Raw genomic sequence first — 87,658 nt, 5'->3', positions numbered from 1 at the left:
GAATCCAGTAGAATATCTTCTCCTGTTTTCTTATTTTTCATCATAACGTTGAAATCTGTATCGTTTAATTTATCTACCCTAAATTCATGATTTTCTGCTATATTTGTATCTGTTTTAGGCGATACTTCCTGGGTTATTTTTTGATTTACACTATCCTTCTTTTCTAATGTCTCTGCAAAAATATCTCTGGGTGTAAACAATGCCCCAACAATTAATACAGATCCAAAGAAAAAACTTAAAATAAATTTATTCTTCATAATTTCCCTCCAACTTTTAAATTTCAAGTAAATTGCCATTTGATCGAAGTTTTTAAATAATTTTATTAAAGAACTTCTTCTCCGCTTGCAAATATACTTTTTTAGAATTCAAATTTCATTCTATTAATTCCCATATACCATTAAATCACCTCCTTTCAAATAGAGTACTTATTCTGTCTACCTTAAACACTCTTTTAGTTGCTCCTTAGCTATCTTTCGTTCATGGTCTTCACTAGTACCAAAGACAACCTTGAGGATATAAACTCTAAAACACATAGCTACGCTCCTCCATCTATATGCTTTCGTGTATACCAATCATCTTTTCTTTTAATGATTTGGACCTTATTGTGTTTATTAAGAGAGACTATAGATTTCTATATATAGGATTCTTTAAAAACTTTATTGAAAACTTTTTAATTGTATATTATTTCCTTATACAAATAAATAAATATAATAAGGATATGCAAAATTGCATATCCTTATTATCAATAGGAAAGTGACAATCCTGTTTGTAAGAAGTCTAGAAAAATAATTAACAAATTCGTTCTCGTATATTTAATTATTACCAATCTGCTATTTAAAACTTTCCCTTGAACACTCCTTTAGTTGTTCCATAGCAATCTTTCGCGCATGCTCCATTTATGAAACATCCTCTTTGAATCTATTATTTGAAATTATATTTTCACATAATCTCGTAATAGAAACCTCTTTTTACGATAAATTACTATCACTTTTTGAAAGGATAATATACCTTACATCCTCCCATCATTTTCTTACTGTACTACCAAAATAAAATGTCATACTTTCTTAGGATTCTAAAAATAGAATATAACATTTCATATAACATCCCTTAAAAAGAAGCCTCTTTTATAAGGATGACTTTCTTTAACCTTTTATTAAATTGAACTACCTTACGGAATGCCATACATTCTCTGATCCAATTCAAGATGCTTTACTACACTAAAAAACATAACGATAACGTCATTTATAAATACTTTTTTTACTATTTTCGTTACTTTACACAATTTAACGACTCCCACAATTAAAAAGAGCAAAGGTATTAAAAATAAGAGTTGCCCTATTTCCGGAGCAAATAATGTTACTGTGGACAAAGGACCAAATAATTTAGGGAATCCAATTAAAATAATTAACGGCAGCAACCAGTTACATCTTATGTATTCAGAATATGATATAACAAGATTCTCTTCCATCATTTTCTTCCTGTACTTTCTAATATAGATAAAAACGTTTATATCCTAGAAACCTCAAAAACATTAGGCTGTTATTTCTCTCTGTCGTTCAACATATTTCTACTACATATAATTAAATATTTTTTCAAAAACCACTTCATCAAAGAACATAGGTTCGTTTATAATAATAACAAGAACGAATGTTCTCGTTATTATTAGGAGGAGTTATAGTGTATGACTATTCAATTTTACCGAATAGAATCATTTTATGTGTTGATCTTCGTTGCTTTTATGCTTCTGTTAGTTGCATCAAAATGGGATTAGACCCACTTCATACAAAATTAGCTGTAGTCGGTGATGTGAATAGGAATGGGTCCATTGTTTTAGCCGCAACTCCACCTTTAAAAGCAATGGGAGTAAAGAAGTTGGCAAGGCTATACGAGATTCCTCGGCAAAAAGATATCCTTATTGTGAATCCAATTATGGGGAACCTATATTAAGTGCTCCAATTACATAACGAAGTTAGCTCTACAATATGTTCCTATTGAAGACTTTCATCAATACAGCATCGATGAATTTTTTATGGATATTACCGATAGCATCCATCTATTTGCCCGAAATCCAAATGAATTTGCATTACAGTTTAAACGTGAAATATATGAACACACACGAATTGAATGCACAATCGGGATTGCACCTAACCTATTGATGAGTAAGGTAGCTTTAGATATTGAAGCAAAGAAAAATAAAGACGGAGTCGCTTATTGGACATACGAAGATATACCTACAAAATTATGGAGCATACGGCCACTGAGTAAGTTTTGGGGTATTTCGCATAAAACAGAAACAAAATTAAATCAAAAAGGAATACATTCTATTGGAGATTTAGCTAATTATCCTCTTAAATATTTAAAACAAAGCTTCGGTGTGATTGGAGAAGAATTACACTTACATAGTAATGGGATTGATTTTAGTCGAATTTCAGAGAAATATGTTCCGGTTACAACTTCTATAGGAAAAAGCCAAATTTTAATGCGTGATTATACAATAGAAGAATTTCCAATTATCCTACTGGAACATACCGAAGAAGTTTGCTATCGATTAAGACAACAAAACAAACTTGCTCGAACCGTTCATTTCTCTGTTGGTTATAGCAAGGATAATGCAGGTGGCATTAGAAAAACACATAGTTTAAGCCGTCCTACAAATTTAACAATGGATATTTATCATATCTGTACATACTTTTTACATCAGCAATATACTGGTGAACCCATTCGTAGCATAAACATATCCTTAACAAACCTAATTCAAGAAGGGGAAGAACAAATTTCTCTTTTTGATGATGTCACAAAACGAGAACAAGAAGTGAAGTTGACAAAAGTAATGGATGAAATACGCACAAAGTTTGGGAAAAACAGTATTTTACGAGGGATTTCCTACACGCATAGCGCTACAGCTAGACACAGAAACACACTAATAGGAGGACATAAATCATGAGTAACGCCAATATGCCAAAAGGAAGAGGAATGGTCAAATGGTCTCCGTTCGCAGCAATGCCAGAACAATTCGCCGGAATACGTGAAATAATCAAAGAGAAAAATAAAATAGCACGTCCCATTTTAACCTCTGAAGAAAAAGAACTGATTGAGAACATGCTTTTATGTTCCTTATTATCCGAAGAAGAAATACTAATTACATATTATGAAGGCGGCTATTTACTTACTAACTATATGACCATCATTGATATAGATCCGTTAAATAGCGCTATCATATGTACGGATGCTTTCTATAATAAGTTGACACTACAATTTTCGGATATACTGGATGTAAAATAGAATAGATTTAAACGTTTGGATTGTTATAAAGGAGTGTATAAAATGCAAGGGAATCAGATAAGAAAGAATACAGCAAGAACAGTTATTCATAACAATATAAATAACTATCCCTATTTAAATATACCTATGATTATTAATGAGAATGATGGAATAACTTACGAGGTTTTAAGCACGGGTTTTCATAATAATGATGCAGTAGCAATAATAACAACGGACGGTTTCACTACAACTAGGGTAAATACACCAATCGTAACAGTAAAAAACGATGATAGTAGTATCCAAGTATTCCGTTTACCCTTAGAATTGGATTATTGGGTGCTTTCATGTATGCGTGATGCTTCAAGAGGAAAAAATCCATTCCCATGTAAAGTTGCTTTTGGAATCATTGATACTAAATGTCATGTGGAATTCAAGTAAAAAAGGAGTAAATTAATTTGTTCCTTTTATAATTTTGGGGACATTTATTTTTCTTAAGTTGATGGGCATGTAGCGTTATCCCTCACTATTAAATTTCAAATGCATGAAAATGAGAAAAAGTTTAAAATAATTTATATACAAATGAAATAATCCAGCGAGAGTATCAAACTGTATACAATTTACCTTTTCACACTAAAAAATGATACTAAGGTCATTGAAAGGCACCTCTGGGTGTCTTTTTCTTAATTCTAATCCGCGGTAACAAATTCATATTTTTTATATGAAAAGCGGAAAAAATATTTTATAATTCTATTTAGATTAATATTACGTTTTTAATATAAAACTTATAGAAAAATGGCGGTGATTGATTTTATGTTTAATATTTCAAAGGGTGCGATGATAGATACAATAAACAATATGATTTACAACATTGCTCTTTATGTCTTTGTATTTATTATTTGCATGTGGATTTTAGTATGTATTGTTCGATTATTTGTAAGGGGATTATCTAGAGTAATACCTATAACGTATACACCTTCGTTGCAATCTAAAGGAAATGGAAAAAGAAAACAAAATAAAAAAAGGAATGCGTCTTATAGAGTTCAATCAGTTGGAAAGAAAGCAAATACAAATAAAGTTGTAAATTCTGACTTGGATGATGAAGATGATTTTAACGACTATTATGACGACTATAGTTCCCCTAGCTATTATAGCTCTTCTAATAGTTCAAGTTCTGAAAGTTCATATAGTAACTCCAATTATAACAGCACTTCTAGTTACAAAAATGAAGATTCCTCTAGGTATGATAGTCCTTCTTATAATTCTAGTTATAATAGTAACTCAGATGAAAATGATTACCAATAAAATACTAACTTGCATGATAGTGCATAATCTATTTGTCATAGAAATGCACACATCCATGTATTCAAAATATATTAAATTGCAACAATCATTTTGGTTAGGAATCTTATGCTTAACATTAAACTTAAGATGGTTCCATACGGAGAAAGGCGCCTTTGGTGTCTTTTCTTTGTATGGATCAGTACCAAGCTTCTAATATATTACGTAAGAACTTGACGCTATTTTCAATGGCTCAAAAAATAGACAATGATTTTCACTTCCAACTTCACAAAACAATTTTCCCTTTTTGATTTGCTCTATTTGACGATGTTCATGAAAATTGAATCATTCTATCCACTAAACAAGAAATAATTCTCCAAGAGCTGAATATATCAATCAATAAAGCAATTTTTCATATAATTGATTTCTTGTTTCATCTAAACCTATATCCTTAGACTTCTACGCTTGAAGTATTCTTTACGGATAAAACATTCCTTCACTACTACATCAATTAAATCTATTCTTGCTGCAGTAGTTTTTCTAATTCATGAAGAAATGTATGAGTTTTCTCAACATCCTTTAAGATATCCTCTAGGTTCTCATTTGCTACAAAATCTCTAATAGAATGGTTAAAAACCATTAACCTACCATATCTATGCTCTATTTCTTTAAACCACACTTCTTTTTCCAAAAGCTTAAAATTTTTACGAATGACTTTTCCCCTTTTTGAAGGGATGAACATAAAGAGGCCTCCTAATACATCACCAATTACATCTCCCATGTGAAAACCTCCTTTTTCTCTATTTTAACATTTAGAAAAAACGATATATATTAGCATTTCCAATACACTTCAAATAAAGATTTGTTACCAATTAGAGTGAACGGTAGAACTTGCGTTATTGTTTTTTCTTATCTCGACAGAATACGACATCACCATTTACCTTAATTTGGTATAATCATCTGTGGAATTTTACAATTTTCAAAATGGAGGAATTAAACATGTTCAAAAAGTTGAGTACCATTGCATTAGGAAGTGCTTTAGCGATGAGTCTAGTTGCTTGTGATGATTCGTCAAACAAAGCTTCTACAGAAAAGAAAGATGAACCAAAACAAGAGGCTAAGAAAGAAGCAAAACAAGACCAAAAACAAGAAACGAAAAAGGACGATAAAAAGAAGATAACGGTTGCCGATGTGGATACTATTAAAACTGGTGATCCTGTAACTGGTGAAGGCGGAGATAAATACGAGGATCTAGTTGCTAAATATGGCGAACCTGACATCAAATCTGATTCTACAAGTAAAAATGTAAAAACGTATACTGCTAGTTGGAGTAAAAATGCAAAAGGTGGCACAGGAGCTAATTTCACCGTTAGTTTCATTGAAAAAGATGGTCAAAAATTAGCAGTAAGTAAAACTCAAATAGGGATGGAATAAATAAAATATTTTTAAAATCATCCCTAACACAAGGAATATAGATACTTATTTTACTCTCAAAGGCTGAAACATAAACATAACTGCATAACTACTGAAAACAAACATAAGAAAGACGTTCAAATCCATGTGGATAGAACGTCTTTTCACTTTACTTCATACATATATCAATTTTTCACTTATTCATTTTGCATTACAATTAAAAAATCGATAAATTCATCTTCATTTACAGGTTTACTGTAGTAATAGCCCTGAATTAGATAACATGCATTACGTTGTAACACTGTTAATTGTTCCTTCGTTTCTACCCCTTCTGCTATCACTTTCATGTTTAAAGTATGAGCAAGTGAAATAATGGTTTGTATAATTTCATCTCCATCAGTAGAAGTTCCGATCCTATTAACAAATTCTCTTGGAATTTTTAAAGTATCAATTGGATAAAGAGGCAGATACGCTAGTGAAGAATAACCTGTACCAAAATCGTCAATTGATAAATGTACACCATATGATTTTAATACTTTTAACTTTGATAAGGTTTCTTTTTCATCTACCATTGCTATTCGCTCTGTTAATTCCAAATCAATCGAATTAGCAGGTACTCCTATCTCTTCTATAGTAGATATCATTGTTTGAACAAAATCTTTCTGTTCAAACTCTATAGCTGATAAATTTATCCCGATCTTTAGATTTGAAAAGCCCATAGAATGCCATACTTTCAGTTGTCGACACGCTTTCTGTAACGTCCACTTCCCAATTGAAATAATCTGCGCCGTTTCTTCTGCGATAGGTATAAACTCAAAAGGAGAAATCAGCCCAAGCTCTGGATGTTGCCAGCGTATTAAAGCCTCTGCACCAATAACTTTACCTGCCTTACTATCAATTTGTGGTTGATACAATAAAAACAACTCATTATTTTCAATTGCATTTGGTAAATCCTGTTCTAATCGTAATCGACGAGTTACTTTTTGAGATAATGTCTCGTCATACATACAAACAGCATTGTTACCTTTTTCTTTTGCGCTATACATAGCGATATCAGCGTGTTGTAAAAGTGTAGTAGTATTTATTCCTCCAAATGGATACACTGCTATTCCTATACTAAGAGATAAGTAAAAACTATGCTGATTTACTACAAATGGTTCTTCAGTTATACGAAATAAAGTTTTACACAAATCCAATAGCTGTTGCTCTGTTTGGTTATGGACAATGATTGCAAACTCATCTCCACCTATTCTTGCTAGAGGAATAGTCGGTGACAGATATGTCCTAAAACGTTTGGCAACTTCTTTTAAAACTCTGTCACCAATCGAATGACCCAATGTATCATTAATGGTCTTAAAGCGATTTAAATCAATATACAGGAGCCCAAATTTATCCTGTGTTTTTTTCGCACGCTTAATGGATCTATCTAATTCTTGTTGGAAGAATATACGATTTCCAATCTCCGTCACCGTATCATGGAATGCAAGGTAATTTATCTCTTCCTGTTGTTGTTTCATCCTCGTTATGTCTTTTACCATTACATAACTCCCAAAAATTTGACCTTCTATCATAATAGGAACTATAGTGACATACCAAAAGAGCATGTCCTTCTCATTGTTATTTTTCACACGTAACTGTAACGAAGATGAACTACATCGTTTCCCTTTCTTTATAGCTGCTTCCAATTCAGATTTATCTTCATCTAAAAAAATAGAGAAGCACTCTTTCCCTATTAATGCAGTACTTTCTTTTCCTAATAACATACTTCCAGCCTGGTTTATATTTAATACGATACCGTTTGAATCAATCGTTAAAATAGGATCCGGATGATACTCATATAATGACTTAAATCTCTCTTGATTTTTTACCAAATCATTAGATTTATTTATTAAATCCCTTGTTCTCTGAGATACTGTTTGTTCTAATTGATTATTAAACACTTTTAATGTTTTAGTTAACTCTTTGTTTTGCATTCGTACGATTGTATGACGAATCAGTACAAATACAAAAGCAATACAATTTCCCGTAATCAATGTAGCTGAAGAAGTTTGCTCTTTCAAAGTAAAGCCAATTAAGACTGCAACTGCAAGATAAGGGAATATACCAAGAAGTTTCTCTCCAAATGTCGGATTAATAATAAAATAATTTCTTTTAGAAGAAGCATCCTTTGGAATTGTAGCAGCAATAGCGATAAATAATAGTAAAACTCTATACAAACACCTTAAAAATATAACTGAACGCTCTGACAAATCATCCTGTAAGTAGAAATACAAGTAGTCCGTAATAGCCAATCCAGTTAATACTAGAATAAAAATAAACAATTTAATTTTTGCATTGAAAATAGCAGGTCGAAAGATTAGTGTAACTCCAAGTAATAGAAGTAATAAATCTATAATTGGAAAAATAAATGAGAGAAAAACATCTCCAATTGATAAGAATAAGATATTTGCAGATGGTTTATTAAATAGGTACCACTCTAATGTAAAAATGGCAGTAACAACAATGCATAAATCACAAATTAAATATGCTTTCTCCCATTTATTACATTCCATCATAATTTTATAAAAGAACGCAAAGAGAAAGAAGAACAAGAAAAATAACAAAAATACATCAGAGATATTAAAATTTTGTATTGGTAATTCTACATTAAGTACTTGAAAAGCAGATATGAAATTCCCTATCAAGAAACACCCTATCGCAATAGTAATACAAACCCAGAATACTCCTAACTTAATTCTTCTGGATAATATAGAATACAGTAATGAGATAAATACAGTAGTTTCAACAACTAAAGATGATAGCCGGATATTAAAATCTGATACAAAATAAAGATTCGGAAAAACAAATAAAAATATAACACAAAAACTTATATAAGCTATTAAAGCCAATAGCAATACATAAAATTGCACATATGCATGTTTACGCAATGGACTCACCTTCTTGAGTTTTTTCTATACTTTTATTAAAAAGGTCTTGATAGTGGCACAACTCCTACTAATTAAAATGTGTGCAACCTATTATGTATATTATGACCTTTTTAAAAGATTTCTTTCTACATACAACAGTCTTGTTAACTTTTTGTAGATGTTTACAATTATCAATACTGAGGATTCTAAAAAGGATAAGCTGAAAAATGTAGTTTTTTAAGTATTTGCGCATCGTAAATTTGGCGGGTACAACTTATTTACTCTTTACATATGAGATAGAATCTAATCCTCTATTGAATTATAGTTAGTTGCTATCTGTCACACTTAAAAAGGAATGAAAATATACTATCTTTAAAATAGAAATTCAAATTAGTTTACGAAACTACCTGTAACTATTATAGTTACACGAAAAGTTGATGTCAATTTCATATCCTCCCTTTTAACGGACAAAAGACATGACCAATTGAAAAAAAATGTGATGTTTATAAAAAGGGCGGTAAAGTTTTATCTCCTTACTCAAAAAATTATAAATGACCTAGGATTAGATAAAGATGAAGCTGATATTGCATCTCCCTAAAAAGAATGTTACTCTAAAAGTAGAATTATGAAAGGAATGATGGATGAATAATGATTAACTAATTTATATTTTAAGTTGAATTTTATAACTTCAAACTACAAAATATAGGGTTAGTCTATCCATTTTTTAAATTCAGTTCATACTTTATTTGTCATGATTCAAATGATTAATAAGTACTTATTAAGTATAAACGAAAGACTAATCCTTCCGATTACAATTGGGGGATTTTTTTATTCCCGTTTATGTTAGTTGGAACTTATTAATTGTTAAATGTACCTAACAAATAAAGGAGCGAGAATAATGAGTACTTCAGACACTATTGTTACACATGTAATGCTCTATATAAGTCGTTAATATCCATCAAACTTATATAGAGCAATTAAAAACTGGATGGATGTTCCGACTTTATATGAAACGTTTCGATATATAAAGGAGGAATTATTATGTCAATGATAAAAGTCCAAGATTTAACTTTTTCATACCCAGGTAGCTTTGATAATATTTTTGAAAGTGTAAACTTCCAAATAGATACGGATTGGAAGCTAGGATTTATCGGTAGAAACGGACGAGGTAAAACGACATTCTTTAATTTATTGTTAGGGAATTATGAGTATGGTGGGAAAATCCTTGCTTCGGTAGAATTCAATTACTTCCCCTACTCTGTTGCAGATAGGAACAAATTCACTCATGAAATCCTTGAAGAAATTTGTCCCCAAGCAGAAGATTGGGAATTTCTGCGTGAGATATCCTATTTAAATGTTGATGCTGAGGTCATGTACAGACCATTTAAAACATTATCAAATGGGGAACAAACAAAGGTGTTGCTTGCTGCACTGTTTTTAAATGAGGGTCAATTTCTATTAATTGATGAACCAACAAATCACTTAGATACTGATGCACGAAAGATAGTCTCTGATTATCTAAGGAAGAAAAAAGGATTTATTTTAATTTCACATGACAGAATCTTTTTAGATGGATGCGTTGACCATATCCTATCTATAAATAGAGCAAATATTGAAGTTCAAAGTGGTAACTATTCTTCTTGGAAGTTAAATTTTGATAGACAGCAAGAGCACGAAGAGACTACAAATGAGCGTCTACAAAAAGACATAGGGAGATTAAAACAGTCTTCCAAGCGTTCAGCAAGTTGGTCTCATGATGTGGAAGCTTCAAAAAATGGAACGAGGAATTCAGGCTCTAAGTTGGATAAGGGGTTTGTAGGACATAAAGCAGCCAAGATGATGAAAAGAGCAAAAAACCTTGAATCAAGACAACAAAAAGCTATTGAAGAAAAGTCAAAATTACTAAAAAATGTGGAGAAAACTGAGTCATTAAAATTGGAACAATTACAATTTAAATCAAATGAATTGATTACTTTGGTTGATGTGTCCGTTAAGTACGATGACCAAATTGTGAATGAGTCGATTAGCTTCATAGTCGAGCAAGGTGACCGAATTGTACTTGATGGAACGAATGGGAGCGGAAAAAGTAGTATCCTAAAACTAATTCTAGGACATCCGATACAGCATACAGGCTTAGTTATTTTAGGTACAGGACTCATCATTTCCTATGTCCAACAAGATACTTCTCATTTGAAGGGATCACTATCAGACTTTATTGAACAGCACAAGATTGATGAGACCTTATTTAAATCCATCCTACGTAAGATGGACTTTGACCGAATTCAATTTGAGAAAGATATATCTCATTATTCTGGTGGCCAAAAGAAAAAACTACTTATCGCTAAAAGCTTATGTGAAAAAGCTCATATATATATATGGGACGAACCACTAAATTTTATAGATATCTATTCCCGTATGCAGATCGAAGAGCTTATTCAACAATTTAATCCCACAATGGTTATTGTTGAGCATGATAAAGCATTTCAACAAACAGTTGCAACAAAAACTATATCTATGTAGCTCAAAACGAATACTTGAAAATATAATCAGCAAATTGAGTCATTGAATTATAAAAACTTTAATGACGTGTTGAAAAAAGCCTAATTTCTCTACAATACATTGAGAAATTAGGCTTTAAATAGTAATAATAAAATTCATATACACTGAATAATTTACACGTTAGGTTTATCTGTTAATGCAGTAACAATCCTGTTCACTAAGTCTTCCGGCATCCATTCATGATTTGTATCATTCGTTTCATTTGGTCCTAAAGAATCAATAAACTTTTTAAACTTTGGAAATAAAACAATAGAAGTGATCCAATGTATCGTATGATTTATGGAGAAGAAATGAAAAACTCCTTGCTTTTCACCCTCCTGTAATATTTCTTTTAACTGTTCAAAATTACCTATGAAATACGGTTTAATCTTTTCTAATCGTGCACTTTCCTTAATAATCTCCTCATATGCCAATGATCCAATTTCAGGGTTCTCTTTTATATGTGTAGTAAAAACCGTTAAATATTCTCTAAGGGCATCGATAGGATCAAATTGATTCTTCTCAAGAAAATTGGGTAGCTCATTAGCAAGGCCATATTTCTTAAATACCTCATAATATAGGTTTTCTTTCCCATTAAAATAGTAAGAAGCCATAGCAACATTCACTTTCGCTTCTTTTGCAATTTCTTGTATGCTCGTACCTTCGTAGCCACGCTCTCCAAATTTTTTCTTAGCAGCCTTTAAGATATTTTCCATCGTCTGCTCTCGAGATTTCCCCATTTCACACACCTCAAATAGTATATATTTCACTTCAAAAACCCAATAAGGACTTTGAATAGAGTATCTTTTTAATGAAATTTAATTATATATTTAAAGTGGTAACTTAACAACCGATGAGGTTCTGATTACTTTAAACAATATCCCCTTGCGTAGCATCAATAGCTTTCAACTACTTTACGCTCTTTTCTAATCGAGTGAAAGTCTGGACAAAAAACATCTAATGTTATCTTAACTTCGTGTGCAAACAAAAAAATAATAAGGACCAGACCTTATCTATAAAATAAATAAGATCTGATCCTTTCGTTACATTATACAAATTTAAAATAAACTAGCGCACTCGTATCTTGATGAAATAATTATCCATCAATCGTCCATCATTTTCTGACTAAATCTGTTTAATCTCGATATAAGGTCCTTTAATGTTTAATTTGTTAATATCATTAGATATATTGCCTACAGTTGATTTTTCATTAAAAGTATAGACCTTTTCACCATTTACAAAGATACCCCAATTTTTATCTTCGTAACTGATACCATAACCAGCATTGCTAGACGTAGCTTTGAGTTGATTTCCATTCATTGAAAGAGATAATTTTCCTTTTCCTTTGTTAAGTTTATCATTCACGCTGTTGATACTATTCATTTGTTCTTCAAGGGCTTTTTGGTTATCAAGAGTAACTTGATGGTTTTTCCAGTCTAATTTATAGTGGTTCGTAAAGAATTCATTATATGTATCTTTATTATTTGTTCCCCACCATTTTGAACTTACCCATTCGATATTGTACTGATCTGAAATTCTACGATTTGTTATTTTTAAATCTGAAGTAGTTTCTGTTTTATCAGCAGTAATAACCGCTACTACGTTTGGAGAAAAACCATATCCTGTTAAAGCTGGTACTGTATCTTTTGAAACAAAATTATTCGTTCCTTCATTATAACTACGTGATTTCATAAATAGTTGATTACCATAGAAAGTATTGAATGAATCACGATTATAAATCCCCCACTCTGGGAAGTTAAATGATTGGAATCCTACTTTCCAATTTAATTTTTTATCTGTGTGAGTCTCTAATACCGTTTTATAATCTACTTGATCATAAGATACACTTTCTTTCCAAGCAAAGCTACCTGTGATACTTGCATCGGCATTTGGCCCTTTATCATTTACTCCTACTTTAACACTTCCACCAAGTGTATACCCTACCTCCGAAGTGACCTTTGCTGAAGTCATTGTATTAACTGGGGCAGCTTTATGGAATTGAGCACTATCACCACTTGTTATTTCTGCTTCAGTATGATAGGCTGATGGCCATTTTAAACCTGCGTTATAGTATCCGCTATTAATTGTATATTTAGCATCTATATTACTACCATCAGTGGTAACAATTGCAATCTTTTTATCTGCGTAAGGATCCTCAATAAAAGAAACCTTTATTGAATTTTTGATATTTTGCTTCATGTCATAAGTAGTTTTAAAACTATTATAGACCTTCCCACCATTTTGAAGATTTTCTACAGTTCCTTTAGAATCTGCAAATGCAGATGTTGCTTGTAAACCAAATGATCCAGACATAATAACGGACGCTACCGCAACGCATTTAGCTATTTCTTTTGCTTTTTTCATACAGACAGCCACTCCTTCTTAAACATTTAAAAGATATAAATATATTATTTCTAGTTCACAAAAATAGAGATAGATTCATAGCCATACAATATAGAAATTCATTAACTTTTATGACACTAACTAAAAACACATATTTCACTAATCTTCCTCTCACTATTATTGATAACTATTATCAACATTATTAAAACATAAAATAACGATTTAAACAACAATTTTAAATGCAAATTTAAAATTGTTGTTTAAAAAACTACAAAAAAAATTCTAGAATTCTTCATTTCGAGAATTACTATATTTTCAATTACTTATTACAGCCTATATTCAGATACATTATTTCCTTTCCATTCATAATAATCTAAAATTCCTTCATAAATGGCTTCTGCTGCAATTTGTCTGCCATTTTCCGTAGATAATTTACTGTAATCAATACCATTATCTATAAACGCCAGTTCCGTCAACACAGCTGGCATGTCATTTTCTCTTATAACATGAAGGTCTCCATGTTTAACTCCTCTGTCTCGTGTTTGAAGTGCCTCTACTAAACGTGTTTGAATCTTTTCCGCTAAAACACGACTTTCTTCCACATGAGGATTTGTTTTTTCAGATTTAGAAGATTTATAGTAATATGTTTCTGTCCCTTTTGCATTACCATTAAAAGCATTTGCATGTACGCTTATAAAGATATCACCCCGATTTTTCTTAGCAAATTTAACACGTTCCTGTAAAGAACTTTTTTGATCATGTCCTGGTCTATTATCAGATTGACGAGTTAATAAAACTGTAAATGGTGTATGCTTTTCAAGTAATTGTTGTAGACGTAAAGAAGTGTCTAGTACAATCTTACTTTCAGGTAATCCCTTTGTGGATTTCCCAGGATCTTCGCCACCATGTCCAGGATCAATAATGATTGTTTTGCTTTCTAATGGGTTTTTTGAACGATGTTGCATCATATCTGTTTTTGCAGTAAGTTGAGCAGCTTCAGCACGTGTTATAAATCTATTTGGTTGCCAACCGTCCTCAGTACCATTGGAAATTTTCAAACCGATTAAAATATTGGCATATTTTTCTCCCCAATGCCCTTTTAAATCTTCAAATTTAACCGGCTCATTATGATTTGGTGTGCTTTGTAGTTTATATGCATTTACTAGCATCGTAGCCATAGCAGCGCGAGTTACTTTTCCAGATGGATTGAAGATTCCATTACCCTCACCTTTAACAATACCAGCTTTTTCAGCGGCAGCAATATACGGAGTCGCCCAGTGGTTTTGTGAATCTGTAAATGATGGTTTTGCATTAGAATCAATTTGTAGACCTAAAACTTTTGTCATAATTTTTGTAGCCGAAGCTCTGTCTAATGAGTCATTTGAACCGAAAGTTCCGTCTGGATAGCCATTCAATACCTGTTTATCAACTAAATAATTAACGGATTTGTCCGCCCATGCAGGAACATCTGGGAACTTATGAGTATTTGCAAATGTATTAGATGAGTAGGATAATAGACTTCCAGCAAGAATTCCTGTAGCAATTAATTTGTATTTCAAAATGTAACACCTCTATCAAGTTATTACAATTTGGTAAATATATCATTTATAATTAATCTTTAAATAATACGACCTTGAATAAAGAATAGATTAAGTTCTTCGCATTACTATATAGCAGATAATAAATTTAAAATCGAACTATTACTCCAAAAATAATCCTCGGACATACACTTATAGATAGAGATTATTAAATATAATTACCAACATTGTGTAACCAGTATAGTTACTTATATATATGAGTGTCAATTAAAATAACCTTACACTTTTGTAAGATAATCACCTTAATAGTAAACCAAGTAATTACTAAATAATATAAATAGTTACTACATATAATAAAATAACAATCTTAAATTTTGAACAAAGACTAATTATTTTGATAGAAAAACAACTTAGAACAACCACATTTTTAACAATGCTTTTGAATCCTATTTTACTCTATAATTCTCTGTTATATCCCAACGTGAATGCTCCTATAATATAGTCAATTGCTGCAATGAATACTACAACTTATAATCTTGTATTCCCTCAAAAAACATCTCTAGAAGCCACCTAAAGTAGCCTTTATTAATACACCCACACAATCCATCTTTTCACTCCCTTAAGACATCCTCAAATTTTACAAGGAATGAAAAAAGAAGAGGGATACCTTCCCTCTTCACCAAAAAAATTTAAAAACACCTTAATTTATATCCCCTGCCCTTTACAATCTCACGTCTATTGATAGCCAGTTTAATTCTTTAATTCTATTTTCGTAGATCCATATATTCTGCTAAAGTCTGCTTTTGTTTATATATAGTTCTTAACAGAAAGACTGTATATCCTTCTATTTGTTTGACATCATTAAAATGCTCACAAATATAAATAAATTCTATTCCTACATATAGATAAAAAATCTAAAAATTTATATGATAAGATAAGAAGTGTAGCATATTATTATTGAAGGGTCTTGGTATAATGCTGGGCATTAATGGAAAAAAACAAATGAAGAGTTAATTATTTCATGGCAATTGGCGGACATTACAATTCCATTACGTGATGTGATTGAGGTTACCGAAGATGCTACCTATGCTGGTGTTGAAGAAGTAGATGTAATACGTATTGGAACAGCTTATGGGACAACAGACCGTATTTTAATTAAAACCGTAAAACAAAATTATGCATTATTTACTACAAATAAAGTTGCTATTTTAAATGCCATTCACGCTTAAAATATAGGAGTCTTCTTGGCTAAAAGGATAAAAATAAGCACATCTTGTTATAAAAACAGATGTGCTTATTTTTTAATTTCTATGCATTTTTACGTTTTAAGAAAATCACTCCACCAACTATTAACAGTAATGCTCCTGCAGCTATAGAGATCCAACTTGTAAGATTAGTACCTGTTTGCGGTAACCAGCCAATTTTAGATTGAATTTCTTTCTCAGATTGTGGTTGTTCTTTTACTTGCTCGTTAGGTTGCTCTGATGTTGGAGTATTTTTATCTGAATTTGGCTGTTCTGGTTTAGCTTGTTCCGGCTTTACCTCTTTAAATTTCACTGTTTGTCCCTTATCTTCAATTTCAGCGTGAATAGCTACTAATATATTATCTTGATACAGTTCTTCAAATACTACTACTTCTTTACCTTGTAATGCAGAAGCATTAAATGTGAAATCTAGTTTGATAGAACCATTCTTCTCTTTAGCAGTAAACTTTGATTCTACTGTTACTTCTTTACCATCAACTAATAATGGCTTGTTTGTTGCTTTATCCATTAGTTTACCTTTTACAACATACTCTTTACCTACAATTAAGTCTTTGTATTCCACTTTATCTTGGATTGTTACTGATTTAGAAGCGTCTAACTCTTTAGAACCATCAGCTTTGTTTGTAGCTGTCGTTTTTACTGATGGCTTAACGAACTTAACTGTTTGACCTTTATCATTGATATCAGCATGTGTCGTAACAACCTTTCCTTCTTTTAATAACTCTTCGAATACTACTACTTCTTTTTCTTCTAAACCAGTTGCATCAAAATTGAAATCTAGTGTAATAGAACCATTTGCTTCTTTTGGTGTAAACTTCGTTTCAGCTGTTACCTCTTTACCATTTACAACTAATGGTTTATTAGTCTCTTTATCCATTAATTTCCCTTTTAAAGTGTACTCTTTACCTACTTGTAGATCTTTGTATTCCACTTTATCTTGGATTGTTACAGACTTAGACGTGTGCATTTCTTTTGTACCATCTGTTTTATCAGTAGCTGTTGTTTTTATTGAAGGAATCTTTTCATCTTTGACAATGTGTTTAATGATTTGACCGTTCTCTTTAATTTCAAAAGAGAACGTTTCTTCATTTAATACATAGCCTGTTGGTGCAATAGTTTCTTTATATGTGTATTTTCCAAATGGTAATTTTTCGAATTTAGCGATTCCTTTATCGTCTGTTTTTCCTTTTACTACTTCTTTTCCTGCTTCGTTATAAATCGTAAATTCTGCATTTGGAAGCTTGTTATTTCCATCAGCCACATCTACCTTTGTAATTTCTAGATCACCTTTGATAAGATGATTAACTGCCAATAACTCAATAATCTTTCCATGTTCCTTTATTTCGAACATAATTGGTTCTTTAACAAGAACGTAACCATTTGGAGAAGCCTTTTCTTCAAATGAATATTTACCATACGCTAAATCTTTGACGTTAATCTCACCATTTTTATCTGTCTTATATTCCCCAACTACTTTTCCACTTGCATCTTTTAGCTCGAATGCTGCACCTTCTAATTTTTTACTAATATCTTCATTATCTACTTTTAGTAATTTTACACTACCTTTCACTTCGGTATTTTCCACTGTAAAAGTAAGTGTTTTATTGTGCTCTTTAATTTCAAAAGGATACTTTGTTTTATTTCCAATATATCCATTAGGTGTTTTTGTCTCTAAGAAATAATATTTACCATACGTAAGACCTTCAACGTTTGCAATTCCATTTTCTTTTGTTACTACTTTTTTCACTTCTTTTCCATCTTCAGTGAAGACTGTGAATTCAACGTTTGGTAAAATCTTTCCTGAATCACTAAGCTTTTTAATTTCGATGTTACCTTTTACTTTGTTATTTACTATTTGGACAGCTCCTGTTTCTCCTGTCTTAACTTCAATAGTTTGTGGTTTATCATCTGAAACATAGCCTGTTGGTGCTTTAATTTCTTTTAATTTGTAAGTACCAATTGGTAAGTTGTTTAATTCTGCCATACCATCAGCACCAGTCGTGATTTTTCCGACTGATTCATTATTTACATTAAAGACCTCAAATACTGCACCAGCTAAAACTTCTCCATTTTCTCCAACCTTTTTAATTTTTAAAGAACCAGCTGCTTCCCAATTTACTGCAAGATCACTACTAAGCTTTTCTTCATTTCTCTCTAATAGTACTGTAGCATTCTGAACAGTATCCGTACCACGGTAAGCAATTGCTTGAACTTTAGTTAAATTAGCAGCAACACTTAAATTAAATTCACCCGTTTTTGTATTCTTAGGAATTTGGATACGAAATTTTTCTCCAACTGAAAGCTGATCTTTCACTTCTCCATTTTCACTAACAATTCTAACTCCATTAGGTGCATTTTTCGCTACTACCTTATAAGAACCACCCTTAGCATTTGTTTGTACTGAATATAGATTTGTTTCGAAGAATTCACCCTTTAATTCTGCTTTTTGCTTTTCAGCAGGAATCACATTCATAAAAACATCTTGAGTCTCTTCACTATTATTAGCATTACTAATAATAGCCTTAGCTGCTTTTTCAACATTTTTATTCTCATGTTTTAATTCATTTACATCGAGTTGACCTAATGCATTCCAAACCGCAAGTTGCGTTGCATAATGCGCTTCATTTTTATTAGCTACTCCCAGCTGTTCAGCACTTTTTTGCGGGAAACCATTTAATAAGACTCTATATACTACATTATCTGTTTTCCCCATTTCAGGAAGATCTTCACCATTTGGTGATTTTAATCCAAGGGTTAAGCAATAAGCAATTTGACCACTTGAATTTTTAATCATTTCAGTGCGAATGTACTTACCTAGACTATTACTATAACTCCAGTCCATTGAATATTTCTCATGCGTCATAACCTCTGCACTAGCCCTAGGTAAAAATACATTAAGGAATAATGCCAGTACTGATAATAATGTAAAAACTCTTATAATGACTCTCTTACCCAATTTTGTAACCTCCCTAGAATAAATTAATCCGAGTATATATCGCAATATCTAAAACATTCACGATCGACCCATTTATCATTATAAAACAATAAATTACAAATATTAAATAATTTTAATAAAATAGTCAAAAAATTTACACATTTTATTATTTATCAAGTTTTTTAACGAATTTACTATATACAAATTCTAAAACACGCCTACAATTTAAAAGACAAATATGTATGTTAAATATATAAATAGCAATTCCTTTACTCCAGTTATTAAGCTTTCCCCTATTAAAAATATCCTCTTCATTTTCTTGTTAACCTGAGTAACTTATACACCTCTTCTAATCTATTACACTCCTCCATTTAAATATAAAGGTGACTTCTCGTTCAAAGAATAAAATGAAACTTTAATCCTCCCGATTCCTATCTAACTTCTTTGCTTTCATAGAATTTTTGGGCGGGAGTCTTACTGCCCCCAAAATAGCGGGATACATTATGCAATATTGCATTTGATAATCATTTTCAATGTAACTATAATGATTACAGGATTACTGTTAATCCAATATTCTACATGGAGGTTTTATTATGTTTAAAAAAATTATTGTATCTTCTATGGCGCTTACTATGTTCGGTGGAGCTGCAACTATGCTAGAGGCACCTACTGCTCAAGCAGCTTCTTATAACTCAACGTCATCCTCTTACTTTGATGTCACTCCTGAAGAGGCCGTGGCTTTCTATCAATCTCAAGACTATAAAAAATTAAAAGTATTTTTGGATGACTTTGAAGCAAGAAACCCTTATACTCCAGGTGGAGGCTACGCTCAAGGGAGTGTACGTATGCAAAAATTCAACGATGCTCTTAGAGATGCCAAATTAACAAATGTCTACCAAGAATTTATTAGAATCTCATACTACAATCATTATCCAGAACCAAAATAATAACAACGGATTAAATGTTTATTATTTCTATAACTTAGCCTAATTTTAAATGTATAACCTAAAAATAATTACTAAAACCACTCATATAAGGGTGGTTTTTCTATTTCCCCATATAATTTAGCGGAATGTTACATCATCTTTATTTTAATATGTTTTATAGTAGACATTCTCTAGTTGACACAATCTAGTAGGTTAGCAATGGGAATATCAAAATATATTTATAATTATTTTCTGTTTAATAGCAAAAAACGAACACCCTCTCACAATTAGATAAGGTGCTCGTTTTCATTTTTATCGGTAATTCTCAATTCACTTTAGCTTCTTTCCAATAAGTAAAGATTAAATTAACTTAAAAACAAAGCGTTTTAAATTTAATTCATAGATCTTACTGAAACTTGGAATTGCCCCTTAGAACCATCATCATTTGAAACGTAAATTTTATATGTTCCATTCGGCAATGGAGATAAAGCATTCCGTACATTTGTAACATTAATTTGTTGTTCTCCAGGTTTTATATAACCACCAACAATTAGCTCTGTATTTGGACCTTTTACACTATATCCCATTGTATTTTGACCATTATTTTTCATAGAAAAGCTTAAGTCAGTACTCCCATCATATACGAAAGAAGTTACAGCCTCGCCACTATAATCCATTGTTTGGGTTAATAATAAGTCTGCAGAAACATGTTCAACTACATGAATTGGATCATTCGTTTTGTGTACTTCTTCAGCATAAGTATTATTCCCTAACACACCAAGTGTTAATGCTGAAACTACTCCACAACTAAGCACTAGTTTATTTAACTTCATTTTAAGTTCCCCCTTGATGTTTGTATTCTATTACCATCATACATCCTTTTTTAAGTGCGTTTTTATGTAATAATTCATATCTATAAACCTATATATTTTAACTTTCCGCCTTAATAATTATTGAGAAAGCCACATAGATAAAGCTACAATATTACACTTCATAAAAAACTTATAAATTTTAAAATCTTTTTCTAACAAAGTTTTATACGAGGAAGTACCAAAATACTCAAATAAATAGCATTTCTATTTCAGATAAAATGTACTAATAAAATTTTTCTAAAATTTCACTTTGTAATTTGATATATTCCATGTTAATATAACGAAGGCTACAAAACAGGAGTCACCACACATATCATTTTCACAGAATATTCATACTTAAAGAACCTTATTTTATCAGTAACTCAATCCCAATTTTACCTATACAAAAGTTAGTTTATAATTTCATATGCACATGAATTTAAATAGATTTTTTATCTATTATTTTTTCTATTTTCCTTATCGATTTTAATACGAGTAATATAACAGCACTTTTCAAGTACCCTTCCTTTTTAGATAAAAAGTCTACTAATACTAAACATCTTTGTCCAACTCATACATAATTCTACTTACAAACTATCGGAGATGCAAAACTATGGGAATTTCTACTCTTTTATTAAATACCTTTATTATAATAATTTGTATCCTTAGCTATCACGTACTCTGGCTAGAGTTTAAAGAAAAAATAACATGTAATAATATGTTATTTTCTATCCTTTCCTCCATTGCTATTATTTTTTGTATGACTTTTCCTTTTCATTTACATGTGGGATTTATTTATGATTTACGTTTTATTCCTATTATATTAGTTTTTCTATATGGAAATACAAAAAACATTGTTTTTATAGGAATTTTATATCTTTCTTACCGGTTTTACTTAGGAGGAAATGGCGTTCTTCCATCATTTATTATCTTCACTATTATTTTGGGTATAACAATGCTCTTTCGTTACTTATTACCTATGTATTTTAAAGAAAAAAAGATATTATTAAGCTTACTTCTTATTTTAGTATGTACAGCTTCACTTTCTATTTGCGGTATTGTAACTCAAATAAATACAGGAGGTAAAATAGACTCTACTCTCATAGAATTTTTATTAAATTATATAGTCATTAATATTTTCACAGTATTATTATCAGTTTATTTTATAGAGGAAATGATTGAGAAATATAAAATGAAAGAAAAACTGCAACGGGCTGAAAAATTTTATATAGCTAGCGAACTAGCAGCGTCAATTGCACACGAAATCCACAACCCACTAACCACGGTACATGGATTCACTCAATTATTAAATGAAAAACATGCCTCTAAGCTATGTCAGGAGCAATACTTAGAAATCATGTTAATTGAAATGCAGCAAATACAATCTACTATTAATAACTATTTATCTTTAACCAAACCACAGAACACCCTAAAAGAGAAAATAGATATTAATCACATTTTAAATCAGGTGAAAGATACTATTTCACCACTCGCTCTGTCATACAAAGTTGAAATCAAACAAAATAGTACAGATTCCTTTTATATAAATGGGGACCCCGAAAAATTCAAACTCTGTCTAAACAACATCATCCAAAACGGAATTGAGGCTATGAAAAATGGTGGATTATTACAAATAAATATACAAAAAGTAAAAGAAAATATCATAATTGATATTATTGATTCAGGAATTGGGATGTCATCTCAACAAATAAAACGAATTGCTTTGCCATTCTATTCAACAACAGAAAAAGGAACTGGGCTTGGTACTATGATTGCTTATAGTATTATTAGAGAATTAAACGGAGATATAGAGATAGAGAGTGAATTAGGTAAAGGGACACGTTTTTCTATTAGTATCCCTTGCTAACGTGATAACAATTTTCTATTTAGTTAATTACATAAAAGGATCAGATCTTATCTATTGTTACAGATATACTCTGATCCTTTAGTTTAATTCAATTAAAAACACTTAATATTTATAACTTTTCTTACATCGTGATGAAATACTAGTTCATCGATTTTATCTCATTTACTGATTAGATTTGTTTAATGTAAATATAATATCTCGCGATACTTAATTTGTTATTATCATTAGGGACATTTCCTGCAGTTGTTTTTTCATTAAAGTACAGACCTTGTGCCATTCATTGAAAAAGACAACTCCCTTTTTACTACTTCACTTCCACCGTATAATTCCCTGTTCCACCACCATACTGATACACATGTAAATAATACTTCCCTGGATACGTGTAGTAACTACCTACTAGTTTATTCCCTTGTTGCTGAGCATACGTAACATAATTATTTAAATCTGCTTCAGAATAAAGTACCCAGTTCATTCCGATATTATTTTCATTCGTTACGTTAATTTGAAGGTTTTTAGCATTCTCCACATTAATTTCAAAGAAGTCACTTGTATCGCCATTTCCTAAACTAGCACGTAAAACTTGATTTAACTGCAGTTTGTTTGCTGTTTGGAATGAGTTATTCGGTTCTTTTTCTACACTGTTATCTTCTTTCTTTTGAACAGTTACAGTCGCTGTAGCAGTATTAGTTGCTCCTTTATCGTCTGTTACCGTTAATTTCATCGTATACATTCCTTCTTTGGTATATACGTGAGTTGGATTTTGCTCATTACTTACTGCTCCATCACCAAACTCCCATTTATACGAAGTAATTTTCCCGTCTTCATCTTTTGATCCGTCGCTTTTAAATGAAATTGCTTCATTTACATTTCCACTATACGGACCGTTTATAACTGCAACTGGTGCTTTATTCTCTGCACCTTCTTCTGTATTAATACCGTGGAACACAACATCATATTCAAATTGTCCTGATGCATTCACGCGATAATTTACGAAGTATGCTGTTACTGTTTTATAGCCTGTCCATTCCTTTTCACTTAAACGTTTTAACGTATCATTAACGTTTTGTGTAATTGTTTTCCAATCTTCATATTCTCCTTTTGCTGTAGTTCCTGTATATGTTCCTTGTAGTGTGACTGTATTAAAGAACTGTGATTCATTTTTCTTCACTGATACATTTTTCAATTTTGCTTCCGCTGTTATTTCTGCCGCAATATCTGAAACTGGCTTCGATGCATGATTTGCTAAATAATCGTCTGATACTAATGGCACATTATATTTCTCACGATTATCAACTAGCATTTGCATATAATCTTGATATTCTTTATTTAAATTCGCATCTTTACTTAATGTAGAGCGATATGCATCATATGCTGTTACATCATTCTTCCTAATGAGATCATGTATTTTATCGAACATATCATATCTCTTATTGTACATATACGATTGTAAAGCAAAGGAATAATTATAGAAATCCCACGTTCCATACTTTGCATTTAACGTTCGCTCTGCCGTATAACGCTCTGCTGGATTTGAAGATAATCCTCCTATAATACTCTTTCTCGGTACAACATTATCCGTTCTCGTTGCCCCTGCAAAAAATTCAGCATTTCCTTCTTCAAACCAAGATAATCTTTCATTTTCATATATTTTTCCTTGTCCCCATAACCCTGGTACTTCATATCTACCTTGTAAATAATGCGTGAACTCGTGCCGGAATAATTCTTCTAAACTATAAATACTTTCTTCTGGCGTACGCTCATAAGTAAAGAACGTACCTGTTCCTTCTATATAAAGACCACCGTTATTCGTTTCATAACCGTACAATTGACGATTAAATTGATATTCTGCTGGGCTATTATAAATAACCATCGTTAGTACATCATCAGGATTTCCATTTTCTAAAGGTTGATCACTTTCAACCGTACGATGGAATTGTGCCTTCACTTCTTTTGCCGCCCAATATAAACGTTTTACTTTTTCTTCTGTCACTTTATCTCCAGCTTTTAAAACAATTGCCCCATCATCAAACGTATACGTTTTTGGCAAATATTTTTTCTTTCCATCTTCTCTTATTTGATCTAAATTCACCACTTTACCATTTGCATCTTTTCCGCCATAATTCGTTGCGATTTGCTCAGCAGCTACGAAATATTGCTCCCCTAAATACGGATAAATTTTCATCGCATCTGTTACAACTTGTAACCCTTTCGTTCCTGTACTATGGAATGTACCGAGTCTACCTGTATAATAAATGCCATTATTAATAAGCCAACCGTTTTTTGCTGTAATCGTTCCCATTAATGCAAAACGACTTAGTTCATTAATATAACTATCTATTTTCTGATACCATACTGTATCTTTCGGTGCTTTCCTCGTATCGTACAAATACGATTGAATGTCGTAATCAACACCTTGCATAATATCGTAAATAGCATTTCCAGCTGAAAGATTATCTACTAATGTAGAAAAATTATCATTATATTGTTTGAAAATTTTTGCAGCTGATGTTATCGTTTCCACATCACTCGAAGCGTTTCCTATTAACTTTCCGTATGATGATACCACTCTATTTTGCTCTAATGTACCCAGCTTGAAATTTGAATTGTTAGCTATCGCTTTTAATGCAGGTAAGCATTTATCATGATAACTCCGTTCATTTAATTTACTAAGTTCCGAATTATAAAATCCTAAATAAAATCCTGAACGCAATACCTCCACTAATGTCTCAATCCCTTTTGAATCATCCTTCGTATAGGCTTGTCCTTGCTGCTTCAATTTATCAATAATCGCCTGCATCCTACTATCATTTTGATAGAATGCTAGACTGTCTGTATTAAACTGAAATAGCCCCGTAATTTGCTCCCAATCAATTGTTACAAGTAAATCTACTAACTGCTGATTGCTTAATTGATTTAATTCAGCAATTGTATAAGTTTTCGCTACAGCTAATTGCTTACTTTCTTTTTTCACCTCAGGTGGTCTTTGTGATAAATCGGCAAATTGTAACCTTTTCTCAAAAGACTTGCTTTCGAGCACTTTCGATGAATGAGCTAATTCTTGTACTGGTAGTTGTACACCGACTGGCTCCATTTTGAGCACATTTCGATAAGAAACTTGCTCTCCCTTAGTATCTTCTGCCAAACTGACCCCTTGAAAACTCCCTAACATTAAACTAGCAAAACTTACCCCTACTAACATTTTCTTTGAATAGCCTTTCATGCTCTCCCCTACCTTACATTTTTAGTGTCCCGCTCCATTATTTTACTATTTTCACTTTTTGTCCTGTATTGAGAAAAAATAAGGTAACGTTCACACATGTATCCATTCCATGTAAAATTAACGCTTGACTTTCCGTGCATTTTATATCAAAAAAGATAGATAATAGCAAAATCCCTGCTACATCTATCCTCGTTTTCAACACTATGATTTTAACTTTATAAACGTAACTTCCGGTAATGTTTGCATATGCTGAATAAACTCATTCTTTTCTTCTGATGATATATTTTTCAGTTGCATCCCGACCTTATAAACAGTTTCTGTACCTTGCTGTGAAGCTTCCACCTCATATGAGAGTATTGGGATGCCTTTCACTTGTAGTGTTTCTAATATTTGTTGTACCGCTTCATGTTTATTTACAAACATTTGCACTGTTATATTTTGTGGAAATAAAAATTGCACCTTAAAAATACGACTTACAATTTCTAAACCAATTAAAACGAGAATCGTCGCTCCAATGCCTACTACATACATTCCCGCTCCAATTGCTAATCCTATACCGGCAGTAGCCCATAAACCAGCCGCGGTCGTTAATCCTTTCACCGCCTGCTTTTGAATAATAATTGTGCCTGCACCTAAAAAACCAACTCCACTAACGACTTGTGCTGCAATCCGACTTGGGTCTAGAGACGTATGCTCTTCATACACAATATCTGAAAAGGCATATTTCGAAACAACCATTATTAACGCACTTCCTACCGCTACGAGGAAATGAGTCTTTAATCCAGCTTCTTTCGATCGAATTTCTCTTTCAATACCAATCATTGCTCCTAACAAGCCAGCCACACCGATTCGTATAATAAAATCAAAATCTACACTCACGGGCACTTCCCCCTTTCATTCATTATAGATAGATAAAACAAAAATTATCACAAACATCCATTTATCACCATGAAAGAATACCACTAAAATACACTTAATACTCCGACTGTTTTATGTTAATATTTTAAATATTAACATAAAACAAATAACCCCTGATTTTAAACCTTCACTAATTTTCTAAAAAACCAAAGGTGGATTGCATGAAATTAGGTTGAGAAATTTTAGAAAACGCTTTCATTTTGTTTCATAATTTTTTATAAAAAATACATAAATAAAGGAGCTTACTAACAATGAACGTCTCGTTACTTACACCTACTACTGATTTACAAGAAGAATACTTAGATTTCTATAACGAATGGAAAGATAGCGGTGAAACAATGATCCCGTGGGTTATCTCAAAAAATCCTGCCAACTTCCCAGCTATGGTTCAAGAACTTCTCGATGCGCATAACGGAATAAATATCCCTGAAACTTGGGTACCAGACTCTACATATTGGCTTGTTACAGATGAAAATAAAATTGTGGGAGCTGTTAATATACGTCATAGTTTAACCGAACATTTATTTAACGCTGGCGGTCATATTGGTTATGGCATTCGCCCTTCTGAAAGAAGAAAAGGTTATGCTACGAAGTTACTAGCATTATCATTAGAAAAAACGAAGGAATTAGACATCACGAAAGTACTTGTCGTTTGCGACGCAGTGAATACCGCTTCTGAAAAAACGATTTTACATAACGGCGGGCTTCGTGATGATGATTTCACTGAGGAAGATGGGAATGTAGTAAGAAGATATTGGATTGAGCTATGAATGATCACAAATAAGCGAGAAAGTGATTATACACTTTCTCGCTTATTTTACACTGCTTCTATTTCAAACTGCACTGTAATACCACTTGGATCTACCACCACAAACCCATTTGTAGTTTCATTTATTTCATGTTGTTTTTCTATTAATCTTTCTTTTACTTCATCTAACGCTTCTTTATACGGTAGTACAATCGTATACACCTTTAGCCCAGTTGCATGTACTGGTGGGTGTGGATTGTTTACTCCGTTCCACGTATTTGCACCAATATGGTGATGATATCCCCCTGCTGAAATAAATAAGCAATCCTCTTCACGCTGTTGTACTTCAAAACCTACTGTTTCCACATAAAATTCATGTGATTTCTCTACATCAGCTATTCGTAAATGTACGTGCCCAACGACAGTATTAGCAGGCAAACCATCAAACTCATAATCAACGAGTGTTGCCAATTCTTTTAAATTAAGTGGTGTACTTCCTCCTGGCCCTTCTCCCCATTGATCACGCGGACGGTCTGCATAAATTTCAATACCATTCCCCTCTAAATCTTGCAAATAAAAAGCTTCGCTATATGTATGATCACTTGCACTATTAAACCTTGAAATTGGTAAAATTTCATTTGAATATGTATAACGCCCTTCTTGCTCATCCGGGCTGTCAATTACATTCTTATTACGAAGAACCCCAAATAGCGCAGAAGCAAAAGCTTCACGAGTCGGAACTAAAAAGGCTACATGATATATACCAGTCGTACGCGGTTCTTGCAGTACCCCGTCCTCTAACCTTTCAAGAACAAGTAACGCGTTCTTTCCACCTTTTCCAGATAAATATGCTTTATTCCCCTCTTGCTTAATTACCTCTAATCCTACAACATTCTCATAAAAAGCAATTTGACGCTCTAAATCTTTCACTTTAAATTCAACATGACCAATACGTGTTTTCGGATGAATTTTTACCATGAATAACTTCATCTCCTTATCCCTATATTTTCCCATTACATATAACCGTTACTATGAAGGATACAACTAAAATCATCCTATGTAAATAAGAAAAGTCAGAATTCACATACATTTTTATTTTCATAATAAAAAGCCATCTTTTCTAACTTTTAGAAAAGATGGCTTTTTAACTCTTATCTCATTTTATGTACTTCAGCAACTAGTTTTCCACCCTGAATGCCCATATAAAGCTTCACAGGTGCATCATTCGTATTTTCAAATACTAAATCTAAGTATGGATATGCAATTGTAGCATCTCTTCCTTGTGGAACATAACCTACCGTTTTAGAATGTGTAGTTCTCTCCACCATTTTCAGACCAGCTTGATCTGCTGCATTGTATAAAGTTGAAGATGTTTGACAAACACCACCGCCATATCCATCTACTAATTTACCATCAACTATTTCTTTCCCTAATTGATATCCTTTATCTGGTGTTGTATCACCGATTAATGAATTAAAAGAGAAACGGTCTCCTTTTGCTAACACAACTCCATTTATGCTCGCTGCTGACAAACGAATATTCTCAATACGGCCACCTGTTGAACCACCTAAGTTCGTTTCATATCTACCAATTACCGTACCATTTCCTTGCGCATCACTTAATGTTGCGACTGGTTTTTTCTCCACGATCGGCAACTGATACGTAGCATCCCACATACCAACATTTAACAATTTATCTACTAATTCTTTTTCCATTAATTCATAAGAAGGTTTTCCTTCTTGCCAACTTCCATCAGGTGCTATACGTGAAGGAACCATTTTTTTGTCGACGCTTTTTCCAACCTCACCAACAACCTTTGTTACAGACTTTTTAAATTTCGCTTCATCTTCAAAATAGCCTAAACTAGATAAATCTAATTTTTTCACTTCAGTACCAGTTCGACCATCAACTAAACTAATAGTATCCTGCACTTCTGCTTTAGCCTCTACAGTATGCCCACCAATATCACTTACCAATGCAACATCACTTACTTTTGCACCACAGCCACTCATTATAGCTACACATAACACCCCAACCAATATACCCTTTACTTTACGGAACAATATACTCTCTCCCTTTCCCCAACATCACTATTATGTATTTATTTCATTTTTATGTATGTTTTGTTACAATCATTTTACAATATGTTTATAAAATGTTACAAGTTATTTTTCACTCTATATAAATTACTCTTTTCTTTTATAAATGTCTATACATATTTACATAAAAGTTTGAGTTTGATAGAATTGTAACTTTTATGTAAACTTTCTCTTTTATCCAGTATATACCATTAAGCAAAAGAAATACAAATCAAAAACCCTCAAGCTATTTTTTATAAAGTGAAACTGTAATCAGTGGGGGTTTTACGGGCATCCCGATCTTCTTTATTTCCGCTGAATTTTGAAATGGGGGTCTTACTGCCCAGCAAATAGCGAGATAAAGAGAAATCCCGTCAACATAAATAGGTATTTGCCGTGCCACCACTCCGCTTTTGCACATACATTATGGTGAATTCAACCTATTTTAAAGAAATGGAGGATGTTATTATGTATCCCTACAATCCATATGATCCATATGATCCATATAATCAATATGCGTACCAACAACCACAGTATGACTTACAAACACAATATCAATCTTATATAGATCAAGCAGAGCACACGAATCCATATGACCAAAATAGACAATTCCAACTTCCAATCTCTTTTCCTGGCACTGGAAATCGTCAATTAGAAAGACGCGTAAATGAGCTTGAACAAAGAGTTCGTCAACTAGAAAATACAGTTGAGCGCCATACACGTAGACTAAACCGCTTAAACCAACGTTTACGCACAGTAGAAAACAGACTAAACATTCCATTCGCAGCATTAGAAGACGGATTTTAATCGAGAAAATAAAGATTATATAAAGGAAGGGGCTTCCCCTTCCTTATATAAATTGACGAAAGTTTTTTCCATCTCTATACTGATAAGAGTTAATGAAATGAAACAAGGTGATAAATATGGATTTTGAAATAAATTATCTTTCCTTTTATGTTGTACAAGTAGAAGGAAAAGGTGAAGCAGTTGATAAACGCTACAAACATTTTCAAACTTTAGACGCTGAAGAATATGAAGATAGTTCCTTAAAAGAATTTTTGAATGGTGAGTTATTAAAAATATCGAAGCGAAAAGTAGAACGTCATGCAAAAACAGAACAAGCCCCAACAAAAATTGGTCGCTTTATTGTAGAAGAAGGGCACGAACTTGATTCAAACCCTCATTACAACCTTTTTAATCGTATTCGCTTTGCAGAAACAAAAGAAAACTTTAAAGATATGAGCGAACCTCTCGTTTATACATATCTTGACACAAGCGCTGTACGTGGTGGTGTATTTTTAATTGCTCAGGCAAAACTACGCAAATACTTTGATGATCCATTCGTATTCGTAATGAAATGCGACTTTGAACCAAAGGTTGCTTCTATTTCTGATGAATCAACACTGATTCGTAACGTTGAAATGGCCATCACAACAAAGAATATGAAATCTATCCAATATCCGTACATGCCTGAAGAAGGTATGGTTGAAGTAGGCGAACTAAAAATACACCAAGCATCACATGCCCGCTACTTTGAAGACTTCTTAAAATTCGTCGAATACGAACGCTCTATGCCTGAAATTATGAAAACACAAGTAATGGACATGGTATACGACCAAATTGAAGATGTATTTGAAGAAGGTACGGAAGAACGCGAACAATTCGACCAAGCGATGGAAGTATGGGCTGCCAGTCCGAAACGCGAAATTATGGAACAATTTTCAACCGAAGAAGTAATGGAAGCAACTGCTCAAATCGTCGAGCATGCTCCTGAAGTCGAATTAAAACTAAAAGCAGATCATATCTCTGTGAAGGCCCTGCTTGCTGATTTCGGGGATCAAATACATATTGCGAAGGTAAATGATCGATATGTACTTATGATTGAAGCAGACACACTTACATTTGAAAAAGGCTTCTCTCCTATTGAGTTTCTGAAGCCAGATGAGCTGCAAGATGTGATTGAGCGGATTGAGAATAAGCAGCAGTATTCGTTTGATCCGAGCGGTATTGAATAAAATGAAACTTTAATCAGTGGGGTTTTGTTCATCCCCCACTAATTATTAACCCTCACCAATCGGGCTTTTACGGGATAAATACTTCCATATAACTGTTGTTACTGGGCGCTTATAATAAGCGCTCTTTTGTTTATATTAAAAACCGATTCTACTAAGAATCGATTTTTCTGCTTTATAATAAAACATGTTTATTTTCAAATTTTTTTGATGCAAGATGACATTTGTTGCAGAATCAAATACATCCCTTCCTTGTTATACAAGCTTATTTCCATTAGAAATATCTGCTTCAATATTTCTAGTTGACCAAGACCTTCTATAAGTTGTTAAGATGCAAATTTCACTTTACTACCTCAAATTTATTGTACTCGTAAAAAGATAATTGAAAACGATATTCCGGATGTTCTCTCACCCAATCGTAGGCTTCTTCTAAAATTTCCATTTTGTTTTGCAAGTCATTAAGTTCACTACATTCGTCCCTTTTCTGTTTGCACAGAGGGCAGAATCCATTCACTATTTCCGCACTCGTCGCCCTAATAGTTTTACTTTCTAAATCAACTACTAGACGAAGAATAACAGAATGCTCTTCTTTTGTAGTCACCTTCATTTCAGCAATCCGATCCTCATTCCAAAAGACACCGTTTAATTCCATCTTTACTGTGACATCTTTAATATCCAAGTCTACCACTATCACACCTCCCTTGTACAAAACTCAATCTTACTCTTCTATTTTAAACTTTAATACACCACAACTTAAAGAGATATTAAGTTTTTTCCAGTTCTTCTTTACTATGAAAGAAAGTGTAGTTAATGCTAATTGTGTGGTAAATATTATCCCAAAAACTAAAACAGTTAAAATGTTAAAGATTGTTTCCATTAAACTACACTCTTTTCTTTATATATATTTTTATTTTATTAATACGGTTTAAAACTCTTATTACGTCTTAACAATCCCAAAGCAATTATAATGCACAATCACAACAACAAGTTGATGCCTATTTAATATCAATACGCTGTTATTACATGTATGTAGTTAGAGGGGGAGGAGAAATTCATTTAACCTCTGTATTCTCCTCCATCTCAGCCAAATACCTAATCTGCCGTTCCGCTTTTCTCACTGCTGTACGAAAATGTTTTTTCAGGAGTTCTACTGTATTTTCACTTATATAATATCTTTCCGTTATACTTTCCCACGTGTCACCACTTTCAAATGTACTCCATTCAAAAGGGCGTTCTGTATTTTTCTTTAGTTCTTTAAACACCCATTTTCGCATCTTTTTTTTCGCTTTTTCTGTTAGTTTTCCGTTTTTTACAAGTTCAAGTTCACCATGTCTTTTGTATCGCTTATTGATATCTCTCTCGCTATATACTTTAAGAAGTATATTTGCTGTATTTTCAGCATCTGCTAAAGCACGGTGCTGTTTTCCTTCCCACGTTAAAGCGAGCTGTTCTACCGCAAATTGTAAACTTGGCGTATGTTCAAACAATTCCTCATATGCTTGGAAAACAAATTTTTGCAAATCAATTCTATTTTCTTTTTCTATACTTGGGCATTCAACACCATATAATGTACAATCATGAGATAGAAAGCGATAATCTTCTTTTCCCCATGAAACAAATATAGAACCTTCGCCGATGAACTGAATAAATTTCTCTATAATTTGAGGGAATTTTTCTACACCCATTAAATCTTTTTTCGTAATACCGGTTAATTTTGTTGTATGACGAGTTAATCGTGCACTTGGTTTTACTAACTCCGAAAATTCTTCAATTATCTTCATTGTACCTATTTCTATTTTTACAGCTCCGATATCAACTATTTCTGATGGATCTTCTGATTTATACGGTCTGAAATTCCTTTCAATATCAAACACAATGAAATGTGTAGCGTTTTTCAATTTATTTACCTCTTTCTAAATTCCTTTTCACACAAACACTTTATTTTCAGTATTTATTTATTCATGTACTTTATACAAAAATACTCCGAATAAATAAATGAAAATTCAGTCTTGTTATGATATGTAAGTAGGAGGACATCTATAAAAATGCAAAAAAAAAAGAAGGGCGAGCCCTTCTTTTTTCAAAAATTACTTCTTGTTTACGTTAGTAGCTTGAGGTCCACGGTTACCTTGTTCTACTTCGAAAGTAACTTCTTGACCTTCTTCTAAAGTTTTGAAGCCTTCGCCTTGGATAGCTGAGAAATGAACGAATACGTCTTCTCCGCCTTCAACTTCGATGAAACCGAAACCTTTTTCTGAGTTAAACCATTTTACTTTACCGTTTTGCATGAAAAAAATCCTCCTACAATGTACCTATATGTACATATTCATTTTCAACCACCTTACAATAATAAGCCAGATATTAAAAAACTGCAACCCCTGAGGAGATTTAACATTGCTATCCTCCTCGGAAGTTACAGCTCATTTAAATCTCTATATTATTAAAAGTAAAATGGTTTAAATATACTATATCATATCAATATAATAAAAGTAAAGTTTTTTTCTTAAATTATTTTTTGTTCCCACTGCATTGCTTTTAATTCACCTGATCCGGCTACTACATAACCATCTTTTTGATTAACAATGCGCCATCCGTGCCCTTTAACTGAATCACATACTGTAACAATACCTTCTTCAAGAAGCACACGGCACACACTACTAATCCCCGCCTTATTTTGCGTTGAAGTTGTATATAAAACATGTTGATCTACACTTAAGTCTAAATAACTACTTGCTTTCTGCTCACTTTGACATGTATGCCAATATATTTTTTCACTTGCAATACTTTCATCTATTTTACAATAAGAAATATTTCCGCTAACTCCCTTGCACGATCCACTTGCCGCTACTAAATAAGAATTGTGTAAAGTCAACGCGGAGATCATTTGATTCATCGCAATTTTAATCCTCTTTAATTTACGTGTCTTCAAATCAAAGAGCCAAACACCACCATATTTAGCATGTATTTTCGTACCAATAAATAAGTAATGTTTATATAAAAATAATGATCGAATAGACGGTGCCGCACTGCCATACTCAAGAAACGGATGAATAGTTTCCCATGTCAAACCGAAATTATTAGAAAGATACAGCGTTTTTTCTCCATGAGCAACAACAGTTCCTTGTACATTGCTACATACATTCCAACTCGTTGCTTTTGTTGGAAAACGCTGAATTGTCCAGTTCTCTCCACCATTCATACTGCGAATAAAAATCCCTTCGTCACCTACACCATAAACTACATTATCTTCGCTATGTAAATCCCTAATTCGTTTTTGAAAACCATTTAAAATTCGTTTCCATTCTCCGTCTTGTTCAACAAATAAGCCATTATATGTAGTAGCTAACAACAGTTTTCCATCTCTTAACTTTGTAATAGCAGTTGCACTTAACATTGTCTCCACGTTGACACTCCCATTCTTAGAACTTCTCAGCAAATGCAATTGCAAAATTACTGCATTTTTCAACATCCTCTTCATCTTCTGGAGCTAATTCAATTTTCAGCCCTTCTTGTACAAGCTCTGCACCGCGTTCCACAAGACGTTCTTCAAATATCGTTACCGCTTCACAAAACAGTTCATACGCTGTATCACCCGATCCGAATACCGCTACCTTTTTCCCAGCTAAATCTATATTTTCTAAGTCATCATGAAAATCTTCCGCTTCAAATGGTAATTCACCATCGCCCCACGTATAAGATCCTAAAATGATTCCATCATAAGCTAATAATTCTTCAGCGTCCATGCCTTCCATTTCTTGCAATACTACTTCATGATCAAAAGCATCTAAACTAACTTTAATTAAATCAGCAATACTCTCTGTATTTCCTGACATACTTGCATAAGCTATTAAAATTTTTGCCACTTTGGCATCCCCCTCTAACAATAAATGATTCTCATTCTCATTATATTAATAATGAGAATCAATTTCAATTGATTTTTTCTACTTTTATTTACATTTCACATTACTTATTTCAAATAAGGTAAAACTTTAATCAGTGAGGGTATTCATCCCCCACCTAACTTCTTTGTTTCCGCTGAATTTTGAGGCGGGGGGCTTACTGCCCGGCAAATAGCGGGATAAAGTGAAAGTTTAATGAGTCCTCACCAATCAGGCTTTTTCAGACAACCCACAAAGAGCGGAATAAATAAAAAAGCACAGATGACTATACAATCATCTGTGCTTTTTTATTATTTTTTAAAAATACCAAAAGGCTTTCCTACTGGTAAAACAACTTTTCCGAAGTGTGTATTTAACACTGCTGCTGCTGAACCGTAGAAAGATAATAATGAAATAAGAAGTTCAGAATATGCTGCTAAATTATGCATTGCATGCGGCATAACACCTAAAGTACTTAATGAAAGACCGATAAATAAGAAATCAATAAGGACGAAAATCATAAATAATACTTTATGTGTTTCCATTGCACCAATTGTCATAAAGATTGTGAAAATCAAATATCCGATAAAGGCTACACCAAGCTGTTTTGAATCTGCAGCTTGTGCTAATTTTTCGCCAAATACTCCAAGTTGAATTAACCAAGTCATTCCAACACCTAGCCAAAATAGACCGTACGCACCGAATGCTGTTGTACCGAATGTATTGTTATGCTTTGCATCATGAATGCAAGCAAAGATTTGTGCAAATCCTCCTAAAAAGATTGCCCACGGTAATACAAGTGAAACGCCATCTGTTAAGCCTAACTTTTGAGATGATGCTACAAGTGTTACCATCGCTAATCCAAATAGACCAATTCCAGATGGATCCGCTGTTGTCATTTTCACATGATGTGTAGTAGTTTGATTGCTCATATAAACCTCCTGATTATAAACATACTCGAATACAATACTTAAATCAGAAGACTATGTCAATGGTTTTTTTTGTATGTTGTCAGACGTTATATTTTATAATGATTAAATATATTTCTGACCACTTCATAAGGTTTTATATTCACTTTTTCCAACTCGTTTATCGGTAGCCATAACGGAATATAATTTCCCCTACCTTCCAGCTGAAATTCCTCAGCTGTTCCGCTTCCGAACACTCCGCCTGTAATATAGGCAGCATAATAATATTCATTTCCTTTATATTTTACCTTTGCAATAAGGTGCTCCACTTGTATATGTACCCCTAATTCTTCGTATACCTCTCTTTTCGTTGCCTCTTCAGGCGTTTCACCTTCCTCAATCCCTCCGCCAGGAAAAACATAATATCTTTTCTCTTCTCGAATACGTTTTATAAGAGCGATTTTTCCTTCCTGTACAATGATAGCGGCTCCGCGATTTCTTATCATTTTATTACCTCAATACGAATCGCAACTGTTCCCCACTCTTTTTCTTGTTCTTTCGTATATATTTTGTATGTACTTTCTAACATTTCCTCTAAACTATCATTTTCACAATCCAATAATTTTTTATCGATTTGTTTATATATAGCTTTAAAGCTCTCGTATCGCTTTATTTCCGTTACTTTTACCGTCATCATTTCTGTTGTCGTAAGATTCGTAAATACGATTTCATCGTCTTTGTTTATTAGTTGACGTTTTTTATCGTATAGGCGTACTTCATATACTTTTTTCCCTGATTGAATTGACTGAAACGGTTTATTATATAAACCCATTTCGTATCGCATACATCCCACTCCCTTTTGTTCATTTCACCTATTAATACAGTTCACATTACTACATCTTGCATATAATATTCCATACGTATCGCTTAATTGAGAAAGGAGGCTGAAGAAGCATGTTATATTTAAATCAAAAACCTGAATATAATAAATATGATATTGGTGATTATACTTATAGTAAAGTAGGGCCAACCATTTTTTCTTGGAACGATGAAACAAAATTGAAAATAGGTAAGTTTTGTTCATTAGCAGAAGAAGTCGTTTTCATACTTGGCGGTGAACATCGCGCAGACTGGATAACGACTTATCCATTTAATGCACTTTTTGATGAAGGAGCACATATTACTGGTCACCCTTCTTCAAAAGGTGATATCGTAGTTGGCAATGATGTATGGATTGGTTATCAATCCTGCATTTTATCTGGTGTTACAATTGGTAACGGTGCCATTATTGGTGCAAAAAGTGTTGTTACAAAAGACGTCCCTCCATATGCAATTGTGGCTGGTAATCCAGCAAAATTTATTCGATATCGTTTCCCGCAAGAAACAATTGACAAACTAGAGAATCTTGCATGGTGGGACTGGGACATTTCTGTTATAAAAGGAGCTATTCCATTACTACTTTCCGACAAAATCGACGAATTTTTCACCTCGCCCGAAAAAGAATCTACATGATTAATGAAGAAAGAGCATCCTTCTCTTACAGGATGCTCTTTCTTCATTTATTTTTTCTTTATTTGCAAATGATCACACAGAGAACATTGAAAAGGAATTTTCCCTAAGCAATTAAGATTCGTTTCGCAAATTTGTTCAATCGTTGGAACAAATGGAATGACAACTATGTTACTTTCTACTATTTGTGTAACAGGTGGCAATACTGTGCCTACTTGATGTTCAAAACGAATACTCGCTTGATTTATATAATTTCCTGAACCATTTGGCGCGCTCTGTACTGCTACTTGGAACGAAACTGTCCTTGCTTCACCAGGATTTAAACTTCCGATAAGAAACCCTACTGCCGGGCTTACATTCGGCACTGGCGTATTATCAACCGTTACACTTCCAGGAACAAATCGAACACTACTATCTAACATATCTTGAAAACGAATATTTTGCATTACAGTATCACCCGTATTTGTGATGACTGTCGTAAACGTAATGACATCTCCAATTGTTGCTACCTGTAAATCTGCCGTTTTTACGACTGTCGTTGAGACATTTTGAGGAATAAACGGGATAACAACTGTATTACTATCACCTTCAACTACTACTGGCGGCTCATTCGGATTTACAGTTGCAAGCCCATTCGCTGTAGCAGTATTTGTAACTAAATTATTTACTTGCCCTCCTATTATTACAACTTGGAAATTAATAATTGCTGCATCATTTGGCTGAAAATCACCTAACGGAATACCAGTATTCGGATTAGCAAATGGAAGAGGTACATCATTTACCGTTACCGTACCATTTATAAATAGCGTATTCGGATCAATGATATCTGTTAACACAATATTGGTCACAGGAACTGTACTATCATTTATAACAGCGATTCCGTAAGTGACAACATCCCCTATCATTGCTACTTCAAAGTTTGCTCCTTTTGCAACAAATAAGATTGCAGTATTTACCGTCACTATAACTGTATTGCTTGTATCCATCACTGTAACTGGCGGCTCCCCTGGTACTAAAATATATTCTGCTAACGCCCCAGCAACGTTCACTACTGTACCACCATCCGGAAAACTTGTAATCGTAGCTTCATATGTTACAAGTGCCGTCTCACCAACTGGTATATCAGGTATCGTAAATCCAATCTGCGGATTTACCCCCGGTTGCGGAACCCCATTTATCGTTACACTATTTGGAACGAAATCAGCTTCCTGAGATAGCACATCGATAAATTGAACATTCATTGCATCAGCAGTACCAGTATTTAATATACGAACAGTATACGTTACCGTTTCTCCTACACCAACAACTGAATGGTCTACTTCTTTTAGCATATCTAAGCTGCCTCTATTTACCGGCGTAACCGTCGTATTACTTGAATTTGTAATTGTAGACGGAGGTTCTCCTGGAATCAATTCGAAATCACCCGTTACTCTTGCTGTATTCATAATGCTACTAGAAGGCGGAACTGCGATTACATTTACTTCAAATGTAATTAATACACTATCCCCTACTGCAAGATCAGGCAATGCAAAGCCTACAAATGGATCTAAACCTACTTGCGGAATCCCATTTATTTGTACACTTCCAGGAACGAATTCTAAACTAGGTGATGGAACATCGATAAACTGAACATTCGTTGCTGTTACCGTTCCCGTATTTGTAACTTGCACACTATACGTTAACGTATCTCCTAATCGTGTCGCTTCTTTATTTACAGATTTTATAACGCTGAATCGTCCTCTATTCACTCTAGTTATCGTCGTATTACTCGGCTCTGTTACTACAACTGGTGGTTCTCCTGGCACTAAAGTAAAGCTTCCTGTTATATTTGCAACGTTCGTAATTGTTCCTGATGACGGGATGTTTGTAACTGTCGCTTGAAACGTCACTATAACTGTTTCACCAACTGGGATATCTCCAACTCCAAATCCAGTAATCGGATTTAAGTTTGGTTGCGGGGCTCCATTTATCGTTACACTATTTGGTACAAATGACGCTCCTGCTGAAATGGTATCAATAAACTGAACATCATTAGCTGTTACTGTTCCTGTATTCGTTATTTGCACTGTATACGTCAATACATCTCCAACTAGAGTAGCGGCTCTATTTACTTGTTTAATAACATTAAAGCGTCCTCTATTTACAGTTGTGAGTGTTGTATTACTTGGCTGATTTACTATAACTGGTGGTTCTCCTGGTACTAATACAAAACTTCCAGTTACATTTGCAGTATTAGCAATTGTTCCGTTTGACGGAACACTAACAACAGTTACTTGGAATGTGACTTCTACACTTTCACCTGGATTTATATCTGAAAGCGGGAATCCATTATTCGGATTGAATCCAGGTTGTAACACACCGTCTATCGTTACACTGTTCGGCACGAATGCTATAGAAGAAGGTAGTACATCACTATATTGAACATTCGTTGCTGGCACTGTCCCTGTATTTTGAACTACTGTTGTATATGTGATTGTATCACCTACTGCAACAACCGGCTGACTTACTGATTTTAAAACATTCAAACCAGGCTCATTGATTTCTGTTAATGTCGTATTACTTGTCGTCGTCTCCGTAATCGGTGGTTCTGTTTCACTTACAGCAAATGTAGCTGTAACGTCTACAAAGTTAACAATCGTACCACCTTCTGGTATGCTTGTAACCACTTCCTGATATGTGACAACTACAAAATCATCTACAGGTATATTTGGAACTGTAAAACCAATGAAAGGATCTAACCCTGGTGCCGGTACCCCGTTTACGCTCACACTTCCTGGTACAAATGCTACACCAGCAGAAGTCGTATCGATAAATTGAACATTCGTCGCTGGCACTGTTCCGAAATTAAATATCAATACATCATACGTTAATATTTCTCCTACAGTGGCTACTTCTTTATCTACTAGTTTTAACGGAAAAATAGACGCTATATTAATTGTCGTAACGACTAAATTCGTTAATATCGTTTCTGTAATCGGTGGTTCCTGCGGATTTGGTTGTGAAGTAAATGTAACATCTGCATCATTTAAGATGACTTCATTATCTGGAATTTCCGTAATGGTCACTTGGAACGTGACCTCAATACTTCCACCAGCGATTAATAATGGCGTAACTGTAAATCCTATTTCTGGATTTACACCAATTTGCTGCACTCCACCTATCGTTACACTACCTTCTACAAACGTTGTTCCTTCTGGTATGACATCTTGGAAGAACACATCTGTAACTGGTATAATTCCTACGTTTGAAATGAGCACGGTATACATTAATACATCTCCAACCGCTCCAGTTGCAACGTCAACTGTTTTTGTTGCTGTTACTTCACCAGGAGGAGGTAATGGTATTGTAACTACCGTTGTATTACTTGAGTTCGTTGTTGTTACAGGTGGCTGTAAAGGATTTAATAAGAAAGTGGCTGTAGCAGATGCTGTATTTAATACTGCTCCACGTGTAGACGGTGCAACTACCGTAACTTGGAACGTTACTGTCACTGATGTTCCAGCTGCAATATTAGGAAGCGGAAAACCAACATTTGGGTCAAATCCTGGTTGTGTCGTTCCATTTATCGTTACACTATTTGCTACAAATGTTGTTTCTAAAGCAATTGGATCAAGGAAAGAGACATTCGTTGCTGTTACTGTACCGTTATTTCGAATGACAACAGAATACGTGTAAATTTCTCCAAGTGCTGCTTGTTGTACAGAAGAAGATTTTTGTATATTTAACTGTGCTGTGTTTACTTGCGTCACTACAAAATTACTATTTGTAACAGTCGTTATTGGAGGGTTTGCTGGATTTATAAGAAAACTGGCAGTAACGTTCGATTGGTTTCTAACATTTCCACCGCTCGGAACACTCGTCACTGTAACTTGAAACGTAATCGTAGCCGTTTGCCCGACCGGAATATTTGGTACTGGGAAACCTGCCATAGGATTCGCGCCTTGCTGAACGACTCCATTTATCGTCACACTATTTGCTACAAACGCAGTACCGGACGGAATTGGATCTTGAAAAATAATATTCGTTGCAGGAACAGTTCCTGTATTTTGAATAAGAATCGTATACGTTAACGTATCCCCTACTCCTGCTTGTGGTGTATTTACACTCTTCATTATATTAAGTGATCCTACATTCACTCGCGTCACAACAATATTACTAATCGTTACAATTGTAATTGGTGGCTGGAGAGGACTTACTTGGAAATCAGCAGTTACATTCGCATTATTCGGAAGAACTCTATTTGGTGGTACACTCGTGATTGTTACTTGGAAAGTAACTGTTACCATCCCTCCTACTGGAATATTAGCAAGTGGAAATCCAGTTGTCGGGTTCAAACCTGGTTGAGGTGTCCCATTTATTGTTACACTATTCGCTACAAAAGTAGTTCCAACTGGAATCGGATCAAGGAATGATACATTTGTCGCTACTACTGTTCCACTATTTTGTATACGAACTGTATACGTTAACGTATCTCCTACACCGGCTTCAGTAGCACTTACACTTTTCATTACATTTAACCCTGAAGAATTCACGACTGTCATAACAGTATTACTTGGTTCTGTTACAGTAATCGGTGGCTCTGTTGGATTTACAAGGAAATCTCCAGTTACATTCGCATTATTTACAACATTGTTTCCTTGAGGAATTTCATCAATTAACACTTCAAATGAAACAATTACATTCGCGCCAGTAGGCAAATCATTTAACGGGAATCCAAGTTCTGGATCTGCACCTTCTTGTAAAATACCATTAACCAATACACTGTTTTCAATAAATAATGTCCCTTGTGGAATTAAATCTTGGAAAAATACATTCGTAGCTGGCACACTACCTGCATTTATGATTTCAATTGTATATACTAAAACATCTCCTACAGTTGCAACATCTGTATTCACTGATTTCACAACTTCAAAGTTACCTGATTGTACAGTTGTATTCACAATGTTACTCGGAACATTGATTGTTACGGGTGGTTCACTCGGATTCACTTGAAAACTTGCTGTTACATTTGCTTGATTTAAAATATCTTCATTTTCTGGATTCTGTACAATTACTACGTCAAATGTGACTACAACCGTTTGAGCCGCAGGGATATTAGGAAGAGAAAATCCTGTATTCGGATTCAATCCACTTTGCTGTACTCCATTAATTGTTACAGAATTTGCAACAAATGAAACAGCAGAAGAAATAGCGTCTTGGAAAAATACATTTGTTAACGAAACGTTTCCTGTATTTTGGACGGCAATTGTGTATGTTAAAGTATCACCTACCGCCGCTTGCGTTGTATTTACTTCTTTTATTACATTTAAACCGCCTGTATTAACTTGTGTCACAACTGTATTCGTTTGTCTATTAATTGTTATCGGTGGCTGATTCGGAATAACGACGAAATTAGCAGATACATTTCCGCGATTCGCAATCGTACCTCCCGATGGTGTAGATGTAACTCGTACTTGAAATGTAACAGTCCTACTTCCGCCAGGAGATATATTAGCTACTGTAAACCCAGTCGCTGGATTTGCCCCAGGTTGTGAAATCCCATCCACAGTCACACTATTTGCGATAAATGTCGTTCCAATTGGGATTGGATCTTGAAAAATAACGTTCGTTGCAAGTACATTTCCTGTATTTTGAATTGTTACCGTGTACGTAAGAACGTCGTTAACCGTTGCAAAAGCTTTATCCACTGTTTTTCTCGTTGTTATATCAGCTATATTAATTGTCGTAACTACAGTATTACTTGTCGCTTGCCCTGAAACTGGTTGTTGACCAGGCACTGGAGTAAAGGTAAATGTTGTACTCGCACGGTTCGGAATTGGGTTGACAAGAGGATTAGATGTTACTCGAACTTGAAATCGCACTACAGTCGTTTGCGAGGCATTAATACTTCCTAGATTAATACTACTTGCTGGATTTGCTCCTGGACGTGCTACTCCATTTACCGTAACGCTGTTTGCGACAAATGTTGTTCCTGCAGGAATACTATCAACAAAAATTACATTGTTTGCAGCAACATTCCCATTATTTGTGACAGTAACTGTGTACGTTAATACATCATTAAGCGTTGCCGTCTGTAAATCTACAGATTTTTGCATACTTATAGTTGCTTGGTTCACTGTCGTTTGTACTGTATTTGAAGAAGATGTACTTGTAATAGGAGAACTACCGACAAAAGGACGGAATTGATATGACACCATTGCCCGATTTGGAATAGGGTTTGGGTTCGGAAACGATGTTATTCGTACTTGAAATGTAACAACTCTTTGCGTGTTATTTGGGATTGTTCCTAAATTAATTCCATTAGCAGGGTTTGCATTCGGCTGCGTTACCCCCCCTATCGTTACACTACCTGCAACAAACGTCGTTCCGCTCGGAATACTATCACGTAATACAACGTTTTCTGCACTTCCTGTTCCTGTATTTGGGACCGTAATCGTATAAGTGAGAGTATCCCCTACCCCTGCGACTGTTCTATTGACCGATTTAACAGGATTAATAATTGGACCTGTTGCATCAATTTGAACACCAAAACCAGCTGCAGCGTACCCATCTCCATTTGTAACAAATCGAACAGTTGCTGACGTTTGATTGTTTACTAAAGATGCGGAGGCATCTACATTCGTAATATCCCACCCCTGTCTTCGGACAGCCAAAGCTACCCCTAACGGCTGATTTAAATCTCCAAATGTACCGCTCGTATCTAAATTTCCGCTGTCATTACAAATTTGAGACTGGAAGAAATTATTTGCAGGGTTTCTCGGCCCGAATAATGCAACTGTAGCACTCGCATTCGGTCCAAAGCGAAGTTGATCTCCAGAAATGTTAGAATCACCTTCTTGAGCAGTTACAAGTACCCTTCCTGTTACAGCTCCTGTAGCTGGCGTAGCAAATCCGGAAATAGTAGCATCAACTGGTGGTGATGAAGCATCAATAATTTCTTGACCTGCATATACTGACAAATTTCGAAGTGGTAAACTTGCATTTTGATACACAACCTCAAGCGTCCATCCAGCTGAACGACTGATTGTTGGGTCGGCTGAAGTTCTTGCAGCTGGCACAGCACCCGTTGTATATGTGCCTGCTCCACCTGCACTAACAAGATTTGTTACATTGGCAGAGCGAGCATAATAAAACTGATTTCCTACTGAACCTTGCTGCGCGGTAGCAGGATCTGGCGTAACAGAAAACGTCCCTGCTGGCGTTGTAAATGTAGTGTTATCATTTAAAAATGGTAACACATCTTCCGTATCAGTCCGGAAAGTACCAGCCCAAACTAATTCTGCATATAATACACTGCTTCCCGCTGGAAGATTTAAAATTGCACTTGAAGAATTCAATTGCCATTCATCTGTTGTCCCTGCTGGGAACCCTGGTACTTGCAATGCTGTATTTACTGTCGTAAACACAGCAAGTGTACCAAAAATATTACCTGGTGCAGGTGATGTAGGGCTAAGTCCCAGCGTATTCCCAGTAAACGTGACGGCACCAGGTACTGTTGTCGTAAACCTATTTATAAAAGGCACACAATCATCTCATTTCAATTATAGTAAAAAGTGCTCTATACTATAAAATGTAGACAAACTATACAATGTACGTTGTCCAACAAAATTCCGCACATATGAGAGGGGTTTATAAAACTATGCGCTACGTTATCATAACAGGAACTTCACAAGGTTTAGGTGAGGCAATCGCTACGCAATTATTAGAAAAAAATACAACTGTCATCTCTATTTCTAGAAGAGAAAATAAAGAGCTTACGAAACTTGCAGAGCAATATAACAGCAATTGCATTTTTCATTCCCTAGATCTTCAAGATGTACATAACTTAGAAACTAACTTTAAAGAGATCATTTCATCTATTAAAAAAGACAATGTATCCTCTATTCATTTAATTAATAATGCGGGTACAGTTGCACCTATGAAACCAATTGAAAAAGCAGAAAGCGAACAATTCATTACGAACGTTCACATTAATTTACTTGCACCTATGATTCTCACCTCTACTTTCATGAAACATACGAAAGAATGGAAAGTAGATAAACGTGTTATAAACATCTCATCTGGTGCAGGAAAAAATCCTTACTTCGGATGGGGCGCTTATTGTACAACGAAAGCTGGCGTAAATATGTTTACACAGTGCGTGGCAACGGAAGAAGCAGCAAAAGAATTTCCAGTAAAAATCGTCGCTTTTGCACCTGGTGTTGTTGATACAAATATGCAAGCACAAATTCGGGAAACAAATAAAGAAGACTTCACAAATTTAGATCGATTCATCGCATTAAAAGAAGAAGGAAAGCTATTATCACCTGAATACGTTGCGAAAGCTATTCGTAACTTACTAGAAACCGAAGACTTCCCTCAAGGCAAGGTTATTAGAATTGATGAATAACAAAAAGGCGTGCTATTTTAGCACGCCTTTTTGTTCTACTTCTCTAAAAATATAAGCACAGACTCCGCAATTTGCTCATAACCAATTTCTTGATAAATTTTATTCGATGTCGGATTTGCCAGGTCCGTATATAATGTCGTTGTTTTGTAACCGTCATCTAACATACGTTGACTAAGTGCCGCTACGCAATTAGATGCGTATCCCTTTTTCCTTGCTTCTTTCGGCGTATATACAAAATTAACTGTTATATTATTTTTAGTTGGTCTCGTTTTTGCAGCTATAGAAACGAGTTTCCCATCCACTTCCAAACCAAACAGTCGATTTGTAGTTATTAATGTATATGCAGTTTGTTTTGCTTCTTCTTTCGTAGTAGGAAGCTTTACATCTTCACAAAATTGATATATCCACTGTTCTATTAATGGTAATTCATCATTATTTACCGCTCGAAAAAGTCCATTCGCATTACACTTCTTCTTTACTCTGTTCAACTCATACACACCTTGCTCCATTGCAACATGGTTTTTTTTATTTTCTAATACTGCAATCTCTTTCGCTAATTTCTGTACAATTTTCTTATTACCGATCAATCCAGGAATATCCGGATATACTTTCGTTAATTCTTTTGCAAGTTCCTCAATAGTTACTCCCGCAATTTCAGAAGTTGCAACAATGATTTGTTTCTTCTCTTCTGTTTGCAGAAATACAACCGCAATTTCTTCTCCTTGTTTCGCTATCCCCATAAATATCGGTTCTTGGACCATTTGTAATACACCTAATATGAGATTGTTTTCCTGCTCATTCTTTTCTAGAAATGGTGTAACATCTTCTTTAAAATGAAAAATCTCTTCATATACATGTAATTGAATCATCGACAATCTCTTCTCTCTATTTATATTTTAATTAAGTATTGGCGATTAATTCATTAAATCCCTCTTTTACGATTCAATAATATTCAAAGCTAATGTATTTAAAGTATTTTCAGCTTGTAAAATTCTCTGTCTTTCCTTTTCAAATACATCTTCTTCTTTTCGAAATGACTCTTTTCGATTTTTGATCATGCGTTCCATTTCTTTTTTACTCGGTCCACCGTATACATTTCTTTTTTGAATAAAAGCTTCTGGCGATATAATTTCTTTCCACTCTTTTTCTAATAGATTTATATTAAACTTTTCTTGTAAGTATATATTTACGTCTTTCAAATGCAATTCATAAAGCTCCTTTTTCTGCTCCAATGACATACTTGCAATAGTACTTGCTGCATGATGAGCATGCCGAAATGGAATTTCATAGTTTTTCGTTAACACATCTGCGAAATCTGTAATCGTAATTGCATGTTTATAGGAACGATTTTTCAACGTTTCTTCCTCTACTTTCATCGTTCGAATGACTGCATTCATAATAGAAAAAACACGAATAGTCTTTTCAATCCCTTTATATAAATATGGCTGCAAGTCATCTTCCGTATCGACAATATCACCAAATGGTGTATTATGAATCATTTGAAACACTGTAAATGCTTCTCCTAAAGCACTACTCGTAATTGCACGAGCATGCTCAATTGAAACCGGATTTCGTTTTTGCGGCATAATACTACTGATTTGTACATATGGCTTTGCAACAGTAATACCGTCATATTCTTTCGTTGCTAACAACAAAAAGTCATGAATCCATCTACTCGTATTCGTCATCATTACCATAAGTAGCGAGCTAACTTCTAATAAATAATCCGCTCCGGCAACAGCATCATATGAGTTCTCAATTACATTTGCAAATCCAAGTAGATGAGCAACTCGTTCTCGTTTAATCGGGAAACTTGTTGTAGAGAGTGCAGCCGCCCCCATTGGAGACTGATTTAAAAGCTGGTACGTTTTTTTCATTCGTTCTAAATCTCTTTGCATCGTATCATAAATTGCTAACGTATAATGACCAAATGTTGTTGGCTGTGCTGGTTGTGTATGTGTATAAGCTGGCATGATCGTTTCCTTATGATCAGCGGCAAGTTGCAGTACACTTTCTTGCAATAACAAATGCTGTTCTATCAATCGTAATACATATCGCCTTAAACTCATGCGATACATCGTTACGCCCATATCATTTCTACTTCTACCAATATGCATATTACTTACAAAATCGCATTTCGCTTCTTGAGAAATTAAATGTTCGACTAAAAAAAAGAGATCTTCATGCTGCTCTGTATAGAGCAATTGCTCTTCTGGAATTCCCTCTACCTTTTTTAATGCGTGTAATATAACTTTAGCTTCTTCCTTTTTCATTAAATTTTCTTCCGTCAGCATCGTAATATGTGCTTTATGCACTTGAAACATATCTTTCAATAAGTAATTTCGTTGAAAATGAAATACATGTTGTAATACACAATCCACATATGTTTTCCCAGGGAAATCAGCGCCTTCACTCTTTATAAACTCTTCTTTACTTTGTTTCATCACCTTTTCCCCTCTCACCTAAGTATTACTACCCATCATACCCAGAGATAGAAAAAAAGTGCTTGTACATAAAAATAAACTCGGTGCTCTCTGCACCGAGTTTATTTAATAAAAGTCGCATCATACTTATCACTTTGCAACACTTGGAAATGTAAGTTTGCTAAATGTTTCCGTATTTCTGCACTATCGTCTTCATTTAAATTATTCGCCAAAAACACAATCTCCGTACAGTTTCCACGTTTATCCATAGCGTAAACTGCTTTTGTAACCGTCCATGGTGTATAACCATTCTTTTGCCCAGCATGTCTAAATGTTTTACGGTATTTCTTGGCACTCATGTCTGTTTCAACGATATTTGCCCACACTTTTTCTTCAGCTTCTGTCAAGCCACCTTTATGGTTTGCCTTTTGAAGTAATACCATATAATCATTTGCAGAAGCTGCTGGTAATCTATCTGACCAAATTTTGTCGTAACGTTCCTCTAAATAAAGCGGAATTTCCTTCTGTAATAATGGTCCCTTCTTCTTTAAGCGTTCATGAATAATCATTGCATATTCACGATATTGCTCTTGAGACATTTCTTTTAACTTTTTCTCTATTTTATATTTTGGAACATGTAATTCTTTATGCAAATATCCCGGGATATATAAAGATGAAACGATTGGAAATAGTGGTTGATGTGCAGGAAGTGATAAACTTTGTAAATTCCGATTAATATTATCTAATCCTAACACTTCCATTAAGTACTCAGCATTTGCATTTGAACTAAATTTAACCATTCCTTTTGCTACTTCTTCTAAAGAAACCGCTCCTTCAGTTATCTTTCCTTTCTTTTCCAAGTACCTTTGCCATCTATCTTGCGCACCACCATCTGTATTCGGTACATAATACCGATTCACATCATTAATGGAAACGAAACTAGAAGAATCAATTTTCCCTTCCGTAACTTGTTTCGTATATTCAAGCGCTACAATTAATTTCATCGTACTAGCAACTGGCAATACAACATTCGGATTTACAGAATAAACAACTTTATCATTTCTCTTTACTAAAAGCGCACTATTTTTTTCATCTTTATGTTCTTCAATAAAGGATGCGATATACTGTGCATCATCATTATTTGAACTCCAAACTTTTTTCACTAAAAAATTACCCGATATTAGCAAAACGAAAATACCCACAATCACTGCGCATACTATAGTTTTTTTCAAGTAAAATTCCTCTCCTATTGTGTAACTCTTTCTCTTTATCTTTAAAAGAACAAAATAATGGAGATGGTTATTTGAATAACCATCTCCATTATTTTAACTTGTATACTCCCATTATGTCTATGTCATGATTTTCACAAAATCCTCAAGGAATTTTTTATAATGTAATGACCAACCAATTCGCACCCAATTTTTTAAGGCTTTTGCATCAGGTTGAGGACGGAAATCTGCAATACTTTCTCCTTTTGCAATCCCCACTGTATCTACATCTACACGACGATACACATAATCCAATATTGAAGGATTCGCCGCGACCATCATTGTAACAACATCATGTACCGGACTTCCTGTTATTTTCGGATTTAACTTTCTATAAGCTTTATAATAATACGTAAAAATCGGTTCAATTAATTTATTAAAACTCGTTTTAGAATGTTTCGTAATGTACTTTACCATCTCTGGCGTAATTATAGCTTCAGATGTAACATTAAGCGGCACCAACGTCACATTCTTGGCATTTTGCATTACTAATTGTGATGCAATAGGATCACCATGAAAATTCGCTTCTGCGACTGGTGTAACATTTCCAGGCATTAAAAAAGCACCGCCCATTATATAATATTCTTTCACATACTTCATCAATGGTTTTTCTAAAATAAATGCTGTCGCAAGTGTCGTTGACCTCCCGGCATCAACTATAATTAATTCTCCTTTATATTTTTCAAGAATGTCAAAAAACTCACAAAAAGGCCTTATATTTGGAGAAAGATTTTTTGGCGGTCGAATTGGTCCTAAACCTTCCGCCCCATGAATTTCTGGATAATACGTTGTAATATCTCCAGATAAAGGGATTTTCGCACCATTAATAATAGGTATATCTTCCCGCCCTGCCAGTTGCAATAAATATGCCGCATTACTTGTCGCCTTTTCTTGCGTTACATTTCCATACCCCGTTACTACACCAACAATATCAATATCAGGATGTAACAATCCATACATAATTGCCAAAGAGTCATCAATTCCCGGGTCTCCTAAAAATAATACTTTTTTCATCGCCCTCAACTCCATCCCCTCAATTGTTATTAATTTATGAATATTCACAGGCTTACAGAATAAAAAAGAACAAATTTATCCGAAAAAACGCAGTCCTGTAAGGACTACGTTTTCATCTAAACTATACTGTTTTTCTTCACAGCAATCATGCTTCCTAAGATGTAAGCGATAAATGCAAAACAAATCGGGAAGACAACTGTATGTACACCGAACGGATTTGGATAGAAAAGATGAATACATATATATGAGCCTACTCCAACTAAAATAGACGCAAGCGCTCCTGTTGCATTTCCTTTCCTCCAATATAAACCTAATACGATCGGCCAAATAAATGCTGCTTCTAATCCACCGAAAGAAAATAAATTTAGCCATATTAAAAAATCTGGTGGTTTAATCGCCGCTGCATAAACGAGTAGTCCTACAATACCAGTAATCCACAAACTTCCTTTTTTTATCGTACTGTCTGCTGCATCTTTATTTATGTAATTTACGTATATATCTTTAATAATTGACGAGCTTACAAGTAATAATAAAGAGTTTACTGTAGACATAATCGCTGCCATCGGTGCAGCTAAAAAAACTCCAGCTAACCAAGGTGGCAACACTTCCATCGCAAGTAGCGGCATTACTTTATCTGGTACCGTTATACCTGGAAGTACTACTCTTGCAAATACACCAGTTAAATGCATACCAATCATAATTGTACCAACGACAACTGTTCCAATTATTAAAGCTTGGTGCATAGCTTTTGAATTTTTATAAGACATGGCACGCACGCTAATTTGTGGTAAACCTACAACGCCAATTCCAATTAAAATCCAAAATGATGTAACATATGATTTCGTTAAACTGCCATCTGCTCCGAATGGTGTAATTAACTTTGGATTAATTTGAACAAGTTCCTGCATAATCTTTTCAATTCCACCACCAGCAATGACAGTAGCAATTAAAATGATTGTCGTTCCAACTAACATAATGATTCCTAATAATGTATCTGATAGAGCAACTGCACGAAATCCACCAATTAATACGTACACAAGTACAGAAAAAGTAAATAAAAATAGTGCTGTTGTATACGATAGACCCGTTAGTGACTCGATTAATCGTCCACCACCGACCCACTGGGCTACTGTCGCTGAAAATAAAAAGATAATAATACATAACGCAGAAAGTATAACAACTGCTTTATTATTGTATCTCCCTTTTAAATAATCGATAAGAGTAATTGCTTCCATCTTCCTAGCGATAATTGCAAACTTTTTACCGATAACCGTTAAAACGATATAGCCTGTTACAACTTGAACCGCAGATAACAGTACCCATCCAAGACCCATATTGTAAGCAATACCAGGGCCACCAATAAAGCTACTTGCACTACCGTACGTAGCAATCATTGTCATCGCTAATAATAAACCGCCTAGCTCACGCCCACCAAGAAAATATTCTTGTAAAAATTTATTATGAGCAGTTGCTTGCACACGTCTTGAAGCATATACACCAATTAAAAATACAACGATAAACGAAATTATCATTGGAATGATTACATACCAATTCATCTATTATTCCTCACTTTTTTCTTCCTCATCGAGTGAAATATCTTGAAATACAAAACGAACAACTAAACTAAGTAAAATAACCATAACGATAAATCCAACGATACAGCTATAAAAAAACCATGCGGGAAAACCTAATACATATGTATATTCATTCGGATTTTTACTACCAAGCCCATAAGCAAATCCGTACCATATTATAAAATTAATAATAGCAAGTCCAAGACCAATTAACGCTTCTCTATGGGCTATTCGAAAGCGTGGATCATCATGATAATCTTTCATTTTTACCCCTCCTCTCACGATGTATTATTGTACCATTGTTCTTCTAGTTTTTCCTACTAGAAAGCAAAAACAAGCAGGATTTTTTATAATCATATAGAAGATTCTCTTACATTACATATTTTTTACAATTGTAACACAAATGAAATTTGAATTTTCAGTATTTCTTAATTATGATTTTAATTAGAGGCTTTCCATCTAGTTTCCACATCCTTGATTTCGGAATAAGCGCCGTCTCGTACTGCGTTTACATTATATTTTCAAGGGGGTTATACAATGAGTCAACTAGCTGTAAATCTTCATGAAAAGGTAGAGAAATTTCTTCAAGGTACAAAAAAGTTATATGTGAATGGATCTTTCGTTGAAAGCGCTTCCGGTAAAACATTTAAAACACCTAACCCAGCAACTGGTGAAACACTTGCCGTCGTTTCTGAAGCTGGTCGCGAAGATATTCATAAAGCTGTAGTCGCAGCTCGTATGGCTTTTGACGAAGGTCCTTGGTCTCGTATGAGCACCGCTGAGCGAAGCCGTCTCATGTACAAGTTAGCTGATTTAATGGAAGAACATAAAGAAGAGCTTGCACAGCTCGAAACATTAGATAACGGAAAGCCAATCCGTGAAACAATGGCAGCAGACATACCACTTGCAATTGAGCATATGCGCTATTACGCTGGATGGGCTACGAAAATCGTTGGTCAAACAATTCCTGTTTCCGGTGATTACTTTAACTATACACGCCATGAAGCTGTTGGTGTCGTTGGTCAAATTATCCCTTGGAACTTCCCGCTTCTTATGGCAATGTGGAAAATGGGAGCAGCGCTTGCTACAGGATGTACAATCGTTTTAAAACCTGCAGAACAAACTCCACTATCTGCTCTATACTTAGCTGAATTAATTGAAGAAGCTGGATTCCCGAAAGGTGTTATTAATATCGTACCTGGATTCGGTGAATCAGCTGGACAAGCTCTCGTTAATCATCCACTCGTTGATAAAATTGCATTCACCGGTTCTACTCCTGTCGGTAAACAAATTATGCGACAAGCATCCGAAACATTAAAACGAGTTACACTTGAATTAGGCGGTAAATCACCAAATATCATATTGCCAGATGCTGATTTATCTCGCGCGATTCCTGGTGCACTTTCTGGTGTTATGTTTAACCAAGGACAAGTATGCTCTGCTGGATCACGCTTATTTGTTCCGAAGAAAATGTATGATAATGTCATGGCTGATCTCGTCCTCTATTCTAAAAAACTAAATCAAGGTGTCGGTCTTAACCCTGAAACAACAATTGGCCCTCTCGTTTCCGAAGAACAACAAAAACGTGTAATGGGCTACATTGAAAAAGGGATTGAAGAAGGCGCTGAAGTACTTTGCGGAGGAAGTAATCCATTCGATCAAGGCTACTTCGTTTCTCCTACAGTATTCGCTGACGTAAATGATGAAATGACGATCGCAAAAGAAGAAATTTTCGGTCCAGTTATTTCTGCAATACCGTTTAACGATATTGACGAAGTAATTGAACGTGCAAATAAATCACAATTCGGCTTAGCGGCTGGTGTGTGGACAGAAAATGTTAAAACAGCACACTATGTTGCAAGTAAAGTACGTGCAGGTACAGTATGGGTAAACTGTTATAACGTCTTTGATGCAGCATCTCCATTTGGAGGATTTAAACAATCTGGTCTTGGCCGTGAAATGGGATCTTACGCATTAAATAACTATACAGAAGTAAAGAGCGTTTGGCTTAACTTAAATTAATGAGAAAGAACCTGACCTACCTGGTCAGGTTCTTTTCATTATGTATTCCTTTAAACTTGCAGTCCTCCGCTCACATTTAATACTTCACCTGTAATATAAGATGCGTATTCTGATGCTAAAAAGGCTGCTGCGTTCGCAATATCTTCTGGCGTTCCAATTCTACCAACTGGAATAGCGCCAACCATCTTTTCTTTCACTTTATCTGGTATCGTTTTGGTCATATCTGTATCCATAAACCCCGGACAAATCGCATTACAAGTAATACCGAAACTTCCAACTTCTTTCGCTGCTGTTTTCGTTAATCCTACAACTCCTGCCTTTGTAGCCGCATAATTTGCTTGACCTATGTTTCCTTCTCTACTAATTGAAGATATATTAATAATGCGTCCATACCCTTGTTGTCTCATGTAAAGAAGCGCGGGTTGCATACAATAAAAAACTCCAGTTAAATTCACTTGTAATACTTGTTCCCAAGCAGATTTCTCCATTTTATGTAACATTGCGTCTCTTGTAATTCCAGCATTATTCACCAAAATATGTAATGTACCAAATTTTTGAACCGCATATTCAATTAACGACTTTGCTTCATTTTGATTACTCACATCACATCGATATGAGCACACTTCATATCCTTCATCTGATAACTCACGTGTCGTTTTTTGTAGATTCTCTTCATTTACATCGCTAATTAATACTTTCGCACCTAGTTTTGCATAAACCCTTGCAATCTCTTTTCCAATTCCCTGTGCAGCTCCTGTTACAACAGCTGTTTTCCCGTTTAAAAACTCCATCCCTATCCCCCATTTCTATTACTTATACTGTATATTTCGGCTTTTTACTTTCCAATTCCTCTTTGTATAAAAAAGTCTATTTGTGTCAAACTAACTTTGCAACGTCGCATAAAGTGAAACTTTAATCAGTGGGGGTTTTCTTCATCCCCCACTGATTATTAGCCCTCACCAATCGGACTTTTATGGGTAGCCCGCCCCCCACCTAACTTCTTTACTTTCGCTGAATTTTGAGGTGAGGTCTTACTGCCCATTAAAGCGGGATAAAGTGCAAGGAGATTGTGTCGAATGAACAAAAAAAATTTCAAACAAAACAAAGCTACTGATGGCATTGATGTAGAGTTCTCTCGTGAACTTGCTGACCACAATGACTTAGAAGCAAACGCACGTGCAAATGCCGCTGATGCACGTCAAAAGCGCCAATCAACCGAAAAATAAGGTACATCACAACCTTATTCTTTTCAAAAGGGACCTACTACCCAACAAAATAAACCGAGAGACATCTCTCGGTTTATTTTCTATATTTTTTTGCATAATGAGCCAAAGTAAGCAATGGATATATATGAGCATAACTATGATAACGAATATAAAACCCACCTGGTAAACCTGTTCCAGTAGGATATTTTTCATTTATATAAGAGTTGGAGAGCAAATATGAAATACCTTTTCGAATGACTGGCGTTTCTTTATCATAGTAAGAAATGAGGGCATCTAACGCCCATGCAGTTTGGGATGGTGTACTAAATGGCAAAGTAACAAATCTTTTTTCCACACTACTTTGGCAAGATTCTCCCCAGCCACCATCTTCATGCTGTATATGTTCAAGCCATAAAGCTGCTCGTTTCACTGATGGATCGCTAGATGGTATTCCTAGTGACCGTAAACCAGTCAACACTGCCCACGTACCATATATATAACAAATTCCCCATTTCCCATACCACGATCCATTTTCCTCTTGTACATTCATTAACCAATTTATCGCACTTTGTTTTTGTTTCTCGGGCAATTCATTTTGCGTATACGTTCCGAAAAATTCTAATACTCTTCCTGTAATATCTGGTGTAGAAGGATCTGTAATCATATCACTTGCATTTTCGATTGGTAAATTTGCTAATATACGGCTCGTTACCCCTTTTTCAAAAGCCCCCCAACCACCATCATTATTTTGCAATCCTTTAACCCAATTAACCGCTCGCTTCCAAGCAGTGTCTACATTTTCGTTCCCTCTACTTCGCGCCAATGCTCTTAACGCAGCAGTTGTATCATCAATATCTGGAATCGTCGTATTCACATCCGAAAAGCCCCAACCACCCGGGAAGAGATCCGGTGCATGTACACTCCAATCTACTTTCTTCGTTTGCTGTTTTCTTAGTAAATATGCTGATGCATTGTGAATCACTTTACTTGCTTTCGGAACTTGAGCTTCTTGCAAAGCATAACTGAGTAAAGCTGTATCCCATACAGTTGATGGAGAGTTTTGCAAATGGCTCCCTCTCTCCATCTTCCATATATAAGATGTGATTCCCGTTATAGCTTTTTGAATAATTGGTGATTGAATAGAATGTCCTAATGCAAGTAAAGCATAAATCATATAAAACGAGGCAGTTGCGTAGCTATATAATGTTCCATTTTCATCAATACGCTCTTTCATAAAACGTTCTACTTCCTCATATCCTTTATGATGCAAAGAAAGTGGATACGTTATAATTTTCTTCACGTCACTTACTAACGTTTGAAAAACTGGAGACCGATCCTCCCGAAACCATTCTCCGCCCCCGCCTGCAATGTGATTTAAATTTGGCAATAACTTTTTCCCTACTCGAAATCTTTTATTTAAACACAACATCATCGGAATTAAATGAATACGTGCTGAGCTACTCAGTTCAAAAATACTGAGAGGGGAATCATTCTGCAGAAACATAATTGGTGTTGGCAAATGAAAGAGAGAAGGATATTCATATTCTCCATGAACCGCTAATAAAAACTTCGTCATAAAATGAGCACGCGCTACCCCACCGCGCTCATTTATAAACATTTCCGCTCGCTTCATATTCACATCTTCTTTTGTGTATTTTTCCGATGCAAGTAAGGCAGCATAAGATTGAATTGTAGCAGATAAATTACCACCCACTTCATCTTCATACAAATTCCATGTTCCTTCATTTGTTTGGAGTGATGCTAACCTTTTTACAAACGGTTCTATCTCTTTATCTTTACCTAATAATTTTAATAAAAAAATCATATGACAATCTGTTAGTGGCGCTCCTTCAAAACAAAACCGCCACGTACCATCTTGCCGTTGCATTGTTTGAAGTGCAGTTGTTCTTCTCGCTATTTCTTCATGCACTTTTTCATATAATAACAAGTTGCTCACCCACCCTTTCGAAATCCGTATAACGATATTCAAAAAGGTAGCTGAATATGTATAAAAACAAAGAAAAGCAGAACATATAAAATGTTCTGCTCATAAACAATACCCTACTCCGACAATAATCCCTAATAAAGCACCGACTACTACTTCATACGGTGTATGCCCAACAAGTTCATTTAACTTCTTATATTCTGTTTCTCTACCGTGAAAAAAGTCATTCAATATTTTTGCTTGTTTACTTACTGCAAGCCTTACTCCTGAAGCATCATACATAACAATAATGGCAAAAATTGTAGCAACCGCAAACATCGAGCTTTCCACACCTTCCACTACTCCAACTCCTGTAGCAAGCGCTGTAACTGTTGAAGCATGAGAACTTGGCATCCCACCTGAAGCAAAAAACTTTGCAAAATCAAATTCACCTGTTTTAACTAATTTGAAGACTACTTTCGTTAATTGTGCTAAAAACCATGAAATTACAGCTGCCATAAGCGGATCATTATGTAAAATTGTTTCCATATTCTCAGCTCCTTACTGACTATAATGGAAATTCTATATAATATAAGTATAAAGAAAAATGCGTAGAAAATACTACGCATTATGATACTTTTGCTGATTTATTTTTTATAAATTTCGGTTGTTTCTGCACTAAAAACTTAGTCTTCGCTACCGAGAATACAAATAATGCAACCCATATACAGAAAAATGCAATCATATGAGTAGATGTGAAATGTTCACCAAATACGAATACACCTAAAATTAAGCTAATTGTTGGTGCAATATATTGTAAAAAACCTACCATATAAAGCGGAATAAGTTGGGCTCCTTTTGCAAAATAAAAAAGTGGTAGAGCTGTAACAATACCTGCTCCTATTAATAGTAATGTCGATAACATTGAAATAGATCCAAATGAGCCGAAACCATGGGCGCCTGTCATAACAAGGTAAATGATTGCAAGCGGTGTAACTAACATCGTTTCCATCGTAAGTCCAATTGTAGCATCATAGTTTAACAGTTTTTTCGTTAATCCGTATAATCCAAATGAAAAGGCAAGTGAAAGAGAAACCCACGGAATAGATCCGAAACGCACTGTTAAAATGATAACCCCCACTCCAGCTAAACCAACTGCAACATATTGCCAGAAGTTTAACTTTTCCTTTAAAACGACTGTACCAAGTAAAATACTAATAAGCGGATTAATATAATAGCCAAGACTCGCTTCAATAACATGATTATGATTAACGGCCCATATGTAAACAAACCAGTTTCCGCTAATCAAGACTGAAGCTATTGTTAATGACATTAATAATTTAGGTCGTTTAAAAAGATTCACAAATTCCCCAATAAACTGACGAAACCTCTTCGTAACACCTAATACGAGTAACATAAAAACAAATGCCCAAACGATGCGGTGTGCTAATATTTCATCTGCTGGAACTTCCTCAACCCATTTCCAATAAATCGGTAGGATTCCCCACATCGTGTAAGCACCAGCCGCGTATAGTATCCCTTTTTTTTGCTCTGCTGATTGACTCCCCATCTTCCTTTTTCTCCTCTTCTCATTTTTTCTCCATTATACGGTCTCACATGCTCACTTTACCAATAATCAATCTGCATTTCTTTCGACATTTCTCATACAACGAATAATAAACATACCGTTATTACAACAAGTAACGGTATGCCGAAAACAAATTTCTTTTTATGAGTTTTATGATGAAACATATACATGCCGATCCAAGCTCCAACTGCTCCTCCAGCTGCCGCCGATAAAAACAACGTACTTTCTGGCGTTCTCCACTGTTTCTTCTTTGCTTTTCGTTTATCAAGCCCCATAAGGCTAAAAGCTATAACGTTAATAATAAGAAAATAAATCCATTTCATCGCTTTCTCTCCTTATGAAAAATTCGATTAATAGTAACACGAAAAAACGACGGAAACAACTGAAGAACTCTTTTTATCCAACTAGTTTCATTCCTTTTTCTTAATTAGTTACCTTCATATTTACATAACCAACTAAAATCGCAGTTAAAGCATTTAATATAGAAAAATGTTATGAGTAGAATCTTATATTTCATTACATTCATCCACTACCATATCATCAAAAAAATTGCTCTCAATCACTTTCTCATCAAAACGAAGAACTACAATTAGCCCTACATATAAAGAAACAAAATTTAGAAACCATTCCCCATTCTCATCTTTCTTAGCTAAGCATTTAAATATCTCTTGAAATTGCACCCGCTCGTCTGCAGCAACAATGGGACGTACACCAAAATATTTCAATACAAGATTCAGCTTCAGCTGTACGGATAATGATAAAATATATTTTAATAGCTTCGTATACTCTGCACTATCTTTTTGACTATACAACTTCACAAGCTTTGGATGTAAATTCGAAATCGATAATTCCTCGTCAGTCACTCTAGTTACTTCTATCGTTTCAATCATCTTTTTCATATCCATCACATTCACCCCTTCTGAAAAAATTCTAAAGCCAAAGAGTACTTAATTCAAAATGTACAATAATTGTGCGTTTCTCGTCTCTCGTTCTTCCTCACTGACTAAATCATACTTTTTTAGGAGGTGAAAAACATCATTTAATAATTTCTGTGAATGAGTACCTTGCAAAAAACTCTTTAACTCTTTAAAAATACCTTCAGGTAAAAAATTTTTTTGACTTTCAAGCTTATTCATCACATCTTCAATAGAATGATCAATGTTACATGCCATACTAAACTTCCCCCTCTATCCTCTATAAATAATATCCTCAGCTAACGATGTAAACACTTCTCCAACAAGAGAATCTTCATCATATACAGATGAACCATTATTTTCTTCACGTTTCGCAAAAGGTATTTTGGCAATTACTTCTGTTTGCAATTGTTCTGCAAGCATTTCGCCGCCGCCTTTTCCGAAGAGATAATTTTTCGATCCATCTTGTTCTTCATAATAAGCCATATTTTCCACAATACCTAAAATCTCATGCTTCGTATGTTTTGCCATTACACCGACTCTTGAAGCAACGAATGAAGCTACATTGTGCGGAGTTGTAACGATAATTTCTTTCGCCTGCGGAATCATTGCCGCAACATCAATGGCAACATCTCCTGTACCAGGTGGTAAATCAAGTAATAAATAATCTAATTCTCCCCAGTGCGTATTCGCAAGGAAATTTTGAATCCATTTATTTAGCATCGGTCCGCGCCACATCACTGGGTTATTTCCTTCTGTAAAGAATCCCATCGACATGATTTTAACACCGTGACTAATGACCGGAATTGCCGTTTGATCAATCATCGTTGGTTTCTTATTCGTTTCCATCATAGCTGGAATACTAAAACCATATATATCTGCATCTAATATCCCCACTTTTTTGCCCATACGAGCTAGTGCAGTTGCAAGATTAATTGTCACCGTTGATTTTCCAACTCCGCCTTTTCCGCTCGTTACAGTAATAAAACGTACTCCTGAATCCGGGCGAAGCATGCTCGGCATACCAGTTTCTGTTCTAGTATTTTTCTTTAACTTCTCTGTTAAAGCTGCACGTTCTTCTTGTGTCATAGAGCCAAATGTTACATCCACTTTAGAGGCACCAATTGCGTAAAGCGATTCTTCAATATCTTGTTGAATTTTTGCTTTTAACGGACAACCTTGGATTGTTAGTACTACTTCAAGTTTAACCTCTGTTCCGTTCATTTGTATATTTCTAACCATATTTAATTCTACAACACTTTTGTGTAATTCTGGATCCTCTACATGTTTTAATGCATTCATTATTTGTTCTTGAGTAAGCATAGAACTCATCCCTTCTCTTATTCTAATTTATATACTACATCTTCTTGGCGCTTCATCTGGTGAAAAAGCTTATTATCCCCCGCTAACGGGCGGGATTAATGCGACTATATCTCCAGTTTTTATCATCTCTTCATTCATTACAAACTCTTCATTAACAGCCACCATCACTTTATCCAGCGATTGTAAACAATAGCTGGCTTTGAGCCATTCTTTTAATTGCTGCACTGTCATTTCTTGCTTTTCTGAAATCACTAATCGATCCAACCCAACTTCCTCACGCAAATTTGCAAACAGTAAAATTGTAATCATTTTCTCATTCTTCCTTCTTTGGTTTTCCTTCTGAATATGGTGTGTTTTCAAGTTGATCTCCAACCCACATCGTTCCATCTTCCCAAAATTCTTTTTTCCAAATTGGAACGATTCGTTTTATACGTTCAATCGCGTACTCATTCGCTTCATAAGCTACTTTACGATGCGGTGATGAAACTGCAATGACTACTGCAATATCCATTATTTCTAGCCGCCCTACACGGTGCGTAATTGCTACTTTTGCGTCCGGCCATTTCCCACTAATTTCTCCACCAATTCTCATAAGTTGTTTTACTGCCATCGGCTTATATGCTTCATACTCTAAATGTAGCGTTCGTTTTCCTTTTGTTAATTCTCTCACCGTACCAATAAATGTTGTAATCGCACCTGCTTCTCTTCTTGCAACCTTATTCGTTACTTCTTCAACTACAATCGGTATATCTACAATTTCAAATAGCGCTTGTCCCATTAGAACCACCTCTCCCTTTACAAAATGTCCACGGCCATTCACTACCTTCGTTATCTTCTAATAAAAGAACATCGACAAACATATCTTTTTTATATCCTCTTGTCCCGCCCGGCAATACGATAAACGCGTTGGATTCTGCCAATGAAGAAACTGAGCTAGATTTATCAAACCCTGACGGATAAGCGATTAACTGCCCTTCGTTATATGTTAGTTTTCCTCGTACAAACCTTGTAAATGGATTTGGCTTTAAAAAGTCTTCTCCTAATAACGCTTTTTCTCTTTTTACATGTGCTTTTTCACTAAACATATACGTTCTAATACAAGGTCTTACAAACAATTCAAACCCCACGTAACAAGCAGATGGATTTCCTGATAAACCAAATAATAACTTGCCATTTAATTGTGCTACTGTCGTAACACTTCCTGGCCGCATTGCAACTTTATTAAAAAGAACAGATGCCCCTAATTTTTCGTAAATAGCTGGTAAATAATCGTAATCCCCTACGGATACACCGCCCGTTGTAATTAACATATCTACTTGGCCAAGCGCTTCTTTCACAGCTGTAAAACACGTATTAAAATCATCACTAAACTTCCCAAAATATTTTACTCTTCCGCCCGCTCTTCGAATTTGAGACAATACCATGTACATATTACTGTTTCGGATTTTCCCTGGCTGTAATGAATCATTGACATCCAGTAACTCACTCCCAGTCGCTAACAGCCCAATTACAGGCTTTCTCGCAACTGGTACTTCACTGTAACCAAATGTAGCAAGAAGAGCTGAAATACCTGGATTAATGTACGATCCCTTCTTTGCAAGAACCGTTCCTTTACGAGCATCTTCACCTTGAAAAGAAATATTATCTCCCGCTTTGAATGACCGCTTCAATTCCATATACTTACTGTCAGCCTCCTCATATTGACGAGTTAGTTCTAACATAACAACCGCATCACACCCATTCGGAATTTGCGCTCCCGTCATAATTCGAACAGCTTGAAACGGCCCTACTTCTTCATGAAATAGCGATCCTGCGCCAATTCCCCCCACTACTTCAAATACAATTGGCGTTTCATAACTTGCTAAATTCGTATCTTCTGCTCTAATAGCGAACCCGTCATACGGTGAACGATTGAATGAAGGTACGTCATGGTCAGCTACTAAATCTTCCGCTAATACACGTCCGTAAGCTAATTCAATAGGTAGTAGCTCCTTTAAACCCTCATTAGCAAACTCCATTACTTTACGAACAGCTTCTTCAACCGTAATTGGCACTCTTCTTTCCATTATTGACAACCCTTTCTATTAACCGAATACGCGATAATATAACTGTTTCGCTTTTGAAATATCATTTGTACCATGAATGAAAACACGACCATCTCGAAAAATAACGACGCGATACTCATCTAGTTGGCAAGATAGTAAATACGGATTCCGATCTACTTTCCCCAGTTTATTTAATACTTTTTCTATATCATCAAAGTTGTACTGTCTATTTTCTACTGGTCTAATTTGAACTGTATTTCTTCCGCACAAAACAGCTACCTTCGTTTGATTTTCGTATGATAAATAAGGATAAGTTCGATTCAAACCACATGAGAGACAAGCGTCTATTTTTATTTTCCCTAATTTTATACAATGATTTTGATTACTCCATATATCAAACATGAAAAATGTTTTTCTAATTGCTGAGAAATCTTCCACTAAAATTTTGAGTGCTTCTGCCACTTGATATGCTGCGACGATTTGAACAGTCGGGCTAATAATCCCAGCAGTATCACACGTCACACCTGTAACAGGGATATTTTTCAGCATACAATGTAAACACGGTGTCTTTTGCGGAATAATTATATAACTCATACCATATGATCCAACGCAAGAACCATATACCCACGGAATATTATGTTTTTGTGATAAATCATTTATTACAAATCGAATATCAAAATTATCTGTTGCATCAATGATTACATCTACATTTTTTAATAGACCTTCCATATTTTCTGAAGTTGCATCCATTACGAAAGCATGTATTTGTACTTCCGAATTAATTTGTTCTAGCCGATTTTTTGCAGCAATTGCTTTCGGCATTTTCTCTCTCGCATCTTGTTCAGAGTACAATTGTTGCCTTTGTAAATTACTCCATTCAACGTAGTCACGATCGATAATCGTCAACTTGCCAACACCTGCACGTACGAAACTTTCGGCACTTGCACTTCCTAATGCGCCTGCCCCTACAATTAACACATGTTTATTTCGAATTTTTTCTTGTCCTTTACTCCCAATTGGTTTGAACAACTGTTGTCGTGAATACCGATCAGCCATTACATACCCTTCCTCTCAAGAACTCTATTTCATATTAGAATGTTGTTTCTGATAACAAGCAAAGTAAGCAAAACCAACAAACCCAGCTCCTCCAATTACATTTCCGATAAAAACAGGAACAAAATTTTTAGCCAGATCCATCCACGTTAGATGACCAGCAAAAATAACAGCGGAAATGACAAACATATTTGCTACTACTTGCTGAAATCCAATCACTACAAATGCCATAATTGGAATCCAAATTCCGATGATTTTTCCGACAAAATCACTCGTCCCGTAAGCGAGCCAAAGAGCAAGACAAACGAGCCAATTACAACCAATTGCTAAAATTAAAGTTCTTCCAAATGATTCATGTAACTTCCCTTCTGCTATCGCTACTGTTTTATTTAAATACTCTCCCTCTGTTAATCCGCCAAGATGTCCAAAACAATACGCAACGAAAATTGCCCCAATAAAGTTCATGAGAGTAATCCAAACCCAGTTATTCAGTACACTTATCAATGTAATTTTCTTTGCATAAAGCGCCATAGACAGTGACATCATATTTCCCGTAATTAATTCTCCTCCTGCTAATACTACGAGCATAAGTCCAACAGGAAATACTGCTCCTCCTAAAACATTCACTAGACTTCCCCAGCGCTCAGGTAAATTCCCTAAAACTCGAATGTTAAGTAAAAAACCTATCGCAATAAACGATCCTCCTAAAAAACCGAGAATAAGCATCGCTGGCAATGTCTGTCTTACTTTTTGAACACCGGCCTCAATGACAAGCTCAGCAATTTGTTCCGGCTTATGAAATGCCATTACCCATTCCTCCATTTTCTCCAAATAAAAAAGCAGCTTCAAAAAACCTCCTCAAAATAAAGGTTTTTGAATGCTGCTTAATTTCTCTGCACATCTTTTACAGAGATATCAATCATCACTTTTACTATAAAATAGAAAATCCACAACTCTTGTAAATTTTCCATTTTTCACTATGACGCTAGCTTTATATATTAACCACCGATATGTGACATTTCAATTTTAGGTATTGTTTTCTTATTTGTATGATTTAAGCGTTCATCTGAATAACGATCTTCCCTATTATTCCATATATCGCGTACTACATCTGTAATGTCCTCATCTGTATGTTCAGAACGAAGCAATTCTCTTAAATCATTTCCTTTAGAAGCAAATAAGCAAGTATATAATTTTCCTTCTGCAGAAATACGAGCTCTCGTACATGATGAGCAAAAAGAATCTGTTACTGATGAAATAATACCTATTTCCTCATCGCTTCCTATATAACGATACCTAGTAGCCACTTCACCAGAATAATTTGCTTCTATCCTTTCTAACGGCATAACTTGATGAATCGTATCTACTATTTCTTGTTTAGAGACGACCTCTTTTAAATCCCAACCATTATAATTTCCAACATCCATATACTCAATAAAACGAAGAATATGCTTATTTTCCTTAAAATATTGCGCCATCTGCAAAATGTCCTGTTCGTTTTTTCCCTTTTGAACGACCATGTTTATTTTAATTTTCATTCCAACTTCAGCTGCAGCCTGTATTCCTTCCAGAACCCTTTGCACTTTGCTCCTATTACCATTTAAATAGAAAAACCGCTCTTCTTCTAAGGAATCTAAGCTAACTGTTACACGTGATAGTCCCGCCTTATATAAATCAGGAGCAAACTTTTTAAGTAACGATCCATTGGTTGTTAAACCGATATCTTCTACACCATCAATTTTATTAAGGCGCTCAATAAGCTTTGGAAGCCCTCTTCGAAGTAACGGTTCTCCGCCTGTAATCCGTAATTTTCTCACACCTAAAGAAACGAAAATACGTGTTATCCTTTCAATTTCATCAAAAGATAAAATTTTATCATTAGACAAAAACGAGTAATCAGGACCAAATATTTCTTCTGGCATACAATATCGGCAGCGAAAATTACAGCGATCAGTAACTGAAATACGTAAATCCTTTAACGGACGTTGCAACTTGTCTAATGTAACTGATTTCATCTTCATTGCCTCACTTTTATTTTATATTTAAAACACGTTCTGGATGGGTATATACATTTAAGGAGTGATTACGAATAAATCCTATTGTCGTAATACCTAAATCTTCCGCTAGTTGCAAAGCTAACTCAGTTGGAGCTGATTTTGATAGTATAATTTCACAACCGATTTTTGCAACTTTCAATAATATTTCCGAAGAAATACGACCACTAAAAACAATGATTTTATCTTTTATAGAAATATCGTTTCTTAAACAATAACCGTAAATTTTGTCTAGTGCATTATGCCTACCAATATCCATTCGGCTTAAAATAATACCATTAACATCACATAAAGCTGCATTATGAACCCCACCAGTACGATGAAACGTATCCGCAGATTGCTGCATTTCTTTCATTAACCGAAAACAATCATCGGCAGCAACCTGTACATGGACACCCTTCATTTTTTTTGCACTTAGTGCATCATTTGCAAAAACAAACCCTTGCCTACTCATACCACAACAAGACGTAATATAGCGTTTATTTTGCATTTGTTCATAATACGGATTTACTTTTGTCGTTGTTACATGCACAAATCCTTCTCTCTCCTGCACCCATACACTATCAATGTCTTCATACTTCCGAATGATTCCTTCAGACGCTAAGAAGCCTATTACCATATCTTCTATATATTCTGGAGTACTAACCATTGTAACAAACTCCTGTCCGTTCATTTTAATGGTGACAGGAAACTCTGTTACAATGCTGTCCTCTATATGTTTAAATGCTCCCTGTTCATAACGAAAGATTTCTCTTTCTACCTGTATCGGTTTCACGATCAGTATCCTTCTCTCACGTTATATTTTTATCAAAAACAAATACAGAAACTGCAATATCTTCTTCTACTTTCATATCTGAAAACAAATTCACTAATTTCGCTCCAACAAGTTCCTCCAAATGTTCACGGGAATTCGCAGCATACACTTCTTGAATCATTTTCGTTCTAGCCATATGAACCATTTCCGCACCGTCCATCGTACTTGAAATAAATTTTTCAGTAGGTGTTAAGTTTCCATAAAGAGTCGCTATAGCCATATTTTCCGCAAAAACAGTATGAATTCGTTCTGGTCCTTTTCCGAAAAGTTCCTTTCGAAGTTTTCGTATCATATCATTAAATTCATGTACTTTTTTTGACATACAATTATACCTCCCAAAAGCCTCATTTTACTCTATTATATATTTTACCAAAATGAGCCTTCCGCCCAAACTATTTCCTACAAATATTTGGGCGGAAAGGTTCACTTCATGAAGTTTATTCGTCTTTTAACCCTTTCCCCATACCTTTTAAGAAATGAAGCCCAAACCCGATAGCACGGTTAATATCTGGGTCTTTCAATACTTTCATAAGATCGAATACCCCTACTTTTTTATTACTTTCTAGATGTTCATTACCTTCTTCTAGCCCGACTAATAAACTACCTATAAGCTTTTTCGTAAGTTCTGGGTCAAGTTCAGTTAACGCACCTGCAGCGCCCATCATATTATTAATTAAATTTGTAACAGGCTCACGAGTTACTTGACCTAAAACAATTTTCGCAATTGGTTCTTTCGCTTTTAGCATTGAATTTGCAGCTTCTAGCATTCCAATGTCATTTAATTCCCCTACTATATTAAACATCTGATTTAGAGCTTCTTCATTATTAGTTAGAAGCTCTTTTAAATCATCTAACTTTTGCTGTTTTATTTCTTCCTCAGTTAATTCTTGTTTTTGAATCATTTTTATAGGTGCAGCCATAGTTTTCTCCTCCTACTTATCCGTTAAATGCACATACCCTGGACGTGCCCACTTACGATGTACCTCAATTCCAGCTTGAGGGTGACGTTTTTTATTGCGTGGGTTCGCTTTTGGCATCGGATTTTCGCCATCAACTTCTAATACTTCCATACGTACTTTTGTTTGTTTATACGCAGGTGTATTCGTACGTACATCCACAGCAGGACCTGTTAAGAAATTAATTGCCGTTTCGTTATCTGTAGAGTTCATCGGTAAATATAACTCATTCGCTTTTACACGATCTGTAACGAGTGCACGTAATTTTAATGCTCCAAAAGGAGAGACAAGACGAACTAACGAACCTGTTTTTACGCCACGTTCTTTTGCAAGGTCTGGAGAGATTTCAACGAAAACACCAGGTACTTTCGTTTGAATACCTGTTGATTTATTTGTCATATTCCCTTCATGGAAATGCTCAAGCATACGACCATTGTTAATGTGAAGGTCAAACTCAGCTGGAAATTCAGCTGGACGTACCCAGTCAGCAATCGCAAAACGAGCTTTTTTATCTGGGAAGTTAAATCCGTCTTGGAACAGAAGTGGTGTATTCGTTCCATCAAAACTTCCCCAATGGAAACTATTCCATCCTTCAAGCACTTCATAGTTCGCTTGCGAGAACAATGGTGATAAACTTGCCATCTCAGCAAACATTTCACTTGGGTGGCTATAATTCCAGTTTGCACCTAGTTTATTCGCAACTTCCTGGACGATCCACCAGTCTGGTTTCGCATCTCCTAGCGTAGGAAGAACTTGATATAATCTTTGGACACGGCGCTCTGTATTTGTGAAAGTACCTTCTTTCTCAAGAGATGGCGCTGCTGGTAATACAACATCTGCATATTGAGCAGTTTTAGAAAGGAAAACATCTTGCACAACGAAGAAATCAAGGCTCGATAACACTTCATGTACATGATTTGCATTAGAATCTACAAGAGCCATATCTTCTCCGACAAGATACATTGCTTTCATTTTTCCTTCGTCAATTGCGTGAAGCATTTCGATATTATTAAGACCCGGTTCACTATCAATTTTCACTCCGTAAGCAGTTTCAAATTTCGCACGTTCCATTTCGTTAGTAACGTGCTGATACCCTGGAAGCCATCCTGGTAAAGTACCCATATCACAAGCACCTTGTACGTTATTATGGCCTCGAAGTGGGTATGCACCTGCTCCTGGACGACGATAGTTCCCTGTTGCAAGAAGTAAGTTTGAAATTGCAGCGGAAGTATCAGAACCACCTGTATTTTGCGTTACCCCCATACCCCAAAGGATACATGTACCATCTGCATCACGAATCATTTCAGCCATTTGAATAAGTGTGTCTTTTGAAATGCCTGTTACTTCTTCTGCATATTCAAGTGTATATTCCTCTAGGCTTTCTTTGAAATCTTCAAAGAAGTTTACATTCTCATTAATGAATTCCTGATCATGCCAACCTTGATCAATCATATATTTCGTAACAGCCATTAACCAAACTTGATCTGTTCCTTGTTTTGGACTAATAAAGACATCTGATCGCTCTGCCATTTCGGTTTTACGAAGATCAGCTACAATTAACTTTTGTCCGTGTAATTTATGTGCACGTTTAATACGTGTAGCTAGAACAGGATGACCTTCTGTCGGATTACATCCTACAATAATAACAAGACCAGATTGCGCAATATCTTTAATGGTTCCGGCATCACCGCCCATACCAATTGTACGGAACAAACCATCCGTTGCTGGTGATTGGCAATAACGTGAGCAGTTATCGATATTATTCGTTCCAAATACTTGTCGAGCTAATTTTTGAATTACATAATTGTCTTCATTTGTAATTTTAGAGGAAGAAATAAATCCGATAGAACCTTTACCGTACTCTTCTTTAATAGCACCTAATTTATTTGCAACTACATTCAGTGCTTCTTCCCATGTAGATTCAACAAACGTTCCATTTTTACGAATTAAAGGTTTTGTTATTCGTTCTTTAGAATTTACGAAATCCCAACCAAATTTCCCTTTTACACAAGTGGAAATTGCGTTAACTGGTGCATCTGAAGATGGCTGTACTTTAAGAATTTTACGCCCCTTCGTCCACACTTCAAACGAACAACCTACACCACAAAATGTACATACTGTTTTCGTTTTCTTCGTACGAGTATCACGCATGGCCGCTTCCACTTCTGATACCGCAAAAATACCGCTATATCCAGGCTCAACTTCTTTAATTAAATCTACCATCGGTTCAAGAATATCTGGTTTTAATCCCGTCATAAATCCAGCTTCACCGAGCATCGTTTTCTCCATTAAAGCGTTACAAGGACAAATCGTTACACATTGACCACAGCTAACGCATGAAGAATCATTAATATTTACTCCTTCATCCCAAATAACTCGTGGGCGTTCCGCTTCCCAGTCTATCGATAACGTTTCATTTACTTGTAAGTTTTGACACACCTCAACGCATTGACCGCATGCAATACATTGATTAGGATCATAGCGATAAAACGGATGCGTCATATCAACTTCACTTACATCTACTTTCGGTTCATACGGATATTTTTGATGTTCAATTTCCATTAATTCTGCTGTATTATGCAGTTTACAGTTCCCATTGTTGTTGTCACATACTGTACAGTATAATAAATGATTTTCTAGTAACCGATCCATCGCCTCTGTTTGTGCTTCCTTTGCGCGAACAGAAGCACGTTCAATGTTCATACCTTCCGTTGCTATCGTCGAACAAGAACGCATTAACTTTCCGTCAACTTCTACAATACAAGTGTCACATGTTTGAATAGGATCTACTTCTGGCACGTAACAAATTTGCGGATGTTCAATCCCGTTCTCATTAATAACACCCAATATCGTTGAACCGGGCTCCGCTGTATACTTTTTTCCGTCAATTGTAATATGAACCATGTTGTTATTCATGGTCTTTCCCCCTTTTTGAGAATAAAAAAAACTCCACCACGAAAATATACGCACCGCATTTCGGCACGTTATTATCATGGTGGAGTAGTTTATTAGCACATCTTGCTAAAATACCAATCCATTTATTCATAAATAAAACGATAGAGTCATAACAGATCATATCACGATTCCATCTTTAACACTATAATTATAGCGTTAAAGTTAAAAATATACAATATAAAATTTAAACTACGCATATGTCAGCTTGTAACTATCCATAATAACCCATATAAAGTGAAACTTTAATCAGTGGGGGGTTTTCTTCATCCCCCACTGATTATCAGCCCTCACCAATCGGGCTTTATGGGCAGCCCGACCCCTACCTAACTTCTTCTGAATTTTGAGGGGGGGTCTTACTGCCAATTAAAGCGGGATAAAACATAACAAGGAGTAAGCGAACAAATGGGGTCTTTTAATAAATGGATTCGTGGTGAAAAATCTTTTTCTACCCAAGAGCAAGCTGATTACGCATTAAATAAATCTATCTCTTCTTCCCTTTCCCTTAATTTAAAGCACTTGTCCAAAATGTTTAGCGGTATTCCAGAATTAATAACACGCACTTTTCCATTAAAAAACGGACAGGAAGCTGCACTTATATATATGGAAGGACTTGTAGACAAAACTGTTATTAACGTAAACATTCTTCGTCCTCTCTTATTTAAAGAGTGGAATGAAGACGATTTTTGGGAAGCCTCTGTTTCTATCGGAAATATTAAAAAAGTTCAACAGTGGACAGACATTGAACAATCTCTTTTACACGGCAAAAGTATTTTATTTATAAACGGACAACTATCCGCTTTAGAGCTTGATACGCAAGCGGCACCAAAAAGGAGCATTGAAGAACCTACAACAGAGAGCTCCATAAAAAGCTCACACGAAGGATTTAATGAAGTAGCGAGCGACAGCCTTGCACTTATTCGTCGATATATTCCAAATCGCGAATTGAAAGTAAAGGAATTCACTGTTGGTGAACGAGCTACTTCAAAGGTTTTTTTGCTTTATCTAGCAGATGTTGCGAACGAAAATGTCGTAAAAGAAATGGCATCCCGTATCGAGTCAGTAAAAGTTGATGCGATTCTTACTACTGGTGAATTAGAGGGGTTTGTTGAAGATAATTCCTTTACTCTCTTTCCGCAATTATCAATAACTGAACGCCCTGACACAACAGCACATCATATTCTTGATGGGCGAATTGCCGTTGTTGTAGATCGCTCACCAGGCGTATTAATAGGACCTATGACCTTTTCATCCTTTTTTCAGACGATAGATGATTACAGCTTCAGACCTATGATTCCATCTTTTATACGACTTCTTCGTTTCACTGGGCTATTTATTGCAATATTTGCTCCTGCTCTTTATATTGCTATGATTTCCTTCCATTATGAAGTGATTCCGCTCAAATTGTTGTTAACGATTGGAGAATCTCGAGCCAAAATTCCTTTTCCTCCCATATTAGAAGCTTTATTAATGGAATTAGTTCTCGAAATGCTCCGAGAAGCAGCGATTCGGCTTCCTGGGCCTGTTGGACAAACAATCGGCGTCGTAGGAGGAATTGTAATTGGACAAGCTGCCGTTCAAGCTGGGATTGTTAGTAACGTTATGGTTATCGTCGTATCAATTACTGCAGTCGCTTCTTTTATCATTCCTAACCTGGAAATGTCAGCAGGAATTCGAATTCTTCGCTTTCCGATGATGATAATTGCCTCTTTATTTGGCGTCATTGGAATTATGGTTGGGATGGCGATCATTATTATTCATATACTTTCTATGGAATCTCTCGGTGTTCCTTATGGTAGTCCTTTTTCTCCGTTATTTGCTTCGGATTTAAAAGATATTCTTGTACGTTTACCATGGAAAATAATGAAGAAACGCCCACTATCTCTTAACTTAAAACAAGAAAATCGACAAAGTGATATGGAAGAAATGGAGGAAGATAAGTGACAAAGCGTGCAAAGAGGGAGATTAGTTTATTTCAATACATTTTAACGATTAGTGGTGTTCAAGTAGGATTCGGTGTCCTTACACTTCCGCGTGAAGTTGCACAAGGTGCGAATACAGATGGCTGGATGTCTATTATTATCGGATGCGCTATCACTACTTTAGTCAGTTTATGTATTGTAAAAATTATGGAAAAGCATCCTGGATATACTTTACTTCATGTGCTGACTCGTTATCTTGGGAAGTGGCTAGGAAGAATAGGAATGATTTTTTGGATTTTATATGCTGTACTTGCAGCAGTCTCCTTAGTTTTTTCCCTCCTTTATGTTATTCACATTTGGATTTTACCTAGATCTCCTATGTTTTTAATTATGATTTTGCTCTCTATTCCAATGCTTATGCTTGCAAGTAAAGGTGTACTTATTATTAGTCGCTTTGCCGTTTTCACTGTGATTTTTACCCTTTGGATGCCATTACTATTGTTTATTCCTCTTAAAGATGGTCATTGGATATATCTTCTTCCCTTTCTAAAGGAAGGATGGATACCAGTTGTAACCACAGTGAAATCAACTATCATTGCGTTTCTCGGATTCGAGTTTGCATTCGTCCTTTATCCCTATCTAACTAACAAATCAGCTGCAAAAAAAGGAATCGTTATTGCAAATATGATTACTTTATTTGTTTACCTACAAGTTACGTTCGTTTCTTTCGTTTATTTTAGCCCGGATGGTATAACGAAATTTTTATGGCCGACTCTTTCTCTTGTTACACCATTTCACTTTTCATTTCTGGAACGATTTGAAATTATCTTTTTATCATTTTATCTCTTCATTATTTTCGATTCTTGTATTCCTTATATTTTCACTGCTTCAGATGGAATCAATCAATTACTTAACAAAAAAGGGATTCCATTACCTGTTTGGATTTTATTATTCGGGTGCATTTTCGTTCTATTCTTTTATATCCCTTCCTCTTACCAAATAAGTGCGTTGCGAGAATTTTGGGGAACTGCCAGTTATTTTATCGTTTTTCTATTCCCAGTCGTATTTCTCTTATACATGACACTTTATCAGCATTGGAAAAGGAGCAAAATTTAAATGAGGCGCTTTATTCATTTCACTATACTTTGCTTTCTCATAACCTTATTAACAGGCTGTGGAGACCGGCTAGACTTAGAAAAACAATCTATTTCATTAATTTACGGTTTTGACGCAAAAGCAAAAGGAAAATTAATTGTGTACCACGTAAACCCTATTTTTAATGAAGACGTAGAAAAAAAGTACGAAACACATGAAGCAAAAGTGCGTACACCTCGAGAAGCAAAAGCAACGTTTAATAGTTCAAGTGGCGGTTTAGTATCTACAGAAAAGTTACAGCTCATTTTATTTAGCACAAATTTTTTAAAACAAGAAGGGGCTATGCCTTACCTTGATGTTTGGTATCGCGACCCTAAAAATACCGGAAACATGCGCATGGTCGCAGTAGACGGTCCAGTTTCTTCAGTTATATATAATAACTTTAAAGATAAACCTGCCCTTCCCGAGTATTTAACAGATTTAATTAATACAAATAAATTATACAATCGGACAGTTTTCACACCATTTCATGAATTTCATAGGCAAACGTTTAATAAAGGTATAACACCTGCTATTTCAGAAATAAAAAAAGGAAAAAAAGATGTTATCGTTACAGGCTCTGCACTATTAACTTCTCGCGGAATTTATAAGATGTCTTTAAATCGTTATGAAAGTGCCCTTTTGCTTATGTTGCAAAAGAAAGCTAATATACCCGTTTCACTTACAATAAAAATCCCTTCTCATTCAGTTGAAAGTAATAGTCATCTAAAAGATACAGAAGGTGACGATTTCGTAACAATAAACGTTCTTAGCATGAATCGTGATATCCGTACAGACTATAGCGATAACCACTTCAAATTTCATGTTAAAATGGATTTAAAAATTGCCGTATCTGAACTTACATTCAACATGGATATAGACAAAGATAGAAAGAAATTAACTTCTCTTATTACAAAACAACTAAACAAAGATTTGAACGATTTAATCCACAACATTCAAAAACAGCAACTTGACCCATTCGGATTTGGTGATTATGCGAGAGCGTTTCAATATAAAGAATGGAAACAAGTCGAAGATGATTGGCCGAGTGCCTTTTCAAAAGCTAATGTGAAAGTGGCACCAACTATTAAAATTTTAGAAAATGGGATTATTAAATAGAAAAAACACACTACTTACTCTTATACGTTTAAAGAGTAAGTAGTGTGTTATCATTTTTATTTTGAAGCTTCCTATGCAGTTACGCTTCTGTTTCTTGTTCTTCGTTTTCCGCTTGTTCCAACCTTTGCTGTTCTGCAAGTTCGGCTGAAATCATCCCATAATAAAGTTCCGGATATAACCCAAATATTTGATATACACTTCCTAAAAACGGCATCAGAATCCCTCTTTTCTAAAGTTGTATTGCCACTTTTAAGGATTCCCTTTTCATTCATTATACATTCGTTTTTGACGTTTCTTCTTCATCTTGAACACCTAATAAATTTTGCCATTTTTTATACGGAGCGCTATTTGGATCTACATATCCTTTTGCATGCGAGCGATCCCACAATTGTTTAATAAACATTTCTTTCTCTTTCTTTGCCACCATATCGGCACCTGTACCGTAATAGTTCTGGAAATACAACTCGATTTCATCAAGGAATAGTCTTAATAATTCATCTGATGTTTCTTCTAACGTCGGATCATACTTCGCTTCACGATCATACATTAAAATCATATCTAAAAGATTGTGGACATGTTCTTTTCTAAGCCATCTTACATCTTGGGCTCCTAATACGAACGGATGTGTATATAAATGTCCACCTTGTATCATCGCCTTTTCTTGCTCTTCTTCAAATCTTGACAAGATGTTTTCATAAATAAACGGATTATGAAGCAACGCTCTGTGTAATTTATAACTTTCGCTTGAAATATTTTTCCCCATTGACTGAATTAAAAAGCTACGTCCTACACCGTTATATTGATACACAAACTGTCCATCAACAGCAACTAAACTAATCCAGCGATACATATATGCGTATAGTAATGCACGATTACATTTATCATAATCTAATTTTGTTTGAGTCGCATTTAAATCTGGCATAAAGGCTGGTAAGTGCCAATACTTATCTAAATGCGGCGTTAAACTAGATTTTTTACTATTTAATTTGTTTACACGGCGATAATACGATTGGAAATAGTCACCTTTATCATTCATAAATCCATTTGAAATATGTCCTGATGATAATTTAGGAAAGTCTTGCAGCGATAAGCCGTAATGCGCTCGATAACAGATCACTTCAAATGGCGAAAAGGCTTCATGTACTGTATCTTTTTCTTTAAACATTTCTTGAATTAATTCCTCTTGCAACTCTTTCTTTAAAGAAGGATGTATACCCCAATATTGTAATTCCCTATGATGAGCAACTTTCGGAACGAATGGACTCGCTAAATGGAACAGGTCTTCAATTTTTTCACGAACGTATTCATCGCGATCACGTTTCTTGTAATCTGCTTCTTTTCGCAACGCTTCAATAATATTCAGTTCTAATTTATCACGATAGCGTACTTGCAGTTCGTCATAACAATAGCTCAGTATATGTTCTCGGTAGAAATCCTCTACCTTTTTCGACTGAATCTCTTCTGTTTTCGCATCACGACAATATTCCCCGTACAAACTCATGTAAATTTCCGCTGATATATCTTTCGGTAGTACACCTAAATTTAAATGTTGCTGCATATCTTGCCATATCTTTTCTTGCAGCTGTTCCTCAGCTAATACATATACATTCGTCGGGTTTGTTTTCCCTTCAAATTCCTTACTGCGCTTTTGGATTTCAAACAGTAAATTTTCACGTGTTTCATGTAAATTATCAAAAAATCTTTCCCAATATTGAATCATTTTATTAACTGCTTGATATAGCGATTGATATACAAGTTCTAATAGCATTTCTTTTCGATATTCATTTAATTTGTGTACATATTGCGTTACGATGTCTTCAAATTCCTTTTTAAATAAACGCTGCTGGTTATTAATCATTTTTCCAAACCAGCCTTGTTGCTGCGCAATTTCTACTCGGCGTACAGCTGTTACCGTTCCATCAATATTACTCACATTAAATTTCTTATCGTAGTTTTGAATTAAATTACGCTTTTGTTCATTATTTTCATGTAGTCGATTCATTTTTTCTACTAACTGCTTTCGAATTTCATATAACATAAAACGTGCTGCTACTGGGTGAACGGGATCTGTTTTCTTTAAAAACCATGTATTTAATTGATAGGACTGCCCTTCAGAACCACTTGGTGAAAAGCGGTCTGATTCAATCATGTCATATAAAAGTGTCGTTACATGTTCATGTACCCGGCTCGGAATCGCATACGCATATAAACGCACCGCATGATCCACTCTTGCCACTTCACCCTTCATTTGTTCCATCATTTTCAGTTTCGTAGCTGAAATTTTACACTCATGTTGCAGACGATTTAATTCCTCATCTTTTTGCACCGTTCGTTGTACATAACTTTCTACAGCTTCTAAAAACAGTTTTGATTTCGCAACTCCGAGCTTACCACCCTCTGCTCCTTCACGTGTTTCATTGTACATTTGTCTATAGAAAATATGAGCTTGCTCTGGACGGGTAGCAAGATGCTCCAAGTCCTCTAAATAACTTTTACCTCTCTCCGGCTTTTCACGTTGCATCCCACGTTTTACATCTTGATCGTATCTTTGCTTCTTCTCTTGAAACAGTTGATCTAAATGAAGCCACGATTCATCTAAACCTTGCACAGCCCATTTTAAAGCACAATATTTTAACACATGTTCATATGGATAAATGAGTTTTGCCGTTCCTGCCCCGCAATATCGTCCTTTTCCGCTTGATTCTGCTAATTGCTGAATTTGATTGTCTTCCTGTGCAAAATGACTTGTGGACATCGGGCTAAATAACTGTAAATAAATTGTATTTGCCATCTGTTCCATATAGTCTGATAAATTGTGTAAATGGTGTCCATGTAGGTTTTCGTAATCGTATAAGAAACAATAATTGTACGGTAAATGATGTTGTTTAATTGTATGATTCGTTCTTCCGTCTTCATCTACTTGATCAGGGCGATACTCTAATTCAATTGTTACACCGCCGCGTTTTGATAATTCTCCAGTAGACCCGAGCGTAATAGCATGTAATTCTTTTAACGATGCATAGCCATTTGCTTGCACCGTTTCAAATTCTTTCGCGCTAACCGTTCTCGTCTTTACTAAAACATCCGGCATTAAAAACGCACCGCGTATTAAAATGTTATGATGCTGCAATTTCTTCCGAAGCATTTCACGTAAATATAAAGCAATTTGCAGAAACATCCCTGAACCTGTTCCGCCTGCTAGTGATGTTACTATAATGACACGTACTCCATATTCCGTTTGATCACTTGTAACCGGAAAGATTTTCTCGATTTCTTGCCAAAAAGACGTCAATTTATCTTCTTTCATCGCAGCACGTAACGCTAAACGTGAAATGACGCGTAACTGTCCTGCTCCTTCTGTTAATGGTTTATCAAGTATAGTCGGATCCATCGGAAACCACTCTGGGATCGTTGGATCTCCCGCAATATACTCCCTAGGCGTTTTACTAGAACTTGTTTGTGTCTTAAACTTTCGAATATGATCGAATTTACTTAATGTATTCACATCTGTATCAAATACGTGCATTGCTACCTTTTTCCGGCGCTCTTCAGGCAGTTTTTCATATATTTGATGCGTCACAGTACTACCGATTCCACCTAAACCAATTAATATTGTTGGAACTTGTAATGTCATGTGAACCACCTTCCTATTCTTGCTTGTTGGAAAAAAGGGAAAGAGGATCAATACTCCATCCCCTTCTTATCCCTACCTACTATTCACACTCGTATTTGTAAATCTCCTTACCATATCCTCTATCAATTACTAAAAGTTCATTTGGATATAGTGTCTTATGTTCCATTCCAACCTCATCCTCTGTTATAAACATCCCATCAATAATCATTCCTACTACTTGTGACTCTTTCGCTACAAATATCGATTTCGATCCTTTCTTTGCTATAAACGTAACGGATTGCACAGTCTTTCTTTCTGCTCTATACGGAATACCAAAATAATGTTTCCACCATTTATTTTTGAGTAACTCTGGCTCAGATTGATATAACCAATCTTTCGCTACCTCTTGATCCCATTCGTAATACAATAATGCTTTCCGGTGAAATCTTGGACGGACAATCCATCCTAAAACGATTATTCCTACTATTAACAGTAATAAAGTGATAGGAATAACAAACTTAAAAATAAGCGCATACTTTTCATAAAACGGCGCATTTTGAATATGGAGTGTTATATCTTTCTTTACTTTTGGTAATTTTGAATCCTGCACTACGATGGTAGCTTCTACGGTGCCGGTATCTGTAAAATTGAATGTGTCGGAGTAATGCGGTCGAGGATAAATGTAAATTTGATTACCATGCTGTTTTATTTCATAGTTGATTGATTGTTTAGATGTGACACCAGTAGATTTTAATAGTTTTTTTACAGCCTCTTCTGTCATCGGCTTATCATCTAACTGTGGTTGTATAATAAATGGTTTACTATTCTCTAAATTTGTTACTTTTTCTTCATAATCTTTCGTGACAGTTTGAAGTGATAATTTAGGCTTTTTCGTTGTTTCGATTTTAAATTCTTTCGTCTGTCTGTAAAACCCCTTTATGTTCATATGAACTTTCCCGCGTACTAACCCTTTAGTAAGCTTCGTTTCGTAATAAAATACATGTCTTTTATCGTCCCACTTCATCGCATATTGCTTCCCGTCTATTTCTACTTCTGCCTGAAAGTAAGAAGACTGAACTGGCAACTCAGTAGGTTTTGCTTGAATAACAGCTGTCACATCTTCATACATTTCCTCAACATTTTTTCTATCCTTATCCTCTTTGTCATAAGTAGAAACAGTATAATTAAGTGCCGGTTCGACTAGTACTTGTAATCCTTCTTTCTCAATATCTCGGTCCACTTCTATCGTATACGTTCCTGGTTTAATAACTTCTTCATTTTCCGTACTGATATGAACTATATTTCCGAACAATTTCGCTTCACCTGGTGCATGTATGGAAAAAGAAGATTGTAATTGTAATGGTTTAGAAATTTGTGTGACCTGATAATCGGGCAGAGAAGGCGATTGTCGTACAAGCGTCATACGCTTTAACGGAAATGGTGTTGTAATCTCTACTCTTTTCCCCACTACTTTCGTTTTTACAATCGATTCAACAGAGGAGAATGGATCACGATTTGCAACTAATGCTGCCACTTGATTTACACTTTTTACAATGCCATCTTCTCCGCTTGACGGCATCGTAACACCATTTATCTCTTTCTTCCATATTTCCTTGAACGTATTTAGTTGTTCTTTTTCTTGTTGTCCTAAATCTTCTTCCATCGTAATTAAGACTGGATGTAACGATATCTTTTTTGCATCCATTTCTTTCTTAAACTGGGCTAATTTCCACAAAATTTGTTCTTTTCCGCCAACCTTATCTTTCTCTAAATCATTAAATGCCCCGTCAGTTAATACAATAAGCCAAAATTCACGTTTTCCATCTATATCGGCTTCCTTTTTTATAGATTGCATCGCCGTTTCTACCGCGCTAAATGGAGTATTTAAATACGTTTTCCACGCTCCAATTCCCTCAATTTCTGTTTGCCTTTTATCCTTCGTTAACGAAATGTTTAATGGATCATTCGGCTTACTCATTGGAACGTAAGAAAATTTATCTTTTTCATCCAATAGCGCAACTAAACTTTGCAAAGCATAATTGGCATATTTCCAGCGATCGTTATTTCTCATGCTGCCCGAATCGTCATATACAAGTGAAACGACCCTTTCCTTTGCCTCCTCTCCTTTTGCAAAAGCTGATAAAGGTAAACATATAAATAGAAACAACATGAACGTGGCACAAATTCGGATTTTCATGATGAGGCTTCGCCACCTTTGTAGACAAATTCCTATGTTTAAATTTATGAGAGGAAACAAGATATATGACTTGTATTTTAGGACAACTAACCCACCATAACCTTATTATGTAAACAGATCATACAATTGGTAATATTCCTTCTAGCATTCTCTATCCAATTATATAAGTAAAAAAGCCTGTTTAAGCTCCACGCTTAAAACAGACTTTTCCTACTTTTTATTTTAAAAAAACATAACAAAAAGTTTGATTTTTAACTTAACACATCACTTCTATTGTAAATCCACCAGGTGCTTCAACGTAAAACGTATACGCATGGGCATGCTTAGGAGGCTCGACCAAAAATCCATCTTCCTTCAATCTTTGATTTATCTTATCTACTTGTTCTTCACTTTCTTGTGGAAATCCTACATGAAATGTTTTTGGATACTGAACTTCTTTTCCTTTCATTAACGTTAGTATAAATCCATCATTATCACGCATAACTGCAAAGGTATTCCCCCTTGTTCCACTACAAGTTAAGCCAAAATACTTTTCTAAAAACTCTCTTGCAGCTACTACATCTGCAACTGTTAAATTAAGATGTTTAATTCCCAATTCATCACCTTCTTTCTTAATTTTCTAACATTTTATCATACAATTAAAAAACACGCCTTTCACAGCGTGTTTCCTTGCTTTACATACACTTCAACAATCGGATTCTCTTTATGATCCGCATGCAAGCGTATATTCTCTTCACTTGTATTATAAATACTAGCTAATAACATTATCGTTAACACATTAGGTGTCTTCGCATCACTTCCGTATTTTCTCTCAAGCGCTTCCTTATATTCAAAATCTAAATCCCCCTGCACATATGTATACACTTCAAAACCATCTTCTAAATTGCAAACTACTGTATCAATAATATCTGCCCCTACTTGCTTCTTCATTTCCTCTCGCAACGCTTCAATAAATTCTTCCCACGGTACTTCGTATGTCTGAAACTGATCTGTAGATTTCATGCCTTTTCCTCCTTATATATCCTCTTCTTATATTTCCCCTTTCCTATAACAATTATGATAGATAGGGCATTCGTACAAGCCGCACTTGTCCCCCTTACATATCGTATTACTGTAATGCGGAAGGAGGAAAGAACATGCATAGACAAAAATGTTATGATACATGCCGACGTTACTTCGGAAAAGTTGTTCGGATTGAAGACCGTGATGGCCGTATACATTTAGGGAAAATAATCGATGTGACACAAAGCTCTGTATGGATTGAATCGGTGCAACAGCGCTCATCTTTTGATTCAGGATTCGGCTACTATGACGCTTATGCAAACGGTGGTTGTGACCTTTGTGGAGGCCTTAGCAGGTGTGATAGTTGTGGATTCGGATGCGGTGGTGGATTCAGCAGCTGCGGATGTGGTGGTCGTGGTTGTAGTAGTTGTGGTTGCGGTGGCTGGGGAGGCGGCGGTTGTGGCTGGGGTGTTGAACTCGGATTTGGTTTCATCTTCGGAATTACATTAGCTGCATTATTTTTCATTTAACATAGTAAAGAGTTGGCTACCTTTAGCCAACTCTTTTTCTTTATTTTTCACATATAAAAATACGATGCCCTAAAATGTGTTGGTACATAAGCCGTATATTTTCATGCTGTACCCACGCCTCATATAACTCATTCGGAATATGTGAGGATACATTCCATTCTGGCTCTTCTACATAGCCAGAGATCGTTTCTGCAATCGTGCCACCGCCAGCAATTGTAATTCTTTTAAAATTTGCTTTCTGAAATAATTGTACCCACTCATTCTCCGTTAATAATTCTTTCATACCATATAATTGGGCGATTTTTTCTTCCTCACCCTTATCAATGTGCCTATCAATAATCATTTCAATGACAACAAGCTTACCGTCCTGCTGTAATACACGATAACACTCCGAGATAACCCTTTCTTTGTCTGTAAAAGCGATGATTGATTCTCCAAGTACGAACTCAAATGAGTTATTCAAACACGGTAAATGCTCCACATTTCCTTCAATTAATTGTATATCTAACCCTTCAAACAACCATCTATCTTTTGCCTTTTGAATCATAATTTCATTCTTTTCAACCGTTGTTACTTTATAACCAAATTCCCTTGTCATATATGCCGCTGTTTTCCCCGTACCGCAACCTATCTCAAGGACATTCGCTCCATATTTAAAAGGCAGTTGTGCTAACAATTGTTTTGTTAACGTAAAGCCACCAGGATGAGCGCTTCCTATTCCGTAATAAGCTAGGAAATCGATGTATGTGTTTCGCTTCATGGGATTCTCCCTTTTTTATTTTATATATTCGAGTAAGGAAGAAAAGTGCATAGAAAAAAGGGCGTATTGTACGCCCCTCATCTTACTTATCCTCTGTAATATATGCCCATTTATAGCTGTAGTCTCCACCAACTGGATGGTGAACAATACCTTTTACTTTAGGTCTTTGAACGATAGCATCACCACGTTGATATAATGGTGCAATTGCTGCATCTTCCAATAACATTTTCTCCGCTTTCAGTAAGCTATCCCAACGCTCTTTCGTTTTCGTTAATAGCTCACCTTTACCTTTTTGTACAATCTCATCATATTTAGGATTTGAATATCCTGTTTGGTTATGAGGGCCATTTGTAACAAACATATCAATGAATGTCATTGGATCTAAGTAGTCAGGCCCCCAACCAGCGTAAGATAAATCATAATCTAGATCTGATTCTAATTTTAACTTTTGTTTAAATGGCTGGTTTTTCAAATTCACCGTTAAACCTGGTAGGTTTTTCTCAAGTTCTCCTTTTAAGAATTCTCCTACTTTTTTCGCACCATCACCATCATAGTTTAATAGTTCTACTGTAATTGCATCTTTTCCAAGCTCTTTTTTCGCTTTTTCCCAATGCTCTTTTGCTTTTTTCACATCTGTTTTTAAAATATCTCCATTTTCTTTACGGAAGTCTTTTCCATCTGGGCTCTTAGCAAATTCTTTTGGCACTAAATAATCTGCAGGTGTAGAACCATCATTTAAAATTACATTCGTTAAGCCTTTTTTATCGTACGCTTTTGCAATCGCTAAACGTAGATCTTTGCTCTTTAACACTGTATCTTGCCCACCACGTTTTTGGTTTAAGCGTAAGAAGAATGTTGACGGTGTTTTTTGTGTAAAGAAGTCGGGGCTTGATTTATATTTGTCAACAAATTCAGATGTAAGTCCTGAACGATCGATTTGTCCACTTTCATATAAGTTAACACGTGTACCGCTATCTTTTACTACGTCAAAGTTGATTTCATCTAACTTAACTGTTTTATTATCCCAATATTGTGCATTTTTCTTTAACTTCCAACCTTCTTCATGTTTCCAGTCTGTTAATGTAAACGGTCCGTTGTATAACGTCGTATCTGATTCTAAACCGTACTTTTCTCCTTTTTCTTTTACAAATTTCTCGTTTAATGGATAAAATGTTCCAAATGAAGTTAATTCTACAAAGTAAGGAACTGGATTTTCTAATTCTACTTCTAACGTATAGTCATCTACAGCTTTTACTCCTAACGTATCTAGTTCAGCTTTTCCTTCATTAATCGCTTGTGCATTTTTCAAATCAAACATAATGTATGCATATTCTGCTGCTGTATTTTTATCTACCGCACGTTTCCAAGCAAACACGAAATCCTTCGCTGTTACAGGCTCTCCATTTGACCATTTTGCATTTTTATTTAATGTAAATGTGTATTTTTTACCATCATCACTCTTTTTATATGATTCAGCAACTCCTGGTGTTGCTTTATTATCTTTATCAAGTCGATATAAACCTTCCATTACGTTGTTTAAAGCTAGAAAAGATACTTGGTCTGTCGCTTTAGCAGAGTCCATAGATGGAATCTCTTGAGACTCTGTTAAATTAAGCACTTGCTTCGCCGCTAGCTTTCCGCCTTCTTTTTCACTGCTTTTTGGTGTTGTGCTTGCCTTCTCTTTATCTCCTGATCCAGAGCAAGCTGTTAATGCCATACTCATTACTAAAACTGGTGCTACGACCGCTGTAAATTTTTTCATCTTTTTTCTCTTCATTTTTTTGTACCCTCCCCAATTATATGTACGATATTAACATTTAGAAATTCTCTACTAACTTTCGTTATCAGAAAATTCTTATTAATTAATATTCTACCGTTTTTTAAAATTTTGTAAAGTATTTTTGTAAATTTTCTAAATATTTATTTTTTTATTATAGTATCTTGTTGTTTTAACTACTATATGAATTATCCCCCATCTACTATATGTAAACATCCCTTCTCTTATTCCACTCTATTACTACATTCTATATTTTTCTTATTAGCATGAGGTCTTTTACTATCATTCATCTTTCTTACCACTTACTGACCTCTCTAATTTCCTCAGATAGAACCTTCCTAATTACCTATCCGATTCTCAATAGGCTAAAGAGATTTATTCCCTTATACATACTAAAAAGCATTTCACTTTATTTTTTTCCGCCATCCTCAGTTACATACGCCCACTTAAAGCTATATTCTGGACTGATGTTATGTTTCACAATTCCTTTTACATTCGGTTTCATTACGTACGATCTTCCTGTTTGATATAAAGGAACTAACCCTGCATCTTCTTCAAGGAATAATTTTTCAGCTTTCCCTAACGTTTCCCAACGTTTTTTCGCATCACTCATTAATTCATTACCTGCTTTTCCTACCATTTCATCGTATTTTGGATTTGAATAACTCATTTGGTTGTACGGGCTCTTCGATTCAAACATATCAATAAATGTCATTGGATCCGCATAGTCTGGACTCCAACCTGCATAAGAAATTTCATAATCTTGCGCAGTTTCTAATTTTAATTTTTGTTTGAATGGCTGAATTTTCGTATTAATCGTTACACCTTTTAAATTTTTCTCAATTTGATCTTTTACATAGTCAGCAATCTTTTTCGCAGTTCCATCATCATAACTTAGTAATTCAATTGTCACTTGATCTTTTCCAAGTTCTTTTTTCGCCGCTTCCCACGCTGCTGCTCCTTTTTTCGGATTATATTTCAGACCATTTTTAAATGTATCTTGATAATCTTTACCATCTGGCCCTGTCGCAAGTCCTTTTGGAACCAATTGATCTGTTGCTTTTGATCCATTATTTAAAATTACATTTGCCAATCCTTTTTTATCAACTGATAATGCAATTGCTTCACGTAGTTTTTTGCTCTTTAAAGGTGTATCTTGTCCGTTACGTTTTTGATTTAAACGTAAGAAGAATGTACTTGATTCCGCATACTCACCATATTCTTCTTTGTTCGATTTATATTTATCTACAAACTCTCCTGATAGTAATGTAAAATCAATTGATCCTGTATCATATAAGTTTACTTTCGTTGCAACCTCTTTTACTACACTATAGTTAATTTCTTCTAATTTCACAGTCTTTTTATCCCAGTACTTATCATTTTTCTTCAGCTGCCAACCTTGTTCATGTTTCCATGAAGACATAACGAATGGACCGTTATACACAGTTGTATCTGCTTCTAAACCGTACTTATCACCTTTTTCTTTTACGAATTTTTCATTTAATGGATAGTATGATGGGAATGCTAATAAATTTAAGAAATACGGTACCGGTTTTTCTAATTCTACTTCTAGCGTGTAATCATCTACCGCCTTCGCTCCTAATTCAGTTACAGGTTTTTCCCCTTTATTAATCGCTTCTGCATTTTTAATATAGTAAGCAATAAATGCATATTCTGCCGCAGTATTCTTATCA

Annotated in this window: 73 protein-coding genes and 3 pseudogenes (1 of these 76 running past the window's edge); 20 read left to right on the top strand and 56 right to left on the bottom strand. The window is 35.0% G+C overall.

All coding sequences use genetic code 11. The features are described from left to right. Both ACS2QP_RS14125 and ACS2QP_RS14120 read right to left on the bottom strand, forming a co-directional pair. On the bottom strand, positions 1 to 257 hold a 257-nt coding region (locus tag ACS2QP_RS14125; RefSeq protein WP_438882531.1), incomplete at its 3' end, for a hypothetical protein. A 911-nt stretch (positions 258 to 1,168) separates the two neighbouring features. Continuing rightward, positions 1,169 to 1,468: a hypothetical protein gene (locus ACS2QP_RS14120; protein WP_332284407.1), complete on the bottom strand. Its 300-nt coding sequence runs from the start codon at positions 1,466 to 1,468 to the stop codon at positions 1,169 to 1,171. Between the two features lie 209 nt (positions 1,469 to 1,677). On the opposite strand from ACS2QP_RS14120, the pseudogene ACS2QP_RS14115 reads away from it, so the two are divergent. The 4 genes and pseudogenes from ACS2QP_RS14115 (at position 1,678) to ACS2QP_RS14100 (ending at position 4,563) form a co-directional block, all read left to right on the top strand. Then, positions 1,678 to 2,944: pseudogene (locus tag ACS2QP_RS14115) on the top strand (Y-family DNA polymerase). After that, positions 2,941 to 3,282 (top strand): YolD-like family protein, encoded by a 342-nt coding sequence (locus tag ACS2QP_RS14110; RefSeq protein WP_000063577.1) that lies wholly within the window; start codon positions 2,941 to 2,943, stop codon positions 3,280 to 3,282. The pseudogene ACS2QP_RS14115 and the gene ACS2QP_RS14110 overlap by 4 nt, the downstream one beginning before the upstream one ends. Positions 3,283 to 3,324: 42 nt before the next feature. Next, positions 3,325 to 3,699 (top strand): hypothetical protein, encoded by a 375-nt coding sequence (locus tag ACS2QP_RS14105; protein WP_098529668.1) that lies wholly within the window; start codon positions 3,325 to 3,327, stop codon positions 3,697 to 3,699. Positions 3,700 to 4,053: 354 nt separating this feature from the next. Continuing rightward, positions 4,054 to 4,563, top strand: a complete 510-nt coding sequence (locus tag ACS2QP_RS14100) for a hypothetical protein (protein WP_438882530.1) — start codon at positions 4,054 to 4,056, stop codon at positions 4,561 to 4,563. A gap of 493 nt (positions 4,564 to 5,056) precedes the next feature. Here ACS2QP_RS14100 and ACS2QP_RS14095 read toward each other — a convergent pair whose 3' ends face one another. Beyond that, on the bottom strand, positions 5,057 to 5,320 hold the full coding sequence (locus tag ACS2QP_RS14095; protein WP_098529664.1) for a hypothetical protein: 264 nt from the start codon (positions 5,318 to 5,320) through the stop codon (positions 5,057 to 5,059). A 218-nt stretch (positions 5,321 to 5,538) separates the two neighbouring features. Between ACS2QP_RS14095 and ACS2QP_RS14090 the strand changes: the two genes are divergently transcribed. Next, positions 5,539 to 5,973: a hypothetical protein gene (locus tag ACS2QP_RS14090; RefSeq protein WP_000473787.1), complete on the top strand. Its 435-nt coding sequence runs from the start codon at positions 5,539 to 5,541 to the stop codon at positions 5,971 to 5,973. A gap of 176 nt (positions 5,974 to 6,149) precedes the next feature. On the opposite strand, the gene ACS2QP_RS14085 is transcribed toward ACS2QP_RS14090, so the two are convergent. Further along, positions 6,150 to 8,879, bottom strand: a complete 2,730-nt coding sequence (locus ACS2QP_RS14085) for an EAL domain-containing protein (RefSeq protein WP_438882529.1) — start codon at positions 8,877 to 8,879, stop codon at positions 6,150 to 6,152. A 1,020-nt stretch (positions 8,880 to 9,899) separates the two neighbouring features. On the opposite strand from ACS2QP_RS14085, the gene ACS2QP_RS14080 reads away from it, so the two are divergent. Beyond that, complete coding sequence (locus tag ACS2QP_RS14080; RefSeq protein WP_071731273.1) at positions 9,900 to 11,378, top strand: Lsa family ABC-F type ribosomal protection protein; 1,479 nt, start codon at positions 9,900 to 9,902, stop codon at positions 11,376 to 11,378. Positions 11,379 to 11,530: 152 nt separating this feature from the next. Here ACS2QP_RS14080 and hlyIIR read toward each other — a convergent pair whose 3' ends face one another. From hlyIIR to ACS2QP_RS14065, 3 genes are all read right to left on the bottom strand, one after another. Beyond that, positions 11,531 to 12,136 (bottom strand): hemolysin II regulator HlyIIR, encoded by a 606-nt coding sequence (gene hlyIIR / locus ACS2QP_RS14075; RefSeq protein WP_153581195.1) that lies wholly within the window; start codon positions 12,134 to 12,136, stop codon positions 11,531 to 11,533. Positions 12,137 to 12,521: 385 nt separating this feature from the next. Then, complete coding sequence (gene hlyII, locus ACS2QP_RS14070; RefSeq protein ID WP_000709367.1) at positions 12,522 to 13,760, bottom strand: hemolysin II HlyII; 1,239 nt, start codon at positions 13,758 to 13,760, stop codon at positions 12,522 to 12,524. Positions 13,761 to 14,065: 305 nt separating this feature from the next. Beyond that, positions 14,066 to 15,298 carry an N-acetylmuramoyl-L-alanine amidase gene (locus ACS2QP_RS14065; protein ID WP_332284410.1) on the bottom strand — a complete coding sequence of 411 codons (1,233 nt, stop codon included), beginning with the start codon at positions 15,296 to 15,298 and terminating at the stop codon, positions 14,066 to 14,068. Positions 15,299 to 16,252: 954 nt separating this feature from the next. On the opposite strand from ACS2QP_RS14065, the pseudogene ACS2QP_RS14060 reads away from it, so the two are divergent. Further along, a pseudogene (locus ACS2QP_RS14060) lies at positions 16,253 to 16,506 on the top strand (SunI/YnzG family protein). 79 nt (positions 16,507 to 16,585) lie between these two features. Here ACS2QP_RS14060 and ACS2QP_RS14055 read toward each other — a convergent pair. Both ACS2QP_RS14055 and ACS2QP_RS14050 read right to left on the bottom strand, forming a co-directional pair. Continuing rightward, complete coding sequence (locus ACS2QP_RS14055; RefSeq protein WP_438882532.1) at positions 16,586 to 16,699, bottom strand: LPXTG cell wall anchor domain-containing protein; 114 nt, start codon at positions 16,697 to 16,699, stop codon at positions 16,586 to 16,588. A 30-nt stretch (positions 16,700 to 16,729) separates the two neighbouring features. Beyond that, a pseudogene (locus tag ACS2QP_RS14050) lies at positions 16,730 to 19,498 on the bottom strand (VaFE repeat-containing surface-anchored protein); the annotation flags it as partial. 572 nt (positions 19,499 to 20,070) lie between these two features. On the opposite strand from ACS2QP_RS14050, the gene ACS2QP_RS14045 reads away from it, so the two are divergent. After that, positions 20,071 to 20,424, top strand: coding sequence for a hypothetical protein (locus ACS2QP_RS14045; RefSeq protein ID WP_000473483.1), 354 nt, complete (start codon positions 20,071 to 20,073; stop codon positions 20,422 to 20,424). A 371-nt stretch (positions 20,425 to 20,795) separates the two neighbouring features. On the opposite strand, the gene ACS2QP_RS14040 is transcribed toward ACS2QP_RS14045, so the two are convergent. Continuing rightward, positions 20,796 to 21,236 (bottom strand): hypothetical protein, encoded by a 441-nt coding sequence (locus ACS2QP_RS14040; RefSeq protein ID WP_000773522.1) that lies wholly within the window; start codon positions 21,234 to 21,236, stop codon positions 20,796 to 20,798. 631 nt (positions 21,237 to 21,867) lie between these two features. Between ACS2QP_RS14040 and ACS2QP_RS14035 the strand changes: the two genes are divergently transcribed. Then, positions 21,868 to 23,121: an ATP-binding protein gene (locus ACS2QP_RS14035; protein WP_438882528.1), complete on the top strand. Its 1,254-nt coding sequence runs from the start codon at positions 21,868 to 21,870 to the stop codon at positions 23,119 to 23,121. A gap of 304 nt (positions 23,122 to 23,425) precedes the next feature. Here ACS2QP_RS14035 and colA read toward each other — a convergent pair whose 3' ends face one another. Together colA and ACS2QP_RS14025 are read right to left on the bottom strand one after the other, a co-directional pair. Next, positions 23,426 to 26,341 (bottom strand): collagenase ColA, encoded by a 2,916-nt coding sequence (colA, locus tag ACS2QP_RS14030; protein WP_438882527.1) that lies wholly within the window; start codon positions 26,339 to 26,341, stop codon positions 23,426 to 23,428. 201 nt (positions 26,342 to 26,542) lie between these two features. After that, positions 26,543 to 27,220 (bottom strand): MgtC/SapB family protein, encoded by a 678-nt coding sequence (locus tag ACS2QP_RS14025; protein ID WP_000109730.1) that lies wholly within the window; start codon positions 27,218 to 27,220, stop codon positions 26,543 to 26,545. Positions 27,221 to 27,510: 290 nt separating this feature from the next. Between ACS2QP_RS14025 and ACS2QP_RS14020 the strand changes: the two genes are divergently transcribed. After that, complete coding sequence (locus ACS2QP_RS14020) at positions 27,511 to 28,029, top strand: GNAT family N-acetyltransferase (RefSeq protein WP_001103118.1); 519 nt, start codon at positions 27,511 to 27,513, stop codon at positions 28,027 to 28,029. 47 nt (positions 28,030 to 28,076) lie between these two features. Here the strand turns inward: ACS2QP_RS14020 and ACS2QP_RS14015 are convergent, their stop codons facing one another. Together ACS2QP_RS14015 and ACS2QP_RS14010 are read right to left on the bottom strand one after the other, a co-directional pair. Beyond that, positions 28,077 to 29,021 carry a VOC family protein gene (locus ACS2QP_RS14015; protein WP_326262912.1) on the bottom strand — a complete coding sequence of 315 codons (945 nt, stop codon included), beginning with the start codon at positions 29,019 to 29,021 and terminating at the stop codon, positions 28,077 to 28,079. 137 nt (positions 29,022 to 29,158) lie between these two features. Then, complete coding sequence (locus ACS2QP_RS14010; protein ID WP_000488973.1) at positions 29,159 to 30,070, bottom strand: VanW family protein; 912 nt, start codon at positions 30,068 to 30,070, stop codon at positions 29,159 to 29,161. 483 nt (positions 30,071 to 30,553) lie between these two features. On the opposite strand from ACS2QP_RS14010, the gene ACS2QP_RS14005 reads away from it, so the two are divergent. After that, a complete protein-coding gene (locus ACS2QP_RS14005; RefSeq protein ID WP_097998338.1) occupies positions 30,554 to 30,892 on the top strand; it encodes a hypothetical protein in 339 nt (112 codons plus the stop codon). A gap of 116 nt (positions 30,893 to 31,008) precedes the next feature. After that, positions 31,009 to 32,100, top strand: a complete 1,092-nt coding sequence (locus tag ACS2QP_RS14000; protein ID WP_000345046.1) for a DUF3900 domain-containing protein — start codon at positions 31,009 to 31,011, stop codon at positions 32,098 to 32,100. A gap of 337 nt (positions 32,101 to 32,437) precedes the next feature. Here ACS2QP_RS14000 and ACS2QP_RS13995 read toward each other — a convergent pair whose 3' ends face one another. The 8 genes from ACS2QP_RS13995 to ACS2QP_RS13960 all read right to left on the bottom strand — a co-directional run bounded on the left by ACS2QP_RS13995 (position 32,438) and on the right by ACS2QP_RS13960 (position 37,727). Continuing rightward, complete coding sequence (locus tag ACS2QP_RS13995; protein ID WP_000227983.1) at positions 32,438 to 32,785, bottom strand: hypothetical protein; 348 nt, start codon at positions 32,783 to 32,785, stop codon at positions 32,438 to 32,440. A 364-nt stretch (positions 32,786 to 33,149) separates the two neighbouring features. Further along, positions 33,150 to 33,995: an exonuclease gene (locus ACS2QP_RS13990; protein ID WP_000786417.1), complete on the bottom strand. Its 846-nt coding sequence runs from the start codon at positions 33,993 to 33,995 to the stop codon at positions 33,150 to 33,152. 189 nt (positions 33,996 to 34,184) lie between these two features. After that, entirely contained in the window at positions 34,185 to 34,385 is a 201-nt protein-coding gene (gene cspB, locus ACS2QP_RS13985; RefSeq protein ID WP_001179150.1) for a cold shock-like protein CspB, read from the bottom strand. Between the two features lie 215 nt (positions 34,386 to 34,600). Then, positions 34,601 to 35,500: a WD40/YVTN/BNR-like repeat-containing protein gene (locus ACS2QP_RS13980; protein WP_000449496.1), complete on the bottom strand. Its 900-nt coding sequence runs from the start codon at positions 35,498 to 35,500 to the stop codon at positions 34,601 to 34,603. Positions 35,501 to 35,516: 16 nt separating this feature from the next. Beyond that, entirely contained in the window at positions 35,517 to 35,960 is a 444-nt protein-coding gene (locus ACS2QP_RS13975) for a flavodoxin (protein ID WP_001062752.1), read from the bottom strand. Positions 35,961 to 36,286: 326 nt separating this feature from the next. Continuing rightward, positions 36,287 to 36,907, bottom strand: coding sequence for an acetate uptake transporter (locus tag ACS2QP_RS13970; protein WP_000070938.1), 621 nt, complete (start codon positions 36,905 to 36,907; stop codon positions 36,287 to 36,289). Between the two features lie 86 nt (positions 36,908 to 36,993). Continuing rightward, positions 36,994 to 37,389 (bottom strand): NUDIX hydrolase, encoded by a 396-nt coding sequence (locus ACS2QP_RS13965; RefSeq protein ID WP_000620837.1) that lies wholly within the window; start codon positions 37,387 to 37,389, stop codon positions 36,994 to 36,996. Continuing rightward, on the bottom strand, positions 37,386 to 37,727 hold the full coding sequence (locus tag ACS2QP_RS13960) for an ASCH domain-containing protein (RefSeq protein ID WP_224201105.1): 342 nt from the start codon (positions 37,725 to 37,727) through the stop codon (positions 37,386 to 37,388). The genes ACS2QP_RS13965 and ACS2QP_RS13960 overlap by 4 nt, the downstream gene beginning before the upstream one ends. A 110-nt stretch (positions 37,728 to 37,837) precedes the next feature. On the opposite strand from ACS2QP_RS13960, the gene ACS2QP_RS13955 reads away from it, so the two are divergent. Then, a complete protein-coding gene (locus ACS2QP_RS13955) occupies positions 37,838 to 38,395 on the top strand; it encodes a CatB-related O-acetyltransferase (protein WP_000966302.1) in 558 nt (185 codons plus the stop codon). Positions 38,396 to 38,442: 47 nt separating this feature from the next. Here ACS2QP_RS13955 and ACS2QP_RS13950 read toward each other — a convergent pair whose 3' ends face one another. After that, positions 38,443 to 45,915: a DUF7507 domain-containing protein gene (locus ACS2QP_RS13950; RefSeq protein WP_438882526.1), complete on the bottom strand. Its 7,473-nt coding sequence runs from the start codon at positions 45,913 to 45,915 to the stop codon at positions 38,443 to 38,445. Between the two features lie 116 nt (positions 45,916 to 46,031). Here ACS2QP_RS13950 and ACS2QP_RS13945 point away from each other — a divergent pair, with 116 nt between their 5' ends. Continuing rightward, positions 46,032 to 46,781, top strand: a complete 750-nt coding sequence (locus tag ACS2QP_RS13945) for a (S)-benzoin forming benzil reductase (RefSeq protein WP_438882525.1) — start codon at positions 46,032 to 46,034, stop codon at positions 46,779 to 46,781. A 35-nt stretch (positions 46,782 to 46,816) separates the two neighbouring features. Here the strand turns inward: ACS2QP_RS13945 and ACS2QP_RS13940 are convergent, their stop codons facing one another. From ACS2QP_RS13940 to ACS2QP_RS13915, 6 genes are all read right to left on the bottom strand, one after another. After that, positions 46,817 to 47,650, bottom strand: a complete 834-nt coding sequence (locus tag ACS2QP_RS13940) for a GNAT family N-acetyltransferase (protein WP_153581184.1) — start codon at positions 47,648 to 47,650, stop codon at positions 46,817 to 46,819. A gap of 66 nt (positions 47,651 to 47,716) precedes the next feature. Further along, complete coding sequence (gene argH / locus ACS2QP_RS13935) at positions 47,717 to 49,225, bottom strand: argininosuccinate lyase (RefSeq protein WP_153581183.1); 1,509 nt, start codon at positions 49,223 to 49,225, stop codon at positions 47,717 to 47,719. A 101-nt stretch (positions 49,226 to 49,326) separates the two neighbouring features. After that, positions 49,327 to 50,436 (bottom strand): serine hydrolase, encoded by a 1,110-nt coding sequence (locus tag ACS2QP_RS13930; RefSeq protein ID WP_000751369.1) that lies wholly within the window; start codon positions 50,434 to 50,436, stop codon positions 49,327 to 49,329. 117 nt (positions 50,437 to 50,553) lie between these two features. Further along, a complete protein-coding gene (locus ACS2QP_RS13925) occupies positions 50,554 to 51,501 on the bottom strand; it encodes a nucleoside hydrolase (protein WP_009879443.1) in 948 nt (315 codons plus the stop codon). Positions 51,502 to 51,602: 101 nt separating this feature from the next. Then, positions 51,603 to 53,042 (bottom strand): sodium/pantothenate symporter, encoded by a 1,440-nt coding sequence (gene panF / locus ACS2QP_RS13920; protein ID WP_153581182.1) that lies wholly within the window; start codon positions 53,040 to 53,042, stop codon positions 51,603 to 51,605. A gap of 3 nt (positions 53,043 to 53,045) precedes the next feature. After that, complete coding sequence (locus ACS2QP_RS13915) at positions 53,046 to 53,324, bottom strand: YhdT family protein (RefSeq protein ID WP_000656239.1); 279 nt, start codon at positions 53,322 to 53,324, stop codon at positions 53,046 to 53,048. Positions 53,325 to 53,597: 273 nt separating this feature from the next. Here ACS2QP_RS13915 and dhaS point away from each other — a divergent pair, with 273 nt between their 5' ends. Further along, positions 53,598 to 55,082: an aldehyde dehydrogenase DhaS gene (dhaS, locus tag ACS2QP_RS13910; RefSeq protein ID WP_438882524.1), complete on the top strand. Its 1,485-nt coding sequence runs from the start codon at positions 53,598 to 53,600 to the stop codon at positions 55,080 to 55,082. 50 nt (positions 55,083 to 55,132) lie between these two features. Here dhaS and fabG read toward each other — a convergent pair whose 3' ends face one another. Further along, entirely contained in the window at positions 55,133 to 55,873 is a 741-nt protein-coding gene (gene fabG, locus ACS2QP_RS13905) for a 3-oxoacyl-ACP reductase FabG (protein WP_000395038.1), read from the bottom strand. A gap of 285 nt (positions 55,874 to 56,158) precedes the next feature. Between fabG and ACS2QP_RS13900 the strand changes: the two genes are divergently transcribed. Continuing rightward, positions 56,159 to 56,308: a YfhD family protein gene (locus tag ACS2QP_RS13900; protein ID WP_001035808.1), complete on the top strand. Its 150-nt coding sequence runs from the start codon at positions 56,159 to 56,161 to the stop codon at positions 56,306 to 56,308. A gap of 73 nt (positions 56,309 to 56,381) precedes the next feature. Here ACS2QP_RS13900 and ACS2QP_RS13895 read toward each other — a convergent pair whose 3' ends face one another. From ACS2QP_RS13895 to ACS2QP_RS13810, 18 genes are all read right to left on the bottom strand, one after another. After that, positions 56,382 to 58,235, bottom strand: coding sequence for a terpene cyclase/mutase family protein (locus ACS2QP_RS13895; protein ID WP_438882523.1), 1,854 nt, complete (start codon positions 58,233 to 58,235; stop codon positions 56,382 to 56,384). 99 nt (positions 58,236 to 58,334) lie between these two features. Continuing rightward, on the bottom strand, positions 58,335 to 58,760 hold the full coding sequence (locus ACS2QP_RS13890) for a divergent PAP2 family protein (RefSeq protein ID WP_000447820.1): 426 nt from the start codon (positions 58,758 to 58,760) through the stop codon (positions 58,335 to 58,337). A gap of 79 nt (positions 58,761 to 58,839) precedes the next feature. Beyond that, complete coding sequence (rarD, locus tag ACS2QP_RS13885; protein ID WP_000535539.1) at positions 58,840 to 59,781, bottom strand: EamA family transporter RarD; 942 nt, start codon at positions 59,779 to 59,781, stop codon at positions 58,840 to 58,842. A gap of 92 nt (positions 59,782 to 59,873) precedes the next feature. Further along, a complete protein-coding gene (locus tag ACS2QP_RS13880; RefSeq protein WP_000871349.1) occupies positions 59,874 to 60,122 on the bottom strand; it encodes a DUF1294 domain-containing protein in 249 nt (82 codons plus the stop codon). 183 nt (positions 60,123 to 60,305) lie between these two features. Further along, positions 60,306 to 60,704 (bottom strand): hypothetical protein, encoded by a 399-nt coding sequence (locus tag ACS2QP_RS13875; RefSeq protein WP_000367300.1) that lies wholly within the window; start codon positions 60,702 to 60,704, stop codon positions 60,306 to 60,308. A gap of 42 nt (positions 60,705 to 60,746) precedes the next feature. Beyond that, entirely contained in the window at positions 60,747 to 60,971 is a 225-nt protein-coding gene (locus ACS2QP_RS13870) for a group-specific protein (protein WP_088350213.1), read from the bottom strand. Positions 60,972 to 60,986: 15 nt separating this feature from the next. Continuing rightward, the gene (locus ACS2QP_RS13865) at positions 60,987 to 62,036 is read right to left on the bottom strand and encodes a P-loop NTPase (protein WP_153581177.1); all 1,050 of its coding nucleotides are present in this window, start codon (positions 62,034 to 62,036) and stop codon (positions 60,987 to 60,989) included. Between the two features lie 72 nt (positions 62,037 to 62,108). Next, a complete protein-coding gene (gene moaD, locus ACS2QP_RS13860; protein WP_088350215.1) occupies positions 62,109 to 62,345 on the bottom strand; it encodes a molybdopterin converting factor subunit 1 in 237 nt (78 codons plus the stop codon). 4 nt (positions 62,346 to 62,349) lie between these two features. After that, a complete protein-coding gene (moaE, locus tag ACS2QP_RS13855; protein ID WP_000529378.1) occupies positions 62,350 to 62,814 on the bottom strand; it encodes a molybdopterin synthase catalytic subunit MoaE in 465 nt (154 codons plus the stop codon). Continuing rightward, positions 62,795 to 64,102: a molybdopterin molybdotransferase MoeA gene (gene moeA / locus ACS2QP_RS13850; RefSeq protein ID WP_332284418.1), complete on the bottom strand. Its 1,308-nt coding sequence runs from the start codon at positions 64,100 to 64,102 to the stop codon at positions 62,795 to 62,797. Before moeA ends, moaE begins: the two co-directional genes overlap by 20 nt. An 18-nt stretch (positions 64,103 to 64,120) precedes the next feature. Beyond that, a complete protein-coding gene (locus tag ACS2QP_RS13845) occupies positions 64,121 to 65,137 on the bottom strand; it encodes a molybdopterin-synthase adenylyltransferase MoeB (RefSeq protein WP_332284419.1) in 1,017 nt (338 codons plus the stop codon). A gap of 24 nt (positions 65,138 to 65,161) precedes the next feature. Continuing rightward, entirely contained in the window at positions 65,162 to 65,941 is a 780-nt protein-coding gene (locus ACS2QP_RS13840) for a formate/nitrite transporter family protein (protein WP_078186406.1), read from the bottom strand. Positions 65,942 to 66,132: 191 nt separating this feature from the next. Next, entirely contained in the window at positions 66,133 to 67,149 is a 1,017-nt protein-coding gene (gene moaA, locus ACS2QP_RS13835) for a GTP 3',8-cyclase MoaA (protein ID WP_000844124.1), read from the bottom strand. Positions 67,150 to 67,165: 16 nt separating this feature from the next. After that, on the bottom strand, positions 67,166 to 67,963 hold the full coding sequence (gene fdhD, locus ACS2QP_RS13830; RefSeq protein WP_332284420.1) for a formate dehydrogenase accessory sulfurtransferase FdhD: 798 nt from the start codon (positions 67,961 to 67,963) through the stop codon (positions 67,166 to 67,168). A 16-nt stretch (positions 67,964 to 67,979) separates the two neighbouring features. Then, on the bottom strand, positions 67,980 to 68,324 hold the full coding sequence (locus tag ACS2QP_RS13825) for a DUF2294 domain-containing protein (RefSeq protein WP_000039582.1): 345 nt from the start codon (positions 68,322 to 68,324) through the stop codon (positions 67,980 to 67,982). 115 nt (positions 68,325 to 68,439) lie between these two features. Beyond that, positions 68,440 to 68,922, bottom strand: coding sequence for a DUF1641 domain-containing protein (locus tag ACS2QP_RS13820; RefSeq protein ID WP_000729897.1), 483 nt, complete (start codon positions 68,920 to 68,922; stop codon positions 68,440 to 68,442). 12 nt (positions 68,923 to 68,934) lie between these two features. Then, on the bottom strand, positions 68,935 to 71,874 hold the full coding sequence (gene fdhF / locus ACS2QP_RS13815; protein ID WP_438882522.1) for a formate dehydrogenase subunit alpha: 2,940 nt from the start codon (positions 71,872 to 71,874) through the stop codon (positions 68,935 to 68,937). Continuing rightward, positions 71,867 to 72,034, bottom strand: coding sequence for a hypothetical protein (locus ACS2QP_RS13810; RefSeq protein ID WP_080470780.1), 168 nt, complete (start codon positions 72,032 to 72,034; stop codon positions 71,867 to 71,869). Before ACS2QP_RS13810 ends, fdhF begins: the two co-directional genes overlap by 8 nt. Positions 72,035 to 72,315: 281 nt before the next feature. Between ACS2QP_RS13810 and gerSA the strand changes: the two genes are divergently transcribed. From gerSA to gerSC, 3 genes are read left to right on the top strand one after another with little or no spacing between them, the layout of a single operon-like run. Continuing rightward, positions 72,316 to 73,854, top strand: coding sequence for a spore germination protein GerSA (gerSA, locus tag ACS2QP_RS13805; RefSeq protein ID WP_061457569.1), 1,539 nt, complete (start codon positions 72,316 to 72,318; stop codon positions 73,852 to 73,854). Continuing rightward, a complete protein-coding gene (locus tag ACS2QP_RS13800) occupies positions 73,851 to 74,948 on the top strand; it encodes an endospore germination permease (RefSeq protein ID WP_332284422.1) in 1,098 nt (365 codons plus the stop codon). Before gerSA ends, ACS2QP_RS13800 begins: the two co-directional genes overlap by 4 nt. Beyond that, positions 74,949 to 76,085, top strand: a complete 1,137-nt coding sequence (gene gerSC / locus ACS2QP_RS13795) for a spore germination protein GerSC (RefSeq protein WP_438882521.1) — start codon at positions 74,949 to 74,951, stop codon at positions 76,083 to 76,085. Between the two features lie 79 nt (positions 76,086 to 76,164). On the opposite strand, the gene ACS2QP_RS13790 is transcribed toward gerSC, so the two are convergent. The 5 genes from ACS2QP_RS13790 to ACS2QP_RS13770 all read right to left on the bottom strand — a co-directional run bounded on the left by ACS2QP_RS13790 (position 76,165) and on the right by ACS2QP_RS13770 (position 82,897). After that, complete coding sequence (locus ACS2QP_RS13790; protein WP_001116190.1) at positions 76,165 to 76,299, bottom strand: hypothetical protein; 135 nt, start codon at positions 76,297 to 76,299, stop codon at positions 76,165 to 76,167. 57 nt (positions 76,300 to 76,356) lie between these two features. Beyond that, positions 76,357 to 79,719: a tubulin-like doman-containing protein gene (locus ACS2QP_RS13785; RefSeq protein ID WP_438882520.1), complete on the bottom strand. Its 3,363-nt coding sequence runs from the start codon at positions 79,717 to 79,719 to the stop codon at positions 76,357 to 76,359. 79 nt (positions 79,720 to 79,798) lie between these two features. Then, complete coding sequence (locus tag ACS2QP_RS13780; RefSeq protein WP_438882519.1) at positions 79,799 to 81,895, bottom strand: vWA domain-containing protein; 2,097 nt, start codon at positions 81,893 to 81,895, stop codon at positions 79,799 to 79,801. 256 nt (positions 81,896 to 82,151) lie between these two features. Further along, on the bottom strand, positions 82,152 to 82,490 hold the full coding sequence (locus ACS2QP_RS13775) for a VOC family protein (RefSeq protein ID WP_438882518.1): 339 nt from the start codon (positions 82,488 to 82,490) through the stop codon (positions 82,152 to 82,154). 59 nt (positions 82,491 to 82,549) lie between these two features. Further along, the gene (locus tag ACS2QP_RS13770; protein ID WP_000842902.1) at positions 82,550 to 82,897 is read right to left on the bottom strand and encodes a hypothetical protein; all 348 of its coding nucleotides are present in this window, start codon (positions 82,895 to 82,897) and stop codon (positions 82,550 to 82,552) included. A gap of 134 nt (positions 82,898 to 83,031) precedes the next feature. Between ACS2QP_RS13770 and ACS2QP_RS13765 the strand changes: the two genes are divergently transcribed. Further along, positions 83,032 to 83,427, top strand: a complete 396-nt coding sequence (locus ACS2QP_RS13765) for a hypothetical protein (protein ID WP_438882517.1) — start codon at positions 83,032 to 83,034, stop codon at positions 83,425 to 83,427. Positions 83,428 to 83,467: 40 nt separating this feature from the next. Here ACS2QP_RS13765 and ACS2QP_RS13760 read toward each other — a convergent pair whose 3' ends face one another. The 3 genes from ACS2QP_RS13760 to ACS2QP_RS13750 all read right to left on the bottom strand — a co-directional run. After that, positions 83,468 to 84,187 carry a class I SAM-dependent methyltransferase gene (locus tag ACS2QP_RS13760; protein ID WP_000828249.1) on the bottom strand — a complete coding sequence of 240 codons (720 nt, stop codon included), beginning with the start codon at positions 84,185 to 84,187 and terminating at the stop codon, positions 83,468 to 83,470. An 82-nt stretch (positions 84,188 to 84,269) separates the two neighbouring features. Beyond that, positions 84,270 to 85,964, bottom strand: coding sequence for a peptide ABC transporter substrate-binding protein (locus tag ACS2QP_RS13755; protein WP_438882516.1), 1,695 nt, complete (start codon positions 85,962 to 85,964; stop codon positions 84,270 to 84,272). 409 nt (positions 85,965 to 86,373) lie between these two features. Then, positions 86,374 to 87,658: the 3' portion of a peptide ABC transporter substrate-binding protein gene (locus tag ACS2QP_RS13750; protein ID WP_438882515.1), read on the bottom strand. Its footprint extends 431 nt past the window's final position; the window shows 1,285 of its 1,716 coding nt (coding positions 432-1,716); its start codon lies beyond the right edge, outside the window; it ends in the stop codon at positions 86,374 to 86,376.

The organism is Bacillus cereus group sp. Bce019 (genome assembly GCF_051781745.1).
GTDB classification, from domain to species: Bacteria; Bacillota; Bacilli; order Bacillales; family Bacillaceae_G; genus Bacillus_A; species Bacillus_A cereus.
This window is presented reverse-complemented; position numbering and strand designations above follow the sequence as displayed.

Bases quoted from the DNA above. Each gene is read 5' to 3' on its own strand.
- ACS2QP_RS13760 (WP_000828249.1), bottom strand. From the start codon at position 84,187: ATGAAGCGAAACACATACATCGATTTCCTAGCTTATTACGGAATAGGA.
- ACS2QP_RS13875 (WP_000367300.1), bottom strand. From the start codon at position 60,704: ATGGATATGAAAAAGATGATTGAAACGATAGAAGTAACTAGAGTGACT.
- ACS2QP_RS13780 (WP_438882519.1), bottom strand. From the start codon at position 81,895: ATGAAAATCCGAATTTGTGCCACGTTCATGTTGTTTCTATTTATATGT.
- moaD (WP_088350215.1), bottom strand. From the start codon at position 62,345: ATGATTACAATTTTACTGTTTGCAAATTTGCGTGAGGAAGTTGGGTTG.
- fdhF (WP_438882522.1), bottom strand. From the start codon at position 71,874: ATGAATAACAACATGGTTCATATTACAATTGACGGAAAAAAGTATACA.
- fabG (WP_000395038.1), bottom strand. From the start codon at position 55,873: ATGGAGTTTTTAAACGGGAAAACAGCTGTTGTAACAGGAGCTGCACAG.
- ACS2QP_RS13790 (WP_001116190.1), bottom strand. From the start codon at position 76,299: ATGCCGTTTTTAGGAAGTGTATATCAAATATTTGGGTTATATCCGGAA.
- ACS2QP_RS13945 (WP_438882525.1), top strand. From the start codon at position 46,032: ATGCGCTACGTTATCATAACAGGAACTTCACAAGGTTTAGGTGAGGCA.
- ACS2QP_RS13940 (WP_153581184.1), bottom strand. From the start codon at position 47,650: ATGATTCAATTACATGTATATGAAGAGATTTTTCATTTTAAAGAAGAT.
- panF (WP_153581182.1), bottom strand. From the start codon at position 53,042: ATGAATTGGTATGTAATCATTCCAATGATAATTTCGTTTATCGTTGTA.
- rarD (WP_000535539.1), bottom strand. From the start codon at position 59,781: ATGGGGAGTCAATCAGCAGAGCAAAAAAAAGGGATACTATACGCGGCT.
- ACS2QP_RS13890 (WP_000447820.1), bottom strand. From the start codon at position 58,760: ATGGAAACAATTTTACATAATGATCCGCTTATGGCAGCTGTAATTTCA.
- argH (WP_153581183.1), bottom strand. From the start codon at position 49,225: ATGAAACAAAGTAAAGAAGAGTTTATAAAGAGTGAAGGCGCTGATTTC.
- ACS2QP_RS13955 (WP_000966302.1), top strand. From the start codon at position 37,838: ATGTTATATTTAAATCAAAAACCTGAATATAATAAATATGATATTGGT.
- ACS2QP_RS13880 (WP_000871349.1), bottom strand. From the start codon at position 60,122: ATGAAATGGATTTATTTTCTTATTATTAACGTTATAGCTTTTAGCCTT.
- ACS2QP_RS13870 (WP_088350213.1), bottom strand. From the start codon at position 60,971: ATGGCATGTAACATTGATCATTCTATTGAAGATGTGATGAATAAGCTT.
- moeA (WP_332284418.1), bottom strand. From the start codon at position 64,102: ATGGAAAGAAGAGTGCCAATTACGGTTGAAGAAGCTGTTCGTAAAGTA.
- gerSC (WP_438882521.1), top strand. From the start codon at position 74,949: ATGAGGCGCTTTATTCATTTCACTATACTTTGCTTTCTCATAACCTTA.
- ACS2QP_RS14080 (WP_071731273.1), top strand. From the start codon at position 9,900: ATGTCAATGATAAAAGTCCAAGATTTAACTTTTTCATACCCAGGTAGC.
- ACS2QP_RS13820 (WP_000729897.1), bottom strand. From the start codon at position 68,922: ATGGCTGCACCTATAAAAATGATTCAAAAACAAGAATTAACTGAGGAA.
- moaE (WP_000529378.1), bottom strand. From the start codon at position 62,814: ATGGGACAAGCGCTATTTGAAATTGTAGATATACCGATTGTAGTTGAA.
- ACS2QP_RS13770 (WP_000842902.1), bottom strand. From the start codon at position 82,897: ATGAAATCTACAGATCAGTTTCAGACATACGAAGTACCGTGGGAAGAA.
- ACS2QP_RS13960 (WP_224201105.1), bottom strand. From the start codon at position 37,727: ATGCGATACGAAATGGGTTTATATAATAAACCGTTTCAGTCAATTCAA.
- ACS2QP_RS13865 (WP_153581177.1), bottom strand. From the start codon at position 62,036: ATGCTTACTCAAGAACAAATAATGAATGCATTAAAACATGTAGAGGAT.
- moaA (WP_000844124.1), bottom strand. From the start codon at position 67,149: ATGAAATCAGTTACATTAGACAAGTTGCAACGTCCGTTAAAGGATTTA.
- ACS2QP_RS13765 (WP_438882517.1), top strand. From the start codon at position 83,032: ATGCATAGACAAAAATGTTATGATACATGCCGACGTTACTTCGGAAAA.
- ACS2QP_RS13915 (WP_000656239.1), bottom strand. From the start codon at position 53,324: ATGAAAGATTATCATGATGATCCACGCTTTCGAATAGCCCATAGAGAA.
- ACS2QP_RS13810 (WP_080470780.1), bottom strand. From the start codon at position 72,034: ATGATCTGTTATGACTCTATCGTTTTATTTATGAATAAATGGATTGGT.
- ACS2QP_RS14045 (WP_000473483.1), top strand. From the start codon at position 20,071: ATGTTTAAAAAAATTATTGTATCTTCTATGGCGCTTACTATGTTCGGT.
- ACS2QP_RS13755 (WP_438882516.1), bottom strand. From the start codon at position 85,964: ATGAAGAGAAAAAAGATGAAAAAATTTACAGCGGTCGTAGCACCAGTT.
- ACS2QP_RS14000 (WP_000345046.1), top strand. From the start codon at position 31,009: ATGGATTTTGAAATAAATTATCTTTCCTTTTATGTTGTACAAGTAGAA.
- colA (WP_438882527.1), bottom strand. From the start codon at position 26,341: ATGAAAGGCTATTCAAAGAAAATGTTAGTAGGGGTAAGTTTTGCTAGT.
- ACS2QP_RS13925 (WP_009879443.1), bottom strand. From the start codon at position 51,501: ATGGAGTTGAGGGCGATGAAAAAAGTATTATTTTTAGGAGACCCGGGA.
- ACS2QP_RS14035 (WP_438882528.1), top strand. From the start codon at position 21,868: ATGGGAATTTCTACTCTTTTATTAAATACCTTTATTATAATAATTTGT.
- ACS2QP_RS14020 (WP_001103118.1), top strand. From the start codon at position 27,511: ATGAACGTCTCGTTACTTACACCTACTACTGATTTACAAGAAGAATAC.
- ACS2QP_RS14005 (WP_097998338.1), top strand. From the start codon at position 30,554: ATGTATCCCTACAATCCATATGATCCATATGATCCATATAATCAATAT.
- dhaS (WP_438882524.1), top strand. From the start codon at position 53,598: ATGAGTCAACTAGCTGTAAATCTTCATGAAAAGGTAGAGAAATTTCTT.
- hlyII (WP_000709367.1), bottom strand. From the start codon at position 13,760: ATGAAAAAAGCAAAAGAAATAGCTAAATGCGTTGCGGTAGCGTCCGTT.
- ACS2QP_RS14015 (WP_326262912.1), bottom strand. From the start codon at position 29,021: ATGGGAAAATATAGGGATAAGGAGATGAAGTTATTCATGGTAAAAATT.
- ACS2QP_RS13970 (WP_000070938.1), bottom strand. From the start codon at position 36,907: ATGAGCAATCAAACTACTACACATCATGTGAAAATGACAACAGCGGAT.
- gerSA (WP_061457569.1), top strand. From the start codon at position 72,316: ATGGGGTCTTTTAATAAATGGATTCGTGGTGAAAAATCTTTTTCTACC.
- cspB (WP_001179150.1), bottom strand. From the start codon at position 34,385: ATGCAAAACGGTAAAGTAAAATGGTTTAACTCAGAAAAAGGTTTCGGT.
- ACS2QP_RS13965 (WP_000620837.1), bottom strand. From the start codon at position 37,389: ATGATAAGAAATCGCGGAGCCGCTATCATTGTACAGGAAGGAAAAATC.
- ACS2QP_RS14095 (WP_098529664.1), bottom strand. From the start codon at position 5,320: ATGGGAGATGTAATTGGTGATGTATTAGGAGGCCTCTTTATGTTCATC.
- ACS2QP_RS13900 (WP_001035808.1), top strand. From the start codon at position 56,159: ATGAACAAAAAAAATTTCAAACAAAACAAAGCTACTGATGGCATTGAT.
- ACS2QP_RS13785 (WP_438882520.1), bottom strand. From the start codon at position 79,719: ATGACATTACAAGTTCCAACAATATTAATTGGTTTAGGTGGAATCGGT.
- ACS2QP_RS14090 (WP_000473787.1), top strand. From the start codon at position 5,539: ATGTTCAAAAAGTTGAGTACCATTGCATTAGGAAGTGCTTTAGCGATG.
- ACS2QP_RS14110 (WP_000063577.1), top strand. From the start codon at position 2,941: ATGAGTAACGCCAATATGCCAAAAGGAAGAGGAATGGTCAAATGGTCT.
- ACS2QP_RS13825 (WP_000039582.1), bottom strand. From the start codon at position 68,324: ATGTCAAAAAAAGTACATGAATTTAATGATATGATACGAAAACTTCGA.
- ACS2QP_RS14105 (WP_098529668.1), top strand. From the start codon at position 3,325: ATGCAAGGGAATCAGATAAGAAAGAATACAGCAAGAACAGTTATTCAT.
- ACS2QP_RS13845 (WP_332284419.1), bottom strand. From the start codon at position 65,137: ATGGCTGATCGGTATTCACGACAACAGTTGTTCAAACCAATTGGGAGT.
- ACS2QP_RS14120 (WP_332284407.1), bottom strand. From the start codon at position 1,468: ATGGAAGAGAATCTTGTTATATCATATTCTGAATACATAAGATGTAAC.
- ACS2QP_RS14100 (WP_438882530.1), top strand. From the start codon at position 4,054: ATGGCGGTGATTGATTTTATGTTTAATATTTCAAAGGGTGCGATGATA.
- hlyIIR (WP_153581195.1), bottom strand. From the start codon at position 12,136: ATGGGGAAATCTCGAGAGCAGACGATGGAAAATATCTTAAAGGCTGCT.
- ACS2QP_RS14040 (WP_000773522.1), bottom strand. From the start codon at position 21,236: ATGAAGTTAAATAAACTAGTGCTTAGTTGTGGAGTAGTTTCAGCATTA.
- ACS2QP_RS13840 (WP_078186406.1), bottom strand. From the start codon at position 65,941: ATGGCATTTCATAAGCCGGAACAAATTGCTGAGCTTGTCATTGAGGCC.